The sequence below is a fragment of the Blastopirellula marina DSM 3645 genome, assembly GCF_000153105.1.
GTDB classification, from domain to species: Bacteria; Planctomycetota; Planctomycetia; order Pirellulales; family Pirellulaceae; genus Blastopirellula; species Blastopirellula marina.
Window position 1 is genome coordinate 90,603 of the sequence record NZ_CH672377.1, and the last position, 115,343, is coordinate 205,945.

The 115,343-nt window shown below is 57.4% G+C and carries 90 protein-coding genes (1 of these 90 only partly in view); 44 read left to right on the top strand and 46 right to left on the bottom strand.

All coding sequences use genetic code 11. From position 1 onward, the window contains the following. The first annotated feature begins 49 nt into the window (after positions 1 to 49). Positions 50 to 925, top strand: a complete 876-nt coding sequence (locus tag DSM3645_RS19475) for a hypothetical protein (RefSeq protein WP_002654015.1) — start codon at positions 50 to 52, stop codon at positions 923 to 925. On the opposite strand, the gene DSM3645_RS19480 is transcribed toward DSM3645_RS19475, so the two are convergent. The 4 genes from DSM3645_RS19480 to DSM3645_RS19495 form a co-directional block, all read right to left on the bottom strand. Next, complete coding sequence (locus DSM3645_RS19480; protein ID WP_002654016.1) at positions 909 to 2,462, bottom strand: ABC transporter permease/substrate-binding protein; 1,554 nt, start codon at positions 2,460 to 2,462, stop codon at positions 909 to 911. The two genes, DSM3645_RS19475 and DSM3645_RS19480, sit on opposite strands and share 17 nt — an antisense overlap. 26 nt (positions 2,463 to 2,488) lie before the next feature. Then, on the bottom strand, positions 2,489 to 3,253 hold the full coding sequence (locus tag DSM3645_RS19485; RefSeq protein ID WP_002654017.1) for an ABC transporter ATP-binding protein: 765 nt from the start codon (positions 3,251 to 3,253) through the stop codon (positions 2,489 to 2,491). A gap of 39 nt (positions 3,254 to 3,292) precedes the next feature. Further along, positions 3,293 to 5,956: an AMP-binding protein gene (locus DSM3645_RS19490; RefSeq protein WP_040352820.1), complete on the bottom strand. Its 2,664-nt coding sequence runs from the start codon at positions 5,954 to 5,956 to the stop codon at positions 3,293 to 3,295. Between the two features lie 194 nt (positions 5,957 to 6,150). Beyond that, positions 6,151 to 7,011, bottom strand: coding sequence for a GntR family transcriptional regulator (locus DSM3645_RS19495; RefSeq protein WP_002654019.1), 861 nt, complete (start codon positions 7,009 to 7,011; stop codon positions 6,151 to 6,153). A gap of 135 nt (positions 7,012 to 7,146) precedes the next feature. Here DSM3645_RS19495 and DSM3645_RS19500 point away from each other — a divergent pair, with 135 nt between their 5' ends. The 3 genes from DSM3645_RS19500 to DSM3645_RS19510 are packed head-to-tail and all read left to right on the top strand — an operon-like array spanning position 7,147 to position 10,296. Then, positions 7,147 to 8,049, top strand: coding sequence for a dihydrodipicolinate synthase family protein (locus tag DSM3645_RS19500; RefSeq protein ID WP_002654020.1), 903 nt, complete (start codon positions 7,147 to 7,149; stop codon positions 8,047 to 8,049). A 9-nt stretch (positions 8,050 to 8,058) separates the two neighbouring features. After that, a complete protein-coding gene (locus DSM3645_RS19505) occupies positions 8,059 to 9,021 on the top strand; it encodes a proline racemase family protein (RefSeq protein WP_040352821.1) in 963 nt (320 codons plus the stop codon). Between the two features lie 24 nt (positions 9,022 to 9,045). Beyond that, positions 9,046 to 10,296 carry an NAD(P)/FAD-dependent oxidoreductase gene (locus tag DSM3645_RS19510; protein WP_002654022.1) on the top strand — a complete coding sequence of 417 codons (1,251 nt, stop codon included), beginning with the start codon at positions 9,046 to 9,048 and terminating at the stop codon, positions 10,294 to 10,296. Between the two features lie 15 nt (positions 10,297 to 10,311). On the opposite strand, the gene DSM3645_RS19515 is transcribed toward DSM3645_RS19510, so the two are convergent. Both DSM3645_RS19515 and DSM3645_RS19525 read right to left on the bottom strand, forming a co-directional pair. Then, positions 10,312 to 11,481 carry a zinc-dependent alcohol dehydrogenase gene (locus tag DSM3645_RS19515; RefSeq protein ID WP_002654023.1) on the bottom strand — a complete coding sequence of 390 codons (1,170 nt, stop codon included), beginning with the start codon at positions 11,479 to 11,481 and terminating at the stop codon, positions 10,312 to 10,314. A gap of 479 nt (positions 11,482 to 11,960) precedes the next feature. Next, positions 11,961 to 12,401 carry an SRPBCC family protein gene (locus DSM3645_RS19525; RefSeq protein ID WP_002654025.1) on the bottom strand — a complete coding sequence of 147 codons (441 nt, stop codon included), beginning with the start codon at positions 12,399 to 12,401 and terminating at the stop codon, positions 11,961 to 11,963. Positions 12,402 to 12,853: 452 nt separating this feature from the next. Here DSM3645_RS19525 and DSM3645_RS31000 point away from each other — a divergent pair, with 452 nt between their 5' ends. Both DSM3645_RS31000 and DSM3645_RS19540 read left to right on the top strand, forming a co-directional pair. Then, a complete protein-coding gene (locus DSM3645_RS31000; RefSeq protein ID WP_081444935.1) occupies positions 12,854 to 15,565 on the top strand; it encodes a sulfatase-like hydrolase/transferase in 2,712 nt (903 codons plus the stop codon). A gap of 165 nt (positions 15,566 to 15,730) precedes the next feature. Next, positions 15,731 to 16,471 (top strand): IclR family transcriptional regulator, encoded by a 741-nt coding sequence (locus DSM3645_RS19540; RefSeq protein WP_002654027.1) that lies wholly within the window; start codon positions 15,731 to 15,733, stop codon positions 16,469 to 16,471. Here the strand turns inward: DSM3645_RS19540 and DSM3645_RS30285 are convergent. Further along, complete coding sequence (locus tag DSM3645_RS30285) at positions 16,468 to 16,722, bottom strand: hypothetical protein (protein ID WP_131282736.1); 255 nt, start codon at positions 16,720 to 16,722, stop codon at positions 16,468 to 16,470. The genes DSM3645_RS19540 and DSM3645_RS30285 overlap by 4 nt on opposite strands. Positions 16,723 to 17,041: 319 nt before the next feature. Further along, positions 17,042 to 17,242, bottom strand: a complete 201-nt coding sequence (locus DSM3645_RS19550) for a hypothetical protein (protein ID WP_002654030.1) — start codon at positions 17,240 to 17,242, stop codon at positions 17,042 to 17,044. Between the two features lie 59 nt (positions 17,243 to 17,301). Here DSM3645_RS19550 and DSM3645_RS19555 point away from each other — a divergent pair, with 59 nt between their 5' ends. The 3 genes from DSM3645_RS19555 to DSM3645_RS19565 all read left to right on the top strand — a co-directional run bounded on the left by DSM3645_RS19555 (position 17,302) and on the right by DSM3645_RS19565 (position 20,009). Then, positions 17,302 to 18,735: a TolC family protein gene (locus DSM3645_RS19555; RefSeq protein WP_161603388.1), complete on the top strand. Its 1,434-nt coding sequence runs from the start codon at positions 17,302 to 17,304 to the stop codon at positions 18,733 to 18,735. Positions 18,736 to 18,983: 248 nt separating this feature from the next. Beyond that, entirely contained in the window at positions 18,984 to 19,379 is a 396-nt protein-coding gene (locus DSM3645_RS30290; protein ID WP_131282738.1) for a hypothetical protein, read from the top strand. 105 nt (positions 19,380 to 19,484) lie between these two features. Further along, positions 19,485 to 20,009, top strand: a complete 525-nt coding sequence (locus tag DSM3645_RS19565; RefSeq protein ID WP_002654033.1) for a hypothetical protein — start codon at positions 19,485 to 19,487, stop codon at positions 20,007 to 20,009. 74 nt (positions 20,010 to 20,083) lie between these two features. On the opposite strand, the gene DSM3645_RS19570 is transcribed toward DSM3645_RS19565, so the two are convergent. From DSM3645_RS19570 to DSM3645_RS19595, 6 genes are all read right to left on the bottom strand, one after another. Further along, positions 20,084 to 20,629, bottom strand: a complete 546-nt coding sequence (locus DSM3645_RS19570; RefSeq protein WP_002654034.1) for a hypothetical protein — start codon at positions 20,627 to 20,629, stop codon at positions 20,084 to 20,086. 78 nt (positions 20,630 to 20,707) lie between these two features. Next, positions 20,708 to 23,899, bottom strand: coding sequence for an efflux RND transporter permease subunit (locus DSM3645_RS19575; protein WP_002654035.1), 3,192 nt, complete (start codon positions 23,897 to 23,899; stop codon positions 20,708 to 20,710). Positions 23,900 to 23,962: 63 nt separating this feature from the next. After that, on the bottom strand, positions 23,963 to 25,348 hold the full coding sequence (locus DSM3645_RS19580; RefSeq protein ID WP_040352824.1) for an efflux RND transporter periplasmic adaptor subunit: 1,386 nt from the start codon (positions 25,346 to 25,348) through the stop codon (positions 23,963 to 23,965). Between the two features lie 163 nt (positions 25,349 to 25,511). Continuing rightward, a complete protein-coding gene (locus tag DSM3645_RS19585) occupies positions 25,512 to 25,964 on the bottom strand; it encodes a hypothetical protein (RefSeq protein ID WP_131282740.1) in 453 nt (150 codons plus the stop codon). 258 nt (positions 25,965 to 26,222) lie between these two features. Continuing rightward, on the bottom strand, positions 26,223 to 27,653 hold the full coding sequence (locus DSM3645_RS19590; RefSeq protein ID WP_002654039.1) for a purple acid phosphatase family protein: 1,431 nt from the start codon (positions 27,651 to 27,653) through the stop codon (positions 26,223 to 26,225). 80 nt (positions 27,654 to 27,733) lie between these two features. Next, positions 27,734 to 28,690, bottom strand: coding sequence for a leucine-rich repeat domain-containing protein (locus DSM3645_RS19595; protein ID WP_040352825.1), 957 nt, complete (start codon positions 28,688 to 28,690; stop codon positions 27,734 to 27,736). A gap of 457 nt (positions 28,691 to 29,147) precedes the next feature. On the opposite strand from DSM3645_RS19595, the gene DSM3645_RS19600 reads away from it, so the two are divergent. The 5 genes from DSM3645_RS19600 (at position 29,148) to DSM3645_RS19620 (ending at position 36,186) form a co-directional block, all read left to right on the top strand. After that, on the top strand, positions 29,148 to 30,011 hold the full coding sequence (locus tag DSM3645_RS19600) for a DUF1559 family PulG-like putative transporter (protein ID WP_002654041.1): 864 nt from the start codon (positions 29,148 to 29,150) through the stop codon (positions 30,009 to 30,011). 116 nt (positions 30,012 to 30,127) lie between these two features. Further along, on the top strand, positions 30,128 to 30,577 hold the full coding sequence (locus DSM3645_RS19605; protein WP_002654042.1) for a hypothetical protein: 450 nt from the start codon (positions 30,128 to 30,130) through the stop codon (positions 30,575 to 30,577). A 65-nt stretch (positions 30,578 to 30,642) separates the two neighbouring features. Continuing rightward, positions 30,643 to 32,160, top strand: a complete 1,518-nt coding sequence (locus DSM3645_RS19610) for an HTTM domain-containing protein (protein WP_002654043.1) — start codon at positions 30,643 to 30,645, stop codon at positions 32,158 to 32,160. A gap of 135 nt (positions 32,161 to 32,295) precedes the next feature. After that, positions 32,296 to 33,840 (top strand): N,N-dimethylformamidase beta subunit family domain-containing protein, encoded by a 1,545-nt coding sequence (locus DSM3645_RS19615; RefSeq protein ID WP_002654044.1) that lies wholly within the window; start codon positions 32,296 to 32,298, stop codon positions 33,838 to 33,840. 30 nt (positions 33,841 to 33,870) lie between these two features. Beyond that, positions 33,871 to 36,186 carry a DUF7133 domain-containing protein gene (locus tag DSM3645_RS19620; RefSeq protein WP_002654045.1) on the top strand — a complete coding sequence of 772 codons (2,316 nt, stop codon included), beginning with the start codon at positions 33,871 to 33,873 and terminating at the stop codon, positions 36,184 to 36,186. Here the strand turns inward: DSM3645_RS19620 and DSM3645_RS19625 are convergent. The 6 genes from DSM3645_RS19625 to DSM3645_RS19650 all read right to left on the bottom strand — a co-directional run bounded on the left by DSM3645_RS19625 (position 36,169) and on the right by DSM3645_RS19650 (position 44,945). After that, complete coding sequence (locus DSM3645_RS19625; protein WP_002654046.1) at positions 36,169 to 37,110, bottom strand: amidohydrolase family protein; 942 nt, start codon at positions 37,108 to 37,110, stop codon at positions 36,169 to 36,171. The genes DSM3645_RS19620 and DSM3645_RS19625 overlap by 18 nt on opposite strands. Continuing rightward, complete coding sequence (locus tag DSM3645_RS19630) at positions 37,107 to 38,360, bottom strand: MFS transporter (RefSeq protein ID WP_002654047.1); 1,254 nt, start codon at positions 38,358 to 38,360, stop codon at positions 37,107 to 37,109. Before DSM3645_RS19630 ends, DSM3645_RS19625 begins: the two co-directional genes overlap by 4 nt. Before the next feature lie 31 nt (positions 38,361 to 38,391). Next, a complete protein-coding gene (locus DSM3645_RS19635) occupies positions 38,392 to 39,642 on the bottom strand; it encodes a M20 family metallopeptidase (RefSeq protein ID WP_116344538.1) in 1,251 nt (416 codons plus the stop codon). Between the two features lie 91 nt (positions 39,643 to 39,733). Beyond that, positions 39,734 to 40,906 (bottom strand): aminotransferase class V-fold PLP-dependent enzyme, encoded by a 1,173-nt coding sequence (locus tag DSM3645_RS28670; RefSeq protein ID WP_002654049.1) that lies wholly within the window; start codon positions 40,904 to 40,906, stop codon positions 39,734 to 39,736. A 58-nt stretch (positions 40,907 to 40,964) separates the two neighbouring features. After that, on the bottom strand, positions 40,965 to 42,389 hold the full coding sequence (locus tag DSM3645_RS19645; protein WP_002654050.1) for a DUF1501 domain-containing protein: 1,425 nt from the start codon (positions 42,387 to 42,389) through the stop codon (positions 40,965 to 40,967). Positions 42,390 to 42,443: 54 nt separating this feature from the next. Then, positions 42,444 to 44,945, bottom strand: coding sequence for a PSD1 and planctomycete cytochrome C domain-containing protein (locus DSM3645_RS19650; protein ID WP_002654051.1), 2,502 nt, complete (start codon positions 44,943 to 44,945; stop codon positions 42,444 to 42,446). 284 nt (positions 44,946 to 45,229) lie between these two features. Between DSM3645_RS19650 and DSM3645_RS19655 the strand changes: the two genes are divergently transcribed. The 9 genes from DSM3645_RS19655 (at position 45,230) to DSM3645_RS19700 (ending at position 54,792) form a co-directional block, all read left to right on the top strand. Further along, positions 45,230 to 46,189, top strand: a complete 960-nt coding sequence (locus tag DSM3645_RS19655; RefSeq protein ID WP_131282742.1) for a LysR family transcriptional regulator — start codon at positions 45,230 to 45,232, stop codon at positions 46,187 to 46,189. A gap of 476 nt (positions 46,190 to 46,665) precedes the next feature. Continuing rightward, positions 46,666 to 47,589, top strand: a complete 924-nt coding sequence (locus DSM3645_RS19660; RefSeq protein WP_002654053.1) for a DUF1559 domain-containing protein — start codon at positions 46,666 to 46,668, stop codon at positions 47,587 to 47,589. Position 47,590: 1 nt separating this feature from the next. After that, positions 47,591 to 48,064: a hypothetical protein gene (locus tag DSM3645_RS28675; RefSeq protein ID WP_002654054.1), complete on the top strand. Its 474-nt coding sequence runs from the start codon at positions 47,591 to 47,593 to the stop codon at positions 48,062 to 48,064. Positions 48,065 to 48,142: 78 nt separating this feature from the next. After that, a complete protein-coding gene (locus DSM3645_RS19670; RefSeq protein WP_002654055.1) occupies positions 48,143 to 49,081 on the top strand; it encodes a DUF1559 domain-containing protein in 939 nt (312 codons plus the stop codon). Between the two features lie 82 nt (positions 49,082 to 49,163). Then, complete coding sequence (locus DSM3645_RS19675; RefSeq protein ID WP_002654056.1) at positions 49,164 to 49,586, top strand: hypothetical protein; 423 nt, start codon at positions 49,164 to 49,166, stop codon at positions 49,584 to 49,586. A 44-nt stretch (positions 49,587 to 49,630) separates the two neighbouring features. Further along, complete coding sequence (locus tag DSM3645_RS19680) at positions 49,631 to 51,733, top strand: sialidase family protein (RefSeq protein ID WP_002654057.1); 2,103 nt, start codon at positions 49,631 to 49,633, stop codon at positions 51,731 to 51,733. Positions 51,734 to 51,801: 68 nt separating this feature from the next. Next, positions 51,802 to 52,713: a dihydrodipicolinate synthase family protein gene (locus DSM3645_RS19685; protein ID WP_002654058.1), complete on the top strand. Its 912-nt coding sequence runs from the start codon at positions 51,802 to 51,804 to the stop codon at positions 52,711 to 52,713. Positions 52,714 to 52,774: 61 nt separating this feature from the next. Beyond that, the gene (locus tag DSM3645_RS19690; RefSeq protein ID WP_040352828.1) at positions 52,775 to 53,002 is read left to right on the top strand and encodes a hypothetical protein; all 228 of its coding nucleotides are present in this window, start codon (positions 52,775 to 52,777) and stop codon (positions 53,000 to 53,002) included. A gap of 641 nt (positions 53,003 to 53,643) precedes the next feature. Continuing rightward, positions 53,644 to 54,792 (top strand): AraC family transcriptional regulator, encoded by a 1,149-nt coding sequence (locus tag DSM3645_RS19700; protein WP_237564893.1) that lies wholly within the window; start codon positions 53,644 to 53,646, stop codon positions 54,790 to 54,792. Positions 54,793 to 54,984: 192 nt separating this feature from the next. Here the strand turns inward: DSM3645_RS19700 and DSM3645_RS30295 are convergent, their stop codons facing one another. Beyond that, positions 54,985 to 55,170, bottom strand: coding sequence for a hypothetical protein (locus DSM3645_RS30295; RefSeq protein ID WP_131282744.1), 186 nt, complete (start codon positions 55,168 to 55,170; stop codon positions 54,985 to 54,987). Between the two features lie 111 nt (positions 55,171 to 55,281). On the opposite strand from DSM3645_RS30295, the gene DSM3645_RS19705 reads away from it, so the two are divergent. From DSM3645_RS19705 to DSM3645_RS19720, 4 genes are all read left to right on the top strand, one after another. Next, the gene (locus DSM3645_RS19705) at positions 55,282 to 56,772 is read left to right on the top strand and encodes a sulfatase (RefSeq protein WP_002654062.1); all 1,491 of its coding nucleotides are present in this window, start codon (positions 55,282 to 55,284) and stop codon (positions 56,770 to 56,772) included. 113 nt (positions 56,773 to 56,885) lie between these two features. Further along, positions 56,886 to 57,926 carry a YncE family protein gene (locus DSM3645_RS19710; protein WP_237564894.1) on the top strand — a complete coding sequence of 347 codons (1,041 nt, stop codon included), beginning with the start codon at positions 56,886 to 56,888 and terminating at the stop codon, positions 57,924 to 57,926. Positions 57,927 to 58,008: 82 nt separating this feature from the next. After that, positions 58,009 to 58,272, top strand: coding sequence for a MoaD/ThiS family protein (locus DSM3645_RS19715; protein ID WP_131282746.1), 264 nt, complete (start codon positions 58,009 to 58,011; stop codon positions 58,270 to 58,272). A gap of 105 nt (positions 58,273 to 58,377) precedes the next feature. After that, positions 58,378 to 59,571: a glycosyltransferase family 61 protein gene (locus DSM3645_RS19720; protein WP_002654065.1), complete on the top strand. Its 1,194-nt coding sequence runs from the start codon at positions 58,378 to 58,380 to the stop codon at positions 59,569 to 59,571. A 9-nt stretch (positions 59,572 to 59,580) separates the two neighbouring features. On the opposite strand, the gene DSM3645_RS19725 is transcribed toward DSM3645_RS19720, so the two are convergent. Genes DSM3645_RS19725 through DSM3645_RS19735 form a run of 3 tightly spaced genes read right to left on the bottom strand, consistent with a single transcriptional unit; the run spans position 59,581 to position 63,229 of the window. After that, positions 59,581 to 61,854 carry a xanthine dehydrogenase family protein molybdopterin-binding subunit gene (locus tag DSM3645_RS19725; protein WP_002654066.1) on the bottom strand — a complete coding sequence of 758 codons (2,274 nt, stop codon included), beginning with the start codon at positions 61,852 to 61,854 and terminating at the stop codon, positions 59,581 to 59,583. Next, a complete protein-coding gene (locus tag DSM3645_RS19730; protein ID WP_002654067.1) occupies positions 61,851 to 62,327 on the bottom strand; it encodes a (2Fe-2S)-binding protein in 477 nt (158 codons plus the stop codon). The genes DSM3645_RS19725 and DSM3645_RS19730 overlap by 4 nt, the downstream gene beginning before the upstream one ends. 23 nt (positions 62,328 to 62,350) lie before the next feature. Continuing rightward, complete coding sequence (locus tag DSM3645_RS19735) at positions 62,351 to 63,229, bottom strand: FAD binding domain-containing protein (protein WP_002654068.1); 879 nt, start codon at positions 63,227 to 63,229, stop codon at positions 62,351 to 62,353. A 208-nt stretch (positions 63,230 to 63,437) separates the two neighbouring features. Between DSM3645_RS19735 and DSM3645_RS19740 the strand changes: the two genes are divergently transcribed. Beyond that, a complete protein-coding gene (locus DSM3645_RS19740) occupies positions 63,438 to 64,919 on the top strand; it encodes an aldehyde dehydrogenase family protein (protein ID WP_002654069.1) in 1,482 nt (493 codons plus the stop codon). Between the two features lie 265 nt (positions 64,920 to 65,184). Here DSM3645_RS19740 and DSM3645_RS19745 read toward each other — a convergent pair whose 3' ends face one another. The 4 genes from DSM3645_RS19745 to ectA form a co-directional block, all read right to left on the bottom strand. Next, positions 65,185 to 66,084, bottom strand: a complete 900-nt coding sequence (locus DSM3645_RS19745; RefSeq protein ID WP_315849864.1) for a phytanoyl-CoA dioxygenase family protein — start codon at positions 66,082 to 66,084, stop codon at positions 65,185 to 65,187. A gap of 91 nt (positions 66,085 to 66,175) precedes the next feature. Next, positions 66,176 to 66,562 (bottom strand): ectoine synthase, encoded by a 387-nt coding sequence (locus DSM3645_RS19750; protein WP_002654072.1) that lies wholly within the window; start codon positions 66,560 to 66,562, stop codon positions 66,176 to 66,178. Positions 66,563 to 66,661: 99 nt separating this feature from the next. Continuing rightward, positions 66,662 to 67,960, bottom strand: coding sequence for a diaminobutyrate--2-oxoglutarate transaminase (ectB, locus tag DSM3645_RS19755; RefSeq protein ID WP_050769459.1), 1,299 nt, complete (start codon positions 67,958 to 67,960; stop codon positions 66,662 to 66,664). Positions 67,961 to 67,968: 8 nt separating this feature from the next. Then, positions 67,969 to 68,478, bottom strand: a complete 510-nt coding sequence (gene ectA, locus DSM3645_RS19760; RefSeq protein ID WP_002654074.1) for a diaminobutyrate acetyltransferase — start codon at positions 68,476 to 68,478, stop codon at positions 67,969 to 67,971. Positions 68,479 to 68,768: 290 nt separating this feature from the next. Between ectA and DSM3645_RS19765 the strand changes: the two genes are divergently transcribed. The 6 genes from DSM3645_RS19765 (at position 68,769) to DSM3645_RS19790 (ending at position 72,825) form a co-directional block, all read left to right on the top strand. Further along, positions 68,769 to 69,287: a carboxypeptidase-like regulatory domain-containing protein gene (locus DSM3645_RS19765; protein ID WP_040352829.1), complete on the top strand. Its 519-nt coding sequence runs from the start codon at positions 68,769 to 68,771 to the stop codon at positions 69,285 to 69,287. Positions 69,288 to 69,460: 173 nt separating this feature from the next. Continuing rightward, positions 69,461 to 70,366, top strand: coding sequence for an ectoine/hydroxyectoine ABC transporter substrate-binding protein EhuB (gene ehuB, locus DSM3645_RS19770; protein WP_002654076.1), 906 nt, complete (start codon positions 69,461 to 69,463; stop codon positions 70,364 to 70,366). 15 nt (positions 70,367 to 70,381) lie between these two features. Continuing rightward, positions 70,382 to 71,047 carry an ectoine/hydroxyectoine ABC transporter permease subunit EhuC gene (gene ehuC, locus DSM3645_RS19775; protein ID WP_040352830.1) on the top strand — a complete coding sequence of 222 codons (666 nt, stop codon included), beginning with the start codon at positions 70,382 to 70,384 and terminating at the stop codon, positions 71,045 to 71,047. Beyond that, on the top strand, positions 71,047 to 71,706 hold the full coding sequence (ehuD, locus tag DSM3645_RS19780) for an ectoine/hydroxyectoine ABC transporter permease subunit EhuD (RefSeq protein WP_002654078.1): 660 nt from the start codon (positions 71,047 to 71,049) through the stop codon (positions 71,704 to 71,706). Before ehuC ends, ehuD begins: the two co-directional genes overlap by 1 nt. Before the next feature lie 14 nt (positions 71,707 to 71,720). Continuing rightward, the gene (gene ehuA, locus DSM3645_RS19785) at positions 71,721 to 72,500 is read left to right on the top strand and encodes an ectoine/hydroxyectoine ABC transporter ATP-binding protein EhuA (RefSeq protein WP_002654079.1); all 780 of its coding nucleotides are present in this window, start codon (positions 71,721 to 71,723) and stop codon (positions 72,498 to 72,500) included. Positions 72,501 to 72,594: 94 nt separating this feature from the next. Further along, complete coding sequence (locus tag DSM3645_RS19790) at positions 72,595 to 72,825, top strand: hypothetical protein (RefSeq protein WP_002654080.1); 231 nt, start codon at positions 72,595 to 72,597, stop codon at positions 72,823 to 72,825. On the opposite strand, the gene DSM3645_RS19795 is transcribed toward DSM3645_RS19790, so the two are convergent. The 13 genes from DSM3645_RS19795 to DSM3645_RS30705 form a co-directional block, all read right to left on the bottom strand. Then, entirely contained in the window at positions 72,822 to 73,298 is a 477-nt protein-coding gene (locus tag DSM3645_RS19795; protein WP_085970180.1) for a GNAT family N-acetyltransferase, read from the bottom strand. The two genes, DSM3645_RS19790 and DSM3645_RS19795, sit on opposite strands and share 4 nt — an antisense overlap. Before the next feature lie 202 nt (positions 73,299 to 73,500). Next, a complete protein-coding gene (locus DSM3645_RS19800) occupies positions 73,501 to 73,872 on the bottom strand; it encodes a hypothetical protein (protein ID WP_116344540.1) in 372 nt (123 codons plus the stop codon). Positions 73,873 to 74,636: 764 nt separating this feature from the next. Continuing rightward, positions 74,637 to 75,743, bottom strand: coding sequence for a WD40 repeat domain-containing protein (locus tag DSM3645_RS19805; protein WP_002654084.1), 1,107 nt, complete (start codon positions 75,741 to 75,743; stop codon positions 74,637 to 74,639). 4 nt (positions 75,744 to 75,747) lie between these two features. Next, positions 75,748 to 94,080 carry a Calx-beta domain-containing protein gene (locus DSM3645_RS30065; RefSeq protein ID WP_002654085.1) on the bottom strand — a complete coding sequence of 6,111 codons (18,333 nt, stop codon included), beginning with the start codon at positions 94,078 to 94,080 and terminating at the stop codon, positions 75,748 to 75,750. A gap of 313 nt (positions 94,081 to 94,393) precedes the next feature. Then, complete coding sequence (locus DSM3645_RS28680; RefSeq protein WP_002654086.1) at positions 94,394 to 96,916, bottom strand: tetratricopeptide repeat-containing sulfotransferase family protein; 2,523 nt, start codon at positions 96,914 to 96,916, stop codon at positions 94,394 to 94,396. A gap of 457 nt (positions 96,917 to 97,373) precedes the next feature. Continuing rightward, positions 97,374 to 97,577 carry a helix-turn-helix domain-containing protein gene (locus DSM3645_RS19820; protein WP_040352831.1) on the bottom strand — a complete coding sequence of 68 codons (204 nt, stop codon included), beginning with the start codon at positions 97,575 to 97,577 and terminating at the stop codon, positions 97,374 to 97,376. Positions 97,578 to 97,601: 24 nt separating this feature from the next. After that, entirely contained in the window at positions 97,602 to 98,330 is a 729-nt protein-coding gene (locus DSM3645_RS19825) for a hypothetical protein (protein WP_040352832.1), read from the bottom strand. 3 nt (positions 98,331 to 98,333) lie between these two features. Then, the gene (locus DSM3645_RS19830) at positions 98,334 to 99,893 is read right to left on the bottom strand and encodes a type IV secretory system conjugative DNA transfer family protein (protein ID WP_116344541.1); all 1,560 of its coding nucleotides are present in this window, start codon (positions 99,891 to 99,893) and stop codon (positions 98,334 to 98,336) included. Between the two features lie 77 nt (positions 99,894 to 99,970). Then, entirely contained in the window at positions 99,971 to 100,678 is a 708-nt protein-coding gene (locus DSM3645_RS19835) for a hypothetical protein (RefSeq protein WP_050769461.1), read from the bottom strand. 11 nt (positions 100,679 to 100,689) lie between these two features. Then, positions 100,690 to 101,292 carry a hypothetical protein gene (locus tag DSM3645_RS19840; protein WP_002654098.1) on the bottom strand — a complete coding sequence of 201 codons (603 nt, stop codon included), beginning with the start codon at positions 101,290 to 101,292 and terminating at the stop codon, positions 100,690 to 100,692. Between the two features lie 14 nt (positions 101,293 to 101,306). After that, a complete protein-coding gene (locus tag DSM3645_RS19845; protein ID WP_040352833.1) occupies positions 101,307 to 102,083 on the bottom strand; it encodes a hypothetical protein in 777 nt (258 codons plus the stop codon). Positions 102,084 to 102,188: 105 nt separating this feature from the next. Then, positions 102,189 to 102,428: a hypothetical protein gene (locus DSM3645_RS28685; RefSeq protein WP_050769462.1), complete on the bottom strand. Its 240-nt coding sequence runs from the start codon at positions 102,426 to 102,428 to the stop codon at positions 102,189 to 102,191. Positions 102,429 to 102,510: 82 nt separating this feature from the next. Next, complete coding sequence (locus DSM3645_RS30705) at positions 102,511 to 102,681, bottom strand: hypothetical protein (protein ID WP_161603389.1); 171 nt, start codon at positions 102,679 to 102,681, stop codon at positions 102,511 to 102,513. Between the two features lie 237 nt (positions 102,682 to 102,918). Between DSM3645_RS30705 and DSM3645_RS19855 the strand changes: the two genes are divergently transcribed. The 5 genes from DSM3645_RS19855 to DSM3645_RS19865 all read left to right on the top strand — a co-directional run bounded on the left by DSM3645_RS19855 (position 102,919) and on the right by DSM3645_RS19865 (position 106,730). Continuing rightward, the gene (locus DSM3645_RS19855) at positions 102,919 to 104,121 is read left to right on the top strand and encodes a helix-turn-helix domain-containing protein (RefSeq protein ID WP_040352835.1); all 1,203 of its coding nucleotides are present in this window, start codon (positions 102,919 to 102,921) and stop codon (positions 104,119 to 104,121) included. 219 nt (positions 104,122 to 104,340) lie between these two features. Further along, positions 104,341 to 104,475, top strand: coding sequence for a hypothetical protein (locus tag DSM3645_RS31650; protein ID WP_261339765.1), 135 nt, complete (start codon positions 104,341 to 104,343; stop codon positions 104,473 to 104,475). After that, complete coding sequence (locus DSM3645_RS30525) at positions 104,459 to 104,614, top strand: hypothetical protein (RefSeq protein ID WP_154657815.1); 156 nt, start codon at positions 104,459 to 104,461, stop codon at positions 104,612 to 104,614. Before DSM3645_RS31650 ends, DSM3645_RS30525 begins: the two co-directional genes overlap by 17 nt. A 354-nt stretch (positions 104,615 to 104,968) precedes the next feature. Beyond that, positions 104,969 to 105,619, top strand: a complete 651-nt coding sequence (locus DSM3645_RS19860; protein ID WP_040352836.1) for a hypothetical protein — start codon at positions 104,969 to 104,971, stop codon at positions 105,617 to 105,619. Positions 105,620 to 105,737: 118 nt separating this feature from the next. Continuing rightward, positions 105,738 to 106,730: a hypothetical protein gene (locus tag DSM3645_RS19865; protein ID WP_040352837.1), complete on the top strand. Its 993-nt coding sequence runs from the start codon at positions 105,738 to 105,740 to the stop codon at positions 106,728 to 106,730. Here the strand turns inward: DSM3645_RS19865 and DSM3645_RS19870 are convergent. After that, positions 106,727 to 107,314, bottom strand: coding sequence for a hypothetical protein (locus tag DSM3645_RS19870; protein ID WP_040352838.1), 588 nt, complete (start codon positions 107,312 to 107,314; stop codon positions 106,727 to 106,729). The two genes, DSM3645_RS19865 and DSM3645_RS19870, sit on opposite strands and share 4 nt — an antisense overlap. Positions 107,315 to 108,046: 732 nt before the next feature. Here DSM3645_RS19870 and DSM3645_RS28690 point away from each other — a divergent pair. From DSM3645_RS28690 to DSM3645_RS19900, 5 genes are all read left to right on the top strand, one after another. Beyond that, a complete protein-coding gene (locus DSM3645_RS28690) occupies positions 108,047 to 108,799 on the top strand; it encodes a hypothetical protein (RefSeq protein ID WP_131282748.1) in 753 nt (250 codons plus the stop codon). Between the two features lie 133 nt (positions 108,800 to 108,932). After that, the gene (locus tag DSM3645_RS19885; protein WP_050769464.1) at positions 108,933 to 109,907 is read left to right on the top strand and encodes a DUF3991 and TOPRIM domain-containing protein; all 975 of its coding nucleotides are present in this window, start codon (positions 108,933 to 108,935) and stop codon (positions 109,905 to 109,907) included. Between the two features lie 148 nt (positions 109,908 to 110,055). Next, the gene (locus DSM3645_RS19890; RefSeq protein ID WP_040352840.1) at positions 110,056 to 110,289 is read left to right on the top strand and encodes a hypothetical protein; all 234 of its coding nucleotides are present in this window, start codon (positions 110,056 to 110,058) and stop codon (positions 110,287 to 110,289) included. Further along, complete coding sequence (locus DSM3645_RS19895) at positions 110,286 to 110,612, top strand: type II toxin-antitoxin system RelE/ParE family toxin (protein WP_040352841.1); 327 nt, start codon at positions 110,286 to 110,288, stop codon at positions 110,610 to 110,612. The genes DSM3645_RS19890 and DSM3645_RS19895 overlap by 4 nt, the downstream gene beginning before the upstream one ends. A 471-nt stretch (positions 110,613 to 111,083) precedes the next feature. Continuing rightward, a complete protein-coding gene (locus tag DSM3645_RS19900) occupies positions 111,084 to 111,347 on the top strand; it encodes a hypothetical protein (RefSeq protein ID WP_050769465.1) in 264 nt (87 codons plus the stop codon). Positions 111,348 to 111,466: 119 nt separating this feature from the next. Here DSM3645_RS19900 and DSM3645_RS19905 read toward each other — a convergent pair whose 3' ends face one another. From DSM3645_RS19905 to mobF, 4 genes are all read right to left on the bottom strand, one after another. Then, the gene (locus tag DSM3645_RS19905) at positions 111,467 to 111,766 is read right to left on the bottom strand and encodes a type II toxin-antitoxin system RelE/ParE family toxin (protein WP_040352842.1); all 300 of its coding nucleotides are present in this window, start codon (positions 111,764 to 111,766) and stop codon (positions 111,467 to 111,469) included. Next, complete coding sequence (locus DSM3645_RS19910; RefSeq protein ID WP_040352843.1) at positions 111,747 to 112,019, bottom strand: addiction module protein; 273 nt, start codon at positions 112,017 to 112,019, stop codon at positions 111,747 to 111,749. Before DSM3645_RS19910 ends, DSM3645_RS19905 begins: the two co-directional genes overlap by 20 nt. A 256-nt stretch (positions 112,020 to 112,275) precedes the next feature. Beyond that, on the bottom strand, positions 112,276 to 112,686 hold the full coding sequence (locus DSM3645_RS19915; protein WP_040352844.1) for a hypothetical protein: 411 nt from the start codon (positions 112,684 to 112,686) through the stop codon (positions 112,276 to 112,278). A gap of 2 nt (positions 112,687 to 112,688) precedes the next feature. Continuing rightward, positions 112,689 to 115,343 carry the 3' portion of a MobF family relaxase gene (mobF, locus tag DSM3645_RS19920; RefSeq protein WP_002654161.1) on the bottom strand. Its footprint extends 249 nt past the window's final position, so only the last 2,655 of its 2,904 coding nucleotides appear in the window; its start codon lies off the right edge, out of view — the gene reads right to left on this strand; its stop codon occupies positions 112,689 to 112,691.

The following is a 115,343-nucleotide window of genomic DNA, read 5'->3' on the forward strand; positions in this document are numbered from 1 at the left end:
CGATTCGGGTAACGAAGTCAAATGCCGTGCCTAATCATCCCCTAACGCAATGCAACTTCGCGACAAAGACTATCTCCGCACCAATGACGGACTGATTTTTAACGTCCTCGGATACGATCACGCGGTCCATGCTGCAACCTGCGGATTGAAGTACGTTGACAGCGTTAAATGGCTCGACACCTATGATCAGGCGCTCCGGTTTCTTGGCAAGAGATATCCGCACTATGTGGATGAATTGATCCGCGTTCCCTTCGATCGAGTCGCCGAGGTCTATCGCAGCGAAGATCGTCTGCCGCAACTCCGGCAAGCAAAACCAGTTGGACTCCTTCAGAAGTCGCTCGATTTTGCGAACCTGTTGGCGTCGACCTTGCGCTGGCCGTTAGAAGCCTGCGGGCTCACCGATTCGCTACTGTGGGGCTGCGGCGGTGAAGATTCCGATATCGATCTGGTGATCTACGGCGAAGCTCGCTGCCGAACTTGGCTGGACCAAGCCGAGCGCGTGTTTGCGTCGCCCGAGATCAAGCCGATCGCGCCGCAGTTCATACAGCGTCCGCCGCATCTCGACGATGAGCAGTTCGCAACCTACTGCCGCCGCAAGCGAAACCAAGGCTACTATCGTGGGACACGATTCAGTGTGCGCGGCGTGCGTGCATGGAATGAGTTTCCCCAACCTTTGCCGCTGGTCGCCGGAACGGCGACCGAGCGTGAACTGACAATCGCCGACAACCGGCAGTCGATGTTCTTTCCGGTGATTTACGAAACGGCGGAGAACGTCAGCATCGTCTCGTTTCCTATCGGGTACGAAGCGACCTTCGCGCCGGGCGATCGGGTGCGCGTGCAAGGCGCCCAGGTCGATGCGCAGACGATTTTGGTTGGCTCTCGTTATGGCTCGGCCGAAATGATCCGCCTTATTTCTTCGGCATGATCCGCTTGGCGGCGGCCGAAACCGGCGTGCCGTCGGTGTCAACGGCTCGATTGGCTTCGCGCATTTCGTCGGTCGAAATCGAGTTGACCAGCTTGATCAATTGATCGACGGCCACCGGATCTTCCACCAGGCGTTTGGAAGCCAACAGAATCGCGTCATAGGGCGGCAACGCACGCGCCGGATCGGCGATTTCGACCAGGTTGTTGGCCGCGATGCGCCCGTCGGTACGAAACGCGACCAGCACATCGGCCTTGTCATTGGCGATCGCGCCATACATCAACGTCGCATCCATCGACTGCTTCTGGGGGAAGTCAAATTGATAAACGTCACGCACGCGGGCCCACTCAGGACGTTCCCAAAATTCAATGTCGGTGACGGCGTTTAGTTTGTCCGCATGCTTGGCGAGATCGTCGAGCGTTTTGATTCCCAGCTCCGCCGCCTTTTCCCGCTTCATCACAAAGACATAGTCATTGCGGAAACCGAGCGTTCCCAGCGAGTAAACCTGATGATCCGCTTTCAACTCTGTCGCCAGATCGATCAACATCTCAGGCGCCGAAACAAACTCGTCTCGGCCCAGGACGTTCGCCCAGAGCGTGCCGCTGTAATCGACATAGCAGTCGATCTGGCCTGTCTCGAGCGCGCGAAAGATCACGGCCGAGCCGATCCCTTCTTTGAGCTCGACTTTGCGGCCGACTTGCTCCAACTCCGCCTGAATCGCGAGGGCCAAGATGCGCTGCTCGGTGAAACCTTTGCCGCCGATGACGTAGGTGCGATCGTCAAACTGCGAGGCGCTCGCCGGGTCACGGGCGCCAAGCGTCGTGTAGCTGGTCTTGCCGAGCGGCAAGAGCGAGATCAGAAAGGGACTCAGGATGATCGTCACGATCCCCAGCGCCGCGCCTAATCCCATCTTGCGACTGCGCGATTGCACCGCGTTTTCCAACGTTCCCAACAATGCGTCAATGGAGAGCGCCAACGCGGCGGAGAAGAAACAACCGACGCCGAGCGCCACCGGATTCAGCGTTTGCAGGCCGGCGAAGATGTAATTGCCCAAGCTGGTCGCACCGACCGGCTGCGCAATCGTCGCGGCGCCGACCACCCAGACCGCGGCGGTGCGGATACCGGCGACAATCGTCGGTGCGGCCAGCGGCAGTTCGACCAGACGCAGGCGCTGGCGATCGCTCATCCCCAGGCCTTGCGCCGCTTCCAAACAAGCTGGATCTACCGATTGAATGCCGGTGATCGTGTTTCGCAACATCGGCAATAGACTGTACAGGACAAGCGCCACGAGGGCCGGAAACCAGCCGATCTTGCCCCACGCGAAGACCATCGCGGCCAGCAGCGCCAAACTGGGGATCGTTTGTATAATGCTGGCGACCGTCAGCGCGACCTGTTCAGCACGCTTGCGACGCGAACACCAAACGCCCAGCGGCAAGCTGATGGCGCCGCCGATCAGCAGCGCCATGAACGAGAGAAAGATGTGCCCTGCCAGACGCTGCGGCAGGAACTGCAACTGCTCGAGGATCTCAGAAATCGGCATGACAAGCGGGCTTTGCGAGCGTGAGTCTAGTTGGTTTCTAAATCGTGGATCAATCGTCCATGCCGACGAGGCGTCTCCAGCAGTTGGGCGACGTAGTCGTCGCCTGCGTCCAGCAGCAAATCGCGCGGCGTTCCCAACCGCAACAGCTTGCCCTCGCGCATCACCGCGATCTTGTCCGCCAACAGCAACGCTTCGGCCATGTCATGCGTCACCATCACCGCGGTAAAGCCAAGCTCTTTTTGCAGCCGCGTAAATTCTGACTGCAAACTGTCGCGCGTCACCGGATCCAGAGCGCCAAACGGTTCGTCCAGCAACATCACCTTGGGGTCGACCGCCAAGGCGCGAGCGAAGCCGACGCGTTGACGCTGACCGCCGGAAAGCTGATGCGGATAACGATGGGCGAACTGCGAGGCCGGCAAGTCGACCATCTCCAGCAGGCGCGATCCTTTCTCTCGATATTCGAGCGGATCGTGCCCCAGCATCTTGGGCAAGATGCAGACGTTCTCCAGAATCGTCATGTGCGGAAAGAGGCCGATGCTTTGAAAGACATAGCCGATTCGCCGGCGCAACAGCACGGGATCTTGCTCGACGACGTTTTCGCCGTCGATCTCAATGACGCCCGAGGTGGGTTCGATCAGGCGATTGATCATTTTGACGGTGGTGCTTTTGCCGGAGCCGGAACCGCCGAGCAACGCGAGAACCTCGCCGGGTTCGATGCGCAGCGACAGGTCGCTGACCGCGAACGACTTTCCCCCGTCCCACGTTTTGCAGACCCCTTCTAACGCGATCATGACGCAATATCCCCCATTCTCGTGTCAATTGGCCGCATGCTACGCCGACTTTTGTTCGGCGGACGCCGGCATCTCGCTGACCCAACTTCGCAGCGTGCGGTAATCGGTTTTGCCTGTTCCCAGGACTGGTATCTGTTGGACCACGCGCACTTCGTCGAGCCGCATGATTCCTTGCATGCCGGCTTCGCGAATCAAAGCGTTCGCGTCACGCAGCGAAATCTCTTCGCAAGTGAACAGGACGATCTGTCGCCCGCCGTCGAGTTCGATTCCTTCGACGGCGATTCGCGGCCCTTCGTCACCAATCGGAAACGCTTTGGCGAGCGGCTCTTCGAGCGCCGGCAACGAGACCATCTCGCCGCCGATCTTCAAAAACCGCTTCATCCGCCCCCGAAAGTGAAAAAAACCGTCGGGGTCTTTCATCACCAGATCGCCGGTGTTGTACCAAGAAGCGCCGGCGACTTCGACAAACGGCTGCGGGCCGTCATGCTTCAGATAGCCGCTGAAGATGCTCTCGCCGCGCACCAGCAGCAGCCCCGTCTCTCCGTCGTCGATCGGCTGATGCGTCTCGGCGTGCACAATCAACATCTCGACGCAATCGAGCGGTTTGCCAATCGTGCCGCGGCGACTATCGGTCGGGCGACTGCCGGAAACGACCGGCGAGCACTCGGTGATGCCGTACCCTTCTAAGAGGACCGCGCTGGGCAGCGCCGCTTCAAACCGATCATGCAATGCGTCAGGGCATTTCTCAGCGCCAACCATCACCGTCCGCAACGTTTGCAAATCTTCGGGCGTACTGACGCCAAAGATGTATTGCAAAAACGTCGGGGTCGCGAACATCAGCGTCGCGCCATAGCTGCGAATCACGCGGGCCAATCCGCGGGCATCGGTCGGATCGGGATAGTGAACCACGCGGATCCCGGTCAGCACCGGCATCAGGAATGCGGCGGTCAACCCAAAGCTGTGAAACGGGGGTAAAAAGCCGAACAGGATATCGCTTTGCCCAAATTGAATCAGATTGACGCCGGCGTTGATGTCGGCGATCAAATTGCGATGCGACAGCGGAACCGCTTTGGGCAGCGCCTCGGATCCCGAGGTAAACAACACGGCCGCCGGAGCGTCGCGGTCAGGCTGCGGCAGATTTCGTAAAAACGAGCGCGGCGCCAGATAGGTCGCCGCGTAGGTCGAGACCTGCTCCCACTTGCCGATCCCGCCGCGCATCTCTTCCAGGCTCACCACGTCGGCGCCGGGAATTTCGATGCCAAGTCGATCCAAAAATCGCTGCGAGGTCAGCACCTTTTTCACTTCCAGCTTTTCGACCGCATGACGCAGGCCGGCGTCGCCGGTCGTCCAATTCAACAGGACTGGCAACTTGCCTGCCAACTGGATGGCCAAAAAGACCGTATCGGCGGCGACCGACGCCGGCAGCAAAATACCGATCGCATCGCCTTCCAGCTTGGCGATCCGTTTCGAGAGGAGCGTCGCGCCGGTCAGTAACTTGCGATACGTCAGAACGCCGGAGAGTTGATCGGCGACGGCGGCCGAGTCGGGTCGTTCGATCGCGCGCAGGACGAACGATTCGGCCAACGTTTCTCCCAGCGCCTTGGGAATCGCGCCATCATCTTTGGGCGGCTTGCTCCAGATTTCGGGAATCTTGGCTTCGTCATTCTCGTCCGAGGCGAGCCGCCCTTCGGCCAACAACCACATTTCGCCTACGGTGGTCGGCACATGATTGCTGCGAAAACCGAACTCCCGCTCCATTTCGAGCGCCATGTCCATGCGTTCGAGACTGTCGAGCCCCAGCGTATCCAGGGTCATCGTCGGGATGTTTTCGGCCGCGTCCAAAGGGCGGCCCAGATGTTCGGCCAGCATCTCGGCGATCGCCTGTTTCGTGGCGGGCTTGATCGAATCGGCGTCGACGGCGCCTTCGCGTTGGACGGCTTCAAAGTCAAATTCACGCGGGCCGAACCAGGGATTGTAAGGGACGAACGTCGGTTCTTCGCCGCCGTTGGCGTTGTACCACGCTTCCAGAAAGCGATTGAGCGATTCTTTGCTTGCGAGCGGCAGTTGGCTGCGATCGATCGCTTGGGCGGTGAGCGAAACCTTGCGCTTCGGTACAAAAAACAGCAAGCTCGAAAGCAAGCTGCCGAGGGCCAGACGCGCGGCGCCGGCCAGGTCAGGAACGCCGCCGGTCTGGGCGCAACCAAAACGGCTGCCCCACATCCCTTCGGTGCGGACCAAGATGACTTGCAAGTTAGGACAGCGCGTCAGCAGTTCGTACGCCATGCGAGCGCCGCCGATCACTTCGGTTCCCTGACGTTTCAACCGGCCCGAGGGATAGATCAAAAAGTCATTTCCGGCTTCGACGCCGGCGACGACCCGATCAATCATCTCAGTCGTCTGGCGATGCGCGTCACGACTATGACTTTTCAGATTGGGAACTTCAAACGCATGGCTCGCTTTGCAGAAGGGATAGAAAATCCAACTCCGAAAGGTATCGGCAAAGACCAGCGGCCGCAGCGATCGCCCAAAGCGCAGATGGCTCAACACCAAAGGGGGATCGACATAGGCGGGATGATTGGGCAAGACCAGGATCGGCCCCTGAACGCTCCGCAACTCCTCTAAGCCGTGCAATTGGACCCGATAGCGAAAGCGAAGCAAAAACCGCAGCGTCGCCCACATGATTTTTTGTAGTAGACCGTTCATCGGTCGAGATTCCTCGCAAGTAGCTTCGTGACCACCGTCTACTTAGGCGTAAACGACGAGGGCGGGGGATAAGAAAAGTGAAAATATTTGCGCCAACCTAAAGCAGCACAAACGTTTATAACCCGGCCGAGCCACGACAATCCAGGCGAATGCCTGCGAGATCCTAGCATTTACCCCTCCCTGGATGATAGGCGTTATTTTCCCTCGGATCGAATCTGGGCTAGCATTTTTTCGACGCGGGGGATCTGAGCCCGAATATGCTTCGACAGCACGCTTTCCGCCTGTTTCCAATTTCGCTTGAGCAGTGATTCGAGAATCACGCAATGCTGCTCGGCCATTTCCTCCACCGCCGACATCTCGGTAGTCGCCAGGTCAAAGATCGCCGCGTGGAAGACGCCGTGCCGCTCGAAAAAGTCTTGAATGTAATGATTTTCGGAGAGCTCAATCCAGTAGCCATGCAGGCGATTGTCGATCTGCGGCTTCCCCTCGGACAGCGGCTGATTGCCGGCCAATATTTCTTCCAGCATCGTCGCGTCCAATCGATCGCGTACCGATCGCAGCGCCATCAGTTCGAGCATCTCGCGCACTTCGGAGTAATGCTCGAGATCCTTCGGCAAAAACAGACGGCTGCGCCAGCCGCGACGCTGGACATGCTCGACAAAGCCCTGGCCAGCTAATTTGCCGAGCCAATGCCGCAGGACGGTGCGGCTGACCCCAAAGCGTTCGGCAGTCGCTTCCTCGCGCAAGAACGAGTCATCCCCGGCCAGACTGCGGCGAATGATGAACTCGCGAATCCGAATTTCGAGCGACGGTTCGAGTGCTTTCTCGCGCTTGGGCCGGCGTTTGAGTCGCCGTGCGGGGTTGGGAGCGATCCGCCCTGTGTCATCTCGAATCAGCAAGCCTTCCTCGACCAATTGATCAAACGCTGTCCGAACCGGTGAGGCGCTAACGTCAAACATCCGCGCGACATTTGCAATTGAGAAGGGTTCTGGTAACGATTCTCGCGCGCTAATGCGAACCGAAAGTTCTTCCGCGATGCGATCAGACAACGACACGGGCAAAAATCCTTAAGGGAAAAGTCGAGCGGATGAGCCTACGATTTTACGCAATTTGATTGACGAAGCGAGATGAATCGCCTAGCATGCCTTTGTACACAAAAAAACATACCGTTCGTCCGAAGGACCTACTGAATGAATGTCGATTGGAGCGGAGTATTTCCGGCGGCGACGACGCAGTTTAACGCGGATCTGACTCTGAACATTCCTGCGACGCTGCGGCATCTTGACCTGATGATCGACGCCGGCGTGCATGGAATGATCGTGCTGGGAAGCGTGGGCGAGAACTGCTCGCTGAGTTATGCGGAAAAATTGGAAGTCCTTCAAGCCTCTATCGCCCATATCAATGGCCGCGTTCCGGTATTGACCGGCGTCGCCGAGTATACCACGCAAATGGCTTGCCGGTTTGCGGCCGACGCCGCTCGACTGGGGGCCGATGGCCTGATGGTGCTGCCGGCGATGGTCTATCGATCGGATCGCCGCGAAACGGCGGCTCACTTCCGATCGGTCGCCGCCGCATCCGACTTGCCGGTCATGATTTACAACAATCCGATCGCCTACAGAGTCGACATCGCTCCAGAAGAATTCGCCGACCTGGCGGACGAGCCGAAGTTTGTCGCGATCAAAGAGTCGACCGAAGATACGCGGCGGATTACGGACATCCGCAACGTCTGCGGCGATCGCTTTTTGTTGTTCTGCGGCGTCGACGACGTCGTGCTTGAAAGCATGGTCTTGGGGATCGACGGGTGGGTTTCTGGTTTGGTAAACGCATTCCCTGCCGAAAATCGCTTGCTATGGGATCTGGCGACTGCAGGTCGTTACGCCGAAGCAGTCGAGATTTATCGTTGGTATACTCCGCTGTTGCATCTCGACACCGATCGAAAGCTGGTGCAATATATCAAGCTGGCGGTCCAGGAATGCGGATTCGGTTCGGAGACGACTCGTCCTCCGCGACTCCCGCTGATCGGCGACGAACGGGACAAGATCTTGCGGATCATCCGCCAGGCGATCAACACGCGACCGATGCTCACCGTCTAAGAGGATCCTGTGCCCCAACTTCCCCAATCGGTTACAACGCTCTCGGTGATCGATTCTCACACCGGGGGCGAGCCGACCCGCGTCATTGATCAAAATCTTGACCTGGGAGATGGTCCGCTATCGCAACGACGCAGCGTCTTCAAGAAGAAGTTTGACTGGATTCGCAGCGCGACTTGCACCGAGCCGCGCGCCTCCGAAGCGATGGTCGGCGCGATCTTGACGCCGTCGACCAATCCCCAGGCTACGACTGGGGTGATCTTTTTCAACAATGTCGACGTTCTCGGCATGTGTGGTCACGGCACGATCGGCGTTGTCGCGACACTCGCGCATCTCGGCAGGATCAAGCCGGGAACCCATCTGATCGAGACGCCGGTCGGCGACGTCCAGGCGACCCTCCATCAAAATGGAGAAGTCAGCGTCCGCAATGTCCCCAGCTATCGCCATCAGGCCGATCTCGAGCTGAACGTCCCGGGCTACGGCAGCGTGGTCGGGGATGTCGCGTACGGCGGCAATTGGTTTTACCTGGTCAAATCGCCGGTGATGGCGCTGAACTACTCCGATCGAGATGAACTCCTTCGGTTCACCAAGGCGATCCGCAAGACGCTCGACAAGCAAAAGGTCACCGGCGCCGATGAGGGTCGGATCGATCATATTGAACTGTATGGGCAACCGAGCAGCGAAGTCGTCGCCGACTCGCGGAACTTCGTCCTTTGTCCAGGTGGAGAATACGATCGGTCTCCCTGCGGCACCGGCACTTCGGCCAAACTCGCCGTCCTGGCCGCCGAGGGCAAATTGGCGCCGGGACAAATCTGGCGACAAGAGTCAATCACTGGCAGTATTTTTCAAGCCAATTATGATTTAATTGAGGGTCAAATCGTACCGACGATCCGCGGCTCGGCTTATGTCACCGCTGTTTCTCAATTGATCATTGACCCGGCCGACCAATTTGCGTTCGGCATTCAATCCCGCTAAACCGCATCAAGACGTAAATCCCCTGTGAGCACTCGGCGAACCATCATCATCGGTGGAGGCGTCGTCGGCGCCGCCTCGGCCTATTATTTGGCCCAATCAGGTCGCGACGTCGTCCTGATCGACAAAGCTGAATTTGGCGCCGCCTGTTCGCACGCGAATTGCGGCTATGTTTCCCCCAGCCATGTCTTGCCGCTGGCGCAGCCAGGCGTTTTGCTGCCGTCGCTGCTGTCGATGCTCAAACGCAATTCCCCCTTCTCGATTCGGTTCCGCTTTTCTCCGGCGCTCTGGAGTTGGCTGACCCGATTCGCACTGCGCTGCCGCAGCGGCCCGATGTTGAAATCGGCCGCCGGCATTCATGCGTTATTGCAATCGTCGCGACAACTCTACAGCCAGATCATCGCCGACGAGCAAATGGATTGCGAGTTTGAAGAGCGGGGATTGCTGTTCGTCTACAAAGACCGGCATGAGTTCGACGATTTCGCCCATGTCAACGAGTTGGTGTCACGGGAGTTCCAAGTTTTCGCCGCTCCCTATGCCGGAGAAGCGTTGAACGAATTGGAGCCGGCGCTCAAACCCGGCCTGGCAGGCGGCTGGCTGTTTGGCGGCGACGCGCATCTACGTCCTGATCGCTTGATGACCGCTTGGCGCCAAGTGCTGGAGCGCATGGGAGTCGAGATCCGCGAGCACTGTGAGTTCCGGCAATTTGTCAAAAGCGGTAAGTCGGCGACCGCCGCTGAAACGTCGACCGGAACGATCGATGGTGAAGACTTTTTGATCGCGGCTGGGGCCTGGACTCCGTTTTTGCAGGAACAGATTGGTTGCAAGATTCCGATTCAGCCCGGCAAAGGCTATTCGATCACGATGCCGCGTCCCGAAATCTGCCCCCAGTACCCGATGCTGCTGGAGCAACATCGGGTCGGCGTGACGCCTTGGGAAAGCGGCTATCGATTGGGATCGACGATGGAATTCGCCGGGTACGACAACTCGGTCCACGAAAAGCGGCTATCGCTCCTCAAACAAGGCGCCGAACTCTATCTGAAAAATCCGCATGTCCAGCCGATCGTCGAAAAATGGTACGGTTGGCGTCCGATGACGCCAGACAGTACGCCGTTTATCGATCGTTCGCCGCGACTGGGCAATGTCTATGTCGCGGCCGGCCATAACATGCTGGGCCTCTCGATGTCTCCCGGCACCGGCAAGCTAGTCGCGGAGCTAATGAATAACGAAACGCCGCATCTCGACGCGGAGCGCTATTCGCTCACGCGTAAGATTTGAGGATTGCTCGGAACCTTACGGCTTGAGCACGACCTTAATGCATTCGTCTTCCTTGTCGCGGAAGGTCTCGTAAGCCTTCGCCGCATCCATGAGCGGCACTCGATGCGTAATCACGAAGGAGGGATCGATTTTTCCTTCTTCGATCTTCTTCATCAACGGATCGAGGTAACGCTGCACGTGGGTTTGCCCCATGCGAAAGGTCAGCGCCTTGTTCATGGCGGCGCCGAAGGGCAACTGAACCGATCCAACGTAGACGCCGGGGACGGAAATGGTTCCCCCTTTACGACAGCAGCGAATCGCCTCTTGCAATACATACGGCTTATCCGACTCAAGATGAATCGCTTCTCGCATCGTATCCATCGCAGACCACACGCTGCTGCTGGCATGCGCTTCGGCGCCGACCGCATCGATACATCGATCGGGTCCGCGTCCATTAGTCATTTCCATCAGCTTTTCGTAGACGTCGACTTCGTCGGTATTGATGGTCTCGGCGCGACCATTCGTCTCGGCCATTCGCAAACGTTCTGGGATGCGATCAATCGCGATCACGCGGCCTGCATCAAACATCCACGCGCTTTGGATGGCGAACTGACCCACGGGCCCGCATCCCCACACGGCGACCGTGTCGCCGGGAGCAATCTCGGCATTCTCGGCAGCCATGTATCCGGTCGGAAAGATGTCGGACAAGAACAACACCTGCTCGTCGCTCAATCCCTCCGGCACTTTGATCGGTCCGACATCGGCGCTCGGTACTCGCAGATATTCGGCTTGCCCGCCGGGAAAACCGCCCAAAAGGTGCGAAAACCCAAACAAACCAGCCGGCGAATGGCCCATCTGCTTCCGCGCTTGCTCCGCATTGGGATTCGAATTATCACAGAGCGAAAACATGGTCTGTTCGCAGAACCAGCAATGTCCGCAGGAGATCGTAAACGGAACTACGACGCGATCCCCCTTCGCCAACCGGCGGACGTCGCGACCGACCTCGACCACGACTCCCATCGGCTCATGACCAATGATATCGCCGGCCTTCATGCCTGGCATAAAGCCGTTGTACAAGTGGAGATCGGATCCGCAAATCGCTGTCGATGTAATCTGGATGACGACATCACCGGGATCTTCGATTTTCGGATCAGGGGCGTCTTCCACGCGAACATCACTCTTGCCGTGCCAGCGTACCGCTTTCATCTTATTGTTCTCCTTCAATCGACCAAAGCCGTCTCGGCCCTCGATTGGATTGGCGTGCCGTTTCCTGCCATGTCACTCGATCCCTGAAATGCGAAACCAAAAGTCTGCATTTTCCAGCAATCGACTGGCCGCGACTTAACGCACGTATCATGCCAATCGTCTTTATGCGTTTCGTACAGCTCGGAAGATCGCCCAAAGAGTCCAATATTCTCGGGTTGCCGTTGCTTGCCACGCTGATTCCCGGCATCACAGCGCCCCGCGACCACCTGAAAGCGTCGCCGCCGAGAAGGCGAGTAGAGCGGGACTCAATCAACTTGGTTGGTGATCGGTCGATAGGTAAAGAGATTGGCTTCGTCTGGTAAGAAAATCGTCGCTGAAAACGAGCGAATCCCAAGCCCGCTTGATTCAGCAGATCGAGAACATGGGCAAAATAGCATAGCCAGCGAAGCGGACCAACGCACTCTTTCGAGGCGCCGATCCTAACCGACCATCGTCGCCGCTAAGTTCGCCAACAACGTGGCCCAGCCTGACTCGGTCCGCTCTTTGTAGTCGATCCATTTCGGGTCCATCTCGTGAACGAGCGTCAGTTCGCAGCCAGCGTCGGTCGGTTCGATGTCGACCGTGACGCGAGTTGACTCGACATTGCGAATCGCGGCGAAGGTAAAGACCAAGCGCCGCGGTCGCTCGATCTCGAGATACTCGCCAAAGTGTTCGGCCAGAATATCTCCTCGCTGCTCGGCAATCAAAAACTCTCCCCCGACAACCGGGTTGATCTCCACCGTTTTCATTTCGCCGGTCGCTGTCGCGAACAGCCAGCGCCCCGCGACTTCTGGATCAAGCCAGGCGTCGAAGACCAACTCGGCCGAGTAAGGAAATGCGCGGCGAATGGTCAGTACGATCGGTTCACTTTTTTCGGACACGTTTCGCTTTCTACTTCGACTTTGCATGCAAATAGGCGTCGCGACGATCCAAGCTCTGATCCCACAATGTGCCGTATAGGGCGACCCAATCGACGGCCGCTTTCAACAGTTCTCCCTGCAAGCGACCAGCGCGCCATTGGGCCTGCTGGTTCCAGCACCTTCAGACGCTTGGTGATCGCCGGCGTCGTGATCTCAATCGGCGCAGCGAATCGGCCTGCGCTGCGAATGTCGCCGAGAGCTTTTCGACTGCCGTAACCATGTTACCCGTATGTTAAATTACGGAATGGTAAAATCCAATTATGGGGGTTGATTGTCAAAGGCCGCGGATAGTTATCTCAACTCAACTTAGAAATCGAGCATATCGACGATGCATCGTTTGACCAAGCGTCGCCGATCGACGAAACTCAAGTCAGCCTCCTTCTCACTTCCCCCCATCCTTGAGTCGTTGCTTTATGTCGCGTAATTCTCTATTGCCGCTCTTCTCCGCGGCGCTGCTCCTTTGGCTCGGTTTCAGCGCAATTGCCGCAGAGAGCCAGCCGCCGAATATCGTTGTTTTTCTTTCCGACGATCACACGTTGGCCGACTCGTCGGTTTACGGCGCCACGGATATCGATACGCCGAACATGCAGCGTTTGGCCGACGCTGGTCTGACGTTTGATCAAGCGTTTGTCGCTTCCCCCTCGTGCGCGCCTAGTCGCGCTGCGCTGCTGACCGGTTTGATGCCGGCGCGCAACGGCGCCGAGCGGAATCATGCTCGCCCTCAAGCCGAGATCAAAAAATTGCCGGCCTATTTGCAGCAGCTGGGCTACGAGGTCGTCTCGTTCGGCAAAGTGGGCCACTATGCTCAGACGCCCGACTATGGCTTTGATCTGGCGCGACACTTCGGCTACCACGACGATGTCGCTGTTGGCGAAGCGGTGAAATGGCTGCAAGCGCGCGAGAGCGACAAGCCGCTCTGCTTGTTCGTCGGCACTAACTGGCCGCATGTACCATGGCCGCGCGCGACGACCATCGACCTCCCATCGATCCAGATCCCGCTGAAACATGTCCATACGCCAGAGACGAGAGACGCTCGCGCCAAGTACTACCAAGCGATCCGCACGATGGATGACGAACTAGGCCAAGTCTTTGACGCCGCTTACGCGAAGCTGGGCGAGAACACCCTTTTTATCCATACCAGCGATCACGGCGCCCAATGGCCGTTTGGCAAGTGGAATCTGTACGACGACGGGATTCGCACGCCGCTGATCGTCGTCTGGCCAGGACAGACGCCGGAAAAGAAGCGGACCAGCGCGATGGTCTCGTGGGTCGACCTGTTACCCACCTTGGTCGAAGCGGCCGGCGGAAAGCCCGATGAAAAGCTGGATGGACGTTCGATCATGCCGGTGTTGCGTGGAACTTCCGACACGCACCGTCAGGAAATCTTCACCACGCATAGCGGCGACGGCAACTTCAACGTCTATCCGACGCGGAGCGTACGAACCGAGCGGTTCAAATACATTCGCAATCTGCACCCCGAGTTTCTCTACGAGTCGCACGTCACCAAGGCCCATAAGGAAGAAGCCTATTGGAACAGCTGGGTCGAAAAAGCGAAGACCAGCGTCGAAGCGGCCCGCAAGGTAAATCGGTATCAACAACGACCATTGGAAGAGCTGTACGATCTGGCGACCGATCCGCTGGAGCAACACAATCTGGCCGACGATCCGGCGCATGCCGCGACGCGACAGCAGCTGCAAAGCAAGCTGGACGCTTGGATGAGCGCCCAACAAGATCAGCAGATCGTTTACGGCATGCCGACCTTGCTCTCGCAGGCAAAGACCCCGCCGAACGTCATCACGCTGTTCATCGACGATATGGGCTGGGCCGATCTCTCCTGTTTCGGCGGCCAAGACGTCGAGACGACCAACATCGATCAAATGGCGCGCGAAGGCTTGAAGTTCACCAACTTTTACGTCAACTCGCCGATCTGCTCTCCTTCACGCACGGCGCTGACCACCGGACATTATCCGGCCCGACATCGCATTACGTCGTATCTAGCCGATCGCAAAATGAACGAGCGGCGGGGGATGGCGCAGTGGCTCGACGTCCGTGCGGCGACGTTGCCGCGGATGCTCTCTGAGCGGGGATACGCGACCGGCCATTTCGGTAAATGGCATCTCGGCGGACAGCGTGATGTCGGCGAAGCTCCGCTGATTACCGAGTATGGCTTTGACGCGTCGCTGACCAATTTTGAAGGCCTTGGCCCCCGCGTCCTGCCGCTTTGCGACGCCTATAACGGCAAAGAGCCCCAGCGCCACGACTTGGGAAGCGCCAAGTTAGGCCATGGACCAATCGAGTGGAAAGATCGCTCCCAAATCACCGCGCGGTTTGTGGAAGAAACGCTGCAATTTATCGATGCTGCAGTCGCCGCCGACCAACCGTTCTTTGTCAACGTGTGGCCTGACGACGTTCATTCGCCGTTCTATCCGCCGGAAGCCAGACGCGGCGATCAAACGAAGCGAACGCTTTATCTGGGCGTGCTGAAGACGATGGACGAGCAACTGGGCCTGTTGATCGAGCGAGTTCGCAATGATCCCAAGCTGCGCGATAACACCCTGATCTTGTTGGCCAGCGACAATGGTCACGAACCAGGCGCCGGCCGCGGCGGACCGTTGCGCGGCGCCAAAGGCGATCTGTACGAAGGGGGCGTTCGCAGTCCCTTGATCGTTTGGGGGCCAGGCTGGCTCGACGAGTCCGCCGTCGGCCAGACGAACGACACGACGATCGTCTCCAGCGTCGATCTGGTCGCTTCCCTCATTGCGCTGACCGGCGCAGCGACGCCCCAGGGATACCAGGGAGATGGCGAAAATCTCTCGGCGGCGCTGCTAGGCAAAACCGAAGCTCAACGAAACGGCCCGCTCTTTTGGCGTCGCCCGCCCGATCGACCAGGCCCGCCGAAAGCCCCCAATCCCGATCTGGCTGTACGTGACGGCCAATGGAAATTGCTCTGCAATCTCGACGGAGGAGCGGTTCAACTTTACGATCTGACCACGGATATCGGTGAAGCGAACAACATCAAGAAACAGCGTCCCCGCATCGCCAAACGCTTGAAACAAGCGGTTCTTACCTGGAATGAGACGCTTCCGGTCGACGGCGTCGCGGCGCAGGAGTCGGCGGCGCCCTAGCTTCCGCTCCACTGCCTGGCGACAAAGTTCCTGGCCAAAAAAGTGCTGTCTGCGGTCGAAGAGCGGTTGCCGGCGGCTTAGAATTGCTAGTTCGCATTCGCTGGGCGCTGTAGAGTAAGCGCTGATTCTCGGGCGAAGACTGGTTTGGAAAATTGTGGACAACCGATGCTAACATCTTCGCTAGGAAAAGCGTTTCACGTGCTCGAGGTCTTGGCGTCGGCCGACGGAGAGATGCCGTTGGCGGAGATCGTCAGCGAGCTGGGCTACCACAAGCCGACCGTCCATCGCTTGCTGCAAGACCTGGTCGAGCTGGGTTACGTTTGCCGTATCGACAAGGGAAAGTACCAGTTGACCGGCAAGTTGCGGCGGATGACGCTCGGCAAGCTCGATGACCATTTGCTGGAAGCGGCCGATCCCTTTTTGCGTCAGTTGCATGACCTGACCGGCGAAACTGTCAACTTGGGGGTCTTGCGGGGAACTTCGATTCGTTACCTGCAGGTCCTCGAAAGCCGACATCCGTTTCGCTTGGTGGTCGAAGCGAACAACAAAGATCCGTTCTACTCGACTGCGTTGGGGCGCGCGCTCACTTCCGAGCTCAGCGAAGAAGAGTGGAACGGGCTGATCGCGCATGTCAAACTGATCGCGCGAACTCCCCAGACGGTCATCGATCCCCAGAAGCTGCGTGAGATCCATGAGCGCGTCAGCCAAGAGGGATACGCGATGGAGCAAGACCAGAATGACATCGGCGTGACCTGCATCGGCGCGCCGATCCGTGACGGCAGCGGCATTGTGGCGGCCGTCAGCGTCAGCATTCCAACGGCGCGTGTCGATAGCACGTCGAAGCCGCAATTGATTGACGCCGTCCAACAAACGGCCGCCAAAATCTCGGACCGCCTATCGTCTTAAGCGCCGCTCACGACAAGCGGCGCGATCTGCGTCGAACGGGTAACGCGCGCGAAGCTTTGCCTGGCGGTGACGATTTTTTCAAGACGGACAATCGCGACAACCGATGCGACTAGAGTGAATTTACTTTCTCTCGAAGAGTCGGTCAGCGTGCGGCAAATATCCTTCATCGCGAAATGCTTCCTTTGGCTGGCTGCAATACTTGCGCCAGCACAAGCGATCTTTGCGATGCGCTGCCATTGCGACCACAGCACCCATGAGCATGTCGAACATCAACATGCTCATCCGTCTGAACCGACCGGCGCGCAGCGCTGCCAGCACGTTCACTGCAGCGCCGTCTGCTGTGCGTCCGATGCGGTCTCGACCGGCCGCTCGCAATGCCAGTGCGATCACCACTCGCCGCCGCAGCAATCAGGACCTTCGGCGTTTCAAGTTCGCGTCCACGGCGCCATCGGCGGGGGTCCGCCGCATTTTTCGATGAGCCCTTGTCGCACTTCTGCGCAGACCGTTGCGTCTGCCGACATTCGAAAGACCGCCAGCGCCTTGGAAACATGCGCGGCGCTTTGTCGTTTTCTAACGTAAAGCGATCCTCTTCGCTTCGCTGCTTAACGCATCGCCGAAATTGCTAGCAACGCTGGAAAAACAAGCGTCAAGGTTTTCCCAGCCCGAATGATCGGCGCCGCTCTCCCGCGTAATACCGCGAAAGAGCATGACCCCATTAACAGCTTCAATCGCCGCAACCGAAGAAATCATCACAACCACGTCGTGAAACATGATGATGCTTGCGCGAAAACAAAACAGACTTTCATGGGATCTCCCACTGGATGGACTTTATGCATAAGGCAAGCATCGCCTTCACGATCGGGCTCGCGGCGATTGCCGGCGGCTGTCGCACTTCCGCCGTTCGACACGAATCGACCACTCTCGCCTATACGGCCGCTTCTCCAGCAAGCGTGATCGTCTCGGGCGAACAAGCGTTGGATAACTCCAGCGATCTGCAACCAGCAGCGACAGCGCCGCCGCAAGACTTGCCGGCCGCCAAACTAGTCGCATACCAACAGACCGCCGCGCCGCCTGAAGCGATCGCACCGCCGACCAGTCAGTGGTCGTTGCCCGAACTAGAGCAATTGGCGCTGCAAAACAATCCAGCCATGGCCGAAGCGGTCGCCCGCGTCAACGCGGCTCACGGCAATTGGCTGCAAGTCGGGATCGCTCCGAATCCGGTCTTGGGCTATTCGGGCCAACAACTCGGCAGCGGCGGCCTGGCGACCCAAACCGGCATGTTTGTCGGCCAAGAGTTCGTCACCGGCAACAAGCTGGGACTAAACCGGGAAGTTGCGGCCTGGGAAATTCAAAAAGCGGAACGTGATCGGGATGCGTTTCGACTGCGCGTCTTGACCGACGTCCGCATCGGCTACTACGACGTGCTGATCGCCCAGCGTCGTCGCGAACTGGCGACCCAGTTGGTGCAGATCGCCGAAAAGGGAGAGCAAAGCGCCGAAGCCCTCTTCAAAGGACAAGAAGTCAGTCAGGCCGATCCGCTGCGGGCCCGCGTCGAAGCGGACACTTCGCGAATCGTGCTGCAAAACTCGATCAATCAGCATGTCGAAGCCTGGCGCCGACTTACCGCGGTCCTCGGTCTGCCCGATTTCCAGCTGCAACAGCTAGAGGGAGAACTAAAGGCCGAAGATGTAAATCTGCAATGGGATGAAACGCTAGCCACCTTGATGCGTGATAGTCCCGAACTGGCCGCGGCCTTGGCGAATGTCGAAGCGGCGCATTGGGCGGTGCAACGCGCTTACGCACAGGTCATTCCTAATATCGAAGTTCAAGCGATCATTCAGGATGACCGCGGAACGCGCGGGACCGACGGCAACCTGCAAGTCACGCTGCCGTTGCCCCTCTGGAATCGCAACCAAGGCGGCATCCAACAGGCGCATGCCGAAGCGGCGGCGGCCAATCGCGCGGCCGACAAGCTATCGATGGATCTGCAAGCTCGTCTGGCGATCGCTTTTCAGCGATACGAAAGCGCCCGCAATCAGGTCAACCAATATGCTCGCGAAGGGGGCATTCTAGAAAACGCCAACCGTTCGTTAACGCTCATTCGCACCGGCTACGAAGCGGACGAGTTTAGCGTACTGGATCTGTTGAGCGCTCAGCGAACGTACTTCCAGACGAATTTGGCGTACCTCGATTCGCAGCGTGAATTGTGGATCTCGGCCATGGAAATCCGGGGCCTGATGCTGCAAGGGAGCCTGCAAAAATAGCGGCGACGCCACCCCCAGTTTGGCGGAGCCCCTTAATCGAAGTTAACGATATTCGCCGTTCCAACGGTTCGGCGAGTATGTTAGCTTCAAAGGAACGTCGCTGACTATTACAAACCGGGGGCGACGCCCAACCCAATCGTCGGCTGCTTCGTCGTGCTGGAGAAGCGCCGCTTCCGATTCGATTTTCTCCCTTCCGTACCACCGCGGATCTGTTGATGTTTTTCCCTCCCACCCACCGATCGATTGCGATGCGAACTACGGTTTGGGTCTTGGGGATTCTTCTATCGCTCCCTGGTCACTCGCTCGAAGCTTGCAGTTGCCTGCAAGCGATCGCCAACGCTTGCACGACTTGCTCGGCGCCGGCGGCGCCTGATTCGGCGGGACATGACCACTTGGTCGTTTCGCCGCATCGCGCCAGCGATTGCCCCTGTCAGTGTCATCACCACACGCCGCAGCAATCCTCAATCGCGGCCCGCGAGAGCCGTTCGGCGGATGACATCGATATCGCCGTTCGTTTCGCGACCTCTTCCCAACACGTCTGCTGGGAGCCAACCGCACAGAATCTTTTTTCGGACCACGCGTCCAGGCGCCCAGCGATCCCAGCTCTGCTGCGCTGCGCCACGCTCTCGCGCTTTCTGCTCTAAAGCGACCGCGGCCCCCTGTCGATGCGCCATCGGCCTTCGCAGTGAGGTTCGCCGTTTACTTTCGTCGCTTTTCCATGCTGATTGCCTTAATACGAGAGTCTTGCTATGTACGAAAAAAATAAATCGGATCGCAGTGAGTTGTTCAACCATCGCATTGATCCCTCCTTCTTTCCCGCGATTGCGCGGCGGTTGGAAGAATCCCCCTATGAACAGACGGCGATTGTCGTCGAGTTTCGCGATGAAGTGTTCGCAGAAATCCGCACGCGACTCGCCGACTGCGGCTGGCAGGTGATTCGCGCCGAGCAGGCCTGCGATGTCGCGGCTTGCATGAATCTTTACGATCCGCAGCTGGTCATCGTCAATGACGCGATGCCTGACGAATCCGGCTGCCTGATAACCTTCAAATTGCGGTTGAATCACTGCTTGCCGATTGTGTGGCTCTATTCTTCGCAGCCGAAAGCGGTCGCTCGTCGCTATGGCAAATTTTGCGGCGTCGACAAGGTCCTCGAGTACGACGGCGTGCTGCAGAATCTCGGCGAAGCGATCGAAGGCCGGCTGCAACGACGATTTCCTGTGATGAACTACGTCGAACTGACGCCGGAGACTCGGCGTCATTCGCAACTGGGGTAATGCCGCCGGCCAGTTCATAAAAAAAACCGGCGTGACGATTGAATCGTCACGCCGGTTTTTGACTTTCGCAGCGACTAGTGATCGTGGCCGTCGTGGTCATGATCGTGAGCGACCGCTCCCCGGTATTGCTTGCCGGCGATGGTGACCACCAGTTGGGCGTCGGCGCCTTCGTGATCCAAATCTTCCGCCAGTTCGGCGTCGGTGGAGACAAACTTGGACGACTTCCCCGCCGGATCGCCGGCGTCCGGCGAAGCGGCCAGCTTGAACTGTTCTCCCATGCCGTCATGCTTCAGATTGATCGTCAGCTCGGTCGCTTCGATCGGCGTCGCGGCTTTCGCAGCGGCGTCCAACAGATAGATCGTCACGCTCCCCGCTTTTTCGTCATGAACCAGTTCCGCGTGATATTCTTCCGCTCCTAGTTCGATCAACGAACCGCCATGCGGACCTTCGCTCGGATGAGCATGGTCATCATGATCGTGGCCGTCATGTTCCGAGTGCCCATCGCCGCTCGGCGCGTCGGCGGCGGGATTGGAACAACCATAAGCAGACAGCGAGAACAACAGCAATGTCGTCGCGACAAAACGGGCCGTCTGACCGGCGAATAGCTGAGTCATTTTCATCAATCGTCACTCCCTAGAAGTTAGTAATCGAAAAGTGCTCGCCTGAACGGCGAGCGCGCAAAAATCGTCGTCTTCAGACTACGCGTGTGCGTGCCCCTCTTCATCCTCTTCCACCAATACGATCGCCTGCTCGTTGGACGCGACGATCGTTCGCGCCGCATGAATGCCAAGCGTCCAAAAGAGGGCCGGGCGGACGAGAAACTCGAGCGATGTGCTGGTGATCAAACCGCCGATAATCACGGTCGCAACTGGATACAAGATTTCCTTGCCTGGTTCTCCGGCGGCCATCGCTAGCGGCACCAGGCCGATGCCTGACGTCAACGCCGTCATCAACACCGGAGCGAGTCGATCTTTGCCGGCGCGAATAATCATCTCTCGCGACCAGGTCTCTCCTTCGTACTTCACCAAGTGAAGGTAATGGTTAATCAACAAAATGCCGTTGCGCGACGCGATCCCACACAGCGAGATAAAGCCGACCATGCTGGCGACGGTCAACGTTTGTCCCGTTAGATAGAGCGCGGCGACCGATCCGATAAACGCCATCGGCAACGCGATCATCACTTGTAGCGAGAGATTGATCGACTGAAACATTTTGTAAAGAACCAAAAACATCCCGACCATCGAGATTGCGAACAGGACCGCAATCATGCGAGACGCCGACTGCTGGCTTTCAAACTGGCCGCTATATTCGGTGAAATAGCCGGTCGGCAGACGCGATTCAATCGGCGCCAAGCGTTGTTTGATATCTTCCACTACATCGACCAGGCCGCGACCGCTGACGTTGCACTGAACGATAATCCGGCGGCGCACTTGCTCGCGGTTGATCGTATTCGGCCCATCCGACTCATAGATTCGGGCGACATCTTCCAACTTCACCGCGCCGCCGGTCGGCGTTTCTAAAACCAGGCGACTCATCGCGTTTCGATCTTCGCGAAATGGTTCGTCTAGTTTGACCAGTAAGTCGAAGGTCCGCTGTCCGTCCAAAATCTGCGAAACCACTTCGCCTTGCATCGCCGTCTCGACAAATTCGTTCACATCCATGCGGCGCAGACCGTATTGCTCTAGCTTGTGCCCGTCCGCTTCGATCCGTAACTGCGGAATGTTCACCTGCTGTTCAATCTGCAGGTCGCGGACGCCGGGGACGGTGGCGATTGCGGCCTGCATCTTTTGCGCTTCGCGTCGCAATACATCCAAGTCGTCGCCGTACAGCTTGATCGCGATTTGCGCCTTGACGCCTGACAACATGTGCGAGATCAAGTGCGCCAGCGGTTGCTCGACCGCGGTTACAATCCCTGGGACATCGGCCAACGCTTCGCTGATTTCATCAATCACCTCTTCGCGTGAGCGGGTGGTCTCGGGATCGATCGTCGCGACAAATTCATTAATGTTGACCCCTTCGGCATGCTCATCTAACTCGGCGCGCCCCGTCTTGCGGACAAACGCGGAGATGTCGCTGACTTCCTGCAGGCGTTTCTCGACGCGATCTGAGATTTCATTGGATTTGGCCAACGACGTTCCCGGCGGCAGAACCACATTGATTTGCACGGCGCCTTCGTTAAACGGCGGCAGAAAATCGCTTTCTAACTGCAACATTCCCCAGCCAGAAACCGCTACCGCGAAGGTCGCGACCGCCAAAATGGGCCAGGCCATGCGAACGCTGAAATTCATGACGACGTCGGCCATGCGTTTTAAACCGCGTAGCAGAAATCCATCCTTCTCTTCGTGGGCGAATTTCTCGTTCCCCAACATCCAATAGCTTAACACCGGCGTCACGGTTAACGAGACGAAGAGCGAAGAGACCAACGATACGATGTAGGCGACGCCCAACGGAGCGAACAAACGTCCTTCCATTCCGGAAAGCGCGAACAGCGGTACGAACACCAACACGACGATCAACGTGCCGTAGACGATCGAGTTACGAATCTCACAACTCGCCTGAAACACGACCAGCAGCGGGTGCTTGGGGTTGTCGCTATGCCGATTTTCTCGCAACCGGCGAAAAATATTTTCGACGTCCACAATCGCGTCATCCACCAACTCGCCGATCGCGACCGCTAATCCGCCTAATGTCATCGTATTGATCGACAAGCCGAACGTCGCGAAAACCAACGCCGTGATAACAATCGACAGCGGAATTGCCGTCAACGTGATGAATGTCGTCCGCAGATTCATCAAAAACAAAAACAGGATGATGACGACCAAAATGCCGCCGTCTCGCAGCGCTTCCATGACGTTTTCAATCGCCAAATCGATGAACGTCTTTTGCTGATAGAGATCCGGTAACATTCGCACATCCGGCGGCAATGACGGCTGCAATTCCGCCAGCGCCTCGACCACTTGTTCGGTAACGCGGCGCGTGTCGGCGTCGGGTTGTTTCATCACCGTTAAAACAACGGCTGGACCGCCGTCAAAATTCCCTTCGGCGTCACGCGCAAACGCCGTACTATCGCCCCGCTTCGTCTGCGCGCCTTCCACGATCTTGGCGACCTGCGCAAGACGAATCGATTGGCCATCGTGATGAGCGATTACGATACGCGACAGATCGTCGATCGAAGTCACGCGGCCCAGTGATCGCACTAACAGCTCGTTCGGCCCCTGGTCATCCAAGTAACCCCCAGCCGTGTTTTGATTGCTTTCGCTGAGCGCCTGTTTGACTTGATGCAGATTGACGCCGTAACGGAGCATGTCGTTCGGGTTGACGAGGACCTGAAACTGCTTTCGTTCGCCTCCCATGACAACCACTTGCGAGACGCCGGGAATGGTCAGCAGACGCTGTCGCACGACCCAATCGGCGACCGTTCGCAGCTCCATCGGCGGCGTTACGCCCCCTTCGCTATACATCCCCATGATCATGATTTGTCCCATGATCGAAGAGATCGGCATCAACTGCGGCTTGACGCTCCGCGGCAGCGTATCGGCCGAAAGCGCCAATCGTTCGGCGACGATCTGGCGGTCGTTGTAGATGTCGGTTCCCCAATCGAACTCGACGTAAATCACCGAGAGGCCGACGCCAGACTGCGTGCGAACCGCTTGCACGCCGGTAGCGCCGTTCAAGACGGTTTCTAACGGAAAAGTAATCAGCGTTTCCACTTCCTCTGGCGCCATGCCGGGCGCTTCGGTCATGACGACGACGCGAGGGCGATTGAGGTTCGGAAAGACGTCGATCGGCAAGTGATAGGCCTGCCAACCGCCGTAGACTAACAAAAAGATGGCCAAAGCGATCACCAACAGGCGATTCAGCAGCGCAAAGCGGATGATGGAGTTAAGCATGCGTATAGGCGAGGGTTGATGGTCGTGGAAAGCGAGAAATGACGTGCGACTTCCAGCACGACCTTAGTGATTGTGTCCCGCGTGCGGATCGACCGCGCCGCCTGACTTGTTTTTGATCGCCAGATGAATTTGATACGCGCCGCGAGCTGCGATGACGTCACCAGGAAAAATCGATCCGTCATTCGCGACGACCACCGCTTCTTGATCACGGAACTCGACATGCACCGGCACGCGATCAAAATGATCCCCATTTTGTTGGTAGACGTACGACTCGGCGCCTTCTTCCACAATCGCCGAGACCGGCACGACCAGGCGATCCTTCCACTGGGCGATCGGCACGCGCACTTCCATCCGCTGCCCCGGCTTAAATCGCCATTCGATATAGCGATGTCCGTTGGCGGCCGCTTTGTCGGTAACGACGTCATTCGGCAGACTTAGATAGAAATGAAACGCACGCGACTGCGAATCGACCACATCCGACAGGTAGAGCAATTGCAAGTTTTCGATCTTTTCTCGTTCGTCTTTGCCCGACATCAATTCGGCCGTAACCGGCCAACCGTTGGCGGCCGCTTCGCGGAGTCGCACCGCGTCATCTTCAAACGCTTTGCCTTCGATATACAGCTCGCAATGATCGGCCACGATGCCCATTAGCTGCCCTGCTTGGACTTGCTGGCCGACGTTGATGGCGATGTTTTGCACATGGAAGAAATGGTCCATCGAGCAGGCGTCCCCGTCGTGGGCATGCTCCGGAGCGTTGACCGTCAACGTTTGGAACAGCCGCCGCTCTTGCGTGATCGCGTCGACTTGCTGTTGGGTCAAACCGTGTAACAACAACGCTTGGCGGTCCGCTTTGAGCGAAGCTTCCAGCTTTTGCTTCTCATACTCCTGCTCCAAGATGCGTTTCCCCGGCACAATCCCCTCGGTCAGCGACTTCAGACGCGCGATCTCGCTATTCACCACTTCCAGGTTTTCCGCGGTCCGAATTAAGTCGCTTTGCGCGGTGACCAACTCTTCAAAGGTCAACCGAATCTCAAACAGCGGGCTCCCTGGCGCAACGGCGGAACCTTGCATCGGGTAGATCTTCGAGATGACGCCGGTCAGTGGAGAAGAGATGTGAATCTGCGTTCGACCAGGTCGTTCGACCACCATCGCCGGCAGATTGATCCGCCGCGTATAGGTCCCCAGCTCGAGCGTCAGCGGACGATAGCCAATGTTTTTCAGGCCATTGGCGCTCAGCTCGATCGAGGTCCCTTCCGAATGGCCGGCATGCGCCGCATGGTCATGCTCATCCTCGTGCGGTTCCCCGGCGTGCGCATCCGCCGCTGGCGCCCCTTTTTGGTCAAGCAGCGACCACCAATAAACCGAAGAAGCCGCCGTGACGGCAAGAATTCCGACGACGACAACCGTCGGCCAGATCCAACCAGAGCCAGTTTTCTGAGGAACGTTCATCCGATTTTCCAATCTCGCGTCCGCAGACGCACGCACGTTTCGTGACCTGCACGAAGGATTCCACGATCAGCCAAGAATTCACCAACACGCCAAGCTGCTTTCAGCCGCAAGAACGCAACGACGGCGTTCCAGCACAAAAAGAGCTACATCCAGAGAAACGGATTTAGATCCGCAAAACGCCCAGCGCAAGATGGCGGCGCATCAGGGCGCCGGTGGGAGACGCCAAGCTGTAAGAATGCAGACGCAACGAGTCGAACTCACTCGCGGCGCTGAGCGGCGTTCCAATTCCCAAAAAGCTTGCCTGCTGCGTCCAATTGTCAGCCAGCGAGAGCGCGTCGTCAGAACGAGCGGCGACAAAAACGCATTTCGCCTCCGAACATTCCGAGTCGTGGTCAGGACAATTGGGCGTTTCGGCCTCAGTCGCGACAGCGGCGACAGCGTGAGCGTGAGCGTGATTGCAGCAATCGCCGTGCGCGTCGGCCGTAGCCGTTTCGCGCTGAGCGTAATTCGCCACACCGCTCTCGGTTTCGACATGCACGTGATGAGCGCAACAGCCGACGATCGCATGCCAAAGCATGGCCGAAACCGTCAGAAATGCCGCTACTCGTCGAATCACAAGCCGATATCCGGTGATCAAAAGTTCTTGAACCAGACTAAATTATCGGCGAATCGTCCAATCAAGCAACAGGACTTTCCCCCCCAAATTCGTCAGGGTAAGAGACATTCGGCGTCGCTTTCGAGGAATTGCAGCGGTTTGAGCGACAAAAATTGGGCCAAATTACTTCCCGCGGCAGCTCAGAACGCTGCTCACCTTTCCCCTCTCGGCGCCGATTCGAAACCGAATTGCGGCGCCGTGGTTGATCAATACCGGCGGCTAATTCGCCGGAGCCCGCAGATTTTGGGGGGTCTCGACTTCAATCTCCACTAGCTGGTTGATCTCTCCTTCGGCCTGTTTATGCAGTTCAAAGGCGTCGTACAACTCGCCGATCGCCGTGCGGGCCTCAAAGCGAAGCTTCGCTCCATCGATATGAATGATCTGATAAAGCTGGGTATCCTCGCCCAGACGTTGCATAAACGGCCAGCGGGTATTGTCATACATTTTGGGGCCGCTCACCGAGACGACGTAGACGGTTCCGTTCTCTTTGTCGACGTTTTGCACGCCGGTCGGAACATTCACCATCCCGACCTTCACCGCTTCCTTTTTCGTCGAATCATCGGCGCCGCCAAAAGTCGGATAGTCGCTCTCGGGCACGTCGACGCCGGGGACGTTAAATCCGGTTCGGCCGTAGGTATGATCATGTCCCTGCAGCACGAGATCGACTTTGTACTTGTCAAAGATCGGCTTCCAAAGCGCACGCAACCCAGCGTTGTCGCGTCCTTTGCCAGTCGAATAGATCGGATGGTGAAAGGTGCAAACAACCCACTGCGACGTGTTGTTAGCCAACACCTCTTCGAGCCAAACCGCTTGCTCCGCCTGCAGCTCGTTGCTGTTCAGGGCGATGATCCGCAGATTGTGATAGACCAACGTAAAGCAGCTCTCTTCGAGCCCGCGAGGTCCATTTTGCGGCAAGGTGAAACTAGGCCGCCAATGCGGCGATAACCGCCGTCCACCGTCGGCGGTTTTGGCTTGTTCATGATTGCCGGGGACCGGAACGCTGGGAATCATCGCATTGAGCCACGAACCGGCGCCAAACCACTCGCCCCACTCGGCGTCCGATTCACAGCGATTGACCAGGTCGCCTGCGTGCAACAGAAAGGCGGCCTTGGGAGCATCGCGATAGGCTTCGCGAATCACGCGCGACCACATCGAACGAAGATTATTTTGCGCGTCGCCAAAGTAAATGAACGAGAAAGGCTCTGGCTTTTCGGTCGCGGTCGAAAACTGAAACCACTCGCTCCAATTCACGCCGTCCCCGACTCGATAAGCGTAACGCGTTCCCGGCTTCAAATCCTGGAAACTGACGCTGTGAAAATGGGCCGTGTTGAGATCGGTCTTCAATGCTTCCGAGGTCGCTTCGTACTGGGTCGCTTTGTCCGAAAAACCTGGCCCCGCTTCGGCGACCGCGATCTCGGCCAAGCCAACCTCAACCGCCGTCGAGGTCCGCCAGTTCACCGCTTGAGTCGTTTGCGGATCGCCGTTCCAGCTCAACACAATCCGATCCGGCATCGCGGTCGGTTCATACATCTCGGCCGGCTTCACGGCGATCGGAGCATGCGTATGGTCGTCCCCTTCATGGGCCAACGCCGCTTGATGGACTGCGAGCAGAGCGAACGCGCAGGAGAGCAGCACTCGAAAAATCGTCATGGAAATCAACTTTGCAGGGAATGCGAAAACAGGGGGTAAACCAGAATCAAAACAGGAGTAGTCTCTTCGTAATATTGCTACTATTCCACTGGATAGTGGGCGGAAAAGTTAACCTCCGGCGTCGCCTTGATAAGCTCTTGAAAAGCTCCTCGCGTGACGCCGGTCTCGCGAAAGTCGACGACCGCCAAATCCGGCAATTCCGCCAAGCGCTTGAGCGGCGTCAGCGAATTGTCCGTGATCGGGACTTCCATGATGGCCAAGCCGCGCAAATGCGGATTGAAGCGAATGAGCGTGTCGATGAACTCCGGCAACAGTTCGTCCGTCAGCGAGGTGCGTCCCAAATAGAGACGCTCTAAATTCGGAAACGATCGCAATGTCTCGATCGTCGATCGATTGATGGAATTATCGCTCAAGTCGATCAACCTCAAGTCGGTGGATGACTTGAGCATCGCAAAACCTTCCCCGGTGACAGCCGTATCACGCAAATAGAGCGTCTTTAGATGGGGAAGCGATTGCAAGTGAAACATTCCCGCGTCGGTGATCGGCGTCTCGCTGAGACTCAAGAGCGTCAGCGCGGGCAATTGGCCAATGGTCTCCAGGGCGTCATCCTGAATCGCACATTCGGTCAACATTAACTCTTCTAGTTTTTCACAGGAAGCCAGTGCCGCGACGCCGGCCGAGGTGACCGCCGTTCGCTCCAGATAAAGCGATCGCAACTCTGGCAAAGCGCCCATGATCTCAAGGGATTTGTCGGTAACGCCGCTTTGATTCAGATTCAGTCGTTGCAGCGATTGCAACATCACAAGATGGCTCGCCGCGTTATCGGTCATCCGAGCTGAATTAGCGCGAAGCTCAACCACGGCGCCTTGGTCGTCATATTCAACCTCGACCATCGCCAGACGTTTCAGTGCCGAGACCGCCTTCCGCTCTGCTCCGTACCTGCCGGAAAAAAACGACTGATAGCCCCAAGCGGTCCCCAAGGCGCATATCAACAACGCCATGCTGGCCAAGATCGCTGTTCGCGTCCGCGTTGACATACGCGCCGCGTTCTCTGTTTTATTCGTCATAGTCGCCCTACTACGAGCCCGAGTTTACCCGGGATTTTGTCATTACGAATAAATCTCAGCGGTGATGAAACACTCCCTTCACAACGCTTTCACATGATATCTCCTGATCCAACTTGGCAAATCCTGCTCTGTCTGGGGGAAGTTGATGGGCCATCGTAGCGGAAATGCGATTATCGCCTAGTTTCGTAGGGGTAGGTTTCCAAATTCGCGGCAACTCTTCGTCAACGCTTAACCAAGCTTTCACCTAGCATCCGGCTCGAATCGATAGATTATCGACCAGCCAAACGCCCGGGGATGACTCGTGCTATCCAATGGTTCAAGGAAGCGAACATTCAACTCGTCCGACCAGGCGACTAGAGGCATTTGGCTGTTTGATTCATCGCTAGGACTATCCTCCAACTTCCGCAATTCACAAGAGGGATCAGGAATGAGCATGACGCACGCGCGAACCAAAAATCGCGGCTTTACTTTGGTTGAACTACTGGTTGTCATCGCCATTATCGGCGTGCTAATCGGTCTCCTCTTGCCGGCCGTACAAAACGCACGGGAAGCGGCGCGACGCATGCAATGCGCCAACAATTTAAAGCAGATCGGCTTGGCCTTGCACAACTATCATGACTCGGTTCGATCGTTTCCCCCCGGCACCTTGTTTGGCGATGACGAATATGGGTGGGCTTGCATGATCTTGCCCCAGATGGAGCAGAAGAACATTTACGATCAGGTCGATTTCACCAATCAGGCCGAGGATGTGTCGCTGGAACTGCAGCCCGGCGTCACTGATCAGGTGATCAACGGATATCTCTGCCCGTCCAACTCGATGACGCTGACCCACAGCCCGTATCGCTCTGCGACGCTGGGGGGACATGCTCGTAACGACTACAGCGGCAGTCTTGGCACAAGCTCGACCATTACCGGCATGTTCGGCAAAGTGGGAGTCCTTTATCGGCCAACGAAGTTGCGCGACGTCTTGGACGGCACTAGCAATACCATCGCCGTTGGCGAAGCCTATACCGCAGCAATGCGTGAGATTGATGGTCCAACGCACGACAACGTCAGTGACTTCAAAGTCTGGGTCGGCACCAACAATCAGCACCAGAACGTGATCGCCGAAGCTGCTCCGGAGCATATCCCCAACAGCACGCGTGACGATTCGTTCGCGAGTCAGCATGCCGGCGGCGTGCAGTTCACCTTCGCCGATGGTTCGGTTTCGTTCATCTCCGAAAACGTCGACATGGTGACCTTCGGGCGCTTGGCCGACAAAGCGGATGGCGAAGTGGTCCAGCGCCCGTAGGAACGGTTCGCTTGCTCCAATCCCCCAGCAAGGCGCGAGTCGCAGGAGACTTCCGTCTTGCTCTCGATGTTGTCTTTCGCAGGAACCGCAAGTTAGAAAACGCAATGGAGGGGTAAATGATGTTACCAAACACGAAGTTTGCAATATCGGCGATCCTGCTGGCAGCAGGGCTGATCGGCTGCGGCCGCGCGTCCTATATGAAAGAGGTCGCGCCGGTTGCCGGCACGATTCAACTGGATGGCGAACCGGTGACCGAGGGCTACGTCTTGTTCACGCCGGACGTCCAAAGCGGATCCGATCCCTTGTCGTCCGGCAAATCGGCCACCGGAAACATCGACCGAGAGGGCAAGTTCCAGCTTTCGACCTACGGCGACAACGATGGCGCGCTGATCGGCCCTCATACCGTCACCTTCTTCCGTCCGGATCCAGAAGATGACGATATGTTCGTCAAAAATCGCTACATTCCCGGCGGCAAGTCGGTGCGCATTGAAGTTGAGCCGGAGATGAATCAACTCGAAATCCATCTGCACAAACGAGGCGCAGCGGAAATCACCCGCGGCAGCTAAGTTACACGGCGCATCCATCCTCGACGGACCACGGACTAAGGACAGCGCGTGTCGCGTAACTCGCGATGCGCCCGACAAATTTGGCCATCGCAGAAATAAAAGCCGCACTGAAGTCTTCCACTCCCACGCCGGAAGCGCAGTCCCCGCTCGATAACTTTTGGGCAGGGATGTTCGCGCCGCAGTCGATTGCGCCGCTCGTCTTCTTCCGTATCTTTTTCGGCGCGATGATGCTGTACCATTTGTACGGCATGACCGTGGATCATTGGATCCACTTCTTCTACATCGCGCCGGACTTTCATTTCACCTATCCCGGTTTTGAATGGGTCCAACCTTGGCCCGGCGACGGCATGTATTTGCATGTCGCCGTGATGGGGGTCGCCGCGATGGGGATCTCGCTCGGCCTCTTTTATCGTTTAAGCGCACTCGTTTTTTGCCTGGGCTACACTCATCTGTTTCTGATCGAAAAGGCCCTTTATCAGAACCATTGCTATCTCATTTGCTTGTTGAGCGGAATCCTGATCGTGATTCCAGCCCATCGAGCATGTTCACTCGACGCTTTTTTTGGCTGGACTCGCAAGAGCAATGCGGCGCCAACTTGGGCGTTAGGGCTCGTGCGATTGCAGTTAGGCATTCCGTACTTCTACGGCGGCCTGGCGAAACTGAACGCTGACTGGCTGCATTCTCAACCGATGAAGCTATGGCTGGTGCGCCGCTCCGATGTTCCCTTCGTCGGCGAGTTATTGACCTGGGACTGGGCGCCTTTCTTTTTTTCTTACTCCGGCATCTTGCTAGACTTGCTGATTGTTCCGGCGCTGCTATGGCGGCCTACCAGACTATTGGCCTACGTCGCCGCTCTAACGTTTCACCTCATGAATGCGGTGCTCTGGGACATCGGCATCTTTCCTTGGTTCATGATCGGCGCGACGCTCCTGTTTTTTCCGGCCGAGAGCCTGCGGAAGTTGTTTCGTTTTCCGCCTATCGAGGAAGCCCCCGCATCGACATCGCTGGTCGTCACGCCGGGACAACGTCTGCAGTTGGCTGGAGTTGGGCTGTTCTGCGTATGGCAGTTGCTTTTGCCATTTCGCCACTACGCCTACCCCGGCGATGTCAGTTGGACCGAAGAAGGGCATCACTTCGCTTGGCACATGATGCTACGTGAAAAGGATGTCGGCATTCGCTTTTATGTGGTGGACGCGGCGAATGGTCAGCGCGGTTTGATTCGCGTCGAAGACTTTTTGAATGAACGCCAACTGAGCCGCATGGGGAAAGATGCGGACATGGTGATTGAGTTCGTGCATCACGTCCGCGATCATTATCGCGAGCGTTCCGGGAAAGAATTAGAAATCTACGTCCTGAATATCGCCGCATTGAACGGCCGCAAGCCGCAGTTGCTGATGGACCCGACCGTCAATTACGCCGCCGTCGAGCGCAGTTGGAGCCCGCAACCTTGGATCATGCCGCTGACCGAATCGCTTCGCGTCGAAGGCTGGAAAGCTCCGCTTGACCAATGGGAGCAGATTCTGGACCTGGACCTTCCCGAAATGATGCGGAGCCGCGAACGCCGCGCTGAAGAAAGCGGATAACGTCTTTCTACGCTTTTTCGCGCCTTGTCATTTCGGGAAATCCCGCGCCAAGATTCCTCGTGACATCTCCCTGAACCTTTACTACCATAAAGGACTCCCCTTCCCTCCCGCCTTGATAGCAGCGAACCGTCTCTTATGTCGGATGAACCTTCGGCCAAGTTGCCTCGCCGTCAGTTTCTGCAAGGTGCGCTCGCGGCGACCACGTTGGCCGCCGCCGCCGGCGAAGCTCGCTCGGCTCGCGCTGCGGACACCACCCCGACCCCAGATCGGATTCGCGCCGAGAACGCGCTTCCCGGCGCCGACGACTGGCAACTGACGCGTGTCCGAGTCGACGCAGCCGGCTTTCGCTCTCCCTGGATTGAAGGGTACTGCTCGCGGCAAAGCGTCCTGCCTGGCGAGTCGATCGACATTTTCGTCTCGACCAATCCCGTGCGCTCGTTTCGACTTGAACTGTTTCGCATGGGCTACTACGGCGGCTCCGGCGCTCGGCTGATGAAGACAATCGGCCCCCTGGAAAGCGAGACCGAGCCCACGCCCACGCCGGGCGAAAAAAATCTGCACGAGTGCGGCTGGAAGTCGACGGTTCGGTTGACGATTCCCGCGCATTGGACCAGCGGCGTTTATCTCGGCCGACTCACCACCGTTGCGGAACCCGGCGAAGCCTATTGGCAAAGCTATGTCGTCTTTGTCGTGCGCGACGAGCGCCCGGCCGACATCCTGTTTCAAGTCAGCGACAACACCTGGCAAGCCTACAATCGCTGGCCCAACAACTACTCGATCTATACCCATCCGAAAGGAAATCAGGGACCGTGGGCCGACGTCAGTTTCGACCGACCCTACGGCCGCGAAGCGCAACACCAAGGGGTGGTGAACGATCCCCGCACCGTCGGTTCCGGCGAGTTCCTGCCGTTCGAGTTTCCCTTGGCCTACTGGCTCGAACAGCATGGCTACGACGTTTCGTACTGCTCCAACAGCGATATGCTCACGCCCGATCGTGGACTGCGGTGCAAGTCGTTCATCAGCGTCGGCCACGACGAGTATTGGGACCTGCGGCAGTTTCGCTCGGTCGAGCAGCTGCGCGACCACGGCGTCAATCTGCTCTTCCTGTCCGGCAATTCGATCTGTTGGGTGACGCCGTTCGAGGAAAGCAGCAGCGGCGTGGCCAACCGGATCATCTCGCGCGGCGGTCCTTACGGAGCCAGCAACGATTACGCGGTCGGACGCGAGCGAGACCATGGTCCCTTTCCGCATCGCGGCCCCGACGAAGGCCTGCTGATGGGGGCGCGCAACGTCGAGCCGGTCAACGGCGGCGGAGACTGGATCGTCACGCAGCCGAAACATTGGATGTTCGCCGGGACCGGCGTCCAGCAGGGCGAGAGCATCCCGGGCCTGGTCGGCTGGGAGTATCACGGGCAACCGGCCGATATCCCCGGTTTGCAAGTGGTCGGCGCCGGAACCGCCTGGCAAGGAGGCGTCAATCCGCAGCAATGGACCGCGACCATCTATCCCGGCCCCAAGGGGAACTTCGTCTTCAACGCGGCGACCATTTTTTGGGCGCAGGGCCTTAGTTCTCCGCCGGGGCATGTGCTTCCCTGGTCGCATTGGAGCCGTCCCCATGGGCCCGACGCACGCGTTCAACAGATCACGCATAACCTGCTAAAACGAGCGATCAGCGGCTGATCGATACTCTTCCTTTGACGGAAACTCAAAATGACGCGCCGGTCTATCGCCTGCCTGACTCTGCTGTTGGCGAGCAGCGTTTCATCCATCCTGCTGGGCGCCGAAGCGGCGACTCCTCTGCTGCAAGCGCCTGATGGTTATACGGTCGAAATTGCCGCCCCCTCGTCGCTGATCGCGCACCCGTTGATGGCCGACTTTGACGAACAAGGCCGGCTTTACGTCGCGGCGAACTCGGGCCAAAATCTTCCCCGCGCAGAGCTCGAAAAGCAGTTGCCCAACTTTGTGCAACGCCTGGAAGATGTCGACGGCGACGGCCTCTTTGACAAAGTGACGATGTTCGCCGACAAGCTGACCTTTCCGCAAGGCTGTCTCTGGCACGCTGGTTCGTTGTACGTCGCATCGAGCGGCGCAATCTGGAAGTTTACTGACACCAACGACGACGGCGTCGCCGACGAACGCGTCAAACTGATCGGCGACTTTGGCTATACCGGCAACGCCGCCGACATTCATGGTCCGTTTCTGGGTCCCGAAGGGCGACTCTATTGGTGCGAAGGACGGCACGGGCACGAAATCAAAGACAGCGCCGGCGCGTTGATCAGCAAAGGAAAAGCGGCCCGCATCTTTTCGTCGCAACTTGACGGCAGCGACGTGCAAACGTATTGCGCCGGCGGAATGGACAACCCGGTCGAAATCCTCTTTACGCCAGCCGGCGAGATGTTGGGAACGGTCAATCTGATGTACGCGCGGCCGCGCGGCGACTGCCTGGTTCACTGGCAACCGGGCGGCGTCTATCCACGCACCGATTTTGCGGAAGGTCTCGAAAGCGAGTTCATTCGCACCGGCGATCTGTTACCTGAGGTTCATAACTTCGGGCACGTCGCCGTGTCGGGGCTTTGTCAAAATCCAGCGAACGACAACTCTCTCTTCATCACGCAGTTCAACACCAATCGAGTTGTCCGCGTTGATCTGCAGCCAAGCGGCTCAACGCTGGCGGTCCGCAACCTAGCAGACTTCGCCGTTTCGACCAGCGAAGACTTTCATCCGACCGACGTTCTGGCGGACGCAGATGGGTCGTTGCTGGTGATCGATACCGGCGGTTGGTTTCGGATCGGTTGTCCGAAATCGGAGTCGGCCAAGCCTGATATTCGCGGGGCCATTTATCGGATTCGCAAAACGAAAGATTCCGCGGCAGATCCTGCAAACAACGCTCCCCAACGCGCGCTGCAAGCGAAGATCTGGACGCTCCGCCGTAGCGAATCGCCTGCAGCGCTGTCTGAAATCGCCAAGTTAATGCAGCATCCAGAATCGACGATTCGGCAAACGGCGGCCCGCTCGCTGTTGGATTGGCCTCGCTCGCCAGAAACAGACGCACTCGCGCCGCAACTGTTGGTGATGCTGCAAACCGGCGAGCCGAGCGAACGCCGCAGCGCCGCGCTGGTGCTCGCGCGATGGGCGAGCGATATCCCCTCGATCGCTCCCGCACTGTTAACCGCAACGGCTCGCGCCGATAACGACCCCGCCATCCGGCACGCCTTGGTCTTGGGCCTGATTCAAAGCGGGCAGCGCGATCTGATCAGCAAGGCGCTGCTCGACCGGCGTGCCCAAGTCGCCGCAGCGGCGGCGATCGCGCTCGAGCAGTTGCGGCGGCCGCAGATCGACTTGGCAAGCCAAGATTGGCTCGACATCCCGCCCGCTTCGCTGGGCAAACCGCTGACGCCGGAGCAGCGCAACGAATTACTCGAGCAGGAGCAGAACCTCGCGACCGGAGATTCGCTGCGCGGCAAGCAAGTCTTTCAATCGACCAAAGCCGCTTGCAGCAAGTGTCACCAGATCGCCGGCGAAGGAGGCCAGGTCGGTCCTGACTTGACGACCATCGGCCGCAGTCGCGGACGACGCGATTTGCTGGAATCGATCCTCTATCCCAACGCGACGTTCGCACGCGGCTTCGCCTCGTATGTGGTGATGACCGAAGAGGGGCAACTTTTCAGCGGCATCATCCTGGGCGAAAGCACCCAAGAGCTGCACTTGGGAGTCGACAAAGAAAACTCAGTCCGCATCGCCAACAACCGCATCGAAGAAATCCGCGCCAGCGACGTCTCGATCATGCCGCCCGATTTTCATCGTGATCTGTCCGCCCAAGACTTGGCCGATTTGATCGCGTATTTGGAGTCGAGAAATAAGGCAAGAAAAGCGGAAACGGGAAAGCGGATGAAGAGGAGACGAAGCTGCTCTGTCGCTGCTTCAAATCGCGACTTCTCCTGCCAAATTACCTCGCCGCAGACCACGGCAATAATTTCTTGCACCGCTTTCCGCTTTCCGCTTTTCTTCCTAGATCCAATAAACTGACTGCGCCGTCTTTCGCAGCATCCACTCTTTGTCTTCGGCGGTGAGAAAATCGAGTTTGTCGCGGATGAGCGAAATTGACGCCGCGTAGGAGTGTTCGTTTTGCACCTGATAGGGACAGTCGCTGGCCCACATCAGGCGCTGGGCGCCAAAGGTGTCGCGGAGGCGCTTGACCATCGGGCCTAGATCGAGATAGGGCGCCTGCTTCTTGCCAAAAGCGTAGAAGGCGGATGTTTTGACATAGGTCTGCGGAAACTTCTCCAGCTTGCAGAGATTGTCTAAGTCGGCTTGCTGAATCGTTCCGCTTCCCCCGATTCGGGAGAAGTGATCGACGACGACGTTGGTTTTCGGGAAGCGGCGGCACAATTTTTCGATCGCCGGCAACGCATCTGGATTCGACAACAAGCAGATCGCCTGGCCGGTATCGGCGGCCGACTTCCACATCGTCGCCATCTCGGGCGAATCGAGCCAAGCGTTGGCCGACTCGGCGTTGGCGTACAAGCGAAATCCGGTAACCCCCTGATCTTGTAGATTGCGCATCGTGAGGCCGACGCCCGGCTTGCGGTGATCGACGATCGCGACGCCGCGGAACGTATCGGGATACTGGGCGATCGAATCGAGCATGTATTGATTATCAAATTGGTAGAAACTCATTTGAATCAAGACAATGCGATCGACCCCCTCAGGGCGACACTCGGCGAACAATTCGCTAGGGGTAAAGCTCGCCGGTTTCATCGCCGATTTGTCGTAATCTTTTCCCAGCGGATAAGTGGTCGTATCCGGGGTCCAGACATGTACGTGAGCGTCGATATAGCCTGGCTCTTGCGGCTGCTTCGCCAGACTAATCGAAGCGCCAGCGACGGCGACCGCAGCGGTTTGCAAATAGCGGCGACGCGACATCGACGGTTGTTTCGACAAATTGTTCATCTCAAAGCCCCTTGGAGTTCTTGCTTTTCATCGTCCCAATCAAGTGGGACGATCTGTCTGACCAGTCCGACGTAAGCGAAGACGCCGACGACCAACATGACGGACGCGGCGGCGAATGCGGAGTAGTAACTGCCGGTCTCTTGCACCAGCCAACCGGTCAGCGCCGGCGATATCGCACCGCCGATATTGCCGATCGCATTTTGCAACCCGGTCCATTGACCGGCGGCGTTGGGTCCGGCTAATGTTTGCGTCACCGCCCAGACATTCGAAGTGTAAAAGCCCAGCGACGCACATGCCAGACAAAGGAGCAAAATACAGGCCCGCGGATCCGGCGTCAAAACCGACGCGAACATGAACACCGAGCAAAGCACCAGTCCGCCGATCAGGAAAACCTTGCGAGCGAGCGTCGCCGATGCGCCAGCATGAATCCAGCGATCGGCCAACCAACCGCCGCAAAGCGAAGTAACCGCCATCGCGGCGAACGGCAGCGAACCAAACAGGGCCATCGATTCTTTGGAGAAATGTCTTGATTCTTCGAGATAGGCCGGCAACCACGATAGCAAAAACGCCCAGGTATAGCCTAAGCAGAAAAACCCCAGCGACGTTCCCCAGACTTCTTGCCGTTTGAACAACTCTGAAAATGGAACGTTGGTGCGGGCTTTCGGCGCATCGATGGTCGGTTTTTGCTGCGAAGGGACAAGCCACAACCAAGCCGGCAGCCAAAGCAAGCCGCCGAGTCCGACCACCACAAACAAAGATCGCCAACCGCTATTAGCGACGAGCAGTCCTCCGAACAACAGCGCCAGCATGGGGCCCAGCTTGGTCGCCGCGTCGATCAGCGCGTTCGCGATGCCGCGCCGCCGCTCGGGAAAGTTCATCACGATCATCCGTGATGTCGCCGGGTACGCGATGCTTTCACCCACGCCCAGCACGAGCCGCAACAGCAAGAAGATGGCGAAACTGCCGGACATCGCCATCGACACGGTCGCCAACGACCAGACGAGAAAGCCCCCGGCGTAAAGCCATTTCACATCAAAGCGATCGACCAGCCATCCGGTCGCTACTTGCGACAGCGCGTAGCTCCAAAAGAAGGCCGAAAACAACCATCCCATCTGGACGCTGCTTAGCTCAAACTCGGCGGCCACGTCGGTCTTCACGATCGAGAGACTCCCTCGATCGATATAATTGACGCCGATCGCGATCACCATCAACGTGAGCAGCGTGGCGGAACTCGCCGATTTCATGGTCATTCGCAGGTCCTAACGGCGGAGGTGAATCGAATTAGGCAGGCGACTGCATGTCGATCGGACGGAGACAGAATTGATAGTAAGTTTCGCATGCCTGACGAAGCTGCTCGATTTCGATCCATTCGTCGGCCGTGTGGGCCTGGGCGATCGATCCTGGACCGTACACCACCGCTTCTGCTCCCGCCGCGGCGAAACTACTTGCGTCGGTGCAGTACCAGGCGCCCAATTTTTCGCGCGGGCCAGAAATCGCTTCAATCTGCTGCAGCAATCGATCGACCCAACGCGGATCTTGATCGTCGGCCAGCGAATCGGCGTCGATCCAAGGAGGATGCATGACAAAGTCGACGCTCGTCCGCCCACGCAGATAGGTCTCTAATTCGGCCAATACTTGGTCGGAACGTTCGCCGGGACTCGTACGGCGATCGATTTCAATCTCGCACTCGTGCGGTACGATGTTGACGCTGGCGCCGCCTACGATTCGCCCGATGCTCAACGTCGGCGCACCGCACAGCGGATGCTCGCCGACGCGCTCCGGCAGTTCGCCGGCGTATTGCTGCAACGCTTGAATCACTTCGGCCATCGCATAAATCGCGCTGACCCCTTCATGCGGGCGCGAGCTGTGACAGGCCAGCCCCAGGGTTTGCAGTTTCCAGCGCACCACGCCGCGATGCGCGACGATGATGTTCAAGTCGGTCGGTTCGGCGACGATGCAAAAGTCGGGCGGCGACGGCAGGAAAGATTCGGCCGGATCGACGTTATTCCAACTTCGCGCCAAGTGACGTGCGCCGGTCGCGCCAAACTCTTCGTCGCAGGTGCAAGCCATGATGACGTTCGCGCACCCGGTGGGACGCTCAGTCGCTAGGCGAGCGAACGCCGCAAGCATCGCCGCCATGCCTCCTTTGACGTCGCAAGCGCCGCGACCATACAGACGCCCCCCTTCCAACACCGGCTCAAACGGTGCGATCGTCATGCCGTCGACAGGGACGGTGTCTTGATGCGCCTCAAGCATGATGGTCGGCGCATCAGGGTCGACGTCCAAGCGGGCCACCACGTTGCAGCGGCCGTCGGCGACTTCCTGCACTTCAAACGGCGTACCAAGGTTACTGAAAAAGTTGGTCAACCAGCGCGTCATGCCGTGTTCTAAATAGATCGCTCCGGTGAGGTCCGCCCCACACGGATTAACGCTCGGAATCGTGATTAATTCCTGCAGGATCTCTAACGGGTCAGGCTCGGTGAGCGACGCGACGCTGGTCAGATTCTGCGGCTTCTGGAGTTCCGCTTTCATGTCGGTTGGTCCTCTATCGGAGATCGTCTTCATTCGTGCCGTGCGCAACCCCAAAGAGTCGCCATCCATCGTTGTATCTATGGGCATGTCTTTATACCGAACTATTTTCGAGCCGAGTCGCCGGCGCCTTAGAGGAGTCAAGCAAATCACGCAGCGCTTCCAAATACTGCTCTACATCTTCCTGCGTGTTGTACCAATGGAGCGCCGCGCGAATTCGTCGGTCGTCTCCCTGCACAAAGATCCCGCGCTCGGCCAGCTGTCGCTTCATTTCTGCCGATGACTCATAGGCGAAGGGAACGATGCCCGCTTGTCGCGCCGGGGACTTTGGCACGAGCGGCGTGAGCCCCATCGCGACCAGGCTGGCGCGCAGCTGACTGACCAAGGGGGCCAAATGAGCGGCTCGTTCTTGCACGGCTTCCGGCGTATGAAAATCGAGTGCGGCCGCTAGCGAGCAGATCGAGTCAAAGTTGGGCATTCCGGCTTGAAAGCGTTGACCATCAGCGCGGGGATGGAACGTTTCGAGCCGATCGTCGGCAAAGCAGCTTTCGGCCGAAAGCCAGCCGGCCGGTCCCAGCAAATCTGCTTCCAGGGCGCGGCGACTGACCGACATGATCGCCGCGCCGTGGATCGAATTCATCCACTTGAACGCGCTGGCGACCGTAAAGTCGGCCATGCGGCCATCCACGGGAACGCGCCCGGCCGCCTGGGTCGCATCGACGCACAATAGCGCCGAAGTTTCTTGAACGCGCCGCCACAGCGGTTCGGGATTTAAATGCTCGCCGGTTGCATAGCTGACTTGACTAACGGTGACCAGTCGCGTCCGGTCGTTGATCTGCGAGAGCAAATCGTCGACCGAAATCCCGTCGGGGCCGGGATGCGCGATTCGCAACTTCACTCCGCGACTCTGCAGCGCCACCCATGGAAAGATGTTCGACGGAAACTCGCTCGAGGTGAACACCACCTCATCGCCGGGGCGCCAATCGATTGAATGCGCGATTGTATTTAGGGCTTCGGTCGTGCTGCTAATCAAGGCGATCTGATCCGCAGCGACCGAGAAGAGCCGCGCCGCCCCTTGCTGCGCACGTTCGTACGCTTTCCAGAACTCTTCGCGTCCCGGTTCGCCATGCGATTTGGCCATCAGATACTGCTGAACGGCGTCGACGCACGACTGCAGCGGCAAACCTTCGGCCGCGGTGTTCAGATAGGCTTTGCCGTTCCAGTAAGATTCGTTGGAAAGCCGATGCGTAGGCGCCATCTGCGACATGTTGTAGTTTCACGGGGGTGGAGAGGGTGCAAAATCTGGTCTCAAGGCGCTTGCGCGGTCAGGCCAGGATCTGGTGATGGACTTGGCCATGCACATCGGTCAGGCGAAAATCGCGTCCAGCGTGCTTGTAAGTGAGTTGCTCGTGATTCATTCCTAACAAGTGCAGCAGCGTCGCATGCAGGTCATGGACGTGCATCTTGTTTTCGACCGCGTAGTAGCCATAGTCATCGGTCGCGCCATAGCGTAGCCCTCCTTGAACGCCGGCGCCGGCCATCCACATGGTGAAGCCCTCAGGATTATGGTCACGTCCATCCGCTCCGGCTCCTTGGCAAGTCGGCGTCCGTCCGAATTCGCCGCCCCACAGGACGAGCGTATCTTCCAGCAAGCCGCGTTGCTTCAGATCGGTCAGCAGCGCGGCGATCGGCTTGTCGACCTCCGCGGCGTTTTTGGTGTGGCCTGCTTTCAAGTCGCCATGCTGGTCCCACTGCACCTTCGAGTCGCTATGCGTCACCTGGATGAAGCGAACGCCGCGTTCGGCGAAGCGCCGCGCCAACAAACATTGCCGACCGAAGTCCTCGGTCATCGCATCGTTGAGCCCGTACATCTCTAAGGTGTCCGGCGTTTCCTCGGCCAGATTTTGGGCGAGCGGCATTTCGGTCTGCATTTGATAGGCGAGCTCAAACGCTTGAATCCGCGCTTCCAACGATGACTCTGGCCCCGACATCGCGAGATGTTCTTGATTCATGGCCTGCATCAGATCAAGTTGCATCCGCTGCACTTTCGCGTTCCACTGCGGATTGGCGATATACTTGACCTCGGCTTTGGTCGACGGCTGCGACGCGACTCCCAGCGGAACCCCCTGAAATCGCGCCGGCAAAAATGCGGAGTCCCAGTTCTTGGCGCCGCCGTGTGCGAAGGTGGGACAAATGGTGACAAAGCCCGGCAGATTGTCGTTCTCGGTCCCCAGGCCGTAGGTCACCCACGAGCCCATGCTAGGGCGGATGAAGTTGTCGCTGCCGGTATGCAATTTGAGCGCTGCGCCGCCGTGCGACGGATTGGTTCCATGCACCGAATTCAAAAAGCAGATGTCATCGACATGCTGGGCGACATGCGGAAAGAGCTCGCTGACATGGACGCCGCTTTCCCCGTACTGCTGGAACTTCCAAGGGGAGCCGAGCAGATTGCCGGTCGGAGCAAACTGCACGCGCGGCTTTTCAAACGGGAACGGCTTGCCGTCGTCTTGCTGCAACTTCGGCTTGTAATCGAAGGAATCGACATGCGACGGACCTCCCTTCATAAAGAGGAAGATCACCCGCTTGGCTCGCGCCGGAAAATGCGACAACGTCGCCGACGCGGCGCTCGCGGCCGAGAGTCCTGTCGGGCCTGAGAGCATCGCCTGCAGCGCGAGATATCCAAAACCTACGGCCGAATTCCGGAGCAAACAACGGCGACTGAGCACGGCGGAGGAGATTTCGTTATTCATATCGGTTCACCATCCCAAGCGTTTCTATTTCAGTACGGCTGCGGGCGAAGCTCGCTATTCCACGTAGGAAAACTCGTTCGACGCCAACACGCTCTGACAAACGGCTGACCAGGCCGCCAGGTGCGGATCTTCGATCTTGGCGTCGGTTTGCAGCAGCGGCTCGAGCTGCGACGCGTACTTCAATAACCGTTCGACTTCATGCGGTTGCGGCAGTCGTCCTAGCGCGATTTCATAAAGCCGCGGCACGCGTGCTTCCGCATCGCTCGGAAATTCCTCAATCAATCGTTTCGCGAGCCCTTCCGAGGCCGACAAAAACAGTTCGCTGTTCATCGCATACAACGCTTGCGGCGCCACCGTCGATGTCCCCCGGCTTCCGGTCGTGACATCGGCCGTCGCGAAATCAAACAGCGAGAAGCCGTCGTACATGTTGTTGCGAATCACCGGCAGATAGATCGAGCGGCGGAACGTGTCGTAAGTGGTCGCATCTTTCGAGGTGTGATCGAAGACTAGCTTCCACTTCGGCAGATCCAAGACTGACTCGCCGCGGCTCGTGTCCAACAGCCCGCTCACCGCCAACAGCGAATCGCGTAACGATTCGGCGTCCAGGCGTTGCACATTGGCCCGCCAATGCGCTTTGTTCTCGGGATCCAGCTGCTCATTCTCGGCGATCGCCTGGCTGCTGAACTGATACGTTTCGCTCAGCATGATCTGCTTCTGCAGCTTCTTGATCGACCAGCCGTTCTCGCGAAGCTCGACGGCCAACCAGTCCAGCAATTCCGGCTGAGTCGGCGCTTCTCCGAGTCGCCCAAAGTTGTCGGTCGTCGGCGCGAGGGCTTCGCCAAAATGCCAGCCCCAAATCCGATTGACGGCCACCCGGGCGGTCAATGGATTCTCCTCACTGGTCAACCAACGCGCCAGTTGCAAACGACCACTTTCGGACTCGCCGATTTTGAGGGCGCCCGATCGATTCATGACCGCCGGTACGCCGCGCTCGACCGATCGCCCCAGCATCAGATGACTGCCGCGAACATGAATCTGCGTATCGGCGGCCGTTCCTTCTTCCACGGCCATTGCGGTCGGCAACTCGGGCGCGTCGGCGGTTAATTGGGCGATCTCTTTGCGCAGTTTGGCTAACTGCGTCTTGGTTTCTTCTGGATACTTTTGTTCGGCGTCGGCCGGAACCGCGCTATCCGCCGCGGCGCCTATTTCTTTCAGCAGCGCCGCATTGGCCGCTTTCACCTGCGCGGCGAGTTCGGTCTCTTTGGCTTTTCGCTGTGCGTCGAGTTCGGTCTTTCGCTTGATTTCTTCGTCGGTCGCCAACGTTCGCTCGTTGTACTTGGCGATCACCGTGTAGTTTTGCATCGACTTGGTGCTTTTGAAGATCCCCGCCAACGCGTAGTAGTCGGCCGTATAGATTGGATCAAACTTGTGATCGTGACACCGCGCACAAGCGATCGTCATCCCCAGAAAGGCCTGGCTAAACGTATCGATCTGCTCGTCGATGATGTCCATTTCCATCTTGACCGGGTCTTTCTCGGCTAGGACCTTCGGCCCCAGCGTCAGAAAACCAGTCGCGATCACCGCCGAATAGTCGCCCGACGCTTCGCCGTGCCGCTCGTCTTTCTCCAGCAGATCGCCGGCGACTTGCTCTTGTAGAAATCGGTCGTACGGTTTGTCGGCGTTCATCGCATCGATTACATAGTTGCGATATCGCCAAGCGTCGACAAAGCCCTGATTCTCGTCGAGACCATTGCTGTCGGCGTAGCGAACCACGTCCAACCAGTGCCGTCCCCAACGTTCGCCATACCGGCGCGAACTCAACAAGCGATCGATCACATGCTCAAACGCCGAAGGGGTCTCATCCGCCAAAAATGCGGCGATCTCTTCCGGCGTCGGCGGCAAGCCGATCAGGTCCAATGTCGCGCGGCGCAAGAGCGTCCGTTTGTCCGCAGCGGCACTGGGGGTTAACCCCTGTTTTTGCAAATGCGAAAAAGTGAACGCGTCGATCGGATTCGGCTTGGCCGGCTGGCCTTCAACTTCAGGAACTTCCGGGCGGACGATCGGCTGAAAGGCCCAATACTTCCGCGCCTCTTCCAAGTCGATCGCGCCGCGGCGCGGCGTGATCGAACCGGCGTCGCCGCTCTCCGGATGCGGCGCCCCTTTTTCGACCCATTGCCGCAGCAGTTGGATTTCGTCATCGGCCAATTTGCCGTCCGGCGGCATCTGCAGCAGCTCATGCTTAAAGCTGACCGCGGTCAGCAGCAAACTCTCGTCCAAACTGCCTGGTACGATCGCCGGTCCCGAAGTTCCTCCGCCGAGCATGCCGGCGTAAGTATCCAATCGCAGCGCCGACTCTTGGGTATCCTCGCCGTGGCAATCAATACATTTGCTGACCAGCAGCGGACGAATCTTTGCTTCAAAAAACTTCAAATCATCGCTGCTCGGCGCCGGCGGTTCGGCGGCGCGCGATTCGCACGGCGAGAGCCGCAAAGTCGGCAAGATCCACAACAAAGCGATCCAGCAAAGCGATCGTCGATAGCAGCGGGGAGTCGACATGGAGTTCTCTTTAGGCAGGAGTTTTCATGCAGCTCAAAAGCCAGCGCGCTAATTGGTCAATCTCGAAACATGGCTTCCCAGGAAGGAGGAGAAGCGTCGAGTTATCAGGCGTGTCCAATCGATTTTGCCCGCAGAGGAATTTCGTTTTCAAAAACGACAATTCTTCCAGGCTCAAACCATGAAATGAGTATATCCTGGAAGCGGTTTAAATCGAGACTTCATTTGGTACAATAATTTGAAACGACAGGTTGCACTACGTGCAATCGCAATCAGGAATCGGCCAGATGCCCCAGAAAACGCCGTTAACGCTGCTCTACAAAGACATCTCTTACCCGCAACTGCGCAGCTATTGCGAAACGGTCCGCCACGGCAGCATGTCGGCCGCCGCCGATTCGCTGCAAGTCTCGCATCCGACTGTCTGGAAACAGATCCGAGCACTCGAACAACTGCTGGGACAGACCTTGATCGAGTCGGACGGTCGCCGCAGCGAGATCACGCCGGCCGGCCGCTTGTTAGCGGAACTAGCGACGCCGATCATCGCCGAATTCGAAACGTTGCGGCATCGTTTTCAACAGGCGTGCGAGACCGCGCCGCGGACGTTATCGGTCGCTGCGCCGCCGCGCAGCTATACCGACGATCTGTTGGGAGTGATCGCCCAGTTCCGCGCCAACTTTCCCGACGTTCGCCTGGTGATGCGAGAAGTGTTTGAGTCGCTTGGCAACGAAATGCTGGAAGCCGGCGAAGTCGACCTGGTGATCGGCGACAACAAGTGCTGCCGCAATCCTGAAGAACTGTTGGTCGAACCGATGTACGCGATCGAGCCGATGGTCATCATGCCGGTCGGTCATCCGCTCGCCGAGCGGCGCCGCATCTTACCGAAAGATCTCGCCAAGTATTCGGTGCTCAATCATCGCGCTTCGTACGCCGACGATGAAGGCCGCGCCATCCTCACCAAAGCCGGCGTCTTTGATTTTCCGGAACGAGGCTTCGATTTGATTCTCGCGTCATCGATTCGCAGTTGCGTTAAGCAAGGGCACGGCATCGGCCTGGTCGGCCGCGTCATTCCCGACGCTACGAGCGATCCCGAACTGGTCGAACGCTCGCTTAAACATTGCCTGCCGCCGACCGAAATCAACGGCTACCGCAGCCGCCGAATTACCGAAGACCCGGTTTTGCGATCATTTATCGATCTGGTGAAAGCAACGCTTGGCAACGAGCGTGCAACAACTCCACCCCGGGCCTAAGCCCCTTGCTTACACGCAACTTCCTCAGCCACGGCTTGCCCGTGGTCCCGTCTTCGCTTCCAGCAAATACCGACGTTGCTCCAAAATTGTCTCTCGACAAAGCGCACAACATTGAAGTCGACTGTGGGGTGAGGATCCGACGGTTGTCGGTATTGGTTTGGGGAACTGGATGTCTGACATCTCTCGATCCACTGTCCACTTTTCGTGGACAATTCCACCGCGCGCATCCCCCGCGCTTGTTAAGCGGACCGGCGTCTAAATCGCTTGCACGCTTCTTCCCAGCAATTTAACACTGCTCTTTCGCGATTAACTGCCTGTTACGGGTCATTTCCTGGCTGTTAACGGCGCTTTTTTTCTCTTTACCTGCTGGGGCATTTGCGCACATCACAATACCATTTTTCGGGCGCAGGGCCGGAAGGGTGCAAGTAGCTTAAACCCATCACTTCGTCCTTCGATCCTCTTTCAAGGAATTGTCCATGACTCGACGACGAGCGTTTACCCTGGTCGAACTCCTGGTCGTGATCGCGATCATCGGGGTACTGATCGCTCTCTTATTGCCGGCGGTGCAACAAGCCCGCGAGGCGGCCCGTCGAATGCAATGCATCAACAACCTGAAACAGATCGGACTGGCGATGCACAACTATCACGACACCCACCGCGTTCTAACGTCGGGCTTCATTGATGATGCGAACGACACCGGCGGCGTTGATGGTTATGGTTGGAGTTGGTCAGTGATGCTGCTGCCGTTTCTAGAACAACAAGCGATGCATGATCAACTATCGCCAGGCCCGCAAACGGTCAGCCAAGCGATCACATCGAACCTAACGCTGCTGCAGCAACCGCTGACCGCCTACCTTTGTCCTAGTTCGACCGACGAAACGCTCAACCCGCACTACCTGTTCAGCGACGAGAAGCTGGCGACCTCCAACTATGCGACGGTCACCGGTCACGGCTACACCAGTGGGGCATCGGTCGATCGCGGCGGCGCTTTCTTTCGCAACAGCTACAAAACGCTGGCCGACATCCATGACGGGACCAGCAACACGCTGATGGCCGGGGAAAAAGTGGTAGCTAATCCGCGTAGCAAGAACATCTTGGGAGGCGCCGTATGGGCCGCCGCCAACCGCACTGACCGGATGGGGAATTCAGGGCAGAATACCGATTCGGTCGGTTCGACCCTCGGCTCGATCCACGCGCTGCACCCCCTTAATGGCGATCCGGAAGCGGCGAGTCTCGACCTCGCGTTCGCTCCGATGATCTACGCCAGCCAACATCCTGGCGGCGTTCAGTTTGCGCTGTTCGACGGTTCAGCTCGCTTTCTTAGCGAAAACCTCGATCACACGAACTTGTTGCCCAACCTGGCTCGCATCGACGACCGCAACCCAGTGGGAGAATTTTGAGATGATCGCTTCCGCATTCACACGTATCGGCGGCTCGGCGATCCTAATCGGTTGTCTCTTCCTCGCGAGCGGCTGCGGCACAGACGACTTGCCGTTGGGCCATGTGACTGGCCGAGTGACCTGTCAAACGAAGCCGATTTCCGCCGCTACGATTCTGTTTACCCCGATCGCCAACAGCGGTTCGACGCTAGTCGGCAAGCCGGCGACCTCCAAAATCGGCCCGGACGGCAGTTTTGAGCTGACGACCTATCAAATGCATGACGGCGCGGTGCTTGGTCCGCATCGCGTCACGGTGGTTTTCGACGGTCAAGAGCTCGACAGCATGACGCTGACCGAGGAATCGAATCCCGAATACGCCGTCCGCCGTTCCTCTCCTTCGTCACGCAAATTGCCCCCGTGCGCGCGTTATCCGCAGGAGATCGAGCTGGAAGTGACCGGCGCCGAAAACCATTTCGATATCGAATTGTCCAACTAACCCCATTGCTGGGCCCCGCAGCTTCGATTCCATCTCAAACCCTTTTTTTTAATTTTTGCGAGTAAGCGAGTCAGTCGCATGAAAAGTAAAGGATTCACGTTGGTTGAGTTGTTGGTGGTCATCGCGATCATTGGCGTCTTGATCGCACTGTTGCTTCCCGCGGTTCAACAAGCCCGCGAGGCGGCCCGTCGCATGCAGTGCGGCAACAATCTGAAACAGATCGGCCTTGGGATGCATAACTATCACGACGTGATACAAAAGCTTCCCCCTGGTTGGATTTACTATGACGAAGGTCGGGTCGCCAACACGTACGGCAAAGCTACCTGGGGCTGGGGGACGCTTTTGCTTCCGTACATCGAGCAAGCCCCGCTTTACGATCAATTGAGCCCCAATACAAAAGAGGTCAGTTCGGTTGACATCAACCTGACGGGAACCTATCTCCCAGCTTTTATTTGCCCCACGGATAACCCGCCAAAGTTGGTCACCAGCGGCAGCTTTGTCTCTGGCGCATCAAACTACAGCGGCGTCTTGGGACGGTTTGACACGGCGGAGGCGGGGACCGCCTACTCGCCCAACGTGCCTGCCGTTAGCGGCGGCGCTCTCTATTACCGCACCGACGCCGTCAATGAGACGTACCGCCCTGAAGGAGTCATGGGGCCCAAGGGCTTTCGCTTCAGGGATATTACCGATGGACTGAGCAACACGCTGCTAGTCGGCGAGAAAAGCCAGAAGATCTCAAAGAATGCAGGCGGTTGGGCCGGCGCGCGGTATGACAGGTGCTTGGGCTGCTCGTACGGATGTCTTTTCGGCGTCGTCGGCGTCGTCGATTTTTCGATCAATGAAGATGGCGGCGCCGCTGGTTGGCGGCGAGAACGAGTTTTCACCAGTCGTCACCCAGGGGGCGCCCAGTTCGCGCTTTGCGACGGTTCGGTCCGCTTCCTTCCCGAAACGATCGACGCCGACACCTATCTTTGGCTGGGCCAACGAAACGACGGGCAAGTTGTCGACGAATACTAGTCGCTGCACTATCGCCACATGCCAAGCTGACGCCCGTCTGAATACGGCGGCTGAACCTCCCGTTCCAATGTAAAGGCCTCCCATGTTTCGGAATTACTTGAAATGGCTGGCGCTCGTCGCGCTGACCGGCGTCATAGGATGCGGCGCCAATCGCGGCGATCTGCCTGACCTGGTCGACGTCACCGGCAGGATCACGGTCGACGGCAAGCAGACGCCGGGGCTCCGCGTCGTGTTTGAACCGGAATTCGGCCGCCGCTCGGTTGGTTTCACCAACGAGGCCGGCGAGTTTTCCCTGCAGTATCTGACCAGCGTGGATGGCGCCGTCCCGGGCAAGCATACGGTGAAAGTTACCTGGGAAGGAGAGGGGACCGACGCCGGTTCCAGCACGACGTCCCAGGCCGTCGTCGTAATTCCCAGCCGTTACAACATTCGTTCCGAACTAATCGCAATCGTCAGCCAAGACAAGCACCAGTTTGAGTTTGATCTCTCCACGAAGCGCCGCTAACCCTGCGCCGCAAGAACCAACAAGCGAGAAACGCAATACCCTCCATGAATTCTTTCCGATCGTTACGACTGCTGTGCGTTATCGCCGCATTATGGGGGTGCGACTCGCTGCTCGCCGCTCCTACCGCTTCCAATCGCCTGGCGACTGGCTTTGAAGACTTCGCCCCCGGCGAAATCCAGTCGGCGGCAGACTCATCCGGCAAGTGGACCGCCGCGCCCGATCACGCCGAAGCGCATACGGACCATCATCGCAGCGGCCGACAAAGCCTCCATCTGCTCGGCGGGGAAAAGCGGAGCGTTGTCTGGACGCCGTCGCCGCTAGCCGCCAAAGTCGACCAACTCGAATTCTGGATAGAACGCTGGACCATCCAAAAGCCGTTTGATTTTCGCGTGGAAGCGAGCGACGGCGAAACGTGGACGACGCTTTATCACGATGGCGGAAACCTCCCCATCGGGTCGTTCAAAAATCGACTATCGATCCCGTTGCCGCAGGGACTTCCGCGGCAAATCCGCTTCACCAGCACGACGCCTGACCAGAGCGGCGTATTGATCGACGACCTGGCGGTCGAAGTCGCGACCCCGCAACGCGTAGTCGCGGTCAGGACTCGCCAGCCGATTGCGCCGGTGCTGGTTCGAAACGAGCTTAATCCGGTCTTGGAAGTGTGCATCGAGGTTGAGGGAACCCTTCAGCCGTTGAACTTTCGCGAATTGGATCTCAAGATCGACGGCACATTGCCGCCGAGTCAAATCTCACAACTCGAAATCTTCGCGACGGGAGACGTCGAGGCCCTTGATTGGAGACATCTTCGCAGAGACTCCGCCGCGCTACGTCGCTTTGGCGGTGCGTCGAAAATATCGTCTGTATTGGCGATTCCCGGGGATTTTCAACTGTCGCCTGGCGCCAACCGCTTCTTCGTATCGCTCCAACTGCACGAGACGGTCGACCCGGCGCATACGATTAATATCGCCGCCACGTCAGTGAATATCGCCGGCAGATCCTACGCAATAGAAGCGACACAGCCCAACTCAAACCTGCGGATCGGCTACGCCTTGCGAAAGAGGGGCGACGACGGCTTTCATACCTATCGCATCCCCGGCCTGGCTACCACCAACCAAGGCACGCTGATCGCCGTCTATGACGTGCGGAAAAAATCGGGGAATGATCTTCCCGGCGACATCGATGTCGGCATATCGCGCAGTACTGACGGCGGCCGCACGTGGCTGCCCATGCAAATCATCTTCGACATGGGGAGCGATCCGCGGTGGTCGTATGACGGCGTCGGCGATCCAGCCGTGCTGGTCGACAAGCAGACCGGCGACATCTGGATCGCGGCGATCTGGTGTCACGGCAATCGCGGCTGGCATGGCTCGTCGCCAGGGCTTGAGCCTGAGGAAACGGGGCAACTAATGATGGTTCGCTCCAGCGACGATGGCCTTACCTGGTCGGCGCCGATGAATATTACCAAGCAAGTGAAGCGTCCAGAATGGTCGTTACTGCTGCAAGGCCCCGGCAAAGGAATCACCATGCAGGACGGGACGCTCGTCTTCGCCGCGCAGTACCAGGATTCGCCCGAAAAGGGACGCCTGCCGCACTCGACCATTCTCTACTCCCGAGATCACGGCACGACCTGGCAAATCGGCACAGGCGCCTTTGACCAGACGACCGAAGCCCAGGTCATTGAAGTCGAACCTGGCGCGCTAATGCTCAATTGCCGCTACAACCGCGAGTCGACTCGCGTGGTGGCGACGACGACCGATATGGGCGAAACGTGGACGGAACACTCGACGTCGCGTCGTTCGCTGATCGAGCCTCGCACGTGCATGGCCAGCCTAATCAACGTCAATCGCGAGTTGGGAATCGACAAGCCGGGCTGGATTCTCTTCTCGAACCCTGACAGCCTCCGCGGCCGTTCGCGACAGACAATCAAAGGTTCGCCCGATGGCGGTAAAAGCTGGCCGGAGGAAAACCGCCTGTTGCTCGATGAACGAGCAGGCGCCGGTTACAGCTGCATGTCGATGATCGACCCCCAAACGATTGGGATTCTGTACGAAGGCGGCGAGGCGCAATTGCAGTTTCAACGCATTCCGCTGGCCGATGTGATTGGCGACGGTTCGCCAGAATCCTCATCCTCGACTCGCCGTAACTAACCTCCCTCGTCAAAAATTCGTCCTACTTCGTACCGCGCGCTACGCTTCAGGAGCATCCCATATTGAACATGAAACGACTGACGGGCCTGATCGCCGCCACCTATACGCCTTTTGGCGCCGACGGCCGGCTTCGCCTCGATCAGACCCCGCAGATGGTCGAACATCTAGTTAACACGGGCGTAAACGGACTTTACGTCTGCGGTAGTACCGGCGAAGGAATGTCTCTCACTAGCGAAGAACGCCGCCTAGTAGCCGAAAGCTACGTAAAAGCCGCCGACGGCCGCCTGCCCGTGATCGTCCAGGTAGGACACAACAGCGTCGCCGAAGCGAAGCAATTGGCCGCGCATGCTCAGGCGATCGGGGCCGATGCGGTCTCGGCCACTTGCCCTTCGTATTTCAAAGTGCAATCGCCGCAACTGCTGGTTGATTGCATGCGGGAAATCGCGTGCGGTGCGCCGAAATTGCCATTTTACTACTACCATGTTCCACTACTCACCGGATCATTGATTGATATTCAGCAATTCATACAGCTAGGCGGAGAGCAGATTCCTAATCTGTTTGGTCTGAAATACACCGACACCAAGCTGAACGAGCTTCAACAATGCTTGAAGCTGCAAAACCAGCGATTTGACGTCGTTTGGGGCTGCGACGATATGATACTGGGCGCGTGGGCGTCCGGAGCGACGGGCGCAATCGGCAGCACCTATAATATTGCCGCCCCTCTCTACCATCAGCTCATCACAGCGGTTGAAGCGGGCGACTGGAATGACGCCCGCGCTTTGCAGAATCAAGCAATCGAAATGATCAACGTCATTGGAACCTTTCCGTTCCATTCGGCGATGAAAGCGATCCTGGGCATGCTCGGCTATGACTTCGGCACGTGTCGCCTGCCGCAACGCGCATTAAGCTCAAACGAAACGGCTCACTTGCGAGAATTGCTCGAACAGGTCGGCTTTTTCGAGGGATTCGTCACTCGATAATCGCATGCCCCACAGGCCAACCGCCTGGTTCCGTGCGCGTCCCCATTGGAGTCAGCCTAGCGTGCCGCAATTGATCGCCTCGAACTTGAAACTTCACCGTCTGTCGCTTCTCGCACTCCTGCTCCTCACGATGTTCTCCCCCTGCATAGCGGAAGAAAGAAACTGGCTGAAGTGGACCGAGGTTCCACCGCTACCCAACGAGCAGGACTTCGCAAGCGTTCACAACAATGCCCTGATCATCGCCGGCGGTGCGAATTTTCCCCAGCCTATTTGGGAAAACAACAAGTAATGGGTCAATCAGATTCATGTGCTGCCCCAGCAAGAGAGAAAGTACGTCTGGCGCGACGACGGCAAACAGCCACGTCCAATCGCGCAGGGCGGCAGAGGGGCTTCGCATGGCTAATCGGAAAACTCAACAACTTGGTCGAGCAGCGGGAAGAGTGGCTCCAGCAGACGAAACGAACGATTCCATTTATCGAACGTCGCTGCTTTGACCCGGCCGACGGGCGCACATGGTTTCACGCCACGCGCGAAGGCGCTTCGATTCGCGAGCGGCGCTACGCGTTTAGCGCAGCGATCGCCTTCGCACAATACGCCCACGCGATCGGCAGCGAGCAGTACGCCGCGAGGGTGCAGAACTGTTTCAGCGCGTCGTCCAGCTCAACTTGAAGGCGTGTTCCACTTCCCCCGCATGCAATTGATCTTCCGGAAATTGCTCGAAAGAAGCGTCGCAGCCGCTTTTCCACAGGTCTCTCTGGACGATGTCGCCATGTAAGCGACTTGCCAGCGGAGCCGACGTCCCTTAACTTGACAAGGTCAACACCTCTCGTGGATTGGCGCGACAACTCTGGTCTGAACTACGATGCGTCGCGAGACGAGCCCCCATGGCGCGATCGGCGGCAATTTCCCAAAATCGTTCCGCTCATCGGTATGCCGCACAAGATTACGCTCGCCGTCGTGCCAAGTTCCGACAATCAGGTGCGGATGATCCGGGGCGTTATGCAATACGCGACCGAAACCGGTCGCATCCAGATCACCAAGCGAGCCGCGATTCCGTACGTTCCGATCGAACTGCTCGACAAGCTCGCCGCCGATGGAATCATCGCCTACGCCGAGAGTCAGGAGCGGATTAATTTTCTACAAAGCTTGGGGATCCCGTTCGTCAATCTGACGCTGCAATCCGAACCGGAAGCGGGCGTTCCCGTCGTCCATTCAGACAACTTGCAGATCGGGCGGCGCCTGGCCGAGCATTTGCTAAGTCTGGGACTACGCAACTTCGCCTTCGTCGGGCATTTCGCTTGGTATCACAATCGCATGCGGCAAACAGGTTTTCTCCAGCGGCTGGCGGAAAGTGGTTTCGACGCCGCATCGATCGACATTTCCTTCGATTCCGAATTGTCACTGGAAACCAGCGACCGTCAGGTCCACCAAGGCGAGTTGCAACAAGCGATCGCCGGGTTGCCGGAACCTTGCGGCGTCGCGTCGTGCCATGATGAGTTCGCCCACGAGATCGTCGAAGCCTGCAAGGTGATCGGCCGTTCGATTCCCCATAGCGTTTCGGTGATCGGGGTCAACGATTACCGCCTAATCTGCGAAACGACGATGCCGGGGCTTTCGAGCGTCGCCCAGAACTCGGAACGGATCGGCTACCTTGCCGCCCAATTGGTCGATCAGTTGATCGAAGGAGCGGAACGTCCGGCGAAACCAATTCTCGTTCCGCCGGGGCAACTAATCGTTCGCCGCTCATCGCAGTTTCTCGCCTTGGGAGACGCCAACGTGGTTGCGGCGGTCGAATTCATACGCGATCGCTGTCATCGGCCGATCACCGTGACCGACGTAGTCGACCATTTGCACCTCAGCCGCAAAGTGCTTGAAAAACGATTCAAAACCGCGATTGGCCATTCGATCGCCCACGAGATCCGGCTATCCCGGATGCGAAATGCCCAGCATTTGCTCACTTCGACTCCCTTGAGCATCGTCGATGTGGCTGTCCGGAGCGGTTTTGACAGCACCAGCGGCTTTATTCGCGCCTTTCGCGAACATACCGGCGTCACCCCGGCCAATTATCGTAAAGGTTAATTGCGCGCTAGCAATTCGCCGCAGCCTCTTCTGCGCGTACAATTCAAGATCAGTACATCCTTACTCGTCCCGCCCCTGAAACGCGGAGAATTCGCATGTCGATTCCCGTCCTCGAATTGATCGATATTCGGTTGAGATTTCAGGAGAGCAGCCGCTAGAGATCTTTGAAGAGTAGCCGCAAAGATCGTTTAGCTAGGCGGACGAACGCCTCTTACGAATCTCTCCACGTTCGACTTCTCGCTGGCAGTACGGAAGATAGTTGGAGCCGACCGGGAACCGCTTTTTGGCGCCAGGCTGCGTGCAGCACCAGCTATCGGTTTGCTTCCCATGCCAGGCCGATCGATGAGATTGCCGGCGCTTTTTCGATTTTCTGGTCATTTGTCTTCGCACCTATTGCCGCTGCGTTGACCCGCGCGTCGGTCCGACCGATACTGAATCAGTCCCGCCAAATCCGCCCATCCAAGCATGCTTGCCGTAAAGGACCACTAAATGATGTCGACGCCGACACCGAGTTATTTACAACACAAACTAACTACATTCACTCTGGTCATCGGCGCCATTTTATTTTCTTTTACCCTAGAAAAGCAGGCGAATTCTGCAGAACCAAAGCGTACGCCCAATATAGTCTTCTTCCTGGTCGATGACCTGGGATGGAAAGATATCGGCGTATACGGTTCGAGCTTTTATCACACGCCGAATGTCGATGGTCTGGCGGCGTCGGGAATGCGATTCACCAATGCCTACGCCGCGTGTCAAGTTTGTTCGCCGACGCGGGCCAGCATCATGACCGGCAAGTATCCGCAGCGCGTCGGCATTACCGACTACATCGGCGCCGCGCAGCCGGATAAATGGAAACGTAATACGCCGCTGCTGCCGGCGCCTTATCAAACGCGTTTGGCCCTGGAAGAAACAACCTTGGCCGAAGCGCTGAAGCAGCGCGGTTACGCGACCTTCTTCGCCGGAAAATGGCACTTGGGCCCGGAAGGGAACTGGCCCGAAGATCAAGGGTTCGACGTCAACATCGGCGGCATCGACCGCGGGGGTCCTTACGGCGGCAAGAAATACTTTTCGCCGTATGGCAATCCACGTCTGACCGATGGACCCGATGGAGAACATCTGCCCGATCGTCTGGCGAGCGAAACGGTGAAGTTTATCGAACAGCACCAAGACCAACCGTTTTTGGCCTATCTCTCTTTCTACTCGGTCCACACGCCGCTGATGGCCCGTGAGGACTTGAAGCAGAAGTACGATGAGATCAAACAGCGGATTCGTTTTGCCGGCCCGATTTGGGGCGAAGAAGGAAAAAGTAAACTACGGCTGGTGCAAGAACATTCGGTCTACGCCGGTATGGTCGAAGCGATGGACGCGGCGGTTGGCAAAGTGCTGGATGCGCTTGATCGCTTGAAGTTGACCGACAATACGCTGGTGATCTTTACCTCGGACAACGGCGGCCTATCGACTTCGGAAGGACATCCGACCAGCAATCTGCCGCTGCGCGGCGGCAAGGGTTGGATGTACGAAGGGGGAATTCGCGAACCGCTGGTCGTCCGCTATCCCGGCGTTACCAGCCCAGGCAGCGAAAGCGACGCGCTGGTTACGAGCCCTGACTTTCTGCCGACGATCTTGGCAGTGGTCGACAAGCCGGGGGACAAGATCGATACCGACGGCGTTAGCATCATCTCCGCACTAGAAGGAAAGCCGCTCGATCGCGGTCCGATCTTTTGGCATTATCCGCACTACGGCAATCAAGGGGGCTCGCCGACCGCGGCGGTTCGCGAAGGAGATTGGAAACTGATCGAGTGGTACGAAGATGGCAAGGTCGAGCTGTTCAATCTGGCCGACGATATCGGCGAAAAACAAAATCTAGCGGATCAGCAACCGGAGAAACGTAAGGAACTTCACCAAAAGCTGCGTCAGTGGCGCAAAGCGGTGGGCGCAATCTTGCCGACCGCGAATCCGAATTACAAAGCGACGAAGTAATTGCCTGCGGGCTTGCCAGGGCGGTAGAAGCAAGCCAAGCGAGAGTGGTAGACTATCTCTCGAAGCCGCGGTAACGGTTCCACTTTGATGACTCACGAGAAGAAAGGCGCCTTATGCGTAGAACCATGCTTTGCAGTTTGATTGTCGCAGCGTCCGCTTGGTGCGGAGCTGCCGTGAATGCCGAAGTCGTTGATCTCGGTCTGCCCGAAGGCTACTCGGCCGAAGTCGCCGCCAAAGGTCTAACCAATCCGTCCGGCGTCAGCTTTAGCCCCAGCGGCACGTTGACGATCTGCGACTCAGGCGATGGTCGCGTGTTGACTCTGGAAGCGGGCGAACTGAAAGAATTTATCACCGGCTTTCCGACCGAATACTGGAAGGTGGACGCCGAGTCAGGCGACAAACGTTTCAAACTAGGTCCGCTGTCCGCCATTTGGCTGGACGCCGAAACGTTGGCCGTCACCAACGCTGGACTCGGCGACGGCGCCGAAACGGTCGTCTTCTTCAAAGGCCCCGGCAAAGTCGAAGCAGGCGAAGCGACCAACTCGGTTCCGCCGACCTCCGATGACAAGGCCGACAAGGGCGAAGGCAACCTGACCGGTTTGACCGCTAGCGCGGATGGCAAAACGATCTACGTCGCCGGACAAGGCTCCGACGCCAAGACGTGGGTCTTAAAGGTCGACGTGGCTGACAAGAAGCTGAGCCCCCTTTTCTCGGCGGACGACAACGACATCGCGATCAACTCGCCGATGGCGACCGCGTTGTGGGGCGACGACGCAATTTTGACGTTGTACTCTGGCGCCGGCGGCAAAGATGACGGCTTGATCGTCGCTTGGGATCTGAAGAGCGGGAAGCCGACCAAGCAATGGACCGTGCCGGGCTTGCTCGATCCGATGGGCTTCGCCGTCATCCCCGGCGCCAAAAAATTGGCCGTGGTCGACAACAACTGGGCGCTGACCGAAGTGAAGCCCGGCAAGTTGGCCATCGTCACGCTGCCCGAGGAATCAGGCGCCGCCGAAGTCGAAGTGCTGACCGACAAGCTAATGGGCCCGGTCTCGTGCACGTTTGGCCCGGACGGCAAGCTTTACATCGGCCAGCTGGGCAAAGAGTTCGACAAGAACGAAGGCCAGGTTATCGCTGTTTCAGGACTGAAGTAACGCACTTCGATCTCAGCCGATTCGAAAATCTCAAGCGCCGCGTCCCACCTTGGACGCGGCGTTCTTTTTGGAGACCTCGATCATGGCGACGGTCCATATTCCGGCTCAATTACGCCCCATGACCGCAGGCGTCGAACATTTGGAAATCGACGCCGCCAACGTTCGCCAATTGATCGAGTCGCTGGAGACGCGATTTCCAGGCCTGCGCGAGCGACTTTGCGACGGAGACCGCATACGCGCTGGTTTGCAGGTCGCGATCGATGGGGCGCTCAGCAATAAAGGATTCGCCGCACGGCTAGCAGCGTCAAGCGACGTCTACTTCTTGCCTGCCATCGGTGGGGGATAAAAAGGGCGCCGGCTTGCCGCAACAGGGCAATCGCCCTTGCGATTAGAGGACAGTTCTCGATAAACTTCCCCCAATCTGTAACATCCCGTGACAAGTTGAGTCGGTATGCGCCTGAAATCTGAGACCATCAAGCAGCTGCGTTGCCGCTTGCTGAATACGTGGTGGCGACTGTTCGGCGTCCCTGCGCCGCGCGGAGGTTGTCTCGACTCGCCGCTCGACTTTTGCTTGGAAGAACCGGCGCGCCAATCGTTTCCTCGCCGCACGATGTTCGGCGCGGTCGATCAAGTCGGACAAGACATCGAAGCGCTTATTTCGGCCGGTTTGCTGTATGAAACGGATCGCGATTGGAACGGCGAGTCAACCATCGACTATCCGCCAGGCGGGGTCACGCTGCTAGAACAAGGGAGCGTCATCAGCCGGCAAGGGATTTTGTTTACCCCCAAGCATGGCGTGCTGGAAAATCTGGGAGGCGGTTCGCTGGCGGCGGTTTCCGGCGTCGGGACCAGCTTCACCCATCTCCCGCGTCCGCGGCGTATCGACGGCAACGTCTTGGTCATGACGCGCGGCTTGGCCCAGCGCAATTACTATCACTGGACGTTCGAGATGCTGTCGCAATTGCGTCTCGTCGAACAATCCGGCGTCTCGTTTGACTACGTCGCCGCGCCCAAGCGGCACGCGTTTGCGTCAGAGTCGCTGCAGTTGCTCGGAATCGAACGTTCGCAGATATTGCCGATGGGCCACTACACGCACATCCAGGCGAAGCAGTTAATCATTCCGAGCGTCGCCTGCTACTTTCCGCAACCGGCCGGCGTCGCCTACTTGCGTGAGAAGATGCAAACCCAAGCCTGGTCGCACTACGAACGTGACGACCGACTGAAACTGTACATCGCTCGGCGGCGATTCACGTCGCGCTATATCGTGAACGAAGCGGAACTCTTCGCCGCGCTGAAGCCGCTCGGATTTCAGCAGGTCTATCTCGAAGACTTACCGCTGAAGAAACAGATCCAACTCTTTCAACAAGCGGGCGTGATCGTTGGTCCGCACGGCGCCGGGTTCTCGAACCTTGTCTATTCGCGGCCAGGAACTGCCGTCTTCGAGATTACGCCGACGTGCCGCCCTCCCCTGTTCTTTCATTACCTGGCCGAAATCAACGCATTGCAATACGCCGTCTACTTCGGCCAGCCGGTGGGTCAGCGCGGCATGGACGCCAACATTCGCGTCGACGTTCCGCAATTGCGTCAGCAGCTTACCAGCTTCTTAGCAGAAGCGGCCGGCGATTACTCTCGAGCGGCCGCCTAGCGCCACGCGTTACTTTGCGAGCTGACTCATCGCTTTCCACAACCGAGGCGGAGAAATCGGCAGCCGAGTCGCTCGTACTCCGGTAGCTTGGAAGATCGCGTCGGCAATCGCCCCCGGCGGAGGAACGATCGGCGTTTCGCCGACTCCGCGGACGCCGAACGGATGGTTGGGATTGGGAACTTCGACGATGATCGTGTCGATCATCGGCACATCCAGACAGGTCGGAATGCGATAGTCGAGCAGTGACGCATTGCGCATCTTGTGGTCGTCGCCGTAGAAATATTCTTCGTTCAGCGCCCAGCCGATTCCCTGCACTGCTCCGCCTTGCATCTGGCCTTCGACGTAGCTGGGATGAATCGCTTTGCCGGCGTCTTGGATCGCCGTGTAACGCAAGATTTTGACCTTCGCCGTATCGGGATCAACTTCGACGTCCACGATATGAACGCCAAAGCCGTTGGTCGGACCTTCCGGCGATACTGACGCGTGACCCACCACGGGATCGCCGGCGCTCGGCAGCTTTTCGGCTAACTGCTTGAAAGTCAGTTGTTGATCACGCCAACGGTAAAGGTCGCCGTCGACTTTCACTTCGGCCGGATCGCAATCCCACAAGAACGCCGCACGTGCCGTCAGCTGCTCTAGCAGTTTGAGTCCCACTTTGTGCGCCGCCATTCCGGTGGCGAAGGTTGTTCGACTGCCGCCGGTCACGTCGGTGTAGCCGATGCTGTCGGTATCGACCACTTTCGGCAACACGTCCGCCGCGGGAATACCAAGCGTCTCAGCCAACTGCATCGCGATCGAAGTCCGCGTACCGCCGATGTCGGTCGATCCTTCCAGCAGATTGACAGTTCCATCTGGGTTGACCGACGCGGAAACGCTCGACTTCAAACCAATGTTGAACCAATAACCGGCCGCGATCCCGCGCCCCTGGTTGGGGCCTTCCAGCGGCGAGTTCCAATGCGAAGAGTTTTGCGCCGCCTCCAAACATTCGAGATAACCAATCCGCGGATAGACCGGGCCGTCGACACGACGCGATCCCTCTTTGACGCCGTTGATCCGTCGGATTGCGATGGGATCAATTTGCAACTGCTCAGCCAGTTCATTGAATGTCGACTCAAACGCAAACGCCGCTTGCGTCGCGCCGGGCGCTCGATAGGCTTGCGTCTTCGGTTTGTTGACGCAGACGTCGTACCCGTCGACCACCGCATTGGGCAATTCGACGCAGCTAAAGATGCACATCGTGCCGGGACCAATCACGCCGCCGGGGAATGCGCCCGACTCGTAGGCCAGATAGGCCTGACCGGCGGTCAACTTTCCATCCTTCGTCGCGCCCAGCTTGACCCGGATAAACGACGCAGGCGTCGGCCCCGTCCCTTCAAAGACTTCGTCGCGCTGCATGGTCATTTTGACGGCGCGACCACTCTTGCGGCTTAAAATCGCGGCGACCGGTTCTAAGTAGACGGCGATCTTACCGCCGAATCCGCCCCCAATTTCGCACGGCGTGACCGTCACCTTCGAGATCGGGAGCTGCAGCAACTCGGCCGTTTGATGGCGCGCGGTGAACGAGCCTTGGGTGGAAGTCCAGATCTTCAGCTGGCCATCTTCGTTCCAGAGCGCCGTAGAAACTTGCGGCTCGATATAGCCTTGATGAACCGTCGCGGTTTCAAACTCTCTTTCCAGGATCAGATCGGCGGCTGCAAACCCTGCGGCGATATCGCCGGTTTCAAAATGAACGTGCCGATCAATGTTAGTCGGTCCTTGGCTGGGCTGCCCCAGCGTCTCGGTCTTCAAACCGGGATGCAAGATCGGCGCGCCAGGCTTCATCGCGTCCAGCACGGACGTAACCGCCGGCAACAGTTCGTAGTCGACGCGAATCGCCGCGATCGCTGCTTCCGCGATATGGACATCGCGAGCAGCGACGGCGGCGATCGCATGTCCTTTGTACAACACCTTGTCGACGGCTAAACAGTTCTCACTGAGATCCTTCAGGTGGACGGCGCCTTCCCCCAAGTCGGCGATTTTGTCGACCAGGTCGGGCCAATCTTTACCGGTCGCGACGGCGTAGACTCCTTCGATCTTTTCCGCGATCGACGTATCGATCAACTTGATTCGCGCATGCGCGTGCGGGCTGCGCAGCACTTTGCCGTGGAGAGCGCCGGGAAGCTGAACGTCGGCGCCGTACAGGGCGCGGCCGGTCACCTTGTCGGCGCCATCATGTCGAACCGGCCGTGTGCCGATTACTTTGAACGTTTTGTCACTGTAAGAAATCGGCGAAATGTCGCTCATGGGTTCGTTCCTTCGGCAGCGGCTTGAACAGCGCGGACGATCTTGTCGTACCCGGTGCAGCGACAGAGGTTTCCGGCCAACTGAAAACGAATCTCCGCTTCGCTGGGATGCGGAACTCGATCCAACAGCGCCTTGGCCGTCATTAAAAAGCCAGGCGTACAAACGCCGCACTGCAGCGCGGCGCCTTCCAGAAAGCATTGCTGTAGCGGCTGCAGTTGGCCGCCGGCGGCGATCCCTTCGACAGTCTCAATCTCGGCGCCTTCGGCCTCCAGCGCCAACACCAAACAGCTGACGACCGGTTCGCCGTTCAGCAGCACCGTGCAAGCTCCGCAGTTGCCGTTGTTACAGCCTTCTTTGGCGCCGGTCAGTTGCAACGAATCACGCAGGACCTCTAGCAAACTTTGTCGCGGCTCGCACGCGAACTCGCGCGGTTCGCCGTTGATCTTCGCCGATATCAGCTTTTTTTTGGCCACGCTGTAACCTTAGGTTGGTCGTTCTATTGGGTTTTCGACTGGGCGCGCTCGACGGCGATCGCCAGCGTGCGTCGCGTCAACACGCCGCACAAATGTTTGCGGTACTCGATCGTTCCTCGCATGTCGTCAATCGGACGAGCCGATCGCTCGGCCAGCGCGCCTGCTTGGGCGAACAGCTCGTCGCTCGGCGGTTGGCCGACGAGCGCCTCCTCAGCGTGCGATGCGCGCACGGCGGTTGTTGCAACGGCGCCCAAGACGATACGCGCCTTGCAAATGATCCCCTGGTCGTCCAGCTCGACTAAAGAAGCGGCGCTGGCGACGGCGATATCCATCTCGTTCCGAGGGATAAATCGTTGGAAAGCGGCGCCGCTTCGGGCTTCGATCGGCGGCAAGATAATCGCGACCAGCAGATCGCCGCGCGCCATCACATTCTTGCCGACGCCGCTGCAAAAATCGGCGACCGGCATTTGCCGACGTCCGTTGGGACCGGCGATCTCGGCGACGGCGTCATAAATGGCCAGCGGCGGAATCGAATCAGCCGCCGGAGATGCGTTGCAGAGATTTCCGCCGACCGTAGCGCGTGATTGAATCTGCCAACCGCCGATGATTTTGGTCGCATCGACCAGCGCGGCGTACTTCTCGGTAATCGCCGCTTCGCGATAGATTCGGCTACAAGGAACGGCCGCGCCGAGAAAGAGTCCTCCATCGGCGGTCATCGCCAGCTCATTTAGTTCGGCGATTTTTTTGACGTCGACAACCAGCGTCGCACGGCGGCGACGTTCTCGTAACAAAACCAAGATATCGGTGCCGCCTGCCAGGACGACCGCTTTGTGGCCGGGATCTGCGAGCAACTGGACCGCTTCGTGGGTGGAAATCGGCGCCGCGTAGTCGAAATCTTGCAAGAAATCACTCCTAACAGTCGTCGTCCCAACGATCGAAAGCTGGGTTTCACAAGATCGCGACGACGTAGATGGCGCTCATTCTATCGCGAGTGGGAGCGCTTTCCAACGCAGCTAGGCCGTATCTTGCCTCAAAACCGATTGCTTGCGGCAGGCGTTACGCCCTACAATACATAACCCGACTCTTCCTGTTACAAAAGGATTTCCCGTCATGGCTACGATTTCTCGTTCTAACTCCTCGACTTCGCCCGAAGTTCGCCATACGCAGTGCTTTATCGACGGCCAATGGGTTCCCGCGATGAGCGGCAAAACCTTTGCGACGTTGAATCCAGCCACTGAGGAGGTGATCGCTGAAGTCGCCGAAGGGGACGCCGCCGATATTGACGTGGCCGTTCGCGCCGCTCGCAATGCTTTCGATAGCGGGCCTTGGCGAAAAATGGACGCTCGTGATCGCGGCGCGCTGATCTATCGTTTGGCCGAATTGATCGAGCAAGAAAAAGAAGAACTGGCCGCGCTTGAATCGCTCGACAACGGTAAGCCGATTCGTGACGCATTGGCCGCTGACCTGCCGCTGGTCGTCGACTGTTTGAAGTACTACGCCGGCTGGGCCGACAAAATTCAAGGCGCGACCATTCCGATTCGCGGCGACTACTTCTGCTATACCCGTCGAGAACCGGTGGGCGTGGTCGGTCAGATCATTCCCTGGAACTTTCCGATGCTGATGGCCGCTTGGAAATGGGGACCAGCGCTCGCCGCAGGCTGCACCATCGTGATGAAACCGGCCGAGCAAACGCCGCTCACCTGTTTGCGCATGGCGCAGCTGGCGCAAGAGGCCGGCATCCCCGATGGCGTCATCAATGTGGTGCCTGGGTTTGGTCCGACCGCCGGCGGTTCTTTGGTCAAGCATCCCGGCGTCGATAAGATCGCGTTCACCGGCGAGCATATCACCGCGCAAACGATCATGAAGAACGCCGCCGACACGATGAAGCGGGTCACGTTTGAACTCGGCGGCAAAAGTCCGAACGTCATCTTCGCCGACGCCGATCTCGACGCCGCGATCGCCGGCGCCCACTTTGGTTTGTACTTCAACCAAGGCCAATGTTGCACCGCCGGCAGTCGCGTCTTTGTCGAAGATTCGATCTACGACGAATTCTGCGAACGAATGGTCGCGATGAATCAGGATCGCAAACTAGGGGACCCGCTTGATCCAGATACCGAGCAGGGCCCGCAGGTCGATCAGCGTCAGATGGACAAGATCTTGGGCTACGTCGAACTTGGCAAGAAGCAAGGCGCTCGCCTATTGAGCGGCGGCCAGCGACACGGCGACAAAGGCTTCTATGTGCAGCCGACCCTGTTTGCCGATGTGACCGACGATATGAAGATCGCGACCGACGAAATCTTTGGCCCGGTGATGTCGGTCCTGCGGTTTAAGGGCCAGGACGACATCATCCAGCGCGCGAACGACACGTTCTATGGACTAGCCGCCGCCGTTTGGACCAACGACGTCAAAAAGGCGCACCGTTTCGCCGCGGATGTTCGCGCCGGAACCGTCTGGGTCAACTGCTACGACGTGTTTGACACGGCGGCTCCGTTTGGCGGCTTTAAGATGTCTGGCCTGGGACGCGAACTAGGCGCCGCGGGTCTCGACGCCTACTTGGAGAACAAGACCGTCACGGTCAATCTGGCCGACTAAGCTACCAGACGGACGAGGAAAACGGCCAACTCGACCGGATCGCGCGCCGACGCGATCCGGGACGAGAAGGCACAGGCCAGTATGGGAGAACTGTAAAAGCACAAACCGTGCCGAGCGGCGAAGATTTCTCTGCAAAGCGAAAAGCCCTGATACGTTTCCGCAAGAACGAGAAAAACGACCGATGTCAGTGACAGCGGTCGTTTTTTCGTGTCGATTTGTCCGACAGTCGCGTCGTTTGAATCGACGCGTCTACTCCAGCGGGCCGCTAAGGCTGCTCCAACGAGCAATCTTCTCGCTCCGCTAGGAACTCAGGCCGCGGCGCATAGCCGCCAAACGGTTCTACGAGCCGATTTTCGACGCTATTATAAACGACAAACAGATTGGTTCGCGGCGTCGGGCTGAGATTTCCAGCCGAACCGTGCATCGTGTTGCAGTCAAACATCAGGGCCGAACCGGGGCCACCCTTGGGCGCTTTGATCGATCCTTGATTGGTCAGAAACTCGATCGCCTGACGACTGGGGACGCCGAACTCTTGTTTCTTCAGCGACGTCTCGTAGTGATTCTCCGGCGTTTCGCCGATACAGCGAATGTAGTACTGATGCGAACCTTGGATCAGCATCAGAGGACCGTTGAACTCGTGGTTGTCGGTCAGGCTGATCGAAACGCTGATCGCACGCGTGCGCGGCATGCCATCTTCGACGTGCCAGGTTTCAAAATCGGAGTGCCAGAAGAACTCTTTGCCGTGAAAGGCCGGCTTGTAGTTGATGCGGGATTGATGAATATAAACGTCGCTCCCCAGGATCTGTTCGACCTTAGAGAGAATTCGCCGGTCCAGGCAAATACTGCGGAAACGTTCGTTGTCGCGATGGACGCGAAAGATCGTGCGAACTTCGTTCCGCTGCGGTTCGGTGATCACTTCGGGCCGATCCTGGTCGGCGCTCCACCGCATCTCTTCCGCTTCCGCCAGGCACTGCGCCGCTTCGCTTGAACTGAGCAGTTGCGGAAACGATAGATAGCCGTTGTCGGCGAAGCTGCTGATCTCTGAGTCGGGCAAAGTGCCGCTGCGCCCTGGCCAGACAACCGGATCGATGCGCGGCGCGGCCTCCCAGATTTCCCCCATGCGAGACGCATAAGGATCACGATGAACTTGAATGACGTTCGACACTAGGGTTTTCCTTCTCCAGTTGGATCATCCGATTGTCGGTTGCTGGTTCCTTTACGAAGTTGTGCTTGGTCGTACGACGACGCCGTCGCGGCTAATCCACAATCGCCGGGTAGACGCCATTTTCGTCGTGAACTTCGGTTCCGACGACCGGCGGATTGAAGACGCAGACCATCCGCATATCGACATCGGCCGACAGCAAATGCTTGTCATTTTTGTCGAGCGCATAGACGGTGCCGGCTTCGATTTCAAAGACCTCGCCGGAATCGACCAGCTGGACGCGTCCTTTACCTTCGATGCAATAGACGGCTTCGAGATGATTCTGGTAATGAATCGGGGTCGTGGTGCCGGCGCGAATAATCGTGTCGTGCAGCGAAAATCCCATGCCGTCCTTCTTGAGCAGCAAGCGACGACTGGTCCAGTTTTCCGATACAACTTCCGCTTCGGTTCCGATGGCTTCGGATAATTTTTTGACGATCAAAGTACAGTATCTCCGTGCAGCGCGCCGCAGAATGCGACGCGCGTTGGGTTAGGTAGAAGTCGATACGCGCGAGCGTGAAGACGCTCCATCGCTTTTGAATTAGCCCGAAACCTCGTCGGCGGACGCCATCGATTGGGCCGGCTTCTTGGTCCTGGGACTGCCCATGACTTCTCGAACCGAATCGACCAGGATCTTCAGGCCGTTGTCGAGCGCATCTTCGGCGATCGTCAGCGGCGGCAAAGTCTTGACCACTTCGTCGTTGGGACCGGCTGTTTCAATGATCAGCCCGCGCCCAAACGCCGCACGAGAAATCTTCGCTGAGACGTCTTCTTCATGGAACTGAATTCCTTGAATCAGACCGCGACCACGAACGTCGGCGCCATACGCTTCGGCCAGATCAAGCAACGTCGCTTTGATCTTCTTCGCTTTGCTATTGACCGCCAGCGAGAGCTGATCGTCTTGCCAATAGTTACGCAGCGCGGCGGTCGCCGTGACGAACGCCGGATTGTGTCCGCGGAACGTCCCGTTGTGCTCGCCTGGCTGAAACGCATCGAGCTCCGGCTTCATCAGCACAACGGCCAACGGCAAGCCATAACCCGAGAACGACTTGGACAAGCAAACGATGTCCGGCTTGATCCCCGCAAATTCAAAGCTGAAGAACGGGCCGGTGCGACCGCAACCGACCTGGATGTCATCCATGATCAGCAGTGCGCCCACTTTTTTGGCCAAGGCCGCTAGGCGCTGCAGCCACTTTTTCGAAGCGACGTTGACGCCCCCTTCGGCTTGCACAGTTTCGACGATGAAGGCCGCCGGCGGCTCAATGCCGCTGCTGTTATCGCTCAGATAGCTTTCGATCAGCGAGATCGTATCGGTATCGGCGTCAAAATAGTCGCAAAACGGCATGTGCGACGCGTCCGACAGCGCGACGCCGGCGCCGGCGCGTTTGCCTGAGTTGCCGGTCATCGCCAGGGAACCGAGGGTCATGCCGTGGAAGCCGTTGGTGAAGGCGATCACGTTGGCGCGACCGGTCACCTTGCGGGCCAGTTTCAGCGCCGATTCAACGGCGTTGGTGCCGGTCGGTCCAGGAAACATCACCTTGTAATCGAGTCCACGCGGAGCAAGCAGCACATCCTGCATCGCTTGCAGCAAATCACGTTTAGCAGCCGTCGACATATCCAGAGCGTGCGTCACGCCATCCGCCGAAAGATACTCGAGCAGCGCCGACTTGATCACGTCATTGTTGTGACCGTAGTTGAGCGAGCCTGCGCCCGCAAAAAAGTCGATGAAGGATCGTCCCTGTTCGTCGAACAGCAGGTGATCCTTCGCGCGGGTGAAGATCGTCGGGAACGAGCGGCAGTAACTGCGGACGTTTGATTCCATTCGCTGGAAAATATTCATTCTCTATCCTAAATAGGGCCAACGCGGACAAGCTCTTCCGCTTCATGATCTGAAGCGCCAAAGTCCGCGGGTTCAAAACATCGCGAGTATTCGATCGCTGCTCCCAACCGGGACGCTAGCGACGCAAACAAACCACGCGATGGAGCATTAGATGGTGTGATCGTCGCTTCGATAAACTGCACCGCTTCACCCTGCTCCACCAAATACAGCAGCATCTGCTTGGCCAGTCCCATGCCGCGCGCTGAGGGCGCGACAAGCACTTGCCATACAAACAGGGATTGGGGACGCGTCGGGGGGCGGAATCCAGTAGCGAAACCGACGATCTCATCGTTCAGTTCCGCAACGACGCACGAATCGGCGAACTCGGTCGCCTGAAGCAAATAGAGGTAACAGGAATTGGTGTCGAGCGTTTCGTCAGCGCAGACCAATCTCCACAACGACTGAGCGTCCCGTTTTTCGGGACGACGCAGACGAACGGACTCCCTGTCGTTTTCCGCCGGGGGGGAAGTCTCGGTCATCGCATGAAGTGGGTGTGAAATTTTCCTGCTTGCCGTGGATGGTTAATCCGACGCTTACCATTGCCTAAAGGTGCGTTCGCCTATCGCAGACGATCGAGTCACCCTAACACGATCGAGATTTGGTTTCAACGCAGACAACCTAAGAAATTGGCTCAGGACCGTACTTGCCGCAGTAATTCACGCTTTTGCGCTGTTTTTATTTGTAGTGTTAACATTTGCGAAACTTTTTCCGCCGAAGTTGTTTAAATAGAAGATGTCGTTCACCCCTCATGGAACAGGAAAGAGACGATATGCTTCGACAGACATCGACGTACGCTGGCGCACTGCTTTTGGGGGGACTGCTGGTCCTCCTTCGTTATCACTCGGCCGCGGCGGAACCCGCGCCGGCCACGGTAGAAGGAACCATTACCTATCAAGGTGAGCCGGTTTCGAACGCGTTTGTCACGTTCAAATGCCGTGGAATGTCGGAATCGCTTTACGGCCAAACCGACAAACAAGGTCGCTATGAGCTCTATTCCCGAATGGAGCACGAATTGCCGATCGGTAAATACGCCGTGACGATCGTCAAACGAACGACGCAAGAAGATCACGCGGATCGACATCATGGTTGCCGACGTTCTCGGCGGCACAGTTCGCAACGTGTCGTCGATTTGCTTCCCGAACATTATGGCGATGGTCCGACCTCAGGACTGATCGCCGTGATTGAACCGGGTGACAACGTCTTCAATTTCAAGTTGTCCGACGTTGCGCCAAAGAGCAATACAAGCGACGTCGCTAGCGGACGAACCGCCAAGCTTTCGCTGAACTGATCGGACCTCTTTTGTAGGTACGGTTGAAGAGCGGACGCGATCTGGTCTACACTGACCCGCTTCCTGCACGCCGCAATTGAGCGGCGTGCTCTCCTAGCGCTATTGAACTAGCGTCGTCGCGTGCTGCTATGTCAGTGCGGTCGCCATCTCCTTTCCGAACTTGGAAGGAAGCGATGCCGCAAGCGAAAAATCAGATAACGCCGCTCGGCGTCGTGTTGGCGATTCTTTGGATCACCGTCACTGGATCGGTGGTGTGGCGCGTCTCGCATCCGCCGCAGCCCAGTTCCGCGTTGGAGCGAATCCGCCGGACCGGCGCCGTGCGCATCGGCTTCGCCAACGAACCTCCGTACGGCTACTACGTCACGACGACCGGTCAGATCACCGGCGAAGCGCCCGAGATCGCGAAAGTGATCCTGCACCGCTTAGGCGCCAAGCAGATTGAACCGGTTGTGACCGAGTTTGGCGCGCTGATCCCCGGCCTGAAAGCAGGCCGCTTTGATCTGATCGCCGCCGGCATGTACGTCACGCCGCAGCGCGCCAAAGAGATTGACTTCTCGAATCCCACCTACGCGATCGGCGAGGGATTCATCGTTCGCGCCGGCAATCCGCTTCACCTGCATAGCTACCAAGATGTCGCGGCCAATCCGCAGGCGCGGATCGGCGTGATGGGGGGAAGCGTCGAGCATGGCTATGCTCAGCAACTTGGCGTGCCGGAGAATAGAATTGTCGTATTCCCCGACTATCGCAGCGCCATCGATGGAATCACGGCCAATCGAATCGACGCGGCGGCGGCGACCATTCTGACGGTCAACGATTTGTTGGCGAAAGCCGATGATGATCGAATTGAATCCGCCGAGCCGTTTGAAAATCCGGTGATCGACGGTAAGTCGATCCTGGGCTACGGCGCATTCGGCTTCCAAAAACATGACGACGAATTGCGTCTCGCGTTCAATCAAGAGATCGCCGATTTCGTCGGCACGCCGGAACATTTGCAGCTGATCGAACCGTTCGGGTTCGGCAAGTCGACGCTTCCCGGCGACATCACAACCGCCCAAGTCATCGGTTCTGACGAACCATAACGTTTGCGAATCAGGATGCCTGCTCCGTTTGATTTATTACCAGTCTTGCTGCAAGGTTTGTGGGTCACGATTTTAATCACGCTCGGTGGAATCGCCGTGGCGTTGGTCAGTTCGCTGTTAGCGGGTCTCGGCCGTGATTCGCGCGATCCGATCGTCCGTTGGACGGCGACCATCTATGTCGAAACGTTTCGCGGCGCCTCGGCGATCGTGCTCCTGTATTGGTTCTATTTTGCGATGCCGGGATTGATCGGCGTCAGCATGCCGGCGATGGTCGCCGGAATCGTCATCTTGGGGCTGAACATCGGCGCGTATGGCGCCGAAGTCGTTCGCGCCGCAATCCACTCGGTGCCGGTTGGTCAACGCATCGCCGCCCAAGCGTTGAATCTGACCCCCTGGCAAACGATGCGTTATATCGTGTTGCCGCAAGCCGCTCTGGCCGCCACGCCCCCGCTCGGCAACCTGATGATCGAGTTGCTGAAGAGCACCGCATTGGTCTCGATGATCACCGTGGTTGATCTGACGCAGATGGGCATGTTTCTGCGGACCGAAACGCATCGTTCGCTGGCGATCTTCAGCATGCTGCTGCTGATTTACTTCGTCCTCTCGCAATGCATCGCCGCCGCCGTGAGACAGATCGAACATCGACTCGCGCGTGGCCAAGATTATGGGGGAGCGCGATAATGTGGGATTGGGAATTCGCCATACGAATCTTGCCGGAAATCCTGGAAGGTCTCGGCGTCACGCTCTTGGCCGTCGCCGGCGGCATGACGCTGGCGATCTTGCTGGGACTTGCGTGGGCGGTCATGCGCCGCTCGACGCTGCATTGGGTCAGTTGGCCCACCTACGGAATCGTCGAGTTCATCCGCAGCACTCCGCTGCTGGTGCAGTTATATCTCGTTTACTACACGCTGGCCGAGCTGACCAGCGGCTGGCTTTCGCCGCTGTGGTCTGGCATTTTCGTCTTGGGGCTGCACTACAGTTGTTACACCGCCGAAGTCTACCGAGCCGGTTTAAACGGCGTTCCCCAGGGTCAGTGGATCGCCGCGAAGGCGCTCAACCTGACGACCTGGCAAACTTATCGCCACGTCGTCTTGCCCCAAGCGATCCCGCCGATTTTGCCGGCGCTGGGCAACTATTTAATCGCGATGTTTAAAGACGCGCCGTTGTTGTCAGCGATCACGGTCCTGGACGTACTGCAGCGCGCTAAGATCGTCGGCAACCAAAGTTTTCGCTACCAGGAACCGCTGACGATCGTCGGCATCATCTTCCTGACGCTCAGCATTCTTTCCGGGGTTGGCGTCTCCTGGCTGAAGCGCCGCGTCGAAGCGTCACAATCGTAAAGGATCACCAGAGTATGACTTCCGACCCACCGATCGTGAGCGTTCGCAACCTCGTCAAACGCTATGGCGAGCTGACCGTCCTCCGCGGACTGAATGTCGATATCCAAGCCGGCGAAAAAGTCGCGATCATCGGCCCCAGCGGATCGGGCAAGTCGACTCTCCTGCGCATGTTGATGACGCTCGAAAAACCGGATGACGGCGAGATCTTCATCGCCGGCACGCCGATGTGGCGCGTCGAGCGCAACGGATCCCAAGTCGCAGCTGACGAACCCCATCTGCGTCAGGTTCGCGAGAAGCTTGGAATGGTGTTCCAGCATTTCAACCTCTTCCCTCACATGACAGTGCAGCAAAACGTGACGCTTGCGCCTCGGTTAGTGCATGGGGAAGCAAGCGGCGCCGCGACGCAAACGGCCGAGCGTCTGTTAGATATGGTCGGACTGGCCGATAAGGCCGACGCCTATCCGGCCAAACTTTCAGGCGGGCAAAAACAACGCGTTGCGATCGCCCGAGCAATGGCGATGTCGCCGCAGGTCATGTTGTTTGACGAAGTCACCTCGGCCCTCGATCCAGAACTGGTTCACGAAGTGCTGTCGGTACTGCGCAAGCTAGCCAAAGAGACCGATATGACCATGCTGTTGGTGACGCATGAGATGGCGTTTGCCCGAGAAATCGCCGATCGCGTCCTCTTTTTTGACGAGGGACGCATCCTCGAATCAGGCCCGCCTGCGGAGATCTTTACGTCACCGAAAGAGGAACGAACGCAGCAGTTCTTGCACTCGGTGCTTGATCGCTAGAAGAACCAAATTCCGATTCTACTTGCCGCCCGTTCGACGGCGTCGTATGTTGACGAGTCGTTCCCGTTGATTCATCCGCTGCAGAGTTCGCTCCATGTCTTCGACTCCCGCACCCAGCGGCGCTGCTTTGTCCGCTGCGCGTCACGAACGTCTCGCCCTGTTGCAAAAGCAACTGCCCGACGGCCCCACGGCGGAACTGATCACGCTGCTGCTAGAAGAATTGCAGGCAAGTCAGGCTCGACAAGCGGCGCTAGAAAAAGAAGTCTACGACCTGCAACTCGAACTCCAGCTGCGCGGCGTTTTTCGTCAGTCCTGTTGCGATTAAGTCTTTCGGCCGGCGACACCGTGGCGCGCTGCTTTTTCCTTCGCTGGAAACCGCATTCGTAGAACATCCTGCCCTGTCGGTTCGTGATGCGTTACTTCTAGCGGCACAAATCCGTACCGATCGTAGAATGCTCGCCCGATCGAATTGGCGACAAAGACCTCGACTTCCAGCTCACTGCGAAGCTGCACTGCTTTGTCCATCAGCTGTCGGCCGATCCCCAACTTCTGCCGTTCGGGTTGCACGAAGATCGCTCCAACCTCGCTGCCGATCAACGCGATAAATCCGACGACGTGCGAATTGTCTTCAAAGACCCAAGTCTCGGCTTTGACCAGATAGACGTTCGCGATACTCTCGCGCACCATCGCTTGAAATTCCGCCGTCAAAAATGGATGCGCAAGCTCGGACGCCGCCTCCCAGACTTCGAGAAGTTGCTCTAAATCGCGATCTTCATAATGTCGAATCTTACTTGTCACGATGGATCGCATCTCCCTATTTCTCCAGAAACGGGCGCGCCGGACGATAACGCCGCCCAGGGCAAAGCAGTCAGGACCGAGACACCCACCCGCGAAAAAGGTTCGGCAAATGAACCTCCGAAACCTCGTCCGATACTTGCATCCAGCCGCGCCGAAACGGAAAACGCAAACTTACTTCGTTAGCGACATGAGCAAGTAGAAGCTACGACTTTCGCCTAACCAAGATCGCGGCGAACAAGAAAATGATCCACTCGGCCGTCGCCAGCGAGTAGGTATCGGCCGGAATGTCGCTAAAGACCAGGAACCCGGCGGTCCGAAACGCGACTAGGCATCCGTGGATCAGCAGACAAAGCAGCAGTGGCGACTCGACATCGGTTGGCCGATAAAGCGGCCACAGAAAAGCAAGCCCAAGCGCAAACTCCAAACCGCCGTAGACCGTCAAAAACTCGGACTGACCGGAGCCTGGCTGAAGCGTGAAACCAACCACTTTCGATGTATGCTCAGGACTGAACGAGCACCACGCCGCTAGTAGCAGATAGACGGTCCCCACGATTGTCAAAAAGATACGCGCCATCAGAATTGAAGACTTCCTCTTGCAAAGATTGTGCTTGCCGCCCCCCATCAAGCATCTTTTTAGAAGGCTCGCCACAAGTGACAACCGGCGAAATTCATCCCCCGTCCAATAAAAAAAGCGTCCTACGCATATCCGACACAAATCCGGCTCTTATCCGACCGCTTATCCGAACAGGAGCCTTTTCGTAAGTCCTTATGGCACAGGGAATTTCACGTAAGCCCATGAAAAAAGGCACCTTACGTGACTCGTAAGGCGCCTTGAAAGTGGGCGATGAGGGACTCGAACCCCCGACATCTTCGGTGTAAATGGAGCCGGGAATGGAGGAAAGGCCTTATTTCTTGGGAGTTTTTGCGATTTCTGTGTCTAGGATTTCCACGAAATTCACGATTTGCACGCCGTTTCGTGCATTGATTCGTGCATCGAATTTTTGACCGAAAGGACTGGTCACCTTGTATTCGGAAAGAACCGTGCGGTCAGTCACACTCGATTTGCGGGCACGGCGAATCGGAAGACTCCGACTGGTCTTGACGGACACTACCTTAGGCGTCGGCACGCTGGATATCCTGTGGTAAATCGTCAGGCCACGCCGATTTTGTGATTGATGGGGAGGTGTAGTTGACCGTGCGCTCACCCTGCTGAAGAACAACAAAACGGCGAAAGTGGGGGTGAAGAAAGCAAGGAGGAACGACGGCTACTTGCTGGAAGTGTTGTTGGGGAAATGATTTATGGTGCGATCGCCGTGGACTGAAATCGAGAGAAATGCGTCAGCGATTTTCCACGCGTGTCTTGAACAAGTTCCTCTGGATTCTACGAATTGAAGCATCCTCATGAAGTTGCATCGGAGGCATTGGGTCGATTTGTAATAGCTCCTGTTCTCCGAACCGAAGTGCCAAAAGACCGACGTTGACACTGGCGACATGGATGATGTTCGTTCGCTTGTCATAAGCCAACGCGCGGATCATTCCGCAATGGAGGTTGACAGAGTCGATTTCTTTTTTCGTTCGCACGTCCCACAGACGCACCATGCCATTATTGTGGGAAGAAAGCAGAAACGCCGGATCACCCGAGTTGCCTGCAACCGGTACAAGGTTAGCTACCGCGAAAATTGAATCTCCGAGCCGCCCCAATTTCTTGCCAGAATTTGTATCCCATAATACGAGGTTACCAGAAGTGTCCCCGGAAGCGAGCATGTCACTGTTTCCGATGAAAGTCAAACTATCGATTGGGGTGTGTGATGGGGTTTCGAGAACGACTGAAGATTTCTCATCGGACATGCTCGTAACACAAATCTTTCCATCTTCTCCTCCCGATGCGATCAAGCTGCCATCTGGAGAAAATGCAATGCTACGCACCCCATGTTCATGCGTCACCTCGATGCTTCGATTTTTCTTTGTAGCAAGATCCCACAGAATTACCTTTCCATCGAGTCCTCCGCTCGCCAGTACTCCAGTTGCCGACCAGCCCAAACACAAAACTCTCGGCGGATGTCGTCCGACGTGCGAGAACCCGTTTGTTACGGCATTCCAAATCGAAATCTCTCCACCTTCGATTCCGACCGCCTGGGCGTCAGACCTCGGTGAAGAAGCGCCACAAATAACAAATCCTTGATCATTTAATGGCGTTCTCATGAAGTTGCGAAGCCGTTCGTCGGCAAGCTTGGCTGTTTGAAAGACGCGTCCGGAATGATTTGCCACTACCAAGCTGCAATCACGATTTCCATAAATCCCCAGTGCAAGATTGCTGTCCGACAATACGTTCATGCAAGTGACGAATCCGCTTGCGACCTCTCCAGCCGCCGCGATTTTCACAGCCATTTGGATTGACGTGAAATAGGCAACAGCAATAGCGAAGCCAACTATCAGTCTTTTCATCGTGCTATTTCAGTATCCAGGTTGGTTCTTCTGGTAAATAAATCTTCGGAGGATCGCCTAGGCCGTATTTATACAGGAGTTCTTCGATTGCCTTTTTTGGGTTCGCAGAGTTTGCCGCCTTCATTATTTCTTGAGCAAGTTTAAGCAATCGCTCAGCCTCAGTCTTACAGTTGAGTATGGCTCCTCCATGGTGATGAGCTGAAGGCGATCCCGCTTCGCTCAACAAACGAAAAGCTTCTATTACGTAAGGATTCATCGAATCATTCCCCGCTATCTTGGCTCTGCCATTTTGCAGCGCTAATATTGCTGCGAGAACATCGTATGCCTGATCTTGATACCAGTGGGATGGATTGGAAGCGTCATTGCCATTTCCCCAACTATATGTTCCAATAATATTTCCCTTCTCGTCTGTGACGACTATGAATGTGTGGTCCAAAGGATTCAGGGGATGTGTCGGGGCCCACCCACCAATTGGTCGGTCTACAAGGTAAATCTCCAGTCCGCTCGGGTCAATGGCAAACGAAGGACTGTTCCCGACGTATCGATAGAGATTCGGGTCCATCGCATCGAAACCGAGAGGATCTGCGCTGATCCAACGGCCAAGTTCAGCTTCGTAATACCGGGCTCGACTATACTGCAAACTGCTTTCCTCATCCCTTTCTCTTCCAGTAAATGCGAACAAGAAGTCGACAGCGGAGTTCGTTTCGCTGGCGACTTGGCCAAAGGCGTCGTAGGCAAAATGATTGACAATGGTCGTTGCGTCAGTTCCGGCGTCATATTCGGCTAGGTCACGGACCGTCCCGAGATTATCGGTCAGCACCCAGAGGACATCACCCGCAGTAGCGGTGCTGGCGACTTCTTCGCTCGCTAGCACTTGGTCGACATGTGGGCCGTACAAAAAGCGATTGGTTAAATTGCCTGCCTCGTCGAAGACAAGCAGCATATGATCGCCCGCGTTGCCACGTTCTTCCCGCATGCCGTCGTAGATGTAAATCTCTTCAACCGCAGTTCCGCTGACAGCCCCATCGACATCGATCGACTTCACGATCCGGCGATTGAAGGCGTCGTACGTGTACTCGACTTCGTGCGTGACGACGGAGAGACTGTCCTTAGTGATGATGCTGGTAAGACGATTGCGGTAGTCCCAACTGTATTCAATCACCTCGCCCGTCGAGATATTCGTCTTGGTTAGGCGGTTTCCTTCGTCGTCGTAAGTGTAATTGTAAGTGCCATCCGAAAGAATCTGATTGATGTCCCCCGTCGAATAACCACCGCCGATCCGGTTGCCGTTTTCGTCGTACGCGTACGACTCGTCGTCGGTAGTGCCGCTCCGGTCGGCGCCGGTCAACTGGTCGGTGTCATCGTAGTTGTAGGTGGCGTCTTCGGCCGAGTAGCCGTAAACAGTAAAGCCGGTCAGGCGGTTTCCTTCGTCATAGCTGTAAGTGTATTCGGCGAGCGTGCTGCTGCTGCTGCCTCCGTCGACGTGCGTGAGGCTCGTCAGCTGATCGGCATTGTCATAGCTGTAAGTGCTTGTCGCCACCGTTTCGGTACCGGCCAAGTCGGCATAACGCGTAATCGACGTGAATTGATACTTGTCTTCCGCGTCGTACGTAAAATCGACTCGCTTTTCAGCGACCGTGTTGCCGCCGACTTGGCCGGCCTGGGTGACCTGCGTCATCCGGTTCAGGTAGTCGTAGGCGTACTCGCTTTCCAGGTCGTCCGAGCCGTCGATCTCGACGGCCAGACTGATGCGACGGTTGAGGGCGTCGTACGCCTCGTCGATTACGACATCGAAGCCGAGCGCGGCCAAGTCATGCTCGGTGCTGGTGTTGCGGCCGAGATTATCGTAAATGAACGTGTAGGTCGCAGCCGAATCGCTTGCTTCGATCAGCTGCGATGCGGCGTCGTAGCTGTATGAAATTGTGTGGACGATCGACATGCCGTCCAGCCAATTTTCGGTGATGCGGCGCTGGAGATTGTCGTATTCGTAGTTAATCACCCGGCCGTTGCGGTCGATGTACTCGGTCAGATTGCCGGCAGAGTCGTACTCGTAGTAGCGCGTGTCGCTCAACTCGTTCGTGTTGGTCAGCATCCGGTTGAGCGCGTCGTACGTCCAGGTGGTCGTGTTTTCTTCCGGATCGGTCAGCGTCAGGCGATTGCCGTTGGCGTCGTAGGTATATTCGGTCTCGCCTCCTTCAGCATCGGTTTTCAGGATGAGACGGCCGAGGTTGTCGTAGTCGTAACTCGTCTCATGCCCCAGGCGATCAGTCTCGCTGAGCGTGCGGCCGAGCGCGTCGTAACTGTAAACCGTCCACGCGGCCAGCAGTGAACCGGCCCCATCGGGATCGGGCGTCGTCACTTTGATCGTGCGGCCCAGCGCGTCGTATTCATAGCTGGTCGCGCCATCAAGCGTGGACATCGACTCTAACTGCCCATCGTCATTGTAGACGTAGGTTGTGACAGGGGCCGCAAGCGGACCAGCGTCGTCGGGATCGGGCTCGGTGATCGACAACTGTCGTCCGAGCGCGTCGTACGTGTAGGTCGTGACGCCGCGGGGATCGGTCATCGTGGCGATTTGGCCGGATGCCGTATAGGTATAGCTGACCGTTTGATTTTCGGCATCCTCGACGCTCGCCAGACGACCGTCGGCGCCATAGACGTACGTCGTCACCGGGGCGGTCAGCGCCCCGCCGTCATCCGGATCAGGCAGAGTTTCCGTTAAGGTTCGACCAAGCGCGTCGTACGTGTAGCTGGTCGTCCGGCCCAGCGGATCGGTCATGCTGCTCAGTTGGCCAGCGGCGTCATAGACGTAGGTGGTGACCGGCGAAGTCGCCGCGCCGACGCCGTCCGGATCAGGCAGCGTGACCGAAATTTGTCGGCCGAGATTGTCATACTCGTAGACCGTTTCGTTCCCCAGCGGATCGGTCATGCTGACCAATTGCCCGTTGGCGTCGTACGCGTAGGAGACTTCGGGCGCCGTCAAGGCGTCGCCCCCATCGGGATCAGGAGAGACCTCGGCAATTTTGCGGCCGAGATCGTCATACACGTAAGTGGTGACGCCGCCATTGGGATCGGTCATGCTGACGAGCTGGCCAAACTCGTCATATTCGTAACCGGTGACCGGCGACGTGAGGGCGCCAGCGCCGTCCGGATCGGGCGAAGTAATTTCGACGACGCGGTTGAGTGCGTCATATTCGTAACTGGTGACATTGCCGAGAGCATCGGTTTCGGTCAGCACGTTGCCAGCGTCATCGTAGGTGGTGCTGCTGACCGGCGCCGTTTGCGGGCCTGCGCCATCGGGATCGGCCTGGGTGACGCTGGTGCGGCGACGGCGATTGTCATAGGCGTACGTGGTTGTCCCGACGGGCGTGGTGACCGACGCCAACATGCCGGCGGCGTTGTAGACATAGATCGTTGTCAGAGCGTTCAGCGCGCCGCCACCATCCGGGTCGGCGGTCTCGATTTCCACGCGGCGATTCAGTTCGTCATAGGCGTAAGTCGTCGTCCCGAGCGGCGTCGTCTCGGTCAGTAAATTCCCTTCGGGATCGTACGTATAGCTGGTCTCGACGCCAGCGGTATCGGTACGGCTGGCGACGCGGCCGAAGAGATCGTAGACCGTCGTTTCTGAAAGCGATAGCAGCGCGCCGCCCCCGTCGGGATCGGGATAGGTGACCGAAATCTGACGACCAAGATTGTCGTATTCGTAGGTCGTAACGCGACTGAGCGGATCGGTGATCGTGAGGATCTGCCCGTTGTCGTTGTAAGTGTAGCTAGTGACGGGCGCCGATAGCGGCCCGGCGTCGTCGGGATCGGCGCCGGTGACCGAGGTCAGCAATCCGTCGGTATAGGCGTATGTGGTGACGTTACCCAAAGGATCGGTAACCGTAAGGACATTGCCGTCGGTATCGTAGGTGTAGCTTGTTTCGGGAGAGGCTAGCAGGCCGGTATCGTCTGGATCTTCTTCCGTTATTGAGGAAAGACGTCCATCGGAATCGTAGGTGTAGCTGGTGGTACGACCGTTGATTGTTTCCATTGCAACCAGGTCGAATGCGTTATATGCATAGCTGATAACCGTGGCCGAAAGCGGCCCGGCGCCATCCGGATCGGACGAAGTAATCGAGATAACCCGATCGAGGCTGTCGTACGTATACGTCGTCGTATTGCCCAACTCATCGGTCTCGGTCAGCATATTGCCGGCCGCATCGTAGGTCGCTGTGGTAAACGCTTCGTCCGTTGTGCCAACGGCGTAAGTCGTTTTCGTCAGGTTGCCATATTGGTCATACTCAAACTCCGTTACGACACCATCGGCTTCGGTGATCGACGCTATCAATCCCTGTGGAGGATCGAACGCTATCGTCGGGGGTGACGTGTAGGTATACAAGGTGGTCAGATCGTCGGTCTCTAGGTTGTTTCCGTCGTCGATCTGCCCGATTATAGCTGTCTCGGAGAGGAGCAACGCATAATTCGAGTCGTACGCGTATAGGGTGATGTTGCCGTTCGCATCGGTGAACTTGATCGGTTCGTTCCACGTCGCATGATATTCCCACTGTCTTACGGAGCCATCGGGCAGAATTTCCGTCAGGAGATTTCCACGGGAATCATAAGCGTATTCATAAACGGGCGTTTCGAGCGGGCCAGCTCCGTCGGGATCTGGTTGAATCATCTTAGTAACGAGGCCAGCTGCATTTCGCAGATAAAAGGTGATATTGCCGAGCTCGTCCTTAGTTCGAGTAATGTTCCCGTGTGAGTCGGTCGCATAGTACGTAACAATACCGCTGCCGTTTACTATGCTTCCCCAGGTGTCATCCGCCTGCCCAAGGGGAGCTGGATTCTGGATGGTTCCGAGCCCTGCGGAGGCGAGACCGCGAGAGCTATACGAGTCATAGTAGACCGAGGAACCATCCGGCAGAATTTTCTGCGTTAGATTTCCATGGGAGTCGCGAATGTACTGTGTCGTTTTACCATTCGCGGCGGTAACCGAAGCAATTTCGCCGTGTGAATCGTAAGCGTACGTCTCCACCATCGGACTCAAGGCGCCTAGTCCATCAGGATCGGGCGAGGTCACCGTCTCAATACGGTTTTCACTGTCGTAGGTGTACGATGTCACGCGCCCGGCGATATCGGTAACGCTGGTGAGCAATCCGTCCGTGTAGGAATAAGCGACCGTTTCGCCAAATGAGTTGGTAATTTCGGAAATTTCATCCGCGACGGCATCTCCGTCGCCGTCTGCGTAGGAGTAAGTGGTGGTTTGGCCATTCGCCTCGGTAAGTGTCTGGATACGACCATTGCTATCGAATTCAAGCGTTTGATCTGCTTGATTGGTCAGGGTGTAGCCGCCATCGCTGTTTTGAGTGAGTAGCGAATAGGGTTCGTCCGCCAGGGAGAAAGTGCCGTCTCCATTGGCCAGAAAATGCTTACCGTCGCCATCTCCCAAATCAATAATAGCCCCGTTAGCCGTGGCGGTGATCTTGCCGAGATCTGATATGCCACCATTCCCGAGGGAGCTATCCTGCTTGGAGACGGTTAGCTGTCCAGTGAATGTTGAGCTTGGCAATCCTGCATCAAAGCTATCGCTGCGAAGTGTAGCGGTATAGCTGTAAACGCCGGTCCCCATTTCAGAAACATTGAACTGATGGGAAAAGGGAACCGTGACATCTCCATACTGCGGAAGTTCATCGGTTGAGTAATAAATTGTCTCCGTCGATCCTCCATCCAGATACCAGTCTACGGCAATGATACTTCCGGGCGGGCGATATCCCGACAGTTTGAAATCGACGGAAACTTGCCGGTTCGTTTTTGAGCCGGTAGCGGGCTCAGGAGCTTTTTCGGGGGGGCCGACGGAGCAACTGCAGTCGCAATTGCAAGGATCTTCGTCCTCGGTCGTCGTCGAGTCTTCCGCAGCTGTTGGTCCATTGGGAGCGACAGTCAGGGTAATTCGATCGGATAGTTCGCCAAGTTGAGTGAACAATCCGGTCGAATCGGTAAGCGTAAACGTCGCTTCAATGACCGCCTCACCTGCGCTGAGGGGCTCGGCATACAACGCATGTTGCTCCCGAAAGTCCAGTTGCGTCCCGGATGAAATTTCCTCGGGCGTTCCGTTGTTGTTCCACCAAAGTTTAACGCCGCCGCTTGCCGAAATCGTGAAATAACCAGAGGCTTCCACCGGAAGGTGATCGAAGGCGGCGAGCGTGACTGGAATCAAATCGTCATCCGCCAAATCAGTTTTGGGATCTTGGTAATCGGGGATCCCATTATCATCGTCATCATCTAAATTTGCGACAAAGATATCGGTGGGTTCCGGCCCACTTAGCTTCACCTGATGGGTCCAAAGCGTACCGGTCTGACCGACAATCTGATTCCAATAGTAGTTTCCGCTGTCGCCGTATCCCGGAATAATATTCGCCGGATCATAGAAAATAGCCCCTCCGCCTTCGATATAGGCAATATTGGTGTCCCAGTCGTAGTCCGGGTTGTCGAGCGTCGAACTGACGTGCTCGACGCGAAATTCGAGCGTCTGATCGATTCCAAACGTGCGGTTAAAACTGTTCACTTGCCCGTGGACCGGATTGGTCACAAAGGAAGGGCCTACGAAGAATTTGTACCGTTCGCTATGGCTTCCGCTATTGTCGCCAATCGTCAGTCGCAACCGGACTTCGTCCTCTTCCACGTTGCCGCTGGGGACGCTGCCGCCGGCGATCGCGTCGATGGCGTCCTGCTCCTCCGCATCGGGCGTCCCATCGTTGTCAGAGTCGCTCGACGTGGGATCGAATTGGAGGTTGAACTCAATAAAGTCATCAACGCCATCGCCATCGGTATCGCTTAGCCAAGGATTGCTGCCGAATTCGACCAATTCTTCGTAGTCGGGCAGCAAGTCTCCATCAGCATCCGCGTTGTTCACGTCTGACCCAAACAGAGCCCACTCCAGCAGGTCCGGTAGACGATCATTGTCCTGATCGGCATAGGCGTAAACGGAATCTGGATCCCAGGCAAGGGCGTTTTCGAATAGATCGCTTAAGCCATCGCCGTCCGTATCTGAATCGGTCGGATCGGAGCCGAGGTCAAACTGCTCTACGAGGTCTGGCAGGCCATCGTTGTCGGTATCCGCGGTTCGATCGTCAAGCGTGCCGACATTCAGCCCGTAATGGGCCTCGAGTGAGTCCGCTACTCCATCGCCATCACTATCTGCGACAAGTCCGATGTCAACGGAAGCCAGAGCATCGATGATAATGGCGGATTGATGAGAAATCGGGCTGACATTGCTGCTTAGTGGAGTTCCCTGACCAGCAGCGCCGCTTGTAGGCGCCATATTCTGGGGCGCGACAACTTCGATTCTCGGTGCACGAACCCAACTTTCGAGATTGAATTCGTAGTGGCCCTGGGCGTCCGTGTAGGTCGTGGCCAAAATGCGGCCAGCCAAATCGATTACATGAACCTCGATGTTTTCGAGTCCTTGTTCCGATCCGACATCCCATGTTCCCGCCCCATTGGTGTCCGCAAACACGTTTCCTTGAATGGAGGAGACAATCTCTCTACTTTGGATCGTAGCGACTGCTGCGGAATCCCCAATCGTCGCATGGACCGCATTAGAAAGGGAGAAGGTAAACGACTCTGGATTTTCAAAGATTCCGTCGTTAAGAATGTCGACGGTGACTATTTTTGAAGTTTCCCCTGCCGCAAATGTAAGTGTTCCCGCGGTCGCCACGTAGTCGCTCCCCGCAACGGCCGTTCCGTCAGCCGTCGCATAGTCTACCGTTACGGTCTCATCATCAGCCGGATGAAGCGTTACCGTAAAGGTCGCTGTGCCTGCATCTTCGTCGACGACGATATCGGCTACTCGCAACATTGGACCTTTGGCCGTCAGTTGCAGTTTATAGCTTCCAATCGCCGCACTGCTGGTGGAACTGGAGCCGCTGCCGGGTGCCGTTACGTCGTAGCTTTGGTTGTAGGTGGAAGAGACCCCGATATAGTACGTTCCTTCGGCCGGGGCGGTGAACAAAAGATAACTGTCGCCATAGCTGTAGGTGCTGTAGTCGTTCTCGCTGCTGGCGTCGTTATTGGACGTGAGCGGATTGCCGCTGGCGTCAAAGACTCGCAGGAAACTATTTAGAGGGCTCAAGTAGTTCCCGGAATCATCACGATAGGCGTCGATATCGATCAATAGATCCTGACCAAGTTCGAGAGAAACTTGATACAGATCGACATCCGCCGTGCCGTAGGTTCCGTCGCCGATTACTCCTTCGACTTCCACCGTTACATTCTCAGCAAGGGTGACTTCCAAGGCCCGCGATATCACGTCCCCGGCAGCGTCGGCAATCGTTGCGATCCCTTCCGCATCGACGATTGTTGCATTCACAGCATTCGAAAGAAGCAGACTGAATGATTCCGAATCTTCTACGATGCCGTCATCGAGAATCGTCACGGTCACTGTTTGCGTGGAAACGCCTGGGGCGAATGTCAGCGTGCCTGAAGTGGCGGTATAGTCGCTGCCTGCCAACGCGGTCCCATCGACGGTCGAGTAGTCGACCGTGACCGTTTCGCTGTGCGTTGGATTGAGGGTGACCGTAAAGGTAACCGTACTGGCGTCTTCACCGGTCTGGACGTCGTTAATCGTCAAGGCCCGGTCTTTGGCTTGCAGTTGCAGCTTGTATTGACCGAGGGCGGCGCTGTTGCTGGAATACGTGCCGTTTTCCCCGGTGACCGGATTGTAATTTCGATTGTATTCGGAAGAAACGCCAACGTAGTAGATGCCTGCCGCGGGAGCGATGAATTCCAAATAGCTGTCATTGCTGGAGGAATAATCATCGCCGCTTGTCCCGTTGTAGTTGTACAACAGTTGATTGCCGCTATCGTCAAAGATGCGGAGGTAGCTTTTGAGGGAACTTAACGTCGAGCCATCGTCCAGACGATTGGCGTCGGTGTCGATGGTCAAAGTCTGCCCCTGGAATAGGGTGACTTGGTAAAGATCGGCATCCGCGGAGACGTATTGGCTATCGCCGATTTCTGCGGTGAGTTCATGTAGTTGGTTGTCGCTCAAGTCAACCACTTGGGCGCTAGCCAACGATTGGCCTGGAACGTCAGGCGTGGGGGGAGTATTGGTTTGGAGTTGGAGCTTGTAGGCGCCCATCACGCTTGTACTGGCAGCGATCGTATTGCTGCCGATGGTCGTGGGATCGTAGTTGCTGTTTTGATTGGAGGAGATGCCGATATAGTAGGACCCTGCCGCCGTCGCGACGTAGGAAAGATAGGCGTCATTTCCCGCCGAATAGTCATTGGTGCTGGCCCCGTAGTTGCTGGCTGCGACTTGATTGCCATTGGCGTCAAAAATCCGCAGATAGCTGTCCAGGCTGCTTAAAGTAGTGCCGTCATCGAGATAGTTCGCATCGACGTCGACCGTTAATGTTTGCCCCATCGCCAGCGTGACCTTGATCAGATCAACGTCGGTCGTCAGGTAGTGTCCGTCACCGATCTCCGCTTCCAACTCGGTCGCCTGGTTGTCAACAAGTTCAACCTCTTGGGCGGTGGTCAACTCTTCCCCTAGCGCATCGGGATCGACCGCACCGACATCCTGTAGTTGCAGCGTGTATTCGCCAAATGCGGAAGAACTGCTGGAAGTCGAGCCGCTATTAACGCTTGTCGGATCATAGTTATGGTTGTAGTACGAGGAGACGCCAATGAAATAGGTCCCCGAGGTGATCGCGACGAAAGAGAGGTAGCTGTCGTTTCCGGAACTGGGTTGGTAGTCGTTGTCGCTTTGCGCATTGTCGTTGTAGGTGACTTGATTTCCAGTCGCGTCGAAGATCCGAATGTAGCTATTTAGAGTTGCACCGCTGACATAGCCGGTTGCGTCGTCGTAGATGGCGTCGATGTCGATGATCAATTGGTGGTTGGCCTCAAGCGTTACTTGATAGATGTCGACATCCGACGCGCTATAGGTTCCGTCTCCGATTTCGCCATCGATCGTCGACCAGTTTCCTTCGGTCAGTGCGATCTCGAGAGCATTGGCCAGATCATCTCCGGCAGCATCGCCAATCGTCGCTGTCGCCTCGCTATTGGCGAGCGCTGCCCCGACTGGACTGGACAATTGCAACGTAAAAGATTCTGGGTCTTCCAAGACGCCGTCATCCAGAATGGTGACCGTTACCACTTGGCTGGTGGTACCCGCAGCAAAGGTTAATGAGCCTGAGGCCGTGAGGTAATCGCTACCTGCGAGTGCCGTTCCGTCCACGGTTGTAAAATCCACCGTGACGACTTCATCGCTGGCATAGTCGAGCTCCACCGTGAAAGTGACCGTGCTCGAGTCTTCACCAACCTTGACGTCTTCGACGCTTAACAAACGCTCCGAGGCCGTCAACTGAAGCTTGTAGTCGCCAATCGCATCGGCATTGGCCGACGTTTGACCGCTTCCCAACGTGGCGGAATTATAGTTGCGATTGTACTCGGACGAGACGCCGATGTAGTACATGCCGGTTGTCGTCGCCAAAAATGAAATGAAGGCGTCGTCACTGGAGGCGTAATCATTGGGGCTGAGATTATCGTAGCTGTAGCGAAGCTGGCTGCCAGCATCGTTGAAGACTCGCAAGTAGCTTTCCAGGTCACTCAGCTGGTTGCCGTCATCCAGTTGCTGCGCGTCGATGTCGATCGAGAGCGTTTGGCCTTCGAAGAGATAGACCGCGTACAAATCTACGTCCGCTGTACCGTAGGAGCCGTCACCGATATTGCCGCTGAGCTCCGTCGTGACGCCAGGAGTAATGGAAACGTTTTGCGCCGACAGAAAATCGTCGCCAGGTTCTGGCGTAATCGTGGCAGTCGCTTCGCTATCGAGCAGCGTAGCGTTCGCCGAGATGTTCGACAGCTGCAAGGTGAACGATTCCGGATCTTCCAAGATCCCATCATCGGCGATCGCTACCGTGACGGTCTGCGTCGCCGTTCCCGGTGCGAAGGTCAACGTGCCCGATGTAGTCGTGTAGTCGCTCCCCGCCAACGCGGTTCCATCGGCGGTCGCGTAGTCGATCGTCACCGTCTCGTCGCTCAACGGGTTGAGCCGAACCGTAAACGTGACCGTGCTCGAATCTTCGCCGACCGAGACGTCATCCACCGTGATCGCCGGACCATCGGCCAGCACCTGCAGCTTGTAGGCCCCCGCCGATTCCGTATAGCCGGAAGTCTGGCCTGACCCGGTTACTTCCGGATCGTAGCTCGTGTTGTAGGCCGATGAGACCCCCAGGTAGTACGTACCCGCGGTGGTCGCCGTGAACGTTAGAAAGGGATCGCGATAGTTGTAGCCCGTGTTGTCATTGTCGCTGAGGGCGTAGCTATTGGTCAGCAGCAACGTTCCGGCCGCATCGAACAGCCGCAAGTGAGCGTCGAGCGGACTGAGCTGGGTCCCGCTATCCAGCAGATAGGCGTCGACGTCGAACGTCACCGTCTGGCCAGCGAACAGCGTCACCGCGTAGAAGTCAACGTCCGAAGTGAAGTAGGCCCCGTCGCCGATCGTCGCATCGATTTCCACCGGCACGAACGGATCGAGTTCCAGAACTTCCGCCGTCGACAGTTCTTCCCCCGCCGAGTCGGGCTCCGGTGGCGTCTCGGCCAGCAGCTGCAGCTTGTAGGCGCCCACCGCCGCCGTGCTGGTCGAGGTCTGACCGCTTCCTGCCGTGGTCGGATCGTAGTTGCGGCCGTAGTACGAGGAGACCCCGATGTAGTAGGTTCCCCCGCTGAACGCCGTGAACGAGAGATAGCTGTCGGCCGAGGAGCTGTAGTCATTCGGACTGGCGCCGTTGTCGTTGGCGCTCAGCTGGGTCCCCGTCGAGTTGAACATTCGCACGTAGCTGTTGAGCGAACTGAGCGCCGTCCCGTCGCCATCCAGCTTCACCGCGTCGACATCAATCCGAATCGTTTGCCCCGCCGACAACGTCACCGCGTACAAGTCGACGTCCGCGCTCCCGTACGTCCCGTCCCCGATCGAACCGTCCAACTCGACCGCGACTTCCGGCGTCAAGCTGACGTCCAAGGCTCGGCTCAGTTCATCCCCCGCCGCATCGGCGATCGTCGCGGTCGCTTCGCTATCGAGCAGCGTAGCGTTCGCCGAGATGTTCGACAGCTGCAGCGTGAACGATTCCGGATCTTCCAACACCCCATCATCCAGTATCGTCACCGTCACGGTCTGCGTTGCGGTCCCTGGAGCGAAGGTCAACGTCCCGCTTGTCGCCGTGTAGTCGCTCCCCGTCAACGCGGTTCCGTCGGCGGTCGCGTAGTCTACCGTCACTGTCTCGTCGCTCAGCGGATTGAGCCGAACGGTGAACGTGACCGTGCTCGAATCTTCGCCTACGAAGACGTCGTCCACCGTGAGCGCCGGACCATCGGCCAGCACCTGCAGCTTATAGGCGCCAGACGCTTGCGTATAACTCGAGGCCTGACCCGACCCGGTCGCTTCCGGATCGTAGTTGGTATTGTAGTCGGACGAGACCCCCAGGTAATACGTCCCGGCCGTGGTCGCCGTGAACGTCAGGAAGCTGTCCTGGTAGTTGAAGTAGTGGTAGCCCCAGTAGTACTGGCTGTAGTCGTTGTCGCTGTGCCCTGACGAGTTCGACTTCAGCTGGTTGCCCGCCGAGTCGAACAGCCGCAGGTAGCCGTTGAGCGAACTGATCGTGTTCCCTTCGTCGTCCCAGTAGGCGTCCAGGTCGAACGTCACCGTCTGACCGACGGTCAGCGTCACCGCGTACAGATCGACGTCCGAGGTGAAGTACGCCCCGTCCCCGATCTCGGCGTCGATCTCCACCGGTACGAACGGATCCAGTTCCACGACCTGCGCTGTCGAGAGTTCTTCTCCCGCCGAGTCGGGCGTCGGCGGCGTCTCAGTCAACAGTTGCAGCTTGTAATCGCCAATCGCCGCAGCGTTGGTCGACGTCTGACCGCTTCCTGCCGTGGTCGGATCGTAGTTGCGGCCGTAGTACGAGGAGACCCCGATGTAGTAGGTTCCCCCGCTGAACGCCGTGAACGAGAGATAGCTGTCGGCCGAGGAGCTGTAGTCATTCGGACTGGCGCCGTTGTCGTTGGCGCTCAGCTGGGTCCCCGTCGAGTTGAACATTCGCACGTAGCTGTTGAGCGAACTGAGCGCCGTCCCATCACCGTCCAACCGCAACGCGTCGATGTCGATCCGAATCGTCTGTCCCGCCGCCAGCGTTACTGCGTACAGGTCGACATCCGCGCTGCCGTACGTCCCGTCCCCGATCGAGCCTTCCAACTCAACGGCGACTTCCGGCGTCAAGCTGACGTCCAAGGCCCGGCTCAGTTCATCCCCCGCCGCATCGGCGATCGTCGCGGTCGCTTCGCTGTCCAGTAGCGTGGCGTTGGAGGAGATGTTCAACAGCTGCAGCGTGAACGATTCCGGATCTTCTAAGATCCCATCATCGGCGATCGCTACCGTGACGGTCTGCGTCGCCGTTCCCGGTGCGAAGGTCAGCGTCCCGCTCGTCGCCGTGTAGTCGCTCCCTGCCAACGCGGTTCCGTCGGCGGTCGCGTAGTCTACCGTCACTGTCTCGTCGCTCAGCGGATTGAGCCGAACGGTAAACGTGACCGTGCTCGAATCTTCGCCTACGAAGACGTCGTCCACCGTGAGCGCCGGACCATCGGCCAGCACCTGCAGTTTGTAGGCGCCAGACGCGCTATTACTGGTCGAGGTCGAACCGGACCCGGTCTCTTCCGGATCGTAATTGGTGTTGTAGTCGGACGAGACCCCCAAGTAATACGTCCCGGCAGTTAACGCCGTGAACGTCAGGAAGCTGTCCTGGTAGTTGAAGTAGTGGTAGCCCCAGTAGTATTCGCTATGGTCGTTGTCGCTGTGGCTCGACGAGTTGGATTGCAGCTGATTACCTGCCGAGTCGAACAGCCGCAGGTAGCTGTTGAGCGAACTGATCGTATTTCCTTCGTCGTCCCAGTAGGCGTCGATGTCGAACGTCACCGTCTGCCCTTCGAACAGCGTCACGGCGTAAAAGTCAACGTCCGAAGTGAAGTAGGCCCCGTCGCCGATCGTCGCGTCGATCTCCACCGGTACGAACGGATCCAGCTCCACGACCTGGGCGGTCGAGAGCTCTTCCCCCGCCGAGTCAGGGGCAGGCGGCGTCTCAGCCAGCAGTTGCAGCTTGTAGTCGCCGATCGCCGCCGCGTTGGTCGAGGCCTGCCCGCTGCCTGCGACCGTCGGATCGTAGTTGCGGCCGTAGTAAGAGGAGACCCCGATGTAATAGGTTCCACCGTTGAACGCCGTGAACTCGAGGTAACTGTCGGCCGATGAACTATAGTCGTTGGAACTCGTGCCGTTGTTGTTGTAACTCAACTGGGTTCCCGAAGCGTCGAACATCCGCACATAACTGTTGAGCGAACTGAGGCTAGAGCCGTCGCCATCCAGCTTCACCGCGTCAACGTCGATCCGAATCGTCTGCCCCGCCGCCAGCGTCACCGCATACAGGTCGACATCCGCGCTGCCGTACGTCCCGTCCCCGATCGAACCTTCCAACTCGACCTGAACCTCCGGCGTGAGGCTGACGTCCAAGGCTCGGCTCAGTTCATCTCCTGCCGCATCGGCGATCGTCGCGGTCGCTTCGCTATCCAGCAGCGTGGCGTTCGAGGAGATGTTTGACAGCTGCAGCGTGAACGATTCCGGATCTTCCAAGATCCCATCATCGGCGATCGCTACCGTGACGGTCTGCGTCGCCGTTCCCGGAGCGAAGGTCAACGTGCCTGAAATCGCCGTGTAGTCGCTTCCCGCCAAGGCCGTGCCATCGGCGGTCGCGTAGTCTACCGTCACCGTCTCGTCGCTCAACGGGTTGAGCCGAACCGTAAACGTGACCGTGCTCGAATCTTCGCCGACCGAGACGTCATCCACCGTGATCGCCGGACCATCGGCCAGCACCTGCAGCTTGTAGGCGCCAGAAGCTTGCGTGTAGCTCGAGGCCTGACCCGTTCCGGTCGTTTCTGGATCGTAGTTGGTGTTGTAGTCGGACGAGACCCCCAGGTAATACGTCCCGGCGGCGGTCGCCGTGAACGTCAGGAAGCTGTCTTGGTAGTTGAAGTAGTGGTAGCCCCAGTAGTACTGGCTGTGGTCATTGTCGCTGTGCCCCGACGAATTCGACTTCAACTGGTTGCCCGCCGAATCGAACAGCCGAAGGTAGCCGTTGAGCGAACTGATCGTATTTCCTTCGTCGTCCCAGTAGGCGTCCAGGTCGAACGTCACCGTCTGACCGACGGTCAGCGTCACCGCATACAGGTCGACATCCGAAGTGAAGTACGCTCCGTCCCCGATCTCGGCGTCGATCTCCACCGGCACGAACGGATCGAGTTCCAGAACTTCCGCCGTCGAGAGCTCTTCCCCCGCCGAGTCGGGCTCCGGAGGCGTTTCGGCCAACAGTTGCAACTTGTAATCACCGATCGCCGCCGCGTTAGTCGATGTCTGACCGCTTCCCGCCGTGGTCGGATCGTAGTTGCGGTTGTAGTACGAGGAGACGCCGATGTAATAGGTTCCGCCGCTGAACGCCGTGAACTCGAGGTAGCTGTCGGCCGACGAGCTGTAGTCATTGGAACTTGTGCCGTTGTTGTTGGAGCTCAGTTGGGTTCCCGAAGCGTCGAACATCCGCACATAGCTGTTGAGCGAACTGAGGCTAGAGCCGTCGCCATCCAGCTTCACCGCATCGACGTCGATCCGAATCGTCTGTCCCGCCGCCAGCGTTACTGCGTACAGGTCGACGTCCGCACTGCCATACGTCCCGTCCCCGATCGAACCGTCCAACTCGACCTGAACCTCCGGTGTAAGCGAGATCGTTTGAGCCGAGGCAATATCTTCGCCGGGGTTATCGGGCGGCAACGCGGGCGCCAGTAGCAACTGCAGCTTGTATTCGCCTTCTGCCGCTGTCGAGGTCGACGTGCCGCCGCTTCCCTCTGTCGTGGCGTCATAGTACCGGTTGTAGTACGAAGAAACGCCGATATAAAACGTTCCGGCGGAGGGAGCGACGAACCATAGGTAGCCGTCGCTGCCAACGTCGTAGTAATCGTTGAGGCTTCTGTCGTTGTCATTGGCCAGCAGCGAATTGCCGGAAGCGTCGAACAGCCGGAGATAACTGTTGAGCGAGCTGTACCAGGTTCCATCGTCAAGCCTGGTGGCATCGATGTCGATCGCCAGGCGTTGTCCCTGCGTCATCGTCACAGCATACATGTCGACATCAGCGGAGTAGTAAAGTCCGTCGCCGATTTCAGCATCGATTTCTACGGAAACATCTTCTGTCAGAGCGACCGTTTGAGCCGAGGAGATATCGTCTCCGGCGCTGTCGGGCGAGGGAGGTCCAATGTCCGTCAGCTGCAGTCGGTAATCCCCCGTGGCCGACGAACTGGTGGAGGTGGCGCCGCTGCCAAGCGAATTGGAATCGTAGTAGCGGTTGTAATACGACGAGACGCCGATGTAGAACGTGCCTGACGAGGGAGCGACGAATAGGAGATAGCTGTCGCTTCCCGAACTGTCGTCACTGTCGCTTGTCGCGTTGTCATTGAAACTGATCTGACTGCCCGACGCATTGAAGATGCGGAGATAGCTATTCAGACTGCTATCAGGCGTTCCGTCGTCGAGATAATTCGCGTCGATATCCACCAAAAGCCGGTCTCCGGCGTCGAGCGTCACCGCGTAGAGGTCAACGTCGGCCGATTGATACCAGCCGTCGCCGATCGTAGCGTCAATCTCAGTCGTCACGTTTTCGGTCAGGGTGACCGTCTGGGCCCCGAGCAGCTCTTCGCCTGCACTGTCAGCGGGCAATGGCTCGGATGCCAGCAATTGGAGCCGATATTCTCCGTGCGAATTGTAACTCGTGTAATCATTCCCACTTCCCGCCGTGGTTGGATCGTACGACGGATTGTATTGCGACGAGACTCCGATGTAAAAGGTTCCGGTCGTGGGGGCGACAAACGTCAGATAGCTGTCGTTGTAGCCTGAGTAGTCATTGGCGCTATAGCCGTAATTGTTTTCCGCAAGTTCGTTTCCGGAGGCGTCAAACAGACGGAGATAACTGTTCAAGTCGCTGTACCAACCGCCCCCCGTGTCGAGATAGTTGGCGTCGATGTCGATCGTCAGAGCTTGACCTTGTTGCAGCGTGACCTGAAATAGATCGATATCTTTTCCTGGAAAGAGACCATCCCCAATCTCCGCGTCGATCTCTGTCAGAACATTTTCCGTCAATGAAACCGTTTGAGCGGTTGTCAGGTCATCCCCTTCGGCATCGGCGGTTGGCGCTCCTTCCGTAAAGAGTTGCAGACGATAGTCGCCTGTCGCTGCCGAATTTGTCGAAGTCGACCCGCTTCCCGCCACGGTCGCACTGTAGTAGCGGTTGTAGTAAGAGGAAACGCCGATGTAGTAGGTTCCCGCCGAAGGCGCCAGGAACGACAAGTAGCCGTCGTTGCCTGTGCTGTAAAAATCATTGTCACCGGCGCCGTAGTTGCTTGCCGCGAGTTGGCTTCCCGAGGCGTTAAATACTCGCAAATAGCTGTTGAGATTGCTCAGATTGCTGCCGTTGTCGAGATAATTTGCATCGATATCGATCGAAAGTCGTTCGCCAGCCGCCAGCGTCACCTCAAACAGGTCGACGTCTTTACTCTCGAAGGCGCCGTCCCCCACTTCGCCGTTGATTTCGGTTAAGACGCTTGGCGTTAGGCTTACCGATTCTGCGGTTGAAATCTGATCGCCATAAGCGTCGGGCGGAATAGGATCGGTCGCGAGCAGTTGCAGAATGTAATCTCCGCTGCTCCCCGAACTGCCGCTGCCTGAGGTAGCAGGATCGTAGCCGCTATTGCCATAACCCGAGACCCCGATGTAGAAGTCGCCAGAAGTGACAGCTGTGAACGAGAGATAGCTATCGAGGTAGCTGTAGAAGTCGTTTTCGCTTTCGCCGTTGTCGTCGACCGCAACCTGGTTTCCAGAAGAATCGAACAGCCGTATGTAGCTGTCCAGCCAACTCAAATTAGTGCCATCGTCAAGGTAGTTCGCGTCCAAGTCGACCGAAAACGTTTGCCCTGCCGAGAGCGACACCTTGTAGAAATCGACGTCACTGGAAGCGAAGGTTCCATCGCCCACACTCCCTTCGATGACGTATTGCGTATCGACGACGAACGCCGCGGTTTGGGCAGTCAGTATTGAATCGTTGTCCTCGACCGAGACCAGATCCGCCGCCAGCAATTGGCGAACTTCCAGTTGCTCATGCCGGTGAGATCGAGTGTTGATACGCGCCTTGGGGAGCCGTTGCTTTTTCCATTTTAGCCCCAATTTCTTCAGCGTTTCCGTCCAGGTAAAGATCGACCTACGCATGGCAAGAGTCCTTTGCTGCGTTGCGGCTAGATTTTATGGAGAGGAGTCTTTCACTAGATTAGCTACCCCTCGCAATTGGGACCCCGGCTTTTGCAGAAGAGGCCCTCTCTAGAGGAGTGCCCGCAATTTATCGAACGAATCTTTCATAAGCAACCGTTTTTATGAAAAACTTTCTAAAGTTGCCCCAACCCTTTTAATCGACAGCAGTTACGGAATACAAATGTTCGATTAATGTGCAGCGAAAAACGTGATAGCAGCCGTCAATGCGAAATTGCTTCTGATTGCATTGCCATGTCTCGAGAATCGACCGCGACTATTCAGGAAGCACTTTCTTCAGAGAATCAAGATGTCGTTCATAGCGTTTCCAGGCCCCCACGGACGAATGATAAACGGGCTGCCGAACTTGCCATTTGCTAGGTGTCTGAACAGCTCGTTTTGATCCTTGAAAATCGAGGCACGCCTCGTCCCATGGCAAGCCGCAAAATTCAACCATCCGCCGGCTTTCTTCTTCCTGATTGGCCACTAGTTCTTCGTAACGCACATCAAGGATTCGCAGTGAGGTTACTTCCTTCCAATGCGCCATCAAGCGGCGATATCCCTGGAAATAAATCGCCGCTGCGTCCAGATCACAAAACGGCCATTCGAGATTTTGGCGGAAACAAGAAACGCAGACATCGAGCGGATCGCGTCGAACGTGGATGACTTGGGCGCGAGGGAAAAGCCGGGCAATAAATCCAAGATGCCGAAAATTGATCGGCATCTTGTCCGTGACTCGCAGTGCGGAAGCAGCAAGCTTGCGAAGTTGTTCCAAATAGGAGTCGGCCATCTCTCTGGCGACTTGCTGCGTGAGCAAACTTGCGGCCTGCGGATAGCGTGCTTCCGAGTTCAACCGTCGCGGTAAAGTGAGCGTCAAATCGGCGATGTCGACCCGCTCTCCCGCCCCGTAGACATCGGGATGACTTGAAAGAATCTGTTCCACTAATGTTGTTCCAGATCGCGGCATTCCGACAATAAACACCGGCAATTCGCTCTCCGATCCAAAGCGATCGCTATGCTCCCGGAAATACTCCTCGCCGAAAATCTCCATAAACTCTTGGGTATGGAACTGGGCTCTTTTTTGCATTTCACGATCGCCAGAGCGCAAAAGGCCGCGAGGATCTTCGCATTTCAGTCGATTGGCGATTTGGTAATGCTCGAAGGCGGCGTCATAGTTTTTGTCCGCATCATACAGCCCTGCCAGGGCAAAATGCATCAGCACCTGTTCGCGGAACGGAAGATCGCCGCGATCCAATAAGCCTCTTACCTGCTGGATCGAACGCGGCACGTCGTCCACTTTTTTGGATCGAGCCAATTCGAACTGGGCCAATGCCCGCCGCGGATCGAAACGGACCGCGGCGGAGAAGGCTGCGCAGGCGTCGTCGATGCGGCCTTGCTCCAGATAGATTTTTCCTAGCGACTCGTGGGCAGGGGCGAATCCAGAGGCCAAGCGTATCGATTCCTCAATCTTCCCTAGCGCCTCGGCGTGCCGCCCCATGTTAATGAGCGCCGCCCCCCAGGCCTCCATCGCTTCGGCGCTCGGGGCGAATTTTGCCGCTGAACTCAGATGTAGGAGCGCTCGCTCGCCCAGTTCCTCTCGTTCCGTTAGTTCCAGCCTGGCGCGTTTGTCCGGTGTTAGTCGCGAAGCTAAAACCATTCCCAGCAAAAGATGCGCTGGCGCAAATTTCGCGTTCGCTTTCAAGGCCTTCACGCAATACTGTACGACTTGATCTGGATCGGCCAGGATCTCGCAACACGTCGCCAGTCCCAGCAATGCCGGTCCATGGCACGGATCTCGGAAAAGTATTTCCGTCAGGATTTCCAGTCCCTTTTGAGGGTTGCCTCGCAGTCTTTCAAGATGAGCGAGTTCGACAAGTGCTTCGCTGGAGCCGGGACGCAATTCCAAGGCTCTTTGCAATGCCATTTCCGCCGCATCGAATTGTTGAGATTGGCGCCGACTTACGGCGATCAATAAGTACGCGCGAAAAAATTCAGGATTCAGTTCGAGCGCTCTCTCGAAGCTGGTTACGGCTTCCGAGGCTCTTTCTTGCGCCAGTTGACTGACTCCATAGTTGACATGCGCTGTGACGTTTTCAGGAAAGCGCTCAAGAAGTCTCTTGAAGATTTGCTCGGCCTCTTCATGACGATTTTCTTGCCCGAACGCTTCGCCAAAGCAGTTGGCTAGTTCCACGCTTTGAGGAAAACGCTCAACAGGTTCGGACAACAAATCGATCACTTCCCGAGTCTTTCCACGCTCCATCCAATGACGAGCCAGCTTGATGTAAGCATTCAAATCATCGGGAAATTCGCCCAACCGTTGGCGAAGAATTTGCTCGGCTTGCTCGGAATCTCCAATGGCGACTGTTGATCTGGATGAAGCCTCCGGCGACTTTGGAACGCTTGTTTGGCCTTGAAGCTTCAGCGACACAGCGGCCAAATTACGGCGTGCTTCCTCGCATGCGGAATCGAGCGAAATCGCTTTTCGAAAACAGGACTCTGCGATTCGCAAATCTCCTAAAGCCATTCGAGCCACGCCCAAACTGTTGTAGAGCACGCCAATTGTCGGCCCGATTTCTACGGCCTGTTCTAAAAAGACGACAGCCTCCCGATCTTTCCCCTGCTCGTGAAGATTCAGGCCCAGCAGGTGAAGTGCGTTCAGGTCCTTCGAAGTATCGATGAGGATTTGGCGATACGTTCGCTCAGCGGCTGCTAAATCACCAGCCCTATGCAGCTGAAATGCAGCCTGCAATCCGTTTTTCATCATTTCCCGATTTGTGAATTGGAACGTTTGTGAAGTCAAGAGGGCGACTGTGGCAAAAACGGATTATGATGGAGCTAAAGGAGCATGTCTAGAATTGACGGTCGGACAGCGCGGATTGCGGCGAGCGCTTCGCCGAAAGCACGCGTAGCCTTTGCGATAGGCCGACTTGTTTCCAAATACTTTCAAGCGTAAATCTCAAGCGTTCGCCGGGCGACATTTTGTTTCGCTGCGATTTTGCGGCGATCGCCGCCGAGAACCTAATCTGGTCAAAACGGCTGCAGTCTGGTGGATTCGACAGTACAAAAGCGTGGGAATCGTCGCCATGAGGAGAACGCACAAATCGGCTGGAACTTCAACTTCCTCGTCGAAATCCTTGGGGCTGTGAAACCATCAAGATCAAAACGCCGATGCTCGCACTCATTATCAGAAGTTCGAGCACCGTAATTCCGCGTTTGCGAGCGAAAATGTCCACGGAAAACGCCCCCGAAACCCCTTATTAAAAATGCCGCCTCGCACTTGGCGGCAGCTTCACCATCTCTTTCTTCTGACGTTCCAAATAACTCTGCAAATCTTTCTCCGAAACCCGCTTGCACGTTACGATTTCGTAACACGGGAGTTCGCCGGTGGCGATCAGCTTGTACACCGAGCCAACACAGACTCGCAATTCGCTTGCCACTTCTTTGACGGTCAATAGGTCCATAAAAACCTTCCAAATGAAGTTCGTTCAATTCATGTCAATATCGAAGCCTGGACGGACGTAGCCACTGAGCGGATGAGGTTTGGGAGCGGTCAGCGTCGCAGCGGCGGTGAGTACCATGACAATTTTGATCACGTCTTTCGCTTGGACAGGGGCGATAGGAAGAGAACGAAGGATGGTCTCTTGCTGGCCGATTGGGCTCGTCGCGGTCTGGCAGAGCATCGATAAGACAAGTTCGATGCAGACCGCCTCCTCAACGTCGTTGCGAGTCAGTCGCTTGCTGTCTTCAAGCTGACTGGCGAACGCCTTGGCTTCGTCATCCGGCTGCATATGGAATTGGGTTTTGACTGGCTGTCCTTGCCAGCTGCGCCAAATGACGACTGGTTGATCGTAGTAGCGACTGCGGAAGGCGATCGCTTCTTCGCTAAACCAGATCGTGAGTCGGCTGGCGAAAAACTGCCGGGCTAAAGCTTCCGGCGCCAAGGTTCGCAGTAGTTGCGACGCGAAGGAGCCAATCATTAATCCGCCCAGGATGGAGAAAGCGATTCGCAATCCGACTTCATCGATCCCAAGGTGCGACCAGACAATCACGACAGAAACGCCGTTGATGATCCAGATCAGGCATTCGGTAGCGAACTTTCCCCAACCGATGCTGCGCCAATGAACGACGCGGGCCGAGACGACTGCTCGACGCTTATCGGGATCAAACAGAAGCGGCGGCCATGGGGAAAGGCCGGGCGCCGACACGCGGATCATGGTTTACCTTTCGTCAAACTTGCCGCGGAACAGTTCGTGCTTGTCGTAGTAGGCTCGCTGCAAAATCATCGGCCGGTAACCGGGGCGGATCACCAATTGACGCAGCTTTTTGTCATCGCGAGCGAAGTAACGTCCGATTTCTTCGGCCGTCATCAAGGGATGCGTCGCCACCGACCACGACTCGCCGGTGGCGGCATGTTTGGCCGCTTGTTCGAATGTGGGCATGTTCGTCGAGCGGGTGATCGCTAGCGACTGTCCCAGGAGCTTCGAGCAATACTCCAAGGTGGTTTGATCGGCACCGCCAAAGACTTGCAGCAATCCGGCGTTGGCGATGAACGTCTCGAAGTTTTTGGGGAAGTTCGCCCGTAGTTGATTCAAATCCTGCAGGACAACGTACATACGGGCCCCGAAGCCCGCGATCTGGCCAATGGCGGTCTCCAGGCAGCGCATGCCCCCTAACGCGAAAAATTCTTCCAAAATCAGAACGGTCGAGTGCCCAGTTTGATGCGGCTCCTCTTCGTGGGCGGCGATCGCCAACTGCACGACCAACCGCAGCCAGCCGCTGAGATCGGCCATCCGCATCGCCGGCAAGCTGACGTAGAGGGCGAGCGAGCTCCGTTTCAAATCGCGAAGGTCGATTGAATCGCCGCGGAGCGTCTCTTGGATGCACTCGATCGCAATCCATTCCAGGTGTTTGTTCAGGTTTGACAGGACCGATGAGAATTCGCCACCCGTCCGCGCGTAAAAATTTAATGCGGCCGAACGGACCATGCCGCCGGCGGCGTCGCTTTCGGTCATTTCCCGTTCGAGCCAATAGCGGTGCGGATCGTCGGGATCGGGCGTGGCAAGTTCCGACGCCAGTTTCCAAACGGTGACCAAGTCACGCATGCCGGCATAGTTTTGATGCGTGACGACATGGACGCAAAGGGCGGCCAAGATCTGCTTCGCCGTATTGTCCCAATGCGGATCTTTCGTCTCGCCCGGCACAATTATGGCGTCGGCGATCAGTTTAGCGTTCGGCACCAGAGTGCGACGGCCGGAACGGAGCAGGATTTGAAGTGGATTGAACACCCGACAAAAACGGCGCGTCTTTTCGCCGGAACATCCGAAGGGATCGAGCAGCGAGACTTCTTGCCCCAGGCCATCGGCCCGCCAGCGGGCTGTAATCCTGGCGTGCTCGCCCTTGGGATCCACCAGCACCATCGATGTAGAGGCCGGTAGGCTCAATGCCAGGGGGATCGTCGCGGCCCGCCCCTTACCGCTACGAGAACCTGCAATCAGTAATGAATGTTGATCTGTGGATACGCCGAGCGGAACTCCACCTTCCACCCACCGCGATAAGCGGCCGTCGGGAAGTCGTGGCCCCGTCACCACCTTGCCTCCTGCGACGCCGAGAAATAGTTTCGACTGCAGGTTTCGCTCTGCATCGAACCGGAGCGACTCCGTCGCGATCAAGTTCTGCGGCGACTCGAAGTAAGCATTGGACGGTCGACCGATATCGTCTCGATGCCGACCGCGCGGAAGATCGCCGAGCAGATCGAAACGATCGGTATCGTTTTGCATTTCAACTTCCCTCTTCATCTTCCTATCGCCCCCACCCCCACTGACTTCGGAGATCTGGAAATCACGGTGACCGAGAATTAATCGAACCGCGGCAACTGGGCATTGGCGACCATTTCATGTTCGATCACATACTGCCCCGGCTCGAACCCGGCGTCGCTCAAAATACGCCGCCAGCGAGCGGTTTCCTCCTGCGACACGAAGTAAAGGGCCAAGCCCCCTCCCTGCGCGCGATACCGTTTCAAAGAGTCGAGCATCTGGAAACCTTTTTGGCTGCGTGTTTCAGGATCTTGCTCGCTGTCGGCCATATCGCTGAGGACGACGGTCAACAGCCGCGTCCTTTCGGTCACGCCCGGCATCGACGACATGAATTCGACCGTCTTACCGGTCGCCTCGAAGACCGGCGAACTTTTGGGATCGGAATTTGCTTTCAGAAATTCATTCAGCTCTTCCGGACTGCGAAAGCGGCGACGCATCTCGGCCGGAGTGCCCTCGAAGAGAATGGCGTTTTGATTGTCGCTGAGCTGACCGAGGACAACCCGCGACTCTGAGCCCATTCCTTCCGTAAAGAAACGGTCGATCAGCTGTAAAAAGAGCGTATAGGCGCGATCATCCCACTGATCGTGGAAGGAGCCGCTCATGTCGACGACGACCGCGAGACAAGCATCAAGCTCCTGCGTCTCGAACGGTTTTTGGTTCACTTGGGTAGCCTGGCTTTCGATGCAGCCGCCTATCGAGAGGGCGGACAAGCAGGCGATCGCGACCCAAAAATTGCGTGGGGTTTTCATACCAAACTCCTTTAAACGGTGGGGGAGTGAGAATAGTCGGCATGCCAGGCGCCGATCAAAGCGAGGCCTGCCATGTAAAGTACTGTCGCCGCCGGAGCGACATAGCTAGGCGCCTCGCTCCAACTGCTCGAGGTTTGGCTATCGAGTCCGACGTAAAAAATTCCGGCGTCGCCTAGAAGGATGATCGCGGCGATGCCGGTCAGCAGATAGAACAAGATCGGATTGCGTGATCGCTGTCGGGTGATTTCGCCCATTTCCTGCAGCTCTTTGAAAACGCGTATCCAGAGGAGCGTCACCGCGATGAACAAGATCAACGCCATCAGCATCGACAAGTCAAGGCGATCGAAGCCGTCATAGTTTCGCAGCATCCCTGCCCCCGGAACCGGCAACTTGTAGAGCCGCATCTGGAAAATCGGCATGATCACCCGCAGCCCTTCCGCGCCGACGGTGAGGTAGACGAGCGCCACGATAGGCATCAGCACCAAGTTCGCGGCATAGAAGACGATTCGCTTGCCGAGCGACTTGCGTCGCCGCAGGATCTTGGGAGGCGCCGGAGATCCGTTTTGACCGCCGTCGCGGGCGAACGCCTCCTCGAACGTACGAAACTCAAACATGACTTTCCCTTTCGTTAGGCCGCATCTGGCGACTTGGAAGCGGCTGGAATTTGATGTTCGGAGCGGAAACGGGCGAGCGCCGCTTCCAAATCGCGGATGATGCCTTCGATATCCGCCTGCGAGCTGGTTTTGGCGGGCTGCACGATCAGGCGGACGACGCTCCCCACATACGACCAGATCGCCTTGGCAGCATTCCCCTTGAGCGGACGATCCTGTTTGGCCTCTGGCTTAGCGACCGGCGTTGAAGTTTCTTTCGCGACAATGGTCGATTTACCGGCGGAAGTTCGCCCGGCGGCATGTTTTTTCTGCAGTTGCTTGGCGACCTGGATGCTGATGTGCTGCCCATTGCGGGCCAGTTGCAGCGCTTCGTCGCGGGCCGCTGGCGGCGTGGTCTCGCCCGCCAGAATCTTGAGCGACTCGCTGACAAATTGCTTCGTCAAATGCCCTTCCGCGACGAACGATTTGCCGAACGCGGTCCAGACGGCGATCGCCCGATAGGCCTGAGCCCTGGAGACCTCGGCTGCTTCCCAAAAGTTCTGCTCCCGCTCCTCATCTCCGACGTTTTCGGTGACGATGCGATACAAATAGAGATAGCAGCCGGTGCAGATCATCGATTCAACTTGGAGAACCCGCAGTTGATCCGACATTTTGACGCTCAACGCCACGATTTGGCCGTCCGCCAAATGCTCTGCGGCGGAGTCGAGCTCGAACTTTGTCGTTTCGGCGACGCGCTGCATCAACTCCGTCGTCGACAACTTGCCCGCCAGAATTTCTTCAAACAACCTATTCATGGAACGGTTCCTGGGGAGGGAGGGGATCAATCTCGCTGAGCTTCGTGGAGCGTGACCGGAATTGGAAAAGTTCGATGTGGACGACCGCTGACGATGACTGCCCGCTTATCGGAAGGTGGACGGGGTTTGGCGCCAGCGAAACAACCAGAGCAACAACAGGAAGAGCCAGAGCAGCCAGGCGGCGACGCCGAGCAGATAGGCCAGCCACAGAGCCGACACGATCAGCAGCAAAATCAACAGCAGCATCCAGCCGGCAAGCCGCAGGACGTAAGCCAGTCCCAAGAGCAAAAGCCAGATGGACAGGTCAGCCGGATGGCTAGCGTCGCGAAAGGTTCGAGCGGACATCGGATGCCTCTGACAATGGTGACGGAAAAGGAAAAAGGGGCGAGCGGCGGCGATCGCCGCCCGCCTTGCCGATCTCGGTCGTCTAGCGTTTGGGCTCGATCGTCGTATGGCTGTGCCCCTTGATGACCAATCCTTTCGGTTTGGATTTGAAGCACGAAGCGATCCACCAGATCACGCCGATTACGAAAATCAACGTGAAGAAGTTGGCGGCGCCATCCGCATCCGACGAGGCTTGAGCGAGCAAGTTCAACATGAAACAATCTTTCTTCGAGTGGGAATTTGGAATTCAACGCGGGCGGGTTGCGACCAACAAGCCGCTAATCGTCAGGCGGAGGCGGCATCGCTCGTAGCTCCTGCGAAAAAATCCCCCTGCTCGGCCGTCGCGAACATCGCTGAGCGAAGCAGGCAAGTGGTATGGCCGTATCGTAGGAATAGGCGTCTCCGCTTGCTAATCACCAAAAATGCAGAAACTGCATACCAAGGAAACTCCATGGCCAAGGCCTCCCCGGAATCGCAACTGGACGAGTCGAAACGTCAGCAATACGAAGCGGAGCTCCGCGAGTTTTATCGAGGCGACTATCCGACGATGCTGATGGTCAAGGGAGAGCGGATCGCCAAGCTGCGCGAATGGCTCGGCAAGCATGAAGGCCGAGGCAAGCCGATTTCGCAGGAAGAACTCGCGACTCGGGCAGGTCTGCTCGTCGATCAGGCGACGATTCAGCGTTATGAAAAAAAATACAAGGAAGCGCCCACAATTCACCTGTGGGCGATCGCCCGGGCTTTCGGCGTGGCGCTGCACGAAGTCGCTTACACTTCGCCGTCCCTTCCCCCGCCGATGCCCGCCACCGCGCTCTACCGCGCCAAGGTGTTTCTCATTCGCAGTTGGCTGCTCGGAACGTTGCCCAAAGATCCCACGATCGATCTACGGCACTACGTCGACAAAGAGTGGCGAGATCCCCATTTTCGCGAGTTGATCAGTCTGACGAAGAATCAGGAACAAATCTTGTGGCATAGCCTGGCGCAAGATGGCTGGGTCGCCCAGAACGCCGCGGGCGAGTTTTTCTTTCAGGAAAACCACCGCCTGCCGCCGACCCCGGCGATCTTTTTTCGCCTCGGGATTCAGATCACGCATCTGGCGATGGAAATCGTGACGATCGAGCATGCCGCCTACGCCAACATCATCGCTCGCATCGAGCATTGCCTCCAGTCGCTCGCCAAGGCGCTGTTAGACGCCCAAGAGGCGCTCCGGGATGATGGTCTCAATTTAGAGCTTGCATTAGAGGCGCTGCGCGATTGCGATTTGGCCCTGGCCGACACCGATACGGTCGCTCCCCAAGTGACGCTCTTGCATCACGCCGCGTTCGCCCAATGGGTCGACGCCTCGGTCGCAATGGTGACCGCCGCTCAAGACGGCGAGCGATTCAATCTCGATACGTTTCTGAGACCGGTCTTGCAGATTCTTTATCATCACCGCGAACAGCTTTTTTACTTGCTGCGCAATGATCCGGCCAACTTGGCTGCTGCGCAGCAACTGGAGCTGCAATATCGCCAAGCGGTCTTCGCCTATTTGGCGAAATGGTCCGAGTTGCGTCATCACCTGGCGGAGTTAGGCCTATTGTCGGAAGCGACCACGCCTGCTTCCCCAGAAACTCCGACGAAACCGCCGAAAAAGAAAGGAAAACGCAAACGCTGATCAATGGTGCAGGCGAATTTTTCTTGCCTGACGGCGAACTAGTGCGCTACGGTAGAACTGTCGGGCGAATGGTCGCTCGATGGGGTGTCGTAGCCTCCAGACAAACGGTCCGTCAGGTCCGGATGGTCGCGAAATACAAGAGGACCTCCGGTCTAAATACGCGGCACTGCTGTCTGGCGGTTACGAACATCCGGACGCCAACCGAGAGGACCGTCACCGATGGAAAAAATTTTCGTTTCCCCAGCCGAAATTAACGCCGCCCAGCCTTCGCTCTGCCCCCATGTCGCGAGCGCCGCCGGACGGCTGGCGGCCAACGACGAGAGGATCGCTCCGAACGATGATGACGCCGACTGAGCCGTCGCCGGGACTAATTCGCACGATTGTTGAGTGCGGGCGTCGCCGCGGCGTCGAGATTTCTTGGCTGGAAGCGCGAGAAATTGCCCAAGAAGTTCTTGGCAATACCGCGAATGACAATCCCTGGCCTGACGTCTAACCGAACCACATCAGGCTTTGCGATCGCGTTTGTCGTGGAACAACTCAACAAAAAGTCGACAAGCGTCGCTCGGCGGGTTTGCGTTTATGAACAACTTCGGGCATGCTTTTTGGGAAGAGTCGATTCCGGCTCGTCATTTCTATATTCCTCGATCAAGGAGAAAGAACCACGAACCCATAAGAAAACCCGCCAGTGGCGGGTCTCTCGAAACTTTTGCAGCGATGCTGTCCTCTCAACAAGTTCAGCATCGCACGAAAACGAAATGCGATGCAAGCACTAATTCGATTCTTGCAACAGTTTTTTGCGGCCTAAATTTTGGCGAGGTTTTCTTCAGCACGAGAAGGAGAAAACATCATGCTGCATATCTCTCACACTGCCGCCATTCTGGCGCAGCGGCCCTATCAAATCGTCCCTGGACGAAGCGACGCTCCCCGGCGCAAATCGCTTGAATGTCCGCCTGACCGCGGCACGTTCGTCAAACCTTTGAAGCAATGCTTCGTCCGTAACCCTCGATTGATGCCGATGACGCGGATCATGCTGACACTGCTCGCCGGGTGGGCCGGTCACGGCGATTCAATCAAAACGACGATTGGGATCATCGCCAAGCATCTCGGCAAATCGCGCCGCCAATTGTTTCGCTATCTGAAAGATGCGGCCGAAGAAGGGTATCTCTATTGGACCAAGACCAAGGACCGGATCGGGCGGTACACGGGGATTTGCGTCCGTCTCAACTTTGGAGCTATTCGCTACGAGAAGGCGAGCCGAGCGAAGGCCAGCAGTCCGAAACCCGCAGAAATGGTAGATGTGCCACAAGAGTCCGACACTAAAACAACTTTATCTATTACTTTACCGGGCGAAGAAGAATTTCAAGCGCGACTGCGAGCGATCTGCTTGCGAAACGGTATCGAGCCGCCTCCTCTCAAGAGGGCGGAATGGGCGATAGGAAAGAAGATTTTGGGGCGTCGAGAGAAGATCTGGCCGGGCTCGTCAGCTACGGCATGTTGACCCCGGAATCGATCGATAAAATCCAACCTAAAATTTACCAGATGCTCATTCTTGCGAGATAAAATGATCAGGCAATAACCGTGCACCAGCTGCACGACGATCGAAGGGAGAAAAAGGCATGGCGGCGACAACCAACCGTGGCGGCGCGGGTGAAGGGCGCCCACCGGAATCGTTAGCCCAAAAGTTTGGCGACGCGGTTCAGGAGCCCGTGGCGAACGGAACGCCGAGGAGGATCGAGGATACGACGGACGAAGCGGAGCCGTATTGCTTGAGCACCTCTTTGACCGAATTCACAGGCATGAGCGACCTGCAAATGGGAAAGCTGGCTGCGGATACGCTCGCCAAAAACCTGCAGCAGCACAAAGAATATCATCAAAAGGCCGCCAATCTGTTCGGCAGCGGCAGTATCGCCGGGGTCCGCGACTTGGGCGTTCCCAATAGCTTGCGCGAGCTCAAGGAAAAGCAGCGAAAACAAGACGAGCTGTTTTACGAATGGCTCCAACAGCTTGTCAACCGCCAACTTCACGACCTCTCGCAGTTAGCCCGACACCTGGATGCATGGGTCGACAAGTTCAAGGAGTTAAGGAAACAGTTACAAGCCAAGCAGGACCAAGCCTTTGAACAGTTGGACGCACTTGACGAGGAAATGGAACGGTACGAACGAACCGGCGCCATCGACGAGGCCCGCGTGCGGCAGTTGTTAAAGGATCGCCAGGTAAATATTCCCGCCGCTGCGGATGCGGAGCTTCTCTACCAACTGGCTGCCCAAGAAGTTTCGAAACTCCGCCACGAGACGGAAATGCGGCAACGGGCGATGGAAACCTGTGATCAGGAAAGTCAGGCGTTGAAAGACCAGGCGACCGCGGCGCGGGAGACCATGGAAGAGGTTCAACGTCGGACTGACCAAGGGATCCATGCGGAAGAAGATGCCGAGGCGTTAGAGACGCAGCAAGAGATCGTCCGTAAACGGATGGAGTCGGCGCGCGAGCGTTTCGAGCAGATCGGCCATCAGGAAGAGGCCAACTACGAGGCGAACGATAGGGCCGTGGACCAAGTCAACGTCCTGGCGCCATCTCCGACGGCCGAGATCCCGACCAATTTTGAGCTCTAGTTCTTGGTGAGGGCGGGCGTATGCCCGGGATGCACCTGATTAAACATCTGGAGTACGTCTTGAAACGCCGCGCGAACTTCGCGCTCCGTATCCAAGCTGGCGTTGGGATATAGGCGTGAATCCCCTTTGCCCAGAGCGTTATTCGCTACGATAAACTGGATTCCTCCATAGGAGGTTTCGGTTTTTCGGACAAAAATGCGGGCGGGAATGCCCCGTTTCGCCAGTCCGCGCATGAACACCGCTCCTTTTTCATAGGGATCTTGCGGATCGTTTTTTCCCTGGTGAACGAGAATGGCGACTCCTTCGTTGCGGGCGACATATTCCACGGCGGCAGCGGTCGCCCGATGCTCGGAAGCCACCTTCTCCGCGCTCTGGAGAGGTTTGGTTGCGGCGGGTTGATTTTCCTGCGCGGTGGGCGCCTGCCACCGCTCGCGGAAAGAGATTTTTTCCGTTTCCACAGCCTTGTCGCGGTTATCCGCCGCCTGACTGGCGACGGGAACACATCCGGTAGAAGTCGTGAGCAGCGAGCCCGCCGTGATCGCGGCGGCGGCAAATAGAGAACTGAAATATCCTGCTTTGGTCATGGCGAACCTCCCGTTCGCATCCCTCTATCCGTTCAATCCATTCGGTTTGTTAAAGATAGTCACGATCTGCTTATCACAGTTCCCCGTCCAGCGCAAGAAAAAAAAGGAAGGGCCGAAACCCTTCCCAGTTGTGAACAAGAAAGATCATACTTACGCACGATTACTAACTATCTTACCCTGAAATAGTTAAAAATCGCTTAACGAATTCGTCTTTTGGACACGTTTGTGCATGGTGAAGTGCCCTGGCGTCCGTGAGCGAACCGCTCTTCGCTCCATGACCGGCAACCGTCTTTCCACGGCGTCGTAAAATCGTTTTATCGCTGGTACAACTTGCCGTATTCACGCGGGCGATCTTTTCTTTCCTATTGCCCCCGCCATAGATTTCTCCAGTCTCGAACTTGGGACGAAGAGTTTCCCGCAAATTCGTCCGTCTCAAGTTTGAGACAAGCTTTTTGTATCGTCGCTTGCTTGGAATTCCAGAACGTCTCGGCTGGACCTGTCAATCGCGTGAGATGCAAACGCATCGTTTCTCTTCGGCCGGGCAATGGGAAACAGAAAGGCATCCTGGCTGATCGCCGTCTGTGGCTTCAAGGGTCGCGAAAATTTTCCAATTCGCATAGAGCGGGAAATTTTTCGGCGAGCCGCCGAGCGGCAAACCCTGGACGCCCCGACCTTAGCGATCATCCGGTCGGCTGGCATCGTTTCCCACAACCAACCGAAAGGAGAAAAACGATGATTTTATCTACTACCAATCCACCAATTCCGGCCCCGCAGGCCGTCCCTACTCCCAGCAATTTCGCTCGAGAGGCTACGTCGAAGCCGAGATTCGTGGAACTGCCGATCGCACCGCGAAACGCCAGTCCCGTTCCCGAACTGACGAGCATCCACAGCGTCAAAGGCCGCGGACCGTATGGCGACAATCGCTATCGAGGCAACTGCGGCGGGCACATCATTCGTGACCTGCTGCGGTACTTCCAGCCCAAAAATGTTCTCGATCCGATGATGGGCTCCGGCACCTGCCGTGATGTCTGCCGGGAACTTCGGATTCCGTGTCACTCGATGGATGTTCGCAAAGGACAAGATGCGGCCGATCGAGCCAGCTACGCTGACTGCGAGCCGGTCGAGTTCGTCTGGATGCACCCACCCTATTGGCGGATGGTTCGTTACAACGCCGATTCCCGCTGCCTGTCGAATGCTCCGTCACTCGACGCGTTTCTCGATCAAATGGAACTGGTGCTGCGAAACTGCCAGAGCGTCCTCAAGCCTCGCGGCAAGATTGCCGTTCTGATCGGCGGCTATAGCGATCGCGGTCGTTACCAGCCGTTGCCCCATCTGCTCGTAGCTCGGGCCATCCAAGTTGGACTCTGGCCTGCGTGCACCGAAATCATTCGCTTCCAGCATGGCAACACGTCTTCGCGAAAGACGTACCGGTCGAGTTTTATCCCCGGACTGCATGACGTATGCCTCGTATTCGAGCGGGTCTAAACCATGACGACGAAGCGTAAAATCGCATTTCCGCCGACACGCTTCGTCGCCGCGCCGCAATTGCGACTTTTTTCCCATCGCCCCCGCTCGATTTTCGCTTGCCTCCGAGAGCACATCCGCGCTACGATTTCGCATGACTGAGGCGCGGCGAACCGATGAGTTGGAAGACTTCAAATCGCAGATCAATTTCTGCCAGTACGCTAGCTCGCGCGGCTTTACGCTCGATCCCAAGCAAAGCAGTCGGAGCAGCGCGGTAATGCGACACGCCAATGGCGATAAGCTGATCGTCGCCCGCTCGCCCAATCGTCACTGGATCTACTTCAACGTGCATGACAGCCGCGATCGGGGCACGATTATTGACTTTGTTCAAATCCGTGATCGTTTGTCGCTCGGCGAAGTTCGCAAGGAGTTGCGTCCCTGGATCGGTCGCCACGAGACGATCACTGTCGTAAAGCCGCCATCCTTTCCCGAATTGACGCCGGTGGAACATGACGTAACCCGCGTGTTGGACGTTTGGATCAAAGCTCAATCTATTTCGGGATCACACGTTTATCTTGAACAAATGCGAAAAATTCCGCCAGCCGTTTTGAGCGATCCGATCTTCGCCGATCGCATTCGCATCGATGATCGCGGCAACGCCCTCTTCCCGCACTTCGGCGGCGATGGACTCTGCGGCTTTGAAATCAAGAACAACAATTTTACGGGCTTTTCGCCCGGCGGCGTGAAAGGACTGTGGTGCTCTCGACTCCAGGCAGACGACCGGAAACTGGTGATTTGCGAAACGGCGATCGACGCCTTGAGTTACGCCGCCCTCTTCGGCGCGAAGCGAACGCGGCTAGTCAGCACCGCCGGGCAGATTAGTCCTGTCCAAGCGAAGCTCTTGCAATCTGCGGCTGAGAAACTCCCTTGTAACGGCGAGATTGTGCTGGCGATGGATAACGATCCCGGCGGGCGTCAGCTTGTCGAAACCATTTCCGGCGTGCTGGCGGAGATCGATCTCACGAACAAACTTCTTGTTGTGCGGCAGCCAGATGTCGAGGGAGAAGATTGGAACGATGTGCTCAAGCGAACCGGCTGGATTTTCCCGGCTTCACCGGTCTTAGGCTAGCAATAATGCGCTTTTGCGACGCAACGTAAAATCGCATTTACGATTGTCCGCATACGCATCTCCAACGGCTGCGACTATAATGGAGGGCGTCGCGTTGCTTTGACCAAACCGGAGCGTTCATGCTACGATCGCGGAAAAGGAGAAAACCATGGAAATTGACCTGCCGGAAGATCTGACGCAGCGCCTAAAACAGCGGGCGGCGAGCGGCATGAGCGAGATCGACGTCATTCGCCAAGGACTCGACGCGCTCGATTGGCAAGACGGCGAACGTTTGGCGATCCAAGAAGGGATCGAGGCGATGGCGGCGGGCCAAGTCGGAGATTTCCACGAATTCGATCGCCAGTTTCGTCAACAACACGGCATCGCTCCCGACGCCTCATGATCGATTTGAAGATCACGGAGCCTGCCCAGCAAGATATTCAAGCCGCCTACCAGTGGTGGCGGGATCGTCGTTCTCGGCGGCAGGCGGAACGATGGTATCTGGGCCTCTATCAAGCGATCGAGTCGCTGCGGCAAAATCCCAAGCGATGTCCCCTCGCCCCGGAAGCCGCCCTGCTTCCCCAGGGCGTCCGGCAACTTCTCTTCACGATCGGCAAACGCCCCACGCACCGCATTGTCTTCGCCATCGACGAAAATGCAGTGACGATCTTGCGCGTTCGTCACGCCGCCCAGGCGGATCTCCAGGCGGAAGATTTTACCTCGTGAGTGAACCGAACCATGGCGGGACGTAATCACGACGTGCCGGATCACCGTAAAACCGCAGCAGCTGCGATACGATCTTGCAGCAAATCGTAATCCGGGCCAGACAAGCAACTCGATCTCTTCTAACCCGCCGTCTGTTTTCACCGGTCGAGCGTGAGCTGCACGACCGCCTTATCGTGCCGTCGTATTTCCGCATTTACGGCGTTACGAAATTCAGCCGTTACGATTCGTCGTATTTGCGGTGGGTTGAAATTCTGGATTCGATCTCGGTCCCATTTCGTGCTAGGAGAACTTCAAGCAGGCAAGACTCGCCAGCCTGGCCCAAGCTGCCGCACGGCCGCACCTCGTACGGTCAATGCCCGGCCCGCACAAACGTGTGGGGCATGACCGCGGAGCGTCGCGTGCGGCGAGGGACCAGCAAGGCTGGCAAGTGCCCGCTGAAATACTCAACTAGCAACAGAAAAGGAGACCATCATGTCTAAATCTAAAAACAATTCGCCCGTCCACCGCATCCACATCGGAAGCGTCAGCGTGTCGATTTTCGCCAACCAGTCGCAACTCGGGAAAACGTTCCATTCCGCCCAGTTCGATCGGAGCTATCTCGACGGCGACGAGTGGAAACATACCCGCAGCTTCGGACGGGACGATTTGTTGGTGCTGGCCAAACTGGCCGATCAGGCTCACAGCTGGATCGTGGAGAACCGCGACGTCGACGGCGAATCGCCTGAGCCGAACTAGACGCAAATGGCCGTACCAGCGACTGCCGGTGCGGCCTTCGCCTTGCGACAAATCGCCTCGCCGATTTTACGATTTTACGATTTTACGATTTTACGGTGATGCGGTGATAAACATCCAAACTACATGCGATCACGCCAGTAGCCCGGCCGACGGCGAAAATGACAGACCGCCAAGCCGACGATCTTATCGGGCAATTCGACGTAGCCCAAACCATAAGGAAACTTGCGAAGCGGAAAACACCGCGTGCCATGGAGGTAGGGGGTCCAGCTTTGCGGACGTTCGGTCACCAGCTTGCGGGCTCGCTGCAGTTCCGCCCAGAACCGTTCGGCCGCCTGACTGCTCCGATCGGCGTACCACTGATAGGCGGCGCTCGCCTCCGCGATCGCGTCTACGTGATATTCAAAGGGTAGGCGGGGCATCGCCGCGGATCATCCTTTCCGCTTCGTCGGCCGGGATCGTGGCGACGCGGCCACGTTTCACATCCTCCAGACGCCGGGCGATTTCATCCTTCCAAGCCGCCTGGACCTCGGCTGCAGGCTCTTCTGGACCGTGGTCAACGGAAGGATCGGCCAAACTGCTATGAATAGCGCCCAGCACCGACAATCGCTCCTCCGCAGGCAAAGAGAGGGCGGAAGCGATCACTTCGTCGGTCGTCTGATGTTGGTCGGGCATGGCCTATCCTCCAGTTCAATTGCAGCTCCTTCTACTCTATCACGAGTTTTGACTTGGCGTCAAAGTCTTCCCATTTGGACCGTCCCAAGTTTGGGACAGGCGACAGGGAGGAGGGGGAAGCCATTCGTCCCAAACTTGGGACGGGCAGTGCCGAGGGCATTACGCGGCAGTTCGCCCTGTCCCAAATTTGGGACGCTACTGAAAGCGGGGCGGGGGCAATCGGAAAAGAACCTTGTCTCAAACTTGAGACAGGCCGCTACTGGTCGATCTCTTCGATCGAAATCGAGACGATCTCGGGCGCCGACTCCGGTCTTCCCACATCGCGCGGATCGGCCTCTTCGATCCAGAGCAGTTCGGCCCGTCCCAGTAAATCGGCCAGTTCGCGCAACCGACGCCCCTCCAAGGTGATGATCATTTTCGCCATGCCAAGTACCGAAACTTGCACGCACCCGGCGTCGCGGCAGCGAATTTCGCGAACGTCGCTATAGGGATAGCTGATCGTACCGCCGTCGCGGAGCCTCAGCTGAAACATCATTGGCGGCATCTCCCCCTCCCGCACACTTCGCCAAGGAACGTTGTTCTGCTCCGCCGACTCCCTTCGCCCCGGAAGTCCCCGCAAGATATTCCCGCCGCGCTGCTCGTCAAACGCTCGTGCTGCGTCCGCCATAGCTACCTGCTCCTTTCCATCCCGGGCGTCATGCCCATGCCCAACGAATTCTGAATATCCAACTGACGATGACGGCCGATCGGTTCGCGTGCCTGACCATCCGCCTGACGCTCTCGCCACCACCGGACCACGCGGTCCCGAAAGCTGCCGAGCAGGGAACGTCGCTCGATGGTTTGTTTGTGCTGCCGTTCAGCTTGACGGCTCGTCGTCGCCATCGTCTCGCTCGCGGCTCGACTGAGCATCTGCGTCGCCGAGAGTTGTTCGCCAGACCTTTCGATCGCTTTTCGAACCCGAGCCTTGTCGTCGACGTAAATCGCCACATCCTCCCGGCCACGGGAAACGGTCACGTAAAACTGCTTGGCGTTAATCGCCGGCAACGACTCCGATCCCATCGCGGCGATCGCGACGTGCCGATCTTTCCCCTGGCTGGCATGGCTGGTGACGACGTAGCCCAGATCGAGATGAGCATAGCTTGAATCGATCGTCCATCCATTTTTTAAAACGATATTTCCGCTCGCATCAAAACCTTTCACCTCGTCGAGCCGACCGTTGCTGATGCGGCCTTTGCCGTTTTTGGTCGTACCGCCGAGACTAAACCGGAGCTTGTCACCAGCCGCGACGCGGAGTTCCCGTTCGGCGTAAACCTCGAAGCGGTCACTGGCGGCCTGGGGAAGTTTTTTCATTTCTCCGCCAGAGAGCGGGACCAATTGCACTTCGCCATTGTTGAGGCCGGTCACCCGATACCGTTCGCCGCGCTGAAAACCTCCCTTGACGTTCTGATGAAACTGCACCACTAGGTCGGTCTGCTCGCTGTAGGTTTTGGCGTCTCCTTTTTCGGCCTCCGAGAGGTTCAGCGAGCGATACTGCACAAACGCCCGTTCCTCGGTCGCCAACTTGCCATCTTGTTTCAGACGATCACGGATTTCGGATGTCACCGCAGCCGCTTCGCGATGCGTCGGAGCGACCACAAGCGTCGATTTCCCGTTCGCTTCCGATTTCAGATAGTTGTCGGCGAGCAGCTGATAGCGATCCGCGGTCGCGACTTCCTTGATCTTGCCCATCGCATCAAGCAGATCGAAACCGGCAAGCAGGCCCGTCTTACCAGTGCGAGCGTCGACGACTTCCTGGCCGCGGCTGATCATTTCGACCGCCTGGCGATAACGCCCTTGCTGACGCTGAATCGCTTCGACGCGAGCGACGTTTAGTCCGGCTTCTTGCTCCAACAGCCGCATCGCTTCACCTCGCCGGGGCGAGGCGTGTTGACGCGTATCGCCCGACAACACGACCCGGGCGTTTTGCTCCTTCGCGATCCGAAAGACGCCGTTCATGGATCGCACATCGAGCAGGCCCGCTTCATCGATCCAGATGACTTGATCCTTCAGTTCTGGGTGGAGTTTGGAATTTCGCAGCAGATGCTCGACCGTTTGAGCCTTACGAAAACCTTTTTCCTCCAAGACTTCGCGGGCCCCGGTACTGGGTGCGAACGTAAAGACTTCTTTGCCATTTTGCTGGATTGCGTCGACCGCTTCTTCCATCAAGGAAGATTTTCCGGTGCCGGCGCCGCCAGCGACCGCCAGTACGGCGTCGCGAGACTCAAGCACGAAGCAAACGGCGTCCCGTTGTTGCTCGTTCAGCCATTCCCGCTGAAACTCATGTTCAGTTGAACTGATTGATTTGCGAGTTCCCCGACCGTCGCGGGCGTAAGCGATCATTTCCCGTTCGGCGTTCAAGACTTCTTTAGTGGTGATAAACTGGCGTTTCGTGCCATCGGCGTCGAGCGTTCGCTGAATGAGATCCATCCGATCGATCTCCGCCTCGACCGCTTCGGGCGAGAGCGTCAAGCCATGCTCCAAGGCGGCTCCGACCACCTGGTGTCTCTCGACCGTCGATTGACGATAGAGATGATGCTCCAAAGCGTACTGGACCGAGTTTCTGGCGGCGGCTTGTTCCGACTTCCCGTCGGCCCGTTCGGTCGTTTGTAGCAGCCCGGCGAATGCCGCTCGTTCCTCCGGCGTCAGTCGTGCTCGCCACTGGCTGCGCAATTGGTCGATCGACTGGCCGGTATCTTTTTTCTCGCGCGTTAGCTTGCCGAGTTTTCCTTTGCGCTCGGCGTCATGGATCGCATGCTCTTCGGCGTACTGTTCGACCTGAGTAGTCCGGCGGCTGAACTTTTCGATCGTCGCCCGCTCGACGCCCCGCAGCTCCCAGCCCCATTTCAGCTTTCCCCCTTGAGCGTAGTGAACGTGCTCCACCTCGTAGCCCAGCTCGTGCTGCATCTTCCGGGCGAGCCGGGCTTCAAACTTCGCTTGCAAGCTGGGACGCTGACGCACGATCTCCTCAAATTCGCCTGCAAAATGCTTGCCGTCCTGCTCGGTCCAGTTCACTACAAAAGCGTGAATGTGCAGATGCGGATCGGCGGCGCCTTCCACCGGTCGCGAAGTTTTGTGGAGGAAGTCGGCGTAGATGAGTTTGCCGGTCGCCTCTTTCTGCTGCGTGAAAGCGTGCCGCCCCGTTCGGACGCGACGCTGCATGAGCGGTTCGACGTCACGCCGCATCGTTTCCTGAACAGCCGCCTGCAGCATCTCTAGAATTCGCTCGTCCTCATTGATCGCCCAGGCGAGCGATACGCTCTTCGGCACGGAGAAGGTGAGATCCAT

What these genes read in the sequence shown, in the direction of transcription:
- DSM3645_RS19475 (WP_002654015.1), top strand. Translation starts at nt 50, where the DNA reads ATGCAACTTCGCGACAAAGACTATCTCCGCACCAATGACGGACTGATT.
- DSM3645_RS19480 (WP_002654016.1), bottom strand. Translation starts at nt 2,462, where the DNA reads ATGCCGATTTCTGAGATCCTCGAGCAGTTGCAGTTCCTGCCGCAGCGT.
- DSM3645_RS19485 (WP_002654017.1), bottom strand. Translation starts at nt 3,253, where the DNA reads ATGATCGCGTTAGAAGGGGTCTGCAAAACGTGGGACGGGGGAAAGTCG.
- DSM3645_RS19490 (WP_040352820.1), bottom strand. Translation starts at nt 5,956, where the DNA reads ATGAACGGTCTACTACAAAAAATCATGTGGGCGACGCTGCGGTTTTTG.
- DSM3645_RS19500 (WP_002654020.1), top strand. Translation starts at nt 7,147, where the DNA reads ATGAATGTCGATTGGAGCGGAGTATTTCCGGCGGCGACGACGCAGTTT.
- DSM3645_RS19515 (WP_002654023.1), bottom strand. Translation starts at nt 11,481, where the DNA reads ATGAAAGCGGTACGCTGGCACGGCAAGAGTGATGTTCGCGTGGAAGAC.
- DSM3645_RS31000 (WP_081444935.1), top strand. Translation starts at nt 12,854, where the DNA reads ATGTCGCGTAATTCTCTATTGCCGCTCTTCTCCGCGGCGCTGCTCCTT.
- DSM3645_RS19540 (WP_002654027.1), top strand. Translation starts at nt 15,731, where the DNA reads ATGCTAACATCTTCGCTAGGAAAAGCGTTTCACGTGCTCGAGGTCTTG.
- DSM3645_RS19550 (WP_002654030.1), bottom strand. Translation starts at nt 17,242, where the DNA reads ATGTTTCACGACGTGGTTGTGATGATTTCTTCGGTTGCGGCGATTGAA.
- DSM3645_RS19555 (WP_161603388.1), top strand. Translation starts at nt 17,302, where the DNA reads ATGCATAAGGCAAGCATCGCCTTCACGATCGGGCTCGCGGCGATTGCC.
- DSM3645_RS30290 (WP_131282738.1), top strand. Translation starts at nt 18,984, where the DNA reads ATGCGAACTACGGTTTGGGTCTTGGGGATTCTTCTATCGCTCCCTGGT.
- DSM3645_RS19565 (WP_002654033.1), top strand. Translation starts at nt 19,485, where the DNA reads ATGTACGAAAAAAATAAATCGGATCGCAGTGAGTTGTTCAACCATCGC.
- DSM3645_RS19570 (WP_002654034.1), bottom strand. Translation starts at nt 20,629, where the DNA reads ATGAAAATGACTCAGCTATTCGCCGGTCAGACGGCCCGTTTTGTCGCG.
- DSM3645_RS19575 (WP_002654035.1), bottom strand. Translation starts at nt 23,899, where the DNA reads ATGCTTAACTCCATCATCCGCTTTGCGCTGCTGAATCGCCTGTTGGTG.
- DSM3645_RS19580 (WP_040352824.1), bottom strand. Translation starts at nt 25,348, where the DNA reads ATGAACGTTCCTCAGAAAACTGGCTCTGGTTGGATCTGGCCGACGGTT.
- DSM3645_RS19590 (WP_002654039.1), bottom strand. Translation starts at nt 27,653, where the DNA reads ATGACGATTTTTCGAGTGCTGCTCTCCTGCGCGTTCGCTCTGCTCGCA.
- DSM3645_RS19595 (WP_040352825.1), bottom strand. Translation starts at nt 28,690, where the DNA reads ATGTCAACGCGGACGCGAACAGCGATCTTGGCCAGCATGGCGTTGTTG.
- DSM3645_RS19600 (WP_002654041.1), top strand. Translation starts at nt 29,148, where the DNA reads ATGAGCATGACGCACGCGCGAACCAAAAATCGCGGCTTTACTTTGGTT.
- DSM3645_RS19605 (WP_002654042.1), top strand. Translation starts at nt 30,128, where the DNA reads ATGATGTTACCAAACACGAAGTTTGCAATATCGGCGATCCTGCTGGCA.
- DSM3645_RS19610 (WP_002654043.1), top strand. Translation starts at nt 30,643, where the DNA reads ATGCGCCCGACAAATTTGGCCATCGCAGAAATAAAAGCCGCACTGAAG.
- DSM3645_RS19615 (WP_002654044.1), top strand. Translation starts at nt 32,296, where the DNA reads ATGTCGGATGAACCTTCGGCCAAGTTGCCTCGCCGTCAGTTTCTGCAA.
- DSM3645_RS19620 (WP_002654045.1), top strand. Translation starts at nt 33,871, where the DNA reads ATGACGCGCCGGTCTATCGCCTGCCTGACTCTGCTGTTGGCGAGCAGC.
- DSM3645_RS19625 (WP_002654046.1), bottom strand. Translation starts at nt 37,110, where the DNA reads ATGAACAATTTGTCGAAACAACCGTCGATGTCGCGTCGCCGCTATTTG.
- DSM3645_RS19630 (WP_002654047.1), bottom strand. Translation starts at nt 38,360, where the DNA reads ATGACCATGAAATCGGCGAGTTCCGCCACGCTGCTCACGTTGATGGTG.
- DSM3645_RS19635 (WP_116344538.1), bottom strand. Translation starts at nt 39,642, where the DNA reads ATGAAAGCGGAACTCCAGAAGCCGCAGAATCTGACCAGCGTCGCGTCG.
- DSM3645_RS28670 (WP_002654049.1), bottom strand. Translation starts at nt 40,906, where the DNA reads ATGTCGCAGATGGCGCCTACGCATCGGCTTTCCAACGAATCTTACTGG.
- DSM3645_RS19645 (WP_002654050.1), bottom strand. Translation starts at nt 42,389, where the DNA reads ATGAATAACGAAATCTCCTCCGCCGTGCTCAGTCGCCGTTGTTTGCTC.
- DSM3645_RS19650 (WP_002654051.1), bottom strand. Translation starts at nt 44,945, where the DNA reads ATGTCGACTCCCCGCTGCTATCGACGATCGCTTTGCTGGATCGCTTTG.
- DSM3645_RS19655 (WP_131282742.1), top strand. Translation starts at nt 45,230, where the DNA reads ATGCCCCAGAAAACGCCGTTAACGCTGCTCTACAAAGACATCTCTTAC.
- DSM3645_RS19660 (WP_002654053.1), top strand. Translation starts at nt 46,666, where the DNA reads ATGACTCGACGACGAGCGTTTACCCTGGTCGAACTCCTGGTCGTGATC.
- DSM3645_RS28675 (WP_002654054.1), top strand. Translation starts at nt 47,591, where the DNA reads ATGATCGCTTCCGCATTCACACGTATCGGCGGCTCGGCGATCCTAATC.
- DSM3645_RS19670 (WP_002654055.1), top strand. Translation starts at nt 48,143, where the DNA reads ATGAAAAGTAAAGGATTCACGTTGGTTGAGTTGTTGGTGGTCATCGCG.
- DSM3645_RS19675 (WP_002654056.1), top strand. Translation starts at nt 49,164, where the DNA reads ATGTTTCGGAATTACTTGAAATGGCTGGCGCTCGTCGCGCTGACCGGC.
- DSM3645_RS19680 (WP_002654057.1), top strand. Translation starts at nt 49,631, where the DNA reads ATGAATTCTTTCCGATCGTTACGACTGCTGTGCGTTATCGCCGCATTA.
- DSM3645_RS19685 (WP_002654058.1), top strand. Translation starts at nt 51,802, where the DNA reads ATGAAACGACTGACGGGCCTGATCGCCGCCACCTATACGCCTTTTGGC.
- DSM3645_RS19700 (WP_237564893.1), top strand. Translation starts at nt 53,644, where the DNA reads ATGCCGCACAAGATTACGCTCGCCGTCGTGCCAAGTTCCGACAATCAG.
- DSM3645_RS30295 (WP_131282744.1), bottom strand. Translation starts at nt 55,170, where the DNA reads ATGACCAGAAAATCGAAAAAGCGCCGGCAATCTCATCGATCGGCCTGG.
- DSM3645_RS19705 (WP_002654062.1), top strand. Translation starts at nt 55,282, where the DNA reads ATGATGTCGACGCCGACACCGAGTTATTTACAACACAAACTAACTACA.
- DSM3645_RS19710 (WP_237564894.1), top strand. Translation starts at nt 56,886, where the DNA reads ATGCGTAGAACCATGCTTTGCAGTTTGATTGTCGCAGCGTCCGCTTGG.
- DSM3645_RS19715 (WP_131282746.1), top strand. Translation starts at nt 58,009, where the DNA reads ATGGCGACGGTCCATATTCCGGCTCAATTACGCCCCATGACCGCAGGC.
- DSM3645_RS19720 (WP_002654065.1), top strand. Translation starts at nt 58,378, where the DNA reads ATGCGCCTGAAATCTGAGACCATCAAGCAGCTGCGTTGCCGCTTGCTG.
- DSM3645_RS19725 (WP_002654066.1), bottom strand. Translation starts at nt 61,854, where the DNA reads ATGAGCGACATTTCGCCGATTTCTTACAGTGACAAAACGTTCAAAGTA.
- DSM3645_RS19740 (WP_002654069.1), top strand. Translation starts at nt 63,438, where the DNA reads ATGGCTACGATTTCTCGTTCTAACTCCTCGACTTCGCCCGAAGTTCGC.
- ectB (WP_050769459.1), bottom strand. Translation starts at nt 67,960, where the DNA reads ATGAATATTTTCCAGCGAATGGAATCAAACGTCCGCAGTTACTGCCGC.
- ectA (WP_002654074.1), bottom strand. Translation starts at nt 68,478, where the DNA reads ATGACCGAGACTTCCCCCCCGGCGGAAAACGACAGGGAGTCCGTTCGT.
- DSM3645_RS19765 (WP_040352829.1), top strand. Translation starts at nt 68,769, where the DNA reads ATGCTTCGACAGACATCGACGTACGCTGGCGCACTGCTTTTGGGGGGA.
- ehuB (WP_002654076.1), top strand. Translation starts at nt 69,461, where the DNA reads ATGCCGCAAGCGAAAAATCAGATAACGCCGCTCGGCGTCGTGTTGGCG.
- ehuC (WP_040352830.1), top strand. Translation starts at nt 70,382, where the DNA reads ATGCCTGCTCCGTTTGATTTATTACCAGTCTTGCTGCAAGGTTTGTGG.
- ehuD (WP_002654078.1), top strand. Translation starts at nt 71,047, where the DNA reads ATGTGGGATTGGGAATTCGCCATACGAATCTTGCCGGAAATCCTGGAA.
- ehuA (WP_002654079.1), top strand. Translation starts at nt 71,721, where the DNA reads ATGACTTCCGACCCACCGATCGTGAGCGTTCGCAACCTCGTCAAACGC.
- DSM3645_RS19790 (WP_002654080.1), top strand. Translation starts at nt 72,595, where the DNA reads ATGTCTTCGACTCCCGCACCCAGCGGCGCTGCTTTGTCCGCTGCGCGT.
- DSM3645_RS19800 (WP_116344540.1), bottom strand. Translation starts at nt 73,872, where the DNA reads ATGGCGCGTATCTTTTTGACAATCGTGGGGACCGTCTATCTGCTACTA.
- DSM3645_RS19805 (WP_002654084.1), bottom strand. Translation starts at nt 75,743, where the DNA reads ATGAAAAGACTGATAGTTGGCTTCGCTATTGCTGTTGCCTATTTCACG.
- DSM3645_RS30065 (WP_002654085.1), bottom strand. Translation starts at nt 94,080, where the DNA reads ATGCGTAGGTCGATCTTTACCTGGACGGAAACGCTGAAGAAATTGGGG.
- DSM3645_RS19820 (WP_040352831.1), bottom strand. Translation starts at nt 97,577, where the DNA reads ATGGACCTATTGACCGTCAAAGAAGTGGCAAGCGAATTGCGAGTCTGT.
- DSM3645_RS19825 (WP_040352832.1), bottom strand. Translation starts at nt 98,330, where the DNA reads ATGATCCGCGTGTCGGCGCCCGGCCTTTCCCCATGGCCGCCGCTTCTG.
- DSM3645_RS19830 (WP_116344541.1), bottom strand. Translation starts at nt 99,893, where the DNA reads ATGCAAAACGATACCGATCGTTTCGATCTGCTCGGCGATCTTCCGCGC.
- DSM3645_RS19835 (WP_050769461.1), bottom strand. Translation starts at nt 100,678, where the DNA reads ATGAAAACCCCACGCAATTTTTGGGTCGCGATCGCCTGCTTGTCCGCC.
- DSM3645_RS19840 (WP_002654098.1), bottom strand. Translation starts at nt 101,292, where the DNA reads ATGTTTGAGTTTCGTACGTTCGAGGAGGCGTTCGCCCGCGACGGCGGT.
- DSM3645_RS19845 (WP_040352833.1), bottom strand. Translation starts at nt 102,083, where the DNA reads ATGAATAGGTTGTTTGAAGAAATTCTGGCGGGCAAGTTGTCGACGACG.
- DSM3645_RS28685 (WP_050769462.1), bottom strand. Translation starts at nt 102,428, where the DNA reads ATGTCCGCTCGAACCTTTCGCGACGCTAGCCATCCGGCTGACCTGTCC.
- DSM3645_RS30705 (WP_161603389.1), bottom strand. Translation starts at nt 102,681, where the DNA reads ATGTTGAACTTGCTCGCTCAAGCCTCGTCGGATGCGGATGGCGCCGCC.
- DSM3645_RS19855 (WP_040352835.1), top strand. Translation starts at nt 102,919, where the DNA reads ATGGCCAAGGCCTCCCCGGAATCGCAACTGGACGAGTCGAAACGTCAG.
- DSM3645_RS31650 (WP_261339765.1), top strand. Translation starts at nt 104,341, where the DNA reads ATGGAAAAAATTTTCGTTTCCCCAGCCGAAATTAACGCCGCCCAGCCT.
- DSM3645_RS30525 (WP_154657815.1), top strand. Translation starts at nt 104,459, where the DNA reads ATGATGACGCCGACTGAGCCGTCGCCGGGACTAATTCGCACGATTGTT.
- DSM3645_RS19860 (WP_040352836.1), top strand. Translation starts at nt 104,969, where the DNA reads ATGCTGCATATCTCTCACACTGCCGCCATTCTGGCGCAGCGGCCCTAT.
- DSM3645_RS19865 (WP_040352837.1), top strand. Translation starts at nt 105,738, where the DNA reads ATGGCGGCGACAACCAACCGTGGCGGCGCGGGTGAAGGGCGCCCACCG.
- DSM3645_RS19870 (WP_040352838.1), bottom strand. Translation starts at nt 107,314, where the DNA reads ATGACCAAAGCAGGATATTTCAGTTCTCTATTTGCCGCCGCCGCGATC.
- DSM3645_RS28690 (WP_131282748.1), top strand. Translation starts at nt 108,047, where the DNA reads ATGATTTTATCTACTACCAATCCACCAATTCCGGCCCCGCAGGCCGTC.
- DSM3645_RS19885 (WP_050769464.1), top strand. Translation starts at nt 108,933, where the DNA reads ATGACTGAGGCGCGGCGAACCGATGAGTTGGAAGACTTCAAATCGCAG.
- DSM3645_RS19890 (WP_040352840.1), top strand. Translation starts at nt 110,056, where the DNA reads ATGGAAATTGACCTGCCGGAAGATCTGACGCAGCGCCTAAAACAGCGG.
- DSM3645_RS19895 (WP_040352841.1), top strand. Translation starts at nt 110,286, where the DNA reads ATGATCGATTTGAAGATCACGGAGCCTGCCCAGCAAGATATTCAAGCC.
- DSM3645_RS19900 (WP_050769465.1), top strand. Translation starts at nt 111,084, where the DNA reads ATGTCTAAATCTAAAAACAATTCGCCCGTCCACCGCATCCACATCGGA.
- DSM3645_RS19905 (WP_040352842.1), bottom strand. Translation starts at nt 111,766, where the DNA reads ATGCCCCGCCTACCCTTTGAATATCACGTAGACGCGATCGCGGAGGCG.
- DSM3645_RS19910 (WP_040352843.1), bottom strand. Translation starts at nt 112,019, where the DNA reads ATGCCCGACCAACATCAGACGACCGACGAAGTGATCGCTTCCGCCCTC.
- DSM3645_RS19915 (WP_040352844.1), bottom strand. Translation starts at nt 112,686, where the DNA reads ATGGCGGACGCAGCACGAGCGTTTGACGAGCAGCGCGGCGGGAATATC.